The organism is Mesorhizobium sp. M0778 (genome assembly GCF_040320105.1).
In the GTDB taxonomy this organism is placed as follows: Bacteria; Pseudomonadota; Alphaproteobacteria; order Rhizobiales; family Rhizobiaceae; genus Mesorhizobium.
In genome coordinates this window covers 169,933-282,603 of sequence record NZ_JAMYPA010000004.1, presented here as the reverse complement: position 1 = coordinate 282,603, position 112,671 = coordinate 169,933, and the positions used below count along the sequence as shown (strand labels likewise).

107 protein-coding genes and 2 tRNA genes (2 of these 109 cut by a window edge) are annotated in these 112,671 nt (G+C 63.0%); 53 read left to right on the top strand and 56 right to left on the bottom strand.

The window, feature by feature from the left end; all coding sequences use genetic code 11:
- The 6 genes in view from NKI22_RS08740 to NKI22_RS08715 are tightly spaced (at most 53 nt apart) and all read left to right on the top strand, a layout consistent with a single transcriptional unit that may run on beyond the window.
- A protein-coding gene (locus NKI22_RS08740) for a sarcosine oxidase subunit beta (protein ID WP_352494681.1) crosses the window boundary here: on the top strand, positions 1-632 show its 3' portion. Its footprint begins 622 nt before the window's first position; 632 of the gene's 1,254 nt are visible here — the last part of the coding sequence; its start codon lies off the left edge, out of view; the stop codon is at positions 630-632.
- Positions 632-1,054: a hypothetical protein gene (locus tag NKI22_RS08735; protein ID WP_023719024.1), complete on the top strand. Its 423-nt coding sequence runs from the start codon at positions 632-634 to the stop codon at positions 1,052-1,054. The genes NKI22_RS08740 and NKI22_RS08735 overlap by 1 nt, the downstream gene beginning before the upstream one ends.
- Before the next feature lie 8 nt (positions 1,055-1,062).
- Positions 1,063-1,359, top strand: a complete 297-nt coding sequence (locus NKI22_RS08730) for a sarcosine oxidase subunit delta (RefSeq protein ID WP_023719025.1) — start codon at positions 1,063-1,065, stop codon at positions 1,357-1,359.
- A complete protein-coding gene (locus NKI22_RS08725) occupies positions 1,356-4,349 on the top strand; it encodes a sarcosine oxidase subunit alpha (RefSeq protein ID WP_352815547.1) in 2,994 nt (997 codons plus the stop codon). Before NKI22_RS08730 ends, NKI22_RS08725 begins: the two co-directional genes overlap by 4 nt.
- The gene (locus tag NKI22_RS08720) at positions 4,342-4,920 is read left to right on the top strand and encodes a sarcosine oxidase subunit gamma (protein WP_352815548.1); all 579 of its coding nucleotides are present in this window, start codon (positions 4,342-4,344) and stop codon (positions 4,918-4,920) included. The genes NKI22_RS08725 and NKI22_RS08720 overlap by 8 nt, the downstream gene beginning before the upstream one ends.
- Positions 4,921-4,973: 53 nt before the next feature.
- A complete protein-coding gene (locus tag NKI22_RS08715) occupies positions 4,974-5,198 on the top strand; it encodes a hypothetical protein (RefSeq protein WP_023719028.1) in 225 nt (74 codons plus the stop codon).
- 100 nt (positions 5,199-5,298) lie between these two features.
- Here the strand turns inward: NKI22_RS08715 and NKI22_RS08710 are convergent, their stop codons facing one another.
- On the bottom strand, positions 5,299-5,538 hold the full coding sequence (locus NKI22_RS08710) for a DUF680 domain-containing protein (RefSeq protein ID WP_352484636.1): 240 nt from the start codon (positions 5,536-5,538) through the stop codon (positions 5,299-5,301).
- Positions 5,539-5,728: 190 nt separating this feature from the next.
- Entirely contained in the window at positions 5,729-6,370 is a 642-nt protein-coding gene (locus NKI22_RS08705) for a TetR/AcrR family transcriptional regulator (RefSeq protein WP_352815550.1), read from the bottom strand.
- Between the two features lie 193 nt (positions 6,371-6,563).
- Here NKI22_RS08705 and NKI22_RS08700 point away from each other — a divergent pair, with 193 nt between their 5' ends.
- The gene (locus tag NKI22_RS08700; RefSeq protein WP_156948069.1) at positions 6,564-7,265 is read left to right on the top strand and encodes a hypothetical protein; all 702 of its coding nucleotides are present in this window, start codon (positions 6,564-6,566) and stop codon (positions 7,263-7,265) included.
- Between the two features lie 27 nt (positions 7,266-7,292).
- On the opposite strand, the gene NKI22_RS08695 is transcribed toward NKI22_RS08700, so the two are convergent.
- Both NKI22_RS08695 and NKI22_RS08690 read right to left on the bottom strand, forming a co-directional pair.
- Positions 7,293-7,787, bottom strand: a complete 495-nt coding sequence (locus NKI22_RS08695; RefSeq protein ID WP_031194015.1) for a MaoC family dehydratase — start codon at positions 7,785-7,787, stop codon at positions 7,293-7,295.
- A 39-nt stretch (positions 7,788-7,826) separates the two neighbouring features.
- Complete coding sequence (locus NKI22_RS08690) at positions 7,827-8,642, bottom strand: SDR family oxidoreductase (protein ID WP_023719033.1); 816 nt, start codon at positions 8,640-8,642, stop codon at positions 7,827-7,829.
- Positions 8,643-8,980: 338 nt separating this feature from the next.
- On the opposite strand from NKI22_RS08690, the gene NKI22_RS08685 reads away from it, so the two are divergent.
- Positions 8,981-9,124 (top strand): hypothetical protein, encoded by a 144-nt coding sequence (locus NKI22_RS08685; protein ID WP_352484631.1) that lies wholly within the window; start codon positions 8,981-8,983, stop codon positions 9,122-9,124.
- Positions 9,125-9,158: 34 nt separating this feature from the next.
- Here the strand turns inward: NKI22_RS08685 and NKI22_RS08680 are convergent, their stop codons facing one another.
- On the bottom strand, positions 9,159-9,986 hold the full coding sequence (locus NKI22_RS08680; RefSeq protein ID WP_023719035.1) for a MurR/RpiR family transcriptional regulator: 828 nt from the start codon (positions 9,984-9,986) through the stop codon (positions 9,159-9,161).
- 145 nt (positions 9,987-10,131) lie between these two features.
- Between NKI22_RS08680 and NKI22_RS08675 the strand changes: the two genes are divergently transcribed.
- From NKI22_RS08675 to NKI22_RS08595, 17 genes are all read left to right on the top strand, one after another.
- Complete coding sequence (locus NKI22_RS08675) at positions 10,132-10,956, top strand: N-formylglutamate amidohydrolase (protein ID WP_352484629.1); 825 nt, start codon at positions 10,132-10,134, stop codon at positions 10,954-10,956.
- A gap of 22 nt (positions 10,957-10,978) precedes the next feature.
- On the top strand, positions 10,979-12,547 hold the full coding sequence (locus NKI22_RS08670) for an amino acid permease (RefSeq protein ID WP_352484627.1): 1,569 nt from the start codon (positions 10,979-10,981) through the stop codon (positions 12,545-12,547).
- An 84-nt stretch (positions 12,548-12,631) separates the two neighbouring features.
- On the top strand, positions 12,632-14,002 hold the full coding sequence (locus tag NKI22_RS08665; protein ID WP_352815552.1) for a glutamine synthetase family protein: 1,371 nt from the start codon (positions 12,632-12,634) through the stop codon (positions 14,000-14,002).
- A gap of 137 nt (positions 14,003-14,139) precedes the next feature.
- Complete coding sequence (locus tag NKI22_RS08660) at positions 14,140-15,528, top strand: aldehyde dehydrogenase family protein (RefSeq protein ID WP_352642886.1); 1,389 nt, start codon at positions 14,140-14,142, stop codon at positions 15,526-15,528.
- Between the two features lie 42 nt (positions 15,529-15,570).
- Positions 15,571-16,062, top strand: a complete 492-nt coding sequence (locus NKI22_RS08655; protein ID WP_352590545.1) for a DUF2569 domain-containing protein — start codon at positions 15,571-15,573, stop codon at positions 16,060-16,062.
- Between the two features lie 37 nt (positions 16,063-16,099).
- A complete protein-coding gene (locus NKI22_RS08650) occupies positions 16,100-17,272 on the top strand; it encodes an iron-containing alcohol dehydrogenase (RefSeq protein WP_352590548.1) in 1,173 nt (390 codons plus the stop codon).
- Between the two features lie 244 nt (positions 17,273-17,516).
- Entirely contained in the window at positions 17,517-18,623 is a 1,107-nt protein-coding gene (locus NKI22_RS08645; protein WP_023719042.1) for an ABC transporter substrate-binding protein, read from the top strand.
- A 72-nt stretch (positions 18,624-18,695) separates the two neighbouring features.
- Entirely contained in the window at positions 18,696-19,589 is an 894-nt protein-coding gene (locus NKI22_RS08640; RefSeq protein ID WP_031194018.1) for an ABC transporter permease, read from the top strand.
- Positions 19,586-20,380, top strand: coding sequence for an ABC transporter permease (locus NKI22_RS08635; RefSeq protein ID WP_352484656.1), 795 nt, complete (start codon positions 19,586-19,588; stop codon positions 20,378-20,380). The genes NKI22_RS08640 and NKI22_RS08635 overlap by 4 nt, the downstream gene beginning before the upstream one ends.
- A 15-nt stretch (positions 20,381-20,395) precedes the next feature.
- Entirely contained in the window at positions 20,396-21,460 is a 1,065-nt protein-coding gene (locus tag NKI22_RS08630) for an ABC transporter ATP-binding protein (RefSeq protein ID WP_023719045.1), read from the top strand.
- Positions 21,461-21,801: 341 nt separating this feature from the next.
- Positions 21,802-22,188 carry a class I SAM-dependent methyltransferase gene (locus tag NKI22_RS08625; protein WP_023719046.1) on the top strand — a complete coding sequence of 129 codons (387 nt, stop codon included), beginning with the start codon at positions 21,802-21,804 and terminating at the stop codon, positions 22,186-22,188.
- Positions 22,124-22,960, top strand: coding sequence for a class I SAM-dependent methyltransferase (locus NKI22_RS08620; RefSeq protein WP_198030481.1), 837 nt, complete (start codon positions 22,124-22,126; stop codon positions 22,958-22,960). The genes NKI22_RS08625 and NKI22_RS08620 overlap by 65 nt, the downstream gene beginning before the upstream one ends.
- Positions 22,961-22,987: 27 nt before the next feature.
- Positions 22,988-23,938: an NAD-dependent epimerase/dehydratase family protein gene (locus NKI22_RS08615; RefSeq protein ID WP_352815554.1), complete on the top strand. Its 951-nt coding sequence runs from the start codon at positions 22,988-22,990 to the stop codon at positions 23,936-23,938.
- A 17-nt stretch (positions 23,939-23,955) separates the two neighbouring features.
- Positions 23,956-25,128 (top strand): glycosyltransferase family 4 protein, encoded by a 1,173-nt coding sequence (locus tag NKI22_RS08610; protein WP_023719048.1) that lies wholly within the window; start codon positions 23,956-23,958, stop codon positions 25,126-25,128.
- Positions 25,129-25,196: 68 nt separating this feature from the next.
- Positions 25,197-26,747, top strand: a complete 1,551-nt coding sequence (locus tag NKI22_RS08605) for a cation:proton antiporter (protein ID WP_352494694.1) — start codon at positions 25,197-25,199, stop codon at positions 26,745-26,747.
- Positions 26,748-26,940: 193 nt separating this feature from the next.
- Positions 26,941-27,855, top strand: coding sequence for an endonuclease/exonuclease/phosphatase family protein (locus NKI22_RS08600; RefSeq protein ID WP_023719050.1), 915 nt, complete (start codon positions 26,941-26,943; stop codon positions 27,853-27,855).
- A 7-nt stretch (positions 27,856-27,862) separates the two neighbouring features.
- Complete coding sequence (locus NKI22_RS08595; RefSeq protein ID WP_023719051.1) at positions 27,863-28,708, top strand: EamA family transporter; 846 nt, start codon at positions 27,863-27,865, stop codon at positions 28,706-28,708.
- Here NKI22_RS08595 and NKI22_RS08590 read toward each other — a convergent pair whose 3' ends face one another.
- The 13 genes from NKI22_RS08590 to NKI22_RS08530 form a co-directional block, all read right to left on the bottom strand.
- Complete coding sequence (locus NKI22_RS08590) at positions 28,709-29,020, bottom strand: Dabb family protein (protein ID WP_023719052.1); 312 nt, start codon at positions 29,018-29,020, stop codon at positions 28,709-28,711.
- 10 nt (positions 29,021-29,030) lie between these two features.
- Positions 29,031-30,659, bottom strand: coding sequence for a GMC family oxidoreductase (locus NKI22_RS08585; RefSeq protein ID WP_023719053.1), 1,629 nt, complete (start codon positions 30,657-30,659; stop codon positions 29,031-29,033).
- A 29-nt stretch (positions 30,660-30,688) separates the two neighbouring features.
- A complete protein-coding gene (locus tag NKI22_RS08580) occupies positions 30,689-31,450 on the bottom strand; it encodes a 3-ketoacyl-ACP reductase (protein ID WP_023719054.1) in 762 nt (253 codons plus the stop codon).
- Positions 31,447-32,961 (bottom strand): GMC oxidoreductase, encoded by a 1,515-nt coding sequence (locus tag NKI22_RS08575; RefSeq protein ID WP_023719055.1) that lies wholly within the window; start codon positions 32,959-32,961, stop codon positions 31,447-31,449. Before NKI22_RS08575 ends, NKI22_RS08580 begins: the two co-directional genes overlap by 4 nt.
- Positions 32,962-32,966: 5 nt before the next feature.
- A complete protein-coding gene (locus NKI22_RS08570; protein ID WP_023719056.1) occupies positions 32,967-34,082 on the bottom strand; it encodes an ABC transporter ATP-binding protein in 1,116 nt (371 codons plus the stop codon).
- Between the two features lie 4 nt (positions 34,083-34,086).
- A complete protein-coding gene (locus NKI22_RS08565; protein WP_023719057.1) occupies positions 34,087-35,031 on the bottom strand; it encodes a carbohydrate ABC transporter permease in 945 nt (314 codons plus the stop codon).
- Entirely contained in the window at positions 35,028-35,987 is a 960-nt protein-coding gene (locus NKI22_RS08560) for a carbohydrate ABC transporter permease (RefSeq protein ID WP_023719058.1), read from the bottom strand. Before NKI22_RS08560 ends, NKI22_RS08565 begins: the two co-directional genes overlap by 4 nt.
- Positions 35,988-36,131: 144 nt before the next feature.
- Entirely contained in the window at positions 36,132-37,385 is a 1,254-nt protein-coding gene (locus tag NKI22_RS08555; RefSeq protein WP_031194023.1) for an ABC transporter substrate-binding protein, read from the bottom strand.
- A gap of 60 nt (positions 37,386-37,445) precedes the next feature.
- Positions 37,446-38,957 carry an aldehyde dehydrogenase family protein gene (locus tag NKI22_RS08550; protein ID WP_352850964.1) on the bottom strand — a complete coding sequence of 504 codons (1,512 nt, stop codon included), beginning with the start codon at positions 38,955-38,957 and terminating at the stop codon, positions 37,446-37,448.
- A 15-nt stretch (positions 38,958-38,972) separates the two neighbouring features.
- Positions 38,973-39,749, bottom strand: coding sequence for an enoyl-CoA hydratase/isomerase family protein (locus NKI22_RS08545; protein WP_352815558.1), 777 nt, complete (start codon positions 39,747-39,749; stop codon positions 38,973-38,975).
- Complete coding sequence (locus NKI22_RS08540) at positions 39,742-41,343, bottom strand: acyl CoA:acetate/3-ketoacid CoA transferase (RefSeq protein WP_352494699.1); 1,602 nt, start codon at positions 41,341-41,343, stop codon at positions 39,742-39,744. Before NKI22_RS08540 ends, NKI22_RS08545 begins: the two co-directional genes overlap by 8 nt.
- A complete protein-coding gene (locus tag NKI22_RS08535) occupies positions 41,340-42,356 on the bottom strand; it encodes a Gfo/Idh/MocA family protein (RefSeq protein ID WP_352494700.1) in 1,017 nt (338 codons plus the stop codon). The genes NKI22_RS08540 and NKI22_RS08535 overlap by 4 nt, the downstream gene beginning before the upstream one ends.
- On the bottom strand, positions 42,353-43,408 hold the full coding sequence (locus NKI22_RS08530) for a LacI family DNA-binding transcriptional regulator (RefSeq protein WP_352481928.1): 1,056 nt from the start codon (positions 43,406-43,408) through the stop codon (positions 42,353-42,355). Before NKI22_RS08530 ends, NKI22_RS08535 begins: the two co-directional genes overlap by 4 nt.
- A gap of 243 nt (positions 43,409-43,651) precedes the next feature.
- Between NKI22_RS08530 and NKI22_RS08525 the strand changes: the two genes are divergently transcribed.
- Positions 43,652-44,806 carry a dihydrodipicolinate synthase family protein gene (locus NKI22_RS08525; RefSeq protein WP_352815562.1) on the top strand — a complete coding sequence of 385 codons (1,155 nt, stop codon included), beginning with the start codon at positions 43,652-43,654 and terminating at the stop codon, positions 44,804-44,806.
- 163 nt (positions 44,807-44,969) lie between these two features.
- Positions 44,970-45,932 carry a GDP-L-fucose synthase gene (gene fcl, locus NKI22_RS08520; protein ID WP_352481930.1) on the top strand — a complete coding sequence of 321 codons (963 nt, stop codon included), beginning with the start codon at positions 44,970-44,972 and terminating at the stop codon, positions 45,930-45,932.
- Positions 45,933-46,024: 92 nt separating this feature from the next.
- On the opposite strand, the gene NKI22_RS08515 is transcribed toward fcl, so the two are convergent.
- Together NKI22_RS08515 and cpdR are read right to left on the bottom strand one after the other, a co-directional pair.
- Positions 46,025-46,099, bottom strand: a tRNA-Val gene (locus NKI22_RS08515).
- Between the two features lie 103 nt (positions 46,100-46,202).
- Entirely contained in the window at positions 46,203-46,565 is a 363-nt protein-coding gene (gene cpdR, locus NKI22_RS08510) for a cell cycle two-component system response regulator CpdR (protein WP_006199474.1), read from the bottom strand.
- 153 nt (positions 46,566-46,718) lie between these two features.
- On the opposite strand from cpdR, the gene NKI22_RS08505 reads away from it, so the two are divergent.
- Both NKI22_RS08505 and hisN read left to right on the top strand, forming a co-directional pair.
- Positions 46,719-47,660, top strand: coding sequence for an N-formylglutamate amidohydrolase (locus NKI22_RS08505; protein ID WP_023719085.1), 942 nt, complete (start codon positions 46,719-46,721; stop codon positions 47,658-47,660).
- Between the two features lie 328 nt (positions 47,661-47,988).
- Entirely contained in the window at positions 47,989-48,762 is a 774-nt protein-coding gene (hisN, locus tag NKI22_RS08500; RefSeq protein ID WP_352815564.1) for a histidinol-phosphatase, read from the top strand.
- A gap of 151 nt (positions 48,763-48,913) precedes the next feature.
- On the opposite strand, the gene NKI22_RS08495 is transcribed toward hisN, so the two are convergent.
- Together NKI22_RS08495 and NKI22_RS08490 are read right to left on the bottom strand one after the other, a co-directional pair.
- Positions 48,914-49,372, bottom strand: coding sequence for a styrene oxide isomerase (locus tag NKI22_RS08495; protein ID WP_352815566.1), 459 nt, complete (start codon positions 49,370-49,372; stop codon positions 48,914-48,916).
- Positions 49,373-49,516: 144 nt separating this feature from the next.
- A complete protein-coding gene (locus NKI22_RS08490; protein ID WP_352494701.1) occupies positions 49,517-50,491 on the bottom strand; it encodes an alpha/beta fold hydrolase in 975 nt (324 codons plus the stop codon).
- Between the two features lie 476 nt (positions 50,492-50,967).
- Here NKI22_RS08490 and NKI22_RS08485 point away from each other — a divergent pair, with 476 nt between their 5' ends.
- On the top strand, positions 50,968-51,432 hold the full coding sequence (locus tag NKI22_RS08485) for an Hsp20 family protein (protein WP_352815568.1): 465 nt from the start codon (positions 50,968-50,970) through the stop codon (positions 51,430-51,432).
- Between the two features lie 93 nt (positions 51,433-51,525).
- Here NKI22_RS08485 and NKI22_RS08480 read toward each other — a convergent pair whose 3' ends face one another.
- The gene (locus NKI22_RS08480) at positions 51,526-52,578 is read right to left on the bottom strand and encodes a threonine aldolase family protein (protein WP_352790804.1); all 1,053 of its coding nucleotides are present in this window, start codon (positions 52,576-52,578) and stop codon (positions 51,526-51,528) included.
- A 475-nt stretch (positions 52,579-53,053) separates the two neighbouring features.
- Here NKI22_RS08480 and gltB point away from each other — a divergent pair, with 475 nt between their 5' ends.
- Both gltB and NKI22_RS08470 read left to right on the top strand, forming a co-directional pair.
- Entirely contained in the window at positions 53,054-57,784 is a 4,731-nt protein-coding gene (gene gltB, locus NKI22_RS08475) for a glutamate synthase large subunit (RefSeq protein ID WP_352494704.1), read from the top strand.
- Positions 57,785-57,925: 141 nt separating this feature from the next.
- Complete coding sequence (locus tag NKI22_RS08470; protein ID WP_352815570.1) at positions 57,926-59,380, top strand: glutamate synthase subunit beta; 1,455 nt, start codon at positions 57,926-57,928, stop codon at positions 59,378-59,380.
- A gap of 36 nt (positions 59,381-59,416) precedes the next feature.
- On the opposite strand, the gene NKI22_RS08465 is transcribed toward NKI22_RS08470, so the two are convergent.
- Both NKI22_RS08465 and NKI22_RS08460 read right to left on the bottom strand, forming a co-directional pair.
- Positions 59,417-60,667 carry an SGNH/GDSL hydrolase family protein gene (locus tag NKI22_RS08465; RefSeq protein WP_352815572.1) on the bottom strand — a complete coding sequence of 417 codons (1,251 nt, stop codon included), beginning with the start codon at positions 60,665-60,667 and terminating at the stop codon, positions 59,417-59,419.
- 26 nt (positions 60,668-60,693) lie between these two features.
- On the bottom strand, positions 60,694-61,920 hold the full coding sequence (locus NKI22_RS08460; protein ID WP_023719093.1) for a lytic murein transglycosylase: 1,227 nt from the start codon (positions 61,918-61,920) through the stop codon (positions 60,694-60,696).
- Positions 61,921-62,127: 207 nt separating this feature from the next.
- Here NKI22_RS08460 and galU point away from each other — a divergent pair, with 207 nt between their 5' ends.
- A complete protein-coding gene (galU, locus tag NKI22_RS08455) occupies positions 62,128-63,033 on the top strand; it encodes a UTP--glucose-1-phosphate uridylyltransferase GalU (RefSeq protein ID WP_023719094.1) in 906 nt (301 codons plus the stop codon).
- A 129-nt stretch (positions 63,034-63,162) separates the two neighbouring features.
- On the opposite strand, the gene NKI22_RS08450 is transcribed toward galU, so the two are convergent.
- Positions 63,163-64,914 carry an outer membrane beta-barrel protein gene (locus tag NKI22_RS08450; protein ID WP_352815574.1) on the bottom strand — a complete coding sequence of 584 codons (1,752 nt, stop codon included), beginning with the start codon at positions 64,912-64,914 and terminating at the stop codon, positions 63,163-63,165.
- Between the two features lie 150 nt (positions 64,915-65,064).
- Here NKI22_RS08450 and NKI22_RS08445 point away from each other — a divergent pair, with 150 nt between their 5' ends.
- Positions 65,065-66,066: a KpsF/GutQ family sugar-phosphate isomerase gene (locus tag NKI22_RS08445; RefSeq protein ID WP_023719096.1), complete on the top strand. Its 1,002-nt coding sequence runs from the start codon at positions 65,065-65,067 to the stop codon at positions 66,064-66,066.
- A gap of 7 nt (positions 66,067-66,073) precedes the next feature.
- Here NKI22_RS08445 and NKI22_RS08440 read toward each other — a convergent pair whose 3' ends face one another.
- The 8 genes from NKI22_RS08440 to NKI22_RS08405 form a co-directional block, all read right to left on the bottom strand.
- Positions 66,074-66,538, bottom strand: a complete 465-nt coding sequence (locus NKI22_RS08440) for an NfeD family protein (protein ID WP_023719097.1) — start codon at positions 66,536-66,538, stop codon at positions 66,074-66,076.
- Between the two features lie 4 nt (positions 66,539-66,542).
- Positions 66,543-67,490: an SPFH domain-containing protein gene (locus tag NKI22_RS08435; protein ID WP_023719098.1), complete on the bottom strand. Its 948-nt coding sequence runs from the start codon at positions 67,488-67,490 to the stop codon at positions 66,543-66,545.
- Between the two features lie 129 nt (positions 67,491-67,619).
- Positions 67,620-68,684, bottom strand: a complete 1,065-nt coding sequence (hemH, locus tag NKI22_RS08430; RefSeq protein WP_023719099.1) for a ferrochelatase — start codon at positions 68,682-68,684, stop codon at positions 67,620-67,622.
- A 151-nt stretch (positions 68,685-68,835) separates the two neighbouring features.
- A complete protein-coding gene (locus tag NKI22_RS08425; RefSeq protein WP_352958363.1) occupies positions 68,836-71,001 on the bottom strand; it encodes a 5'-nucleotidase C-terminal domain-containing protein in 2,166 nt (721 codons plus the stop codon).
- A gap of 303 nt (positions 71,002-71,304) precedes the next feature.
- Positions 71,305-71,679 (bottom strand): outer membrane lipoprotein Omp10, encoded by a 375-nt coding sequence (gene omp10, locus NKI22_RS08420; RefSeq protein WP_023720183.1) that lies wholly within the window; start codon positions 71,677-71,679, stop codon positions 71,305-71,307.
- A 187-nt stretch (positions 71,680-71,866) separates the two neighbouring features.
- Positions 71,867-73,312, bottom strand: a complete 1,446-nt coding sequence (locus NKI22_RS08415; protein WP_352815577.1) for a homospermidine synthase — start codon at positions 73,310-73,312, stop codon at positions 71,867-71,869.
- 122 nt (positions 73,313-73,434) lie between these two features.
- Entirely contained in the window at positions 73,435-74,640 is a 1,206-nt protein-coding gene (locus NKI22_RS08410; protein WP_352958361.1) for a hypothetical protein, read from the bottom strand.
- Between the two features lie 191 nt (positions 74,641-74,831).
- Positions 74,832-75,881, bottom strand: a complete 1,050-nt coding sequence (locus NKI22_RS08405) for a LacI family DNA-binding transcriptional regulator (RefSeq protein WP_352494711.1) — start codon at positions 75,879-75,881, stop codon at positions 74,832-74,834.
- Between the two features lie 195 nt (positions 75,882-76,076).
- Here NKI22_RS08405 and NKI22_RS08400 point away from each other — a divergent pair, with 195 nt between their 5' ends.
- A complete protein-coding gene (locus NKI22_RS08400; protein WP_156948115.1) occupies positions 76,077-76,403 on the top strand; it encodes a MoaF-related domain-containing protein in 327 nt (108 codons plus the stop codon).
- Positions 76,404-76,418: 15 nt separating this feature from the next.
- Positions 76,419-76,862 carry a DUF6640 family protein gene (locus NKI22_RS08395; protein WP_352481944.1) on the top strand — a complete coding sequence of 148 codons (444 nt, stop codon included), beginning with the start codon at positions 76,419-76,421 and terminating at the stop codon, positions 76,860-76,862.
- Positions 76,863-76,960: 98 nt separating this feature from the next.
- Here the strand turns inward: NKI22_RS08395 and NKI22_RS08390 are convergent, their stop codons facing one another.
- From NKI22_RS08390 to NKI22_RS08365, 6 genes are all read right to left on the bottom strand, one after another.
- Positions 76,961-77,899, bottom strand: coding sequence for a heme-dependent oxidative N-demethylase family protein (locus NKI22_RS08390; RefSeq protein ID WP_352481946.1), 939 nt, complete (start codon positions 77,897-77,899; stop codon positions 76,961-76,963).
- On the bottom strand, positions 77,896-78,183 hold the full coding sequence (locus NKI22_RS08385) for a YciI family protein (protein WP_023720190.1): 288 nt from the start codon (positions 78,181-78,183) through the stop codon (positions 77,896-77,898). Before NKI22_RS08385 ends, NKI22_RS08390 begins: the two co-directional genes overlap by 4 nt.
- A 17-nt stretch (positions 78,184-78,200) precedes the next feature.
- Positions 78,201-78,863 (bottom strand): aminotransferase class IV family protein, encoded by a 663-nt coding sequence (locus NKI22_RS08380; protein WP_352481947.1) that lies wholly within the window; start codon positions 78,861-78,863, stop codon positions 78,201-78,203.
- Positions 78,812-79,963, bottom strand: coding sequence for an aminodeoxychorismate synthase component I (locus NKI22_RS08375; protein ID WP_031194349.1), 1,152 nt, complete (start codon positions 79,961-79,963; stop codon positions 78,812-78,814). Before NKI22_RS08375 ends, NKI22_RS08380 begins: the two co-directional genes overlap by 52 nt.
- Before the next feature lie 158 nt (positions 79,964-80,121).
- Positions 80,122-80,931 carry a helix-hairpin-helix domain-containing protein gene (locus NKI22_RS08370; protein ID WP_352481948.1) on the bottom strand — a complete coding sequence of 270 codons (810 nt, stop codon included), beginning with the start codon at positions 80,929-80,931 and terminating at the stop codon, positions 80,122-80,124.
- A 391-nt stretch (positions 80,932-81,322) separates the two neighbouring features.
- Entirely contained in the window at positions 81,323-83,158 is a 1,836-nt protein-coding gene (locus NKI22_RS08365; RefSeq protein ID WP_352481949.1) for a M3 family oligoendopeptidase, read from the bottom strand.
- A gap of 152 nt (positions 83,159-83,310) precedes the next feature.
- On the opposite strand from NKI22_RS08365, the gene NKI22_RS08360 reads away from it, so the two are divergent.
- From NKI22_RS08360 to NKI22_RS08350, 3 genes are all read left to right on the top strand, one after another.
- Positions 83,311-84,873 (top strand): sigma-54-dependent transcriptional regulator, encoded by a 1,563-nt coding sequence (locus NKI22_RS08360; RefSeq protein ID WP_352481950.1) that lies wholly within the window; start codon positions 83,311-83,313, stop codon positions 84,871-84,873.
- 359 nt (positions 84,874-85,232) lie between these two features.
- Positions 85,233-87,083, top strand: a complete 1,851-nt coding sequence (locus tag NKI22_RS08355) for a peptidoglycan L,D-endopeptidase MepK (protein ID WP_352481951.1) — start codon at positions 85,233-85,235, stop codon at positions 87,081-87,083.
- 104 nt (positions 87,084-87,187) lie between these two features.
- Positions 87,188-87,261: transfer RNA gene (locus NKI22_RS08350), tRNA-Gln, on the top strand.
- A 42-nt stretch (positions 87,262-87,303) separates the two neighbouring features.
- Here NKI22_RS08350 and NKI22_RS08345 read toward each other — a convergent pair.
- Positions 87,304-87,942: a 2-dehydro-3-deoxy-phosphogluconate aldolase gene (locus NKI22_RS08345; protein WP_352481952.1), complete on the bottom strand. Its 639-nt coding sequence runs from the start codon at positions 87,940-87,942 to the stop codon at positions 87,304-87,306.
- A gap of 169 nt (positions 87,943-88,111) precedes the next feature.
- Here NKI22_RS08345 and trhO point away from each other — a divergent pair, with 169 nt between their 5' ends.
- Positions 88,112-89,032 (top strand): oxygen-dependent tRNA uridine(34) hydroxylase TrhO, encoded by a 921-nt coding sequence (gene trhO, locus NKI22_RS08340; protein WP_352481954.1) that lies wholly within the window; start codon positions 88,112-88,114, stop codon positions 89,030-89,032.
- Between the two features lie 22 nt (positions 89,033-89,054).
- Here trhO and NKI22_RS08335 read toward each other — a convergent pair whose 3' ends face one another.
- A complete protein-coding gene (locus tag NKI22_RS08335) occupies positions 89,055-89,447 on the bottom strand; it encodes a YybH family protein (RefSeq protein ID WP_352850970.1) in 393 nt (130 codons plus the stop codon).
- A gap of 154 nt (positions 89,448-89,601) precedes the next feature.
- Here NKI22_RS08335 and NKI22_RS08330 point away from each other — a divergent pair, with 154 nt between their 5' ends.
- On the top strand, positions 89,602-90,348 hold the full coding sequence (locus tag NKI22_RS08330; protein WP_352481956.1) for a tellurite resistance TerB family protein: 747 nt from the start codon (positions 89,602-89,604) through the stop codon (positions 90,346-90,348).
- 222 nt (positions 90,349-90,570) lie between these two features.
- Positions 90,571-91,326 (top strand): SDR family oxidoreductase, encoded by a 756-nt coding sequence (locus NKI22_RS08325; protein WP_352850971.1) that lies wholly within the window; start codon positions 90,571-90,573, stop codon positions 91,324-91,326.
- 124 nt (positions 91,327-91,450) lie between these two features.
- Here NKI22_RS08325 and NKI22_RS08320 read toward each other — a convergent pair whose 3' ends face one another.
- Positions 91,451-91,831, bottom strand: coding sequence for a YciI family protein (locus NKI22_RS08320; RefSeq protein ID WP_352481958.1), 381 nt, complete (start codon positions 91,829-91,831; stop codon positions 91,451-91,453).
- 28 nt (positions 91,832-91,859) lie between these two features.
- On the bottom strand, positions 91,860-93,044 hold the full coding sequence (locus NKI22_RS08315; protein WP_352481960.1) for a pyridoxal phosphate-dependent aminotransferase: 1,185 nt from the start codon (positions 93,042-93,044) through the stop codon (positions 91,860-91,862).
- 82 nt (positions 93,045-93,126) lie between these two features.
- Between NKI22_RS08315 and NKI22_RS08310 the strand changes: the two genes are divergently transcribed.
- The 4 genes from NKI22_RS08310 to denD all read left to right on the top strand — a co-directional run bounded on the left by NKI22_RS08310 (position 93,127) and on the right by denD (position 96,058).
- The gene (locus tag NKI22_RS08310) at positions 93,127-93,813 is read left to right on the top strand and encodes a GNAT family N-acetyltransferase (RefSeq protein WP_023720204.1); all 687 of its coding nucleotides are present in this window, start codon (positions 93,127-93,129) and stop codon (positions 93,811-93,813) included.
- Positions 93,814-93,826: 13 nt separating this feature from the next.
- Positions 93,827-94,810, top strand: a complete 984-nt coding sequence (locus tag NKI22_RS08305; protein WP_023720205.1) for a cation diffusion facilitator family transporter — start codon at positions 93,827-93,829, stop codon at positions 94,808-94,810.
- Between the two features lie 62 nt (positions 94,811-94,872).
- The gene (locus NKI22_RS08300; protein ID WP_031194351.1) at positions 94,873-95,079 is read left to right on the top strand and encodes a hypothetical protein; all 207 of its coding nucleotides are present in this window, start codon (positions 94,873-94,875) and stop codon (positions 95,077-95,079) included.
- A 1-nt stretch (position 95,080) separates the two neighbouring features.
- Positions 95,081-96,058: a D-erythronate dehydrogenase gene (denD, locus tag NKI22_RS08295; protein WP_352850973.1), complete on the top strand. Its 978-nt coding sequence runs from the start codon at positions 95,081-95,083 to the stop codon at positions 96,056-96,058.
- Positions 96,059-96,083: 25 nt separating this feature from the next.
- Here denD and NKI22_RS08290 read toward each other — a convergent pair whose 3' ends face one another.
- The 4 genes from NKI22_RS08290 to NKI22_RS08275 form a co-directional block, all read right to left on the bottom strand.
- Entirely contained in the window at positions 96,084-97,238 is a 1,155-nt protein-coding gene (locus tag NKI22_RS08290) for a nickel/cobalt transporter (protein ID WP_023720208.1), read from the bottom strand.
- Complete coding sequence (locus NKI22_RS08285) at positions 97,235-97,903, bottom strand: DUF1007 family protein (protein WP_023720209.1); 669 nt, start codon at positions 97,901-97,903, stop codon at positions 97,235-97,237. The genes NKI22_RS08290 and NKI22_RS08285 overlap by 4 nt, the downstream gene beginning before the upstream one ends.
- Before the next feature lie 86 nt (positions 97,904-97,989).
- Positions 97,990-98,889 (bottom strand): LysR family transcriptional regulator, encoded by a 900-nt coding sequence (locus NKI22_RS08280; RefSeq protein WP_023720210.1) that lies wholly within the window; start codon positions 98,887-98,889, stop codon positions 97,990-97,992.
- A gap of 1 nt (position 98,890) precedes the next feature.
- On the bottom strand, positions 98,891-100,090 hold the full coding sequence (locus NKI22_RS08275) for an amidase (RefSeq protein WP_023720211.1): 1,200 nt from the start codon (positions 100,088-100,090) through the stop codon (positions 98,891-98,893).
- A 564-nt stretch (positions 100,091-100,654) separates the two neighbouring features.
- Here NKI22_RS08275 and odc2 point away from each other — a divergent pair.
- Both odc2 and NKI22_RS08265 read left to right on the top strand, forming a co-directional pair.
- On the top strand, positions 100,655-101,788 hold the full coding sequence (gene odc2 / locus NKI22_RS08270) for an ornithine/lysine decarboxylase (protein WP_023720212.1): 1,134 nt from the start codon (positions 100,655-100,657) through the stop codon (positions 101,786-101,788).
- 134 nt (positions 101,789-101,922) lie between these two features.
- The gene (locus NKI22_RS08265; RefSeq protein ID WP_352482094.1) at positions 101,923-102,486 is read left to right on the top strand and encodes a GNAT family N-acetyltransferase; all 564 of its coding nucleotides are present in this window, start codon (positions 101,923-101,925) and stop codon (positions 102,484-102,486) included.
- 56 nt (positions 102,487-102,542) lie between these two features.
- On the opposite strand, the gene NKI22_RS08260 is transcribed toward NKI22_RS08265, so the two are convergent.
- A complete protein-coding gene (locus tag NKI22_RS08260; RefSeq protein ID WP_023720213.1) occupies positions 102,543-102,827 on the bottom strand; it encodes an SCP2 sterol-binding domain-containing protein in 285 nt (94 codons plus the stop codon).
- A 260-nt stretch (positions 102,828-103,087) separates the two neighbouring features.
- Here NKI22_RS08260 and NKI22_RS08255 point away from each other — a divergent pair, with 260 nt between their 5' ends.
- Both NKI22_RS08255 and NKI22_RS08250 read left to right on the top strand, forming a co-directional pair.
- Complete coding sequence (locus tag NKI22_RS08255; protein WP_352494726.1) at positions 103,088-104,869, top strand: chloride channel protein; 1,782 nt, start codon at positions 103,088-103,090, stop codon at positions 104,867-104,869.
- A 256-nt stretch (positions 104,870-105,125) separates the two neighbouring features.
- Positions 105,126-106,238 carry a TauD/TfdA family dioxygenase gene (locus NKI22_RS08250; protein WP_352850975.1) on the top strand — a complete coding sequence of 371 codons (1,113 nt, stop codon included), beginning with the start codon at positions 105,126-105,128 and terminating at the stop codon, positions 106,236-106,238.
- Between the two features lie 38 nt (positions 106,239-106,276).
- On the opposite strand, the gene NKI22_RS08245 is transcribed toward NKI22_RS08250, so the two are convergent.
- Positions 106,277-107,287: a nucleoside recognition domain-containing protein gene (locus tag NKI22_RS08245; protein ID WP_352850977.1), complete on the bottom strand. Its 1,011-nt coding sequence runs from the start codon at positions 107,285-107,287 to the stop codon at positions 106,277-106,279.
- 118 nt (positions 107,288-107,405) lie between these two features.
- Between NKI22_RS08245 and NKI22_RS08240 the strand changes: the two genes are divergently transcribed.
- Together NKI22_RS08240 and NKI22_RS08235 are read left to right on the top strand one after the other, a co-directional pair.
- Complete coding sequence (locus tag NKI22_RS08240; RefSeq protein WP_023720217.1) at positions 107,406-107,858, top strand: Lrp/AsnC family transcriptional regulator; 453 nt, start codon at positions 107,406-107,408, stop codon at positions 107,856-107,858.
- A gap of 225 nt (positions 107,859-108,083) precedes the next feature.
- A complete protein-coding gene (locus NKI22_RS08235) occupies positions 108,084-108,482 on the top strand; it encodes a GFA family protein (RefSeq protein ID WP_352815599.1) in 399 nt (132 codons plus the stop codon).
- A 90-nt stretch (positions 108,483-108,572) separates the two neighbouring features.
- Here NKI22_RS08235 and NKI22_RS08230 read toward each other — a convergent pair whose 3' ends face one another.
- Together NKI22_RS08230 and NKI22_RS08225 are read right to left on the bottom strand one after the other, a co-directional pair.
- On the bottom strand, positions 108,573-109,136 hold the full coding sequence (locus NKI22_RS08230; RefSeq protein WP_352815601.1) for a GNAT family N-acetyltransferase: 564 nt from the start codon (positions 109,134-109,136) through the stop codon (positions 108,573-108,575).
- A 201-nt stretch (positions 109,137-109,337) separates the two neighbouring features.
- The gene (locus tag NKI22_RS08225; protein WP_352515705.1) at positions 109,338-109,493 is read right to left on the bottom strand and encodes a GNAT family N-acetyltransferase; all 156 of its coding nucleotides are present in this window, start codon (positions 109,491-109,493) and stop codon (positions 109,338-109,340) included.
- Here NKI22_RS08225 and NKI22_RS08220 point away from each other — a divergent pair.
- Positions 109,437-109,670 (top strand): hypothetical protein, encoded by a 234-nt coding sequence (locus tag NKI22_RS08220; RefSeq protein ID WP_352481969.1) that lies wholly within the window; start codon positions 109,437-109,439, stop codon positions 109,668-109,670. The two genes, NKI22_RS08225 and NKI22_RS08220, sit on opposite strands and share 57 nt — an antisense overlap.
- A gap of 33 nt (positions 109,671-109,703) precedes the next feature.
- On the opposite strand, the gene NKI22_RS08215 is transcribed toward NKI22_RS08220, so the two are convergent.
- The 4 genes in view from NKI22_RS08215 to NKI22_RS08200 are tightly spaced (at most 58 nt apart) and all read right to left on the bottom strand, a layout consistent with a single transcriptional unit that may run on beyond the window.
- Positions 109,704-110,885 carry an arabinose transporter gene (locus NKI22_RS08215; protein ID WP_031194356.1) on the bottom strand — a complete coding sequence of 394 codons (1,182 nt, stop codon included), beginning with the start codon at positions 110,883-110,885 and terminating at the stop codon, positions 109,704-109,706.
- 40 nt (positions 110,886-110,925) lie between these two features.
- On the bottom strand, positions 110,926-111,354 hold the full coding sequence (locus NKI22_RS08210) for a lipocalin-like domain-containing protein (RefSeq protein WP_352481972.1): 429 nt from the start codon (positions 111,352-111,354) through the stop codon (positions 110,926-110,928).
- Positions 111,355-111,412: 58 nt separating this feature from the next.
- On the bottom strand, positions 111,413-112,429 hold the full coding sequence (locus NKI22_RS08205; RefSeq protein WP_352494728.1) for a zinc-dependent alcohol dehydrogenase family protein: 1,017 nt from the start codon (positions 112,427-112,429) through the stop codon (positions 111,413-111,415).
- A gap of 25 nt (positions 112,430-112,454) precedes the next feature.
- Positions 112,455-112,671, bottom strand: partial view of a (R)-mandelonitrile lyase gene (locus NKI22_RS08200; protein ID WP_352481974.1) — the 3' portion only. The gene runs 179 nt beyond the window's last position; 217 of the gene's 396 nt are visible here — the last part of the coding sequence; its start codon lies beyond the right edge, outside the window; its stop codon occupies positions 112,455-112,457.

The following is a 112,671-nucleotide window of genomic DNA, read 5'->3' as shown; positions in this document are numbered from 1 at the left end:
TCACCGGCGTCAAACGGGCGCCGAACGGCGCGGTTACCGGTGTCGAGACGACGCGCGGCTTCATTGGCGCCAGGAAGGTCGGCGTGGTCGCCGCCGGCCACTCCTCGGTGATCATGAACATGGCCGGCGTGCGCATGCCGCTGGAAAGCTATCCGCTGCAGGCGCTGGTGTCGGAGCCGGTCAAGCCGGTGGTGCCTTGCGTGGTGATGTCGAACACGGTGCATGCCTATATCTCGCAATCCGACAAAGGCGAGTTGGTCATCGGCGCCGGCACCGACCAATATGTCTCCTATTCGCAGACCGGCGGGCTGCACATCCTGCAGCACACGCTCGACGCGATCTGCGAGATGTTCCCGATCTTCACCCGCATGAAGATGCTGCGCTCATGGGGCGGCATTGTCGACGTGACGCCGGACCGTTCGCCGATCCTGGCCAAGACGCCGGTGCCCGGCCTCTACGTCAATTGCGGCTGGGGCACGGGCGGCTTCAAGGCGACGCCGGGTTCGGGCCACGTCTTTGCCCATACGATCGCCAGGGACGATCCGCACCCGATCAACGCACCCTTCACCATCGAGCGCTTCCGCACCGGCCGCCTCATCGACGAGGCGGCGGCGGCGGCGGTGGCACACTGATGATGACCGAGATGGCCGTCGCCATGCCGCTGATGCTCGCCGGCGAGCAAGGCCTGTTTCATTTTCCGTCACCGGACGAGGTGCGCACGCAGCCGATCAGTCGCGCCGGGAACGAGGCCGACTGGCCGTTTTCCATCGATGACGGCATGCTGACCTGCGTCTGGAGCGGCGGGCGAAAGATCGTCTTCTTCTTCGAGGCCCGTCCTTCCGATCTGGATCCGGACGAGCCTTTCCAGCCGCGCGGCGTCATCGTCACCACCGATCCAATCCAACTGACCATCGGCAACATGGCCAATCGCGCTCTGTTTCGCCCTGCGGCAAGCATCGAGGAGCGCATCCGGCTCGTCGCGCCTTTCGTCACGATGGGTCAGAGGCTTTGCGACCAACCTGCCGGCGCTCGCGTCGGCCACGGCGAACTGTAGGACCAACCATGCTTCTCATCCGCTGCCCCTATTGCGAGGAAGAGCGTCCCGAGCTCGAATTCCGCAACGCCGGTGAGGCGCATATTGCGCGTTCCCCAAACATCGCCGGCGAGAGCGACGACGACTTCGAAAAGTTCTTCTTCATCCGCTCCAATCCCAAGGGGATCATCTATGAGCGGTGGCGGCACATGCATGGCTGCGCGCGGTTCTTCAACGCCGTGCGCGACACCGTCAGCGACAGGTTCCTGATGACCTACAAGGCCGGCGAGCCAAAGCCGGCGAAGCTGCCGGGAGCCGCCAAATGAGCGCGACGTTCCGCATTGCCGGCGCCGGGCGGCTCAAGCAGGCAGAGATAGCTGGCTTCAGCTTCGACGGCCGCCCCTATACCGGCATCGAGGGCGACACGCTGGCCTCGGCGCTGCTTGCCAATGGCGTCCATCTCGTTGGCCGCTCGTTCAAATACCACCGGCCGCGCGGCTTCCTGTCGGCCGGCGCCGAAGAGCCGAACGCGCTGGTCGAGATCAAGCGCGACGCGGCACGCAAGACGCCGAACGTCCGCGCCACGGTACAGGAACTCTATGACGGGCTGACGGCACAGTCGCAGAACCGCTGGCCGTCGCTCGCCTTCGACATCGGTGCGGTCAGCAGCATCGCCTCGCCGATGCTTTCGGCCGGCTTCTACTACAAGACCTTCATGTGGCCGAAGGCTGCGTGGAAGAACCTCTACGAGCCTAAGATCCGGGCCGCGGCCGGTCTCGGCGTCGCCCCCGACCAGCCGGATCCCGACCATTATTCGGCGCGCTTCGCCCATTGCGAGGTGCTGGTGCTTGGCGGTGGTGCGGCGGGTATTGCCGCGGCATTGGCTGCCGCCGAAACCGGCGTGCGCGTCATCCTTGCCGACGAGCAGGCGGAATTCGGCGGCAGCCTTCGCTTCGAGAGCGGGGCGAAGATCGAAGGCCAGGACGGCTTTTCCTGGGCGCAATCCGCTCTCGCCAAGTTGAGCGCGATGGACAATGTCCGCGTACTGCCGCGCACCACGGCCTTCGGCTATTACGCGCAGAATTTCGTCGGACTGGTTGAGCGCGTCAGCGACCATCTGCAGAGCCCCGGCCGCGACCTGCCGCGCGAGCGGCTGTGGCAGGTTCGCGCCAAACGCGTGGTGTTGGCGACCGGCGCCATCGAGCGCCACATGGTGTTTGCCGACAACGACCGTCCCGGCGTCATGCTGGCGTCGGCGGCGCGCACCTATCTCAACCATTACGGCGTCGCGGTCGGCAGGAATATCGGCGTCTATACGGCGAACGATTCCGCCTATGCGGCGGCGATCGACCTGAAGAAGGCCGGCATCAACGTGGCGGCGATCGTCGATCTGCGCGACAATCCGACCGGGCCGGTGATCGACGAGGCGAGGGCGCTCGGCATCGAGATCAATTTCGGCCGCGCGGTGATCCGCGCCGGCGGCAAATTGCGCGTGTCGTCGATGACCGTGCAACCGAAGAATGGCGGCGGCGAGCGCACCATGCCGGTCGACGCAATCCTGATGTCGGCCGGCTGGACGCCGTCGGTGCATCTGTTCTCGCAATCGCGCGGCAAGGTTGCCTTCAACGACGAGACCAAGCGCTTCGTGCCCGGCATTTATGCACAGGATTGCGTCTCGGTCGGCGCCTGCAACGGCACGGACGGGCTGTCGGCGACCATCGACGAGGCCTATGCAGCGGGCGTCAAGGCGGCCAAGGAAGCCGGCAGCAAGCCAGCCAAGGGCACCAAGCCGAAAGTCGATGTCGGCGAGAGCTGGTCGCGCGGCATGCTGGGTGCGGCGCCCGGCGCCGGGGCAGAAACGACGGTAAAGGCGTTCGTCGACTTCCAGAACGACGTCACCGCCAAGGACATCCGCCAGGCGGTGCATGAGGGCATGCGCTCGATCGAGCACGTCAAGCGCTTCACCACCAACGGCATGGCGACCGACCAGGGCAAGACCTCCAACATGCACGGCCTGGCGATTGCCGCCGAGACGTTGGGCAAGCCGATCCCGCAGGTCGGGCTGACGACGTTCCGTGCGCCCTATACGCCGGTGACGTTCGGCTCGATCGTCGGGCATGCGCGGGGTCCCCTGTTCGACCCGACCCGCAAGACGGCGATCCATCCCTGGGCAGAGCGTCAAGGCGCGATGTTCGAGGATGTCGGCCAGTGGAAGCGCGCCTGGTATTTCCCGAAGCCGGGCGAGGACATACATGCGGCCGTCGACCGCGAATGCGTCACGGTGCGCAAGACGGCCGGCCTGTTCGACGCCTCGACGCTGGGCAAAATCGAGGTGGTCGGGCCGGATGCGGCCAAATTCATGGAACTGCTCTACACCAATCCATGGGAGAAGCTCGAGCCCGGCCGCTGCCGCTACGGCATCATGCTGCGCGAGGACGGTTTCATCTATGACGACGGTGTCGTCGGCAGGCTGGCGCCGGATCGCTTCCATGTGACGACGACGACCGGCGGCGCGCCGCGCGTCATGAACCATATGGAGGACTATCTCCAAACCGAGTTCCCGCATCTCAACGTCTGGCTGACCTCGATCACCGAGCAGTGGGCGGTCATTGCCGTGCAGGGGCCGAAGTCTCGCGACATCATCGCACCGCTGGTCGAGGGCATCGACATGTCGGATGAGGCGCTGCCGCATATGTCGGTGCGCGAAGGCCGGATCTGCGGCGTACCGACCAGGCTGTTTCGCATGTCGTTCAGCGGCGAGCGCGGCTTCGAGGTCAATGTGCCGGCCGATTACGGCGAGGCGGTCTGGGAAGCGCTATGGGCCGAGGGCCAGAAGCATGGCGCCTGTGCCTACGGCACCGAGTCGATGCATGTGCTGCGCGCCGAAAAGGGCTACATCATCGTCGGCCAGGATACCGACGGCACAGTGACGCCGAACGACGCCGGGCTCGACTGGGCGGTCGGCAAGAAGAAGGCCGACTTCGTCGGCATTCGCGGCATGGCGCGGCCGGATCTGGTCGCCAAGGGCCGCAAGCAGCTTGTCGGCCTGAAGACCAGGGATCCCAAGGTGGTGCTGGAGGAGGGAGCGCAGATCGTCGCGGACCCGAAGCAGGCAATCCCGATGAAGATGATCGGCCATGTCACGTCGAGCTATTGGTCGCAAAATTGCGGCCGCTCGATCGCACTGGGGCTGGTCGCCGGCGGCCGCGATCGCATGGACGAGACGCTCTATGTACCGATGCCGAACGGGGTGATTGAGGTGGAGGTCACCGGTATGGTGTTCTTCGACGAGAAGGGGGAGCGCCTCAATGGCTAAGGCCGCTGTGAAAACCGCCGTCGCCGGGCCGTCGGTCGAACGCCGTCCGGCTGTCGCCGGCCAGTCGCTTTCCGCCACCGGCGTCACACTTGTCGTGCTGCCGCCGGCCGAACGCATATCGCTGCGCGCGCCGGACGCCTCGATCGCGGCACTTTCGAAAGCACTTGGCATCGCCCTGCCGCTAAGGCCGAAAACCTCGGCGGCAAAGGCTGGACGGACCGCCTTGTGGCTCGGGCCGGACGAATGGCTGGTCATCGATGAAAGCGGCAAAGATCCACTCGCCGATTGCGCCAAGATTTCCGCGCTGCATTCGGCGGTCGGCATCTCGCACCGCAACGTCGCCGTATCGGTCACCGGACCGGCTGCCGCGACGACGATCAATGCCGGCTGCCCGCAGGATTTGTCGCTCGACGCCTTTCCGATCGGGGCGGCATCGCGCACCATTCTCGGCAAGGTCGAAATCGTGCTGTTGCGCACGGCGGCCCACGCGTTCCGCGTCGAATGCTGGCGTTCCTTCTCCGACTATGTCTTTACTTTTCTGTCGGAGGCAGCGCGCGACGCGGCAGCATAGCAATGTTCGCCGCGCCCAGCAGTTCTGCGACAGCGAGCCGAGGGAGAATGCAAATGCCGTCGAACTCCGCGCCGAAGTTGCCGGCCAAGACGCCGGCCGTGCGCTCTTTCGAACACGAGCAGCGCACTGAGGCGGATGTCGAAGAGGAACTCGAGGAAGGCCTCGAGGATACGTTTCCGGCCAGCGATCCGGTGTCGATCACCGGAACGGCCATTCCCGGCGCGCCGGCAAGACCCGGCAAGGCGAAGAGGGTGGCGGGACAGAAGCGTAAGAAGTGATCTGCACGGCGCGATAAAGCAGGGCTGAGGCCGGCAAGATAGGCGGCCGGAAATTGCTGCCGCCCTTTCGGTTCATCGCCGCATATTATCGCCGGTCGGCTCAGAAGCTGCTGGGCACGATCCACGGGTCGATGCCGATGCCGAGCCTCGGGCCCTTGCTGCCGGCCTTGTGGGTCTCGGTATCGGCATTTTCAAGCGATCCGGTCGGCGCGCAATCGAGCTTCACATCGGTCTTGGTGTCGATGCAGGCCGCTTCTTGCTTGCCTGTCTGATTGCTGCCGGCAATTGCGGCGCCAGAGAGCGCCAGCAGGGCGGCGAGCGTGAGAATTGCCTTCTTCATGATCGGTCTCCGGTTCCAGCTAGTGAATTCGTACATGTACGGTATTGCGTACAGATACGCCCAAGCTGAGGGAGTTCAAGCAAAAATCGTACACGTACGGAGAAATTAGGCGCAGGAATTGCCGGACGCTCGGCACCGGAGCGCGGATCGTTCGGAGAAAGATTTTACAGATCGGGAGGAGCGCCGCTCCTCAGCAGTTGACCGGCGGGCCGAGGGGCGCAATCTCGTGCGCGGCGATGGCTTCGAGCATGATGTCGCCGATCCGTGTGATGAACGTCGTCTGGTCGCCGAACGGGTAGAACGGGAAGGTGATCAGCAGCGAGATGGCGCCGTGGCCGACCGCCCACAGCATGGTGGCGATGGCGCGCGGATCGCCCTTGAGCCTGCCGGCGGCAACGCAGGCCTCGACCCTCTCGATCAGCGCTTTCATCGCCGGGTTGCCGCTCTGCATTTCGGCGAACGTCTTGCCGGCCGGCGGCCTGACTTTTTCGGTCATGAAGACGGTGCGGTATTCGTTGGGATTCTCGAGCCCGAAGGCGGCATATTCGACCAGCACCGCCTTGAGCGCCTCGATCGGGTCGTCGGCCGTATGATTTTCGATGTGCCTGGCCAGGGTCTCGAAGGCGTTTTCGGCCAACGCGAACAGGATGTCCTGCTTGTCGGCGAAATAGGAATAGACCGACATCGGCGCATAGCCGACGCGCTTGGCGAGCTTGCGGATGGTGAGGCCGTCATAGCCTTCTTCCTGGACAAGCTTGTGCGCGGCGTCGACAAGTTCGGAACGCAGTTCGGCCTTTTGTTTTTCGCGGCGCTCCTGGACGCTTAGCTGCAATTGTTCGACTGCCTTTAATAACTGATGGCTGGATGCAGCATATATACGCTGTACGACGTCGGGCAAGGGTGGCACGAAGCAGAAGCTTGACGTCACAAAACGATGTAACCCGGCAATAAAGCCGGCAACATCGGACTGTTACAGACAAACGCTAATTCGCGGCTCTGCAAGAATTGTGATCTGGGAGGCCAACATGGCCCTGACTGAGCTTTCGTCCGGCGTGCCGGACGTGAACCCGCTTTCCCATCGCGCCAGGATGGCGCTCAGGCGCGTCGTCATGGTCGCATGGCTGGCGATCGCGCTCGGCTTCGCCATGGAGGCTCTCATTCTGACCGTCAGATTTGCGGCAGGTTCCTACCCGGCGACGACGCTGATCCTGATCGAACTGGCGCAAGGCGTGACCTGGTCGTTCTTCGTCTGCGCCGGCGTCAGCCTCGGCACGGCGCTCGCCAAAGTGCGAGCCTCGCTCGGCGGCCTGATCGCCGCGATCTCGGCACCGCTGGCCATGGGCATCGCCAAGGGGACGCAAAAGGTCATGGTCAGCGCGCTCGACGCGGCGGCAAAGCCGGCCATCCTGTCGCTCACGACGCTGGGCGTCCTGCGGGCGATCGAATACGGGCTGCTCGGCTGGATACTGGCGTCGCTGGCATCGAAGGAAGAACCCCGACCGCTTCATTTCGCGCTGGCAGGCGCCCTGATAGGCGCGGTATTCGGTGGCGGCATCACGGTGCTGACGATTGAGACGGCCGCGGCGAACGACGCTGCTCTGGCACTGCCACAGGCTATCGCAACCGGCCTCAACGAGATCGTGTTCCCAATCGGTTGCTCATTGGTCGTCTACATTGCGCTGCAGGTGAGCCGCCACATGAAGTACGTCGCGGCCGAAGCCAAATAGATTTAGGTTCCCAGGCCCGGATGCCAGTCAAACCGCTTCCGGCTGGCGTTCGATCAGCGTCAGCGTCAGCCAGCGCGCGGTCAGCGCCGGTTTTTTCGAGCCCTCGATCTCGATCGTCACGTCGTGCGCAGTCTGCACCCAGCCCGACGGCCTGACCTTGACATCGGCCAGCACGAAGCGGGTGCGGATGCGCGAGCCGGTTTTCACCGGCGCCAGGAAGCGCAGCGAATCGAAGCCGTGATTGACGCCCATCTTGCTGTTTTCCAGCGGCGGCATGGTTTCGAAGGTCATTGCCGACAACAGCGAAAGCGACAGGAAGCCGTGCGCGATGGTGCCGCCGAACGGCGTCTCGCGCCTGGCGCGCTCCGGATCGCAATGGATGAACTGATGGTCGTCGGTGGCATCGGCGAACTGGTCGATCATGCGCTGCGTGACCACCCGCCATGGCGACACGCCGACTTCCTTGCCGACGTTGGCCAGAAGCACATCGAGACTGATCGGTTCCACGCTGATGTCCTCCATCTTCACCCCCGGCATTTCACTCGCCGGATGGCGTGCGTCTCATTCCTTGAACAATGTCAGCCCGTGTTGCACCGACTGCCCGCCATCGATCGGCAGGATGGCGCCGGTGACATAGCTGCCGGCACGGCTGCACAAATAGAGCGTTGCGCCGGCAATGTCATCCGGCGCGCCGATGCGGCCGATCGGAACGTGGTTGCCGACATGTCTTGCCTGGTCTTCGGTGCCGGTGGCGAAGGCCGTCATCCGGCTCTGGAAAGGGCCGGGCGCAAAGGCGTTGACGGTGATGCGTCGGGCGGCCAACTCGATCGCCAGGATGCGTGTCAGGTGGTGAACCGCAGCCTTCGAGGCCGAGTAGGAGTAAGCGTCTTCGGCCAAAGGCTGCGTGCCCATCACCGATCCGAGATTGATCACCCGGGCCGGGTCGGCCTCGCTGGCAGCAGCCTCGAGCAGAGGCAGCAATTCGCGCGTCACATAGAAGACCGCAGTGACGTTGACGCCGAACACCTTGGCCCAGGCATGATAGGGAAAGCTTTCCAGCGGCGCGCCCCAGGAGATGCCGGCATTGTTGACCAGGATATGCAGCCGTTCGGTCCGCGCCCTGACCTCGGCGACAAGCGCTGCAATGCCGGCCTCGCTGGAGACGTCGCCGGCGAAACCCTCGGCCCGGCCGGATGCCCCAAGCCCGTTCAGCTCGTCCGCTACCTTGGCGCAATCCTCGCCCTTGCGCGAGGCAATCATCACCGAGGCGCCGGCCCTGACCAGAGCGGTCGCCGCCATGCGGCCGATGCCGGTGGCGGCGCCGGTGACCAGCGCCGTCTTGCCGGCGACTGAGAACAGCTCGTCCAGATAGCTCATCGAATTCCTCCGCGCAGTTCACCGCTGTTTGATGGTGGGTCAATGAGCGGCTTCGCGTCGCCAAGGCTAGCCGAACTTCGATCACCCTTGCCACGGGTAAAGTAGCTGGAGTGGGGCGATGGCACGCCTTGCGGCTGAAATGGTTAAGCCCCAGCAGCAAGGTGGTCATTCGGCCGTGACATGGGTCGGATGAATGATGCAGCCGTCCCCCTAAGCGAGCACCTTGGCCAGCGGTTCATTTCGCGCGTGAAGCAACTCGTCATGACTCCTCCGCCCAAGCCGCAGGCAGATCTTGAGGACTTGGGACGGTAGCCGAGCGATAGGCAGGACTGACGTTCGTGATCGTGGGGGAGCTATGCCTTCCCGAGGGAGCTGTGGGTAAGAAACAACGCATCGTCCTGTTGGCAGCGGTCTTTGCGTCTGTCTTTGGCGTCTTTTTGCTGATCCTGATCCTGCAGATGGTCAGCCTTTTGGTTGACTAGACCCCAACGAAGACCGTTCGCCCGAAGGGCCGCTCTACCGTAGGCTTTCCAACTCGCGGATGCGTTTGGTGCCGTCGGCCTCGAGCTGCCTTGTGACGGCGCCGATCAGCGTTTCGACGACGACGAAAAGTGCGGCGGATGAGTCCCAGGCCGAAGGCACGGCGGTGCGCCCGGCGATGACGTGGCGGGCGAAGCGGGCGATCGGCGACAGCCACTGGTCGGTAAACAGCACGATCTGCACGCCACGCTGGTTGGCCGTCTCGGCGAAGCGGACAAGGCTGTCCTGGTAGCGCCTGATGTCGAAGATCACCAGCACGTCGCGTTTACCCATGTCGATCAGCCGGTCGCGCCAGACGCTTTCCTGCCCGCCGAGGTGAAAAACGTTGGGCTGGATGATGGCGAGGTGGGCGGCCATGTAGCGCGCCAGCGGGTCGGTGAAGCGGCCACCGATCAGGAATGTCTTGCCGCGCCGGTCGGCCAGCTTGGCGACGATGTCGGCAAGCTGCTTATCCGAAAGGTGCCGGAAGGTCTCGCGCATATTGTCGAGCGTCGCTTCCAGCATCGGCGACACGGCGCTGCTGCCCGGCGATGGCGGATTGAGCGTGCGCGAGGCCGGCGACTGCAATTGCGCCGCCAGTTCGTCCTGCAGCGCCGACTGGAATTCCGGATAGTTCTGGAAGCCGAGCCGGGCGACGAAACGCAGGATCGTCGGCGACGATACGCCGGCGGCAGCCGAGAATTCGGCGACCGTCTTCAGCCCGATCAGCGGATAGCTGGCGATCAGCGTTTGCGCTGCGCGCCGCTCGCCGGCCGGCATGGTGCCGATGCGGTCGGAGATCAGTTCGGCAATGCTGGAAACCATGTTTTTCCCCACCCTGGCCGGGCCGTTACCGCATTATCGAAATCGCGTTTGACAAAACCGGCCAAACTGTATGAAATCATCCGTAGGGACGCAATGAGGCAAAATACGTAACATACGGTACAGCGCTCCCCGGGGACGGCAGACAATGGAGACAGCACGGCCCGCCAGCCTTGCATCGCCTGAAACCGTAAGGGTGACGAACCCCGGCGGATTGAGCCCTTTCGTGCTAACCTGCGACCACGCCTCCAATTTCCTGCCGCCGGAATTCGGAACGCTCGGACTTGCCGCCGAGGAGCTTTCCCGCCACATCGCCTGGGATCCCGGCGCCTTGCCGGTGGCGCGCCGCATGGCCGAGGCACTCGATGCGACGCTGGTCGAGACCTGCATTTCGCGGCTCGTCATCGACTGCAACCGCCCGCTCGATGCACCGGACCTGATAGTGACGGTCAGCGCCAGCGAAAAAACCGTGGTCCCGGCCAATCAGGGGCTTTCGGCCGATCAGCGGGAGGCGCGCATCGCGCTCGCTTGGCGGCCGTTCCACGACCGGATCGCGACGATCATCGACGAGCGCCTGGCGGCCGGACGGGAGACGCGGCTGGTCTCGGTCCATTCTTTCACCCCGGTCTACAAGGGCAGCAGCCGGCCCTGGCATATCGGCGTTATCCACGACGAGGACCGCCGGCTGGCGGCGCCGCTGATCGCGGCGCTGCAGCGGGTCGCCGGCGTCACCGTCGGCGTCAACGAACCCTATTCGCCGGCCGACCGCGTCTATTTCACGCTGGAACGCCATGCCCGCTCGCGCGGGCTGCCCTGCGCAATGATCGAAATCCGCAACGACGAGATCTCCGGCGCAGCCGGGCAGCGGAAATGGGCGGATCTGCTCACGGGTATTTTTCTCAATCTGGAGCCCGAAGCGGCCAAGGCCTCCAGACCAAGCGCAGTCGGAAAGTCAGTTCAATCGGCCAGCTAAGAAACCAAAAGGGGACTTCAAAATGGTAGCACCGGGTTACAGCGAAGGTGACAAGAAGGAGGACCTGAAAGTTCTCCACGGAATGGGCTATGCTCAGGAACTGTCGCGAAGCATGAGCCGCTTCTCGAATTTCGCGATCTCGTTCTCGATCATCTGCATCCTCTCAGGCGGCATCAATTCCTTCGCGCAGGCGACATCGTCCATCGGTGGCGCCGGCGCTGGTATCGGCTGGATCGTCGGGTGCATGGTTTCGGGATTTTTCGCGCTCGCCATGGCCCAGATCGCCTCGGCATTTCCGACCGCCGGCGGCCTCTATCACTGGGCATCCATTCTGGGGAACCGTTTCACTGGCTGGCTTACCGCATGGCTCAATTTGCTCGGCCTGATCACCGTGCTCGGCGCGATCAACATCGGAACGTCTTTGTTTTTCTACGGGACCTTCGGCGCAGGGCTTACCACCGACGGTGTTGCGTCTCCGGCTCAAGTCGTTGGTTTTGTTGCAATTATCACGGTCCTTCAGGCGCTGTTCAACCATTTCGGCATCAAGCTGACCGCCATGCTGACGGATGCGTCCGGCTTCCTGATTCTCGGAGCGACGGCGGTGCTGATCGTCGCCTGCCTGGTGTTTGCTCCAGCGATCGACATCACCCGGTTGTGGACGTTCACGAACTATTCGGGCGATGCGGGCGGCGGTGTTTTCCCGCAGTCCGATTCCATGACGTATCTCTTCCTGCTCTGCCTGCTGCTGCCGGTTTACACCATTACTGGCTATGATGCGTCGGCGCATACCTCGGAAGAAACGTTGAGGGCGGCGCACTCGGTTCCGCGGGCAATCGTTTCATCCGTGCTCTGGTCGTCGCTGATCGGCTGGGTGATGCTGTGCGCGATCGTGCTGGCAATTCCGGATATGGCGGCAGGCGCCAAGCAAGGGTGGGCCGTGTTCTTCGAAACCATGAACGCGATCTTGCCAGGATGGTTAAAGACACTGCTCTATCTGGCCATCCTGATCTCGCAGTTCCTCTGCGGCCTCGCTACGGTGACCTCGGCCTCGCGCATGCTGTTTGCCTTCTCTCGCGACGGCGGCATGCCGGTCGGTTCGGCCGGGCTCGCCAAAGTCAGCCCAACCTGGCGCACGCCGGTCAATGCCATCTGGACAGCTGCGATCCTCGAGATCATCTATGTCTTTCTTGCCCAGTTCATTTCGATCGGCGGCACCAACATCTACACCATCGTCGTCAATTCGACGCTGGTGTTCCTGTTCCTGTCCTTCACCATTCCGATCGCGCTCGGCATGATGGCTTTCGGAACGGCGAAATGGCCGAATCCCGGCCCATGGAATCTCGGTGCCGGCCTGTTCAAGCTGTTTTGCATCCTGTCGGTCATCGGCATGGCGATCATCTTCTACATCGCCATCCAGCCGCCGAACGACAAAGTGCTCTATATCACCCTGGGCTTCATTGTACTGACTGCGGTGCTTTGGTTCGGTTTCGAGAACCGCCGCTTCCAGGGTCCGCCCATCGGCGACCAGATCGCGAAGCGCCAGGCGGCGATCAAGGCAGCCGAGATAGCTGTCGGCGAAGCCGGCGCCTGACGCTCTCTCATGACCATGGCCGGCATCGCGCCGGCCATGGTTTCATTCCCTTTTCAAAACGACAAGCGCTGGAGTGCCGTAAGAATGGCCGGAAATTTCTCGTTCGATCAGTTGAAGCAAGCGGTTTCCAGCGGTGAGGTCGACACCGTGCTGGCCTGCATCGTCGACATGCAGGGGCGGCTTGTGGGAAAGCGGTTCCTGGCCCGGTACTTCGTCGATTCCGCGCATGACGAGACGCATGGTTGCAACTACCTGCTGGCCGCCGATATCGATATGGAACCGGTGCCCGGCTACAAGGCGGCGAGCTGGTCGAAGGGTTATGGCGATTTCGTCATGAAGCCGGACCTTGCGACGCTGCGGCGCATTCCGTGGCTGGAGAAGACGGCGCTGGTGATCTGCGACGTGCTCGACCACCACACCCATGACGACCTGGCGCATTCGCCGCGCGCCATGCTGAAGAAGCAGGTCAAGCGGCTGCAGGAGCGCGGCTATATCGGCTATTTCGCGTCCGAGCTCGAATTCTACCTGTTCAGCGAGACCTACGATTCCGCCCGCAGGAAGCACTGGCAGGGCCTCGAGACGGCATCGCCCTATATCGGCGACTACCAGATCGGCATCACCACCAAGGAAGAAGGCGTCATGCGCCGGCTGCGCAACGAAATGGAGGCGGCCGGCATTCCGATCGAGAATTCCAAGGGCGAGTGGGGTCCCGGCCAGGAAGAGATCAATGTTCGCTATGCTGAAGCGCTCGACATGGCCGACCGCCACGTCATCCTGAAGAACGGCGCCAAGGAAATCGCCGAGTCCGAAGGCAAGGCGATCTCGTTCATGGCCAAGTACAATTACGGGCTCGCCGGCAATTCCAGCCACATCCACAATTCGCTGTGGAGCGCCGACGGCAAGACGCCGTTGTTCTACGACAAAAATGCCGAGTGGACGCTGTCGACGCTCGGCCAGCAATGGGCAGCCGGCCAGCTCAAATATGCCAAGGAATTCACCTGGTTCCTGGCGCCCTACATCAACTCCTACAAGCGCTTCCAGGCCGGCACCTTTGCGCCGACCAAGATCATGTGGAGCGAGGACAACCGCACCGCCGGTTTCCGTCTTTGCGGCGAGGGCACCAAGGGCATCCGCATGGAATGCCGCATCGGCGGTGCCGATTTGAACCCCTATCTGGCTTTCGCCGCGCTGATCGCGGCCGGGCTTGCCGGCATCGATGAAAAGCTTGAACTGCAGAAGCCCTTCGTCGGCGACGCCTACCAGGCCTCGCAGTTGCCTGAAATTCCAAAGACATTGCGCGACGCTACCGCGACGCTGGTGGAATCGAAGATGCTGAGGCAGGCACTCGGCGACGATGTGCTGGAACACTACGTCCACACGGCACACTGGGAACAGTTCGAATACGACCGCCGGATTACGGACTGGGAACTGCACAGGGGGTTCGAGCGGTATTAAATGACCTGGCAATGTCGGCGCCGCCCGTCCCTCACCTTTACCCGCTCGCTGTGAAGAACGGGGCCAACGCCGGTGTTTCGTCCCTTCCAGAGCGGCGTGACCAACGAGAATTATTGTAGAATGCGAGGACCCAAGGCATGACCGAAACGGTCAAGATAAAATCCCCCATCGACGGTTCGATCTATGCCGAACGGCCTCTGGCCACGGACCAGGCGATCGGTGCCGCGGTCGAGCGCGCCAAGGCGGCGCAGGAGAAGTGGGCGCAGACGCCGGTCGTCGAGCGCGGCAAGTACATGCTTGCCATGCTGGAAGCGCTGGTCGCCATGAGCGACGAGATCGTGCCGGAGATCGCCTGGCAGATGGGCCGGCCGGTGCGCTATGGCGGTGAGTTCGGCGGCGTCAGGGAACGCGTCAGCTACATGGTCGAGATCGCCGAGGCGGCACTGAAGCCGGTCATGGCCTCCAACCCGAAGGACGGCTTTCGCCGCTATGTGAAGAAGGTGCCGCTCGGCGTGGTCATGGTGATCGCGCCGTGGAACTATCCCTATCTCACTGCCGTCAACACGATCGTGCCGGCGCTGATGGCGGGCAGCGCCGTCATCCTCAAGCACGCGGCACAGACATTGTTGGTCGGCGAACGGTTTCAGCAGGCGTTCGACAGAGCCGGCCTGCCCAAGGGCCTGTTCCAGAACCTCGTTCTGAACCATGCGCAGACCGAAAGGCTGCTCGGCTCCGGCAAGATCGACCATGTCAACTTTACCGGCTCGGTCGCCGGCGGCCGCGCCATCGAAAAGGCGGCGGCGGGCACCTTCATGACGCTCGGCCTCGAGCTTGGCGGCAAGGATCCGGCCTATGTGCTGCCGGACGCCAAGATGGACCATGCCGTTGCCAATCTGGTCGACGGCGCCTTCTTCAATTCCGGCCAGTGCTGCTGCGGCATCGAGCGCGTCTATGTCCACGAGAAGGTCTACGACGAATTCGTCGAAGGCTTCATCGCCGAGACCAGGAACTACGTCGTCGGCAATCCACTCGACCAGGCGACCACCATGGGGCCGATGGCGCAGGCGCGCTTCGCCGACCTGATCCGCGAGCAAAAGGCGGAGGCGCTACGCAAGGGCGCCAAGGCGCACATCGACATGAAGGTGGCTAACGACAGGCAAGGCTCGCCCTATCTGGCGCCGGAAGTGCTTACCCAGGTCGACCACCAGATGAGCGTGATGCGCGAGGAAAGCTTTGGCCCGATCGTCGGTATCATGAAGGTGCGCAACGATGAGGAGGCGATCGCGCTGATGAACGACAGCCCCTATGGGCTGACGGCCTCGATCTGGACGCGCGACACGGACCATGCGGCGGCGATCGGCGACCGCGTCGAGACCGGCACCGTGTTCATGAACCGCTGCGACTATCTCGATCCGGCGCTGGTCTGGACCGGCGTCAAGGACACCGGCAAGGGTGCGGCACTGTCGGCCATCGGCTACGACAATCTGACCAGGCCGAAATCATACCATCTGCGCGAGGTGATCTAAGGTGGCGATCGGCAAGCCAACGATCGCTGTTGAGAGGGAGTAATGGCGGATACGCAACAATCGGCGCTGCCGGATCGTGAAGGTCCCGAGGGTATCGGCGGCTGGCTTGTCCTGCCGATGCTCGGGTTGATGCTCACCCCGATACTAGGGTTGGTACAATTGCACAATACCGACTATCTCGGCATGTTACAGAACTGGCAGGCCTTCAGTTTGTCCCAAGGTGTGCTGATTGTTGCCGAATTGGTGATATCCGGCATACTAAACCTTACAGCCCCGGCCCTATTATTGTTCTTCATGTTCAAGCGCTGGCAGATATTCCCCGGCTGGTACATGATTTGGGCATTCGCGATGCCGATATATTCCGTTGTCGATTCATGGGCCGGGTATCTGGCTTTTCCCGACAGCTTTCCAACGCTGGATGATGCGTTCGATAAAGAAACGATGCGCGACATTTACCGTTCGGTCTGGGCCGCAGCCATCTGGATTCCGTACATGATGCGGTCAGACCGTGTGGCCAATACCTTTGTGAATTAACGACATCCGAGAGCATGAAAGCAGTCAGAAGGTCGAAATGACAAAACTCGTTTCTAAATGGAATTACCCTACGACCGTCCGCTTCGGCGCCGGACGCATCAAGGAACTGCCGGAGGTGCTGGCGGCGACCGGCATCAAGCGGCCGCTGTTCGTCACCGACCCGGGACTGGCCAAGCTGCCGGTGGTGGCCTCGACGCTGAAGATCCTCGACGACGCCAAGGTGCCGTATGGCGTGTTTTCCGAGGTCAAGCCGAACCCGGTCGATTCCAACCTGACCGCCGGCATCGCCGTGTTCAAGAAGGGCAAGCATGACGGCGTCATCGCCTTTGGCGGCGGCTCGGCGCTCGACCTCGGCAAGCTGATCGCCTTCCAGGCAGGGCAGACGCGACCGGTCTGGGATTTCGAGGATGTCGGCGACTGGTGGACGCGCGCCGATGCCGATGCGATCGCGCCGATCATCGCCGTGCCGACCACGGCCGGCACCGGTTCGGAGGTCGGCCGCGCCGGCGTCATCACCAATGAAGCGACCCACACCAAGAAGGTCATCTTCCATCCGAAGCTTTTGCCGGCGATCGTCATCGCCGATCCGGAGCTGTCGGTCGGCATGCCGGGCTTCATCACCGCCGGCACCGGCATGGATGCGCTCGCCCACTGCCTCGAAGCCTATTGCGCGCCGGGCTATCACCCGATGGCCGACGGCATCGCCGTGGAAGGCATCAGGCTGGTCTTCGAAAACCTGCCGAAAGCCTATGCCAATGGTAAGGATCTGGTTGCCCGCGCCAATATGATGAGTGCCGCCGCCATGGGGGCCGCCGCCTTCCAGAAAGGGCTTGGCGCCATTCATTCGCTGTCGCATCCGATCGGCGCGCTTTACGACACCCACCACGGCATGACCAACGCCGTGTTCATGCCCTATGTGCTGGCCTTCAACCGCGAGGCGATCGAGCCGCGCATCGCCCGGCTCGCCGCCTATTGCGGCATCAAGGGCGGCTTCAACGGCTTTGCCAAGGCGATCGTCAAGCTGCGCAAGGAGCTCAAGGTGCCGCACGCGCTGCCCGGCCTGATCAAGGGGCTCGACATGGACAAGAAGCGCAAGGGCCTGATCGCCGACATGGCGGTGGTCGATCCGACCGCCGGCGGCAACCCGGTCAAGCTGACCAAGAAGGCGGCGCTGACGCTGCTGGAAAACGCCATCGCCGGCGCCGTCTGAGGCAACTTCAGCATTGCAAATCCATTTGGGAAAAACGAGGCGAAGAAAGGGGGAAAGGATGAAAGGCAAGGCCGAAACTAGTTAGCCGGAAAAATAACGGCGTAGCGATTGCTACAGCCGGTTAAAAAGAGTTTACTTTTTCGTACTGCAGGGCATCGCTTTCACAAAGCTTTCATCTGGCTGTCACACGAAAACGATACCGCATCGCAGGCGTCCAACGGCGTCAGTTCAACGGAGAGAACACATGTTCAAATTCACGGGAAAACTGCTTTCCCTTTCGGCCGTCGCCCTGATGGCGACCTCTGCCATCTCGTCGGCCCAGTCCATGGATGAACTGGTCGCCGCAGCCAAGGCGGAAGGCCAGCTCACCACGATCGCGCTGCCGCACAGCTGGTGCGGCTATGGCGACGTCATCGCCGGCTTCAAGGCAAAATATCCGGGGATCACCGTCAACGAACTCAATCCCGATGCCGGCTCCGGCGACGAGATCGAGGCGATCAAGGCCAACAAGGACAATAAAGGCCCGCAGGCGCCTGATGTCATCGACGTCGGCCTGTCTTTCGGCCCGTCCGCCAAGGCAGATAACCTGATCCAACCCTACAAGGTGTCGACCTGGGATACGATCCCTGACAGCGCCAAGGATGCCGATGGCTTCTGGACCGGCGACTACTACGGCGTGCTCGCCTTCGGCGTGAACAAAGCCGTCGTGCAGAACGCGCCACAGGACTGGGCTGACCTGCAGAAGCCGGAATATGCCAACTCGGTGGCGCTCGCCGGTGACCCGCGCACGTCGAACAACGCCGTCATGTCGGTCTACGCTTCGGGCCTCGCGGCTGGCGGTACCGGCGGCCAGGACGCCGCCGCCAAGGGTCTGCAATTCTTCAAGCAGCTCAACGATGCCGGCAACTTCGTGCCGGTCGACGCTGAAGCGGCAGCTGTCGCCCAGGGCACGACGCCGATCGTGATGAACTGGGACTACAACCTGCTTGCCATGCGCGACAAGATGGCCGGCAATCCGGAAATCGAAATCGTCGTGCCAAAGGGAGCGGTGGTCGCAGGCGTCTACGTTCAGGCGATCAGTGCCTATGCGCCGCACCCGAATGCCGCCAAGTTGTGGATGGAGTATCTCTATTCGGACGAAGGCCAGCTCGGTTGGCTGAAGGGCTACTGCCACCCGATCCGCTTCAACGATCTCGCCAAGAAGGGCGTGATCCCGAAGGAGATGCTGGACAAGCTGCCGGCCGCCGAGAACTATGAAAAAGCGGTCTTCCCTACTTTGGAGGAACAGAACGCTGCCAAGAAGGAAATCAGCACGAACTGGGATGCCATCGTTGGCGCCGTCGTGAAGTAATTCATAGGGCGCTGGGCGGTTCGCCGCCCGGCGCCCTATGCCAACTTCGGGAACTCCATGGCAGATTCCACAATGTCCCAGACAGCCAGCGTCAGTCCTGGCGCGCCGGAGATCAGCCGCCTTCGGCTGCCACTGCATTGGTTAGGCGTAACTCCGTTCTTCATTTTCGCGCTGCTCTTTCTGATCTTGCCCACGGTAGGGCTGATCGCGGGCGCGTTCAAAAATGCAGCTGGCGACTATACGCTCGATAACATCATAGCGTTGTCGCAACCCAAGCTCGCGGCGGCCTATTGGGTATCCATTCAGATCAGCTTTGTTTCTGCGATCCTTGGCGCCTTGATCGGCCTGGCAATGGCCGTGGCAGTCGTTCGCGGAGGTTTGCCGTCGTGGTTACGCTCGGCGACCTTGACCTTCTCGGGCGTCGCCTCGAATTTCGCCGGCGTGCCGCTGGCATTCTCGTTCATCGCGACGCTAGGTCGGCTCGGAGTGGCGACAATCCTGTTGCGAGACATTTTCGGCATCAACATCTATTCGCTCGGCTTCAGTATCTTTTCGTTTTGGGGCCTAATCCTCACCTACCTTTATTTCCAGATTCCATTGATGATTGTCATCATCACGCCGGCGGTCGATGGGCTGAAGAAGGAATGGGGTGAAGCTGCCGCCACGCTCGGCGCAAGCAATTGGCAATATTGGCGCATGGTGGTCATCCCGGTCTTATGGCCGAGTTTTCTCGGTACGACGGTCCTCCTCTTTGCCAACGCGTTCGGGGCGGTCGCAACAGCCTATGCACTGACGGGGCCGTCACTCAACATCGTGCCCATCCAGCTGTTCGCGCAGATTCGCGGCGACGTGCTTTACAATCCGAATCTAGGCTACGCGCTTGCATTCGGCATGATAGTCATCACCGGCTTGGCCAACCTCTTCTATATCTTGTTCCAACGGCGAGCCGAGCGGTGGCTGAAATGAAGCAAGGCAGCCGCTTTTGGGCTTGGCTCGTTTTTGGCGTGGGAACCGCCTATTTTGTCCTGCCGCTTTTGGCGACCTTTGAATTCTCCTTGCGTAAGCGGCGCGGGGAATACTCCTTTGACGCCTACCGCTCAGTCTTCGAAGATCCGAATTTCCAGACGACATTTACCTACTCCGTCGTTGTGGCGGTTTTCACCATTCTTTTAGGCGTGCTCCTCGTTGTCCCGACGGCCTACTGGATTCGGCTGCGGCTACCGAATCTGCGGCCGCTCGTAGAGTTCATCACTCTGCTGCCGCTGGTTATTCCCGCTATCGTCATCGTCTTCGGCTACATCAGAATGTTCGGTTCGAATTCAACGCTGCCTTTCCTGGCGACAGCGCGCGGCACCGATGTTCTGCTGGTCATCGGCTATGCAGTGCTGGCGCTGCCTTATATGTACCGGGCGGTCGATACCGGTCTCAGGACCATCGACGTCAGAACGCTCACCGAAGCCGCACAAATCCTCGGCGCCGGCTGGACCACCATCATCGCCCGCATCATCCTGCCGAACGTACTGATCGCCGTCTTATCCGGCGCGTTCCTGAGTTTTGCCATCGTCATCGGCGAGTTCACCATGGCCTCGCTGTTGAATCGCCCAGCCTTCGGCCCCTATTTGCAGAACATCGGCGCCAACAGTGCCTATGAGCCGTCGGCACTGGCGATCATTTCGTTCGCCATCACCTGGGGCTGCATGTCGCTGATCCAGATCCTGTCGCGCTTCGCGCCGAAATCGGCAAACCGCCCGAACTGATCGAAAGAAAAAGTCATGGCCGAGCCATTCCTCTCAATACAGCAGGTGCAAAAATCCTTCGGCGCCACCACCGTGGTGCAGGATTTCAACCTCGACGTCGAGCCGGGCGAATTCGTCTCCTTCCTCGGGCCATCGGGCTGCGGCAAGACGACGGTGCTGCGCATGGTCGCCGGCTTCGAGGAGCCGAGCGCCGGCAAGATCGTGGTGGCCGGCAAGGACATCACAAGGCTCAAGCCCAACCAGCGCAATGTCGGCATGGTGTTCCAGGCTTACGCGCTGTTTCCGAATCTGACCGTGGCGCAGAACATCGGCTTCGGGCTGAAGGTCGCGGGCATGCCCAAGCCCGATGCCGACAGGCGCGTTGCCGAGATGCTCGACCTCATCAAGCTGCCGCAGATGGGCGATCGCTATCCCTATCAGCTCTCCGGTGGCCAGCAGCAGCGTATCGCGCTGGCGCGGGCCATCGCGCCGAAGCCGAAGCTCCTGCTGCTCGACGAGCCGTTGTCGGCGCTCGATGCCAAGGTGCGCGTATCGCTGCGCGAGGAAATCCGCTCGATCCAGAAGAAGCTCGGCATCACCACCATCTTCGTCACCCACGATCAGGAAGAGGCGCTGTCGATTTCCGACCGCATCGCTGTGATGTATGGCGGCAAGGCCGAGCAAGTCGGCACGCCGTTCGAGATCTACAACCGGCCGGCAACCAAATTCGTCGCCAATTTCGTCGGCACGCTGAACGTGCTGGAAGGCACGGTCACCGACGCGGCTTCGGGCAAGGTGCGCGTCAACTCGCAAGAGGTCTCGCTCAAGGGCAAGCTCAACGGCTCGAAGTCCGGGGACACGCTGTCGCTGGCGTTGCGGCCCGAGGCGATCTCGCTCGGCCGCCACCCCGGCCGCGACTCCAGCCTTTCGGGCGAAATCGCCGAGGTGCATTTCCTCGGTTCGGTGATCCGGGTGCGCGTCGGCATCGGCGGCAGCACGGTCTCGCTAGACACATTCAACAGCCCGGCAACGCCGCCGCCTGCCGTCGGCGAAAAGGCCGAGATTTCGTTCTCGTCCGGCGACATGCTTGTGCTGCATTGAGGCAGTTCTGGAAAACTGTTCCACATTTTCCTGGGATCGCCTTCAGGCGATCCGCCAATAGACAGGCGGATTTGCCTCGGCGCGAGCAAAAGAACCGGATCTGCTCAGACCCAAGCTTGGTAGCGTGACAATTGTCGATCGGACGAATATACGGAGGTCGCGACGGTGTGATTTCCTGTGCTCCACATTTAGTCAGGGAATGTTGCAATCGCGGTCAATCTCATGCGTCAAAAGAGACAAGCAGACCGCCAAGGGAAACCCGCTGGGGAGTGAAGATTGATCCTTGAATTGGAATTGTCTGCAGCCGGTTTTGTGACCTGCAGTTTGGGACATTTTGGCTGATGGGCTCCAGCAATTTCCTGGACTCTGAAGACGCTGTGCGCAGGTTGCCTGGTCATCCGGAACAGGCCGACTTGGCGCGCGCAGCGTATTTCCATCAACTGAAATCGATGCCGGCGCGCCGCTATCATGGAAGTGCCGAGTTGCGCCGCAATTTGCCGAAGCAGCTTGGGCGAGCCTTTGATCTCGGGGTGGGCAATGGAACCCTGTCTCTTGCGTCGGCGGCCGATGGATGGCAGGTCACGGCGGTTGAGCCGGACCCTAGCGCGTTGACCGGAACTGATGCGATTCGGGCGCCCGCCAGAAACACCGGTACGCGCATTGATGTCGTCGAAGCCGGTCACCTGGTATCGTTCATTTGTGAAAAGGAAGATCGTGATGTCGGCTAAAGGGGTCGAAGAAGCGCGGCCGATAACAGTCACTGATACCGCGGCTGACATCTACTCGGACAGTCAGTACCTTGCCAACAATCCTGACTGGCATCTGGCCGATACAGCCTGGAAGGCGCGCGAGATCGCAAACATCCTGGAGCGCAACAATGTTGTCTGGCGCGACGCCGTCGAGGTCGGCTGCGGCAGCGGCGGCATCGTCGGCAAATTGGCCGCGCAATATCCGGGCAGACCTATTCATGGATACGATATTTCCGAAGACGCAGCAAAACTCTGGCCGCTGCAAAAGGCGTCTGGCGCGATCTTCCACCACGAGGATTTTCTGGCGACCAAGTCAGTGCATGACCTTGTCATGCTGATCGACGTCTTCGAACATGTCGAAGACTATATGGGCTTTTTGCGGGCACTGCGCCCGCACGGCCGCTATCACGTTTTTCATATTCCTTTGGACCTTCACGTCCAGGGACTGGTTCGGCGAGCTTACATGCACGCACGTCAGAAGGTGGGGCATCTCCATTATTTCACGCGCGAGACCGCGCTTGCGACGCTTGAGGACACGGGTTACACGGTGGTCGATTGGCACTTTACCGACGTGGCGGGCGAAGCCAACGTTTCCACGAGGCCTCTGCGCACCAAATTGCTCAATCCAGTGCGCAAACTGATAGGCAGCGTTGCCCCCGCTACCAGCGCGCTGCTGCTGGGCGGCTTTTCCCTCATGGTGCTCTGCCGGCCGCGCGATGATCCGTCCGCCCCGGCTGCCATGCCCTTGTGAACTTCAGATAGCCGGAGAGAAATCCTGATGACGAATCCCCAACGCGTCCTCGTTACGGGCGGAGCTGGTTTCATAGGCTGGCGGTGCGCGCGAAATCTCGCCAAGGACGGCGCTCGGGTGTTGATCGCCGATAATCTTTCGGTCGGCATGCCGATGCCTGACATGGACGGATGCGAGACGCGGGAGATCGACATCCGCGACAAGAGTGGGATGGTAGAGTTGACTGAGGGTTTCAAGCCCGACACCATTATCCACCTGGCGGCTATTCACCACATTCCGACATGCGAGCGACAGCGCGCCTATGCGTTGGACGTGAACGTGGTCGGCACCGAAATCGTCCTCGATGCTGCTGAAAAGGCTGGTGTCGGAACGGTCGTGCTGGCGTCCAGCGGCGCGGTGTACGACTGGGTCGATGCCCCGCTCGACGAGGATGCGACCAGGACCTGGCCTTGCGACAACTATGCTCTGTCCAAGCTGACCAATGAAAGCCAGCTTCGTTTCTGGGCCGACAGGACCGGCGGGAGGGGGCGTGTGGCGCGCATCTTCAACACTATCGGCCATGACGACCCCAATGCGCATCTCATTCCCGATATTCTCAACCAGCTCTACAATGCCAAGGGCCAGGCCAGGATCGCATTGGGCAATCTGAAACCGCGGCGCGACTACATCCATGCGGAGGATACCGCTGCCGGGGTGGCGGCTTTGGCCGGCGACACTGGTGAGGCGAGTTTCGATGTCATGAATATCGGTTCCGGCAGGGACGCATCGGTGGAGGAGCTTGTTCGCCTGATCGGAGCGGCGATGAAGGTCGATATCGAGATCGTCGAGGACAAGGCGCGCTTACGCAGGGTCGACCGCGCAACGCAACTGGCCAAGGTGGACAAGATCGGAAATCGAGTTGGCTGGTCCGCCAAGATCGAACTTCCAGCCGCCGTGGCCGATATCGTGCGCGGGTTTCCTTTCAAAAAGGCAGGCTGAGGCATCGAGGGGCGAAGATGATTACCGCGGGCTTCACGCTCATCGGCCGAGGCAACTGGTCAGGTGGGGAGACCTACCTGCGCAACATGCTCGGCGTTATTTCCAGCGAATTGGCCGGGAAGTTGCAGGCCAAGCTGTTCTTAACTCCGGCGCAGGCAGAAAAGATCGGCACATCGATGGATGCTTTCCTGGCCGCGCCGCCGATCGTCGATGCGAAGGTTGCTGATTTTGGCCGCGGTCGCAACGCCATCCGGGCGCTGGCCAGCGGCAGCGACGCCGATGCGGCACGGATACTAAGCCACGAAGGCGTCGACGTGGTGTTCGAGCCGGCGCAGTTCTACGGCAACCGTTTTCCGATTTCTGTCGTATCGTGGATTCCTGACTTCCAGCACCGACACTTGCCACACCTGTTCTCGCGCTCCATGTGGTGGCGTCGCGATTTGGGATACCGTCTGCAGACGTCCGGCAAACGCATCATCCTGTTGTCGAGCGATGACGCCAGGCGGGACTGCGAGACGTATTATCCCGCAGCACGCGGCAAGACGGCGGTCGTTCGGTTTGCAATCGATCTTGATCCGGCCCCGCATATAGCAAGGCAGGCGGAGGTGATCGCACGGTATGAACTGCCGCAGCGTTATTTCTACCTACCGAACCAGTTCTGGTCGCACAAGAACCATGGGCTTGTGATCAAAGCATTGGCGCACATATCGGCAAATGGCGGGCTTGATAAGGTTGCCCCCGTGATCTTGACCGGGCGAACCGAAGACCCGCGCAATCCCCGACATTTCGACCAGTTGCTGGCTAGCGCCAGGGAGGCCGGCGTGTCGGGTCATTTCCGTCATCTGGGCCTTGTGCCTTACGAGGATGTGTTCGGCCTCAACGCTGCTTCCGATGCTCTCATCAATCCTTCGCTGTTCGAGGGCTGGTCAACCACGGTCGAGGAAGCCAAGGCGCTCGGCACACGGATGCTCCTCTCGGATATCAGCCTTCATCGGGAGCAGGCGCCAAACGCGACGTTCTTTCCGGTCGACGATGCCGTGGCGTTAGCGTCCGCCATGGTCACCATGTCTCAGGGACCGGCGCGAACGCATGAAAAGGCCGAAAAGCTGCGTGCCGATCATGCGGCGCGTCGCCAGATGTATGCGGACGCGCTTCTTGGAGCATTCCAGCGCGCCGCCGCAGTTCGCTGACCGCCCTCAGTCATGATCGAACCGTCCAGGCCCCTGCCGTCGGTCGCTTTTCACGGTTATAACTGGGCATGGCGCTTTTTGAACTGACCCTTGTTCTTCTCCTGGCCGCGGTCGCCCTGACGGCGTTGTCACGGCGTCTGCAGATTCCCTATCCTTCGTTGCTGGCGCTGGCCGGCGCCGGCATAGCCTTCCTGCCGTTTGCACCGACCATCGAGATCGACCCGGAGCTGGCGCTCGCTCTGTTCATCGCGCCGGTGCTGCTCGACGCGGCCTATGACACGTCGCTGCGCGATCTCAACCGCTACAAGGTTTCGCTCATCCTGCTGGCGCTCGGCGCCGTCATCTTTACCACCGTGACCGTGGCATTTGTCGGTTGGACGATGGCAGGCCTGCCCATTGCCGCGGCCATAGCACTTGGGGCGATCGTGGCGCCGCCCGATGCCGTCGCAGCCGCGGCCGTGCTCGGACAGTTCAAGGTGCCGCACCGCATCACCGCCATCCTGGAAGGCGAGAGCCTGCTCAACGACGCCACGGCGCTGTTGATCTACAGGATGTCGGTTTCCGCAGCCGCCGGCTCCATCCTGTTCAGCAGTGCCGTACCAATGATCCTGCTGTCGACGGTTGGCAGCCTTGCCGCAGGCTATGTGCTCGGCCGGTTGTCTCTCGCGATACTCGGCCGCATCGACGACCCGGCGAGCGGCACCGTGGTGCAATTCGCCTCAACGTTCGGCGTCTGGATCCTGGCCGACAGGATAGGGCTTTCCGCCATCATCACGATCGTCGTCTATGCCATGACGATCGCACGTACGTCGCCGCGCCGCATGCCGGCAAGGAATCGTGTCAGTTCCTACTCGGTCTGGGAGACGGCGGTGTTCGTGCTCAATGTCTTGGCCTTCGTTCTGATGGGACTTCAGGCACGGTTGATCGTCGGCCGCCTTGCTGAGCAGGGGCAGGTCGAAGCATTCATCTTCGCCGCAGCCGTGCTGGCTGTCGTCATCGTCTCGCGGCTGGTCTGGGTGCTGGGCTGTGGCGCGATTCTCAGAAGGCTGGCACGTCTGGGCGATGAGGACAGGCGGAGAGACGCTCCGACATTTCGCGGCGGCGTGCTCATCGGCTGGTGCGGCATGCGCGGCCTGGTGACGCTTGCGGCAGCCTTCGCCTTGCCGGCCGATTTTCCCGGCCGCGACCCGATCGTGCTCGCCGCTTTCACTGTCGTGCTCGGCACGCTGGTGCTGCAAGGCGTCAGCCTGAAGCCGTTGCTGCTTCTGCTCAATTTCGACCCCGACCAGACCGTCGACCGGGAGGTCGCGCAGGCGCGCGTCGCCATCATGCAGGCGGCGCTGGACGTGCTGAGCGGCAAGACATCGAGTGCGGCAGGGGCGGTGCGAGAGCAATATGCGGCGCAGCGCGCCATCGCCGAAAACCCGGAGGATGCCCAGGCCGCGACCGAGTATGACAGATTGCGTCTTTATGCCATCAAGAGCCAGCGCGATGCGCTGGAGCGTTTGCGCATCGACGGAACGATCGGCGACGAAGCCTACCACCGCCTTGAGGAAGAAATCGACTGGTCGGAACTGGCAGCATCCCCGCCCGGTCGGTTCCAGCCGCTGACCACTTAAAGCGCGTCGCGTTTGGACAGCCTCTTGCGACGCGCTTTAAGTTTTTGTCTCTATGCATGTCGTTATCCCAAAACCGCTGCGCACTTTTGGGCGACAAGCATTAGCATCTGGCCCAAGCTCCCTCCGCCCGGCTGCACATTGCAAGGCTGTCAGCGAACGGCTACTGCCAGCAGGAAACTGAGCCGGATAAGCAATGAAGCTGGTCAGCTACAACATCCAGTACGGCTTCGGCAGCGATGGCCGCTACGATCTGGCGCGCTGCGCCAAGGTCGTTGCCGGCGCCGACATCATCGCCTTACAGGAAGTGGAGCGGCACTGGTTGCGCAGCAACGAGGACGACCAGCCGGAACTTCTTTCGCAATTGCTGCCCGACTACCATTGGGTCTATGGCCCGGCCTTCGACATGGATGCCAGCCGACGGCGTGAAGGCCGCATCGTCAACCGGCGGCGGCAATTCGGCACCATGCTTCTGTCGAAGCTGCCGATCGCCTGGTCGCGGCTGCACACGCTGCCGCTCAGGCGCACGCTGCGGCCGCTCAACACCCGCAATGCCGCACTCGAGTGCATGATCCGCACCCCTGCCGGCCCGGTGCGGGTGCTGTCGCTGCATCTGGCACATATTGCCGCCGAGGAGCGGCTGGAGCAGATCGAATACCTGCTCGCCGAGCATCACCGGGCGCCGTCCGAGGGCGGGCCATGGAGCGGTGCCGACGATGAGCCGGCGCGCAACTGGAGCAATGGCGAACAGGAGCCGGAAAGCCCGCTGGCGGCGATCTGGATGGGCGACTTCAACATGGAGCCGGGCAGCGCCGAGTACCGCCGCATCGCCGGCAGCGCGCCCTATCATCGCGGTGCCGCCTATCTCAACGGTTTTGTCGATGCCGCCGCCGTCGCCATGGAACCGACAACGGATTTCCATACCCATGTGAAGACCATCGACGGCAGAGTAGCAAAGCGCCGGCTCGACCATTGCTTCGTCGGCGGCATGTTTGCCGGGCGCGTGCGTTCGGTCAGTGCCGATGTCGGCCAAATCGCCTCCGATCATTTTCCGCTCTGGGTCGATATCGACATGGAAGCGCCGGTAGCCACCGGGATCGGCGGCGGATGAGCCGCCGATGAGCCTGTTTGTCTTTTTCGCGGTGCTTGCCGCTGCGGCCATGCATGCGATCTGGAACGCGCTGGTCAAGGTCCATCTCGACCGTTTCCTGTCGATTACGCTGATGACGGCCGGCATGGGTGCCGCCGCGCTGGTGACGTTGCCTTTCGTCGAGGTGCCGAAGCCGGAAGTGTGGCCATACATCCTCGCCTCGGTTGTCTTCCACATGGGCTACAGGACGTTCCTGATCGGTGCCTACAAGGCCGGCGATTTCGCCCAGACCTATCCGCTGGCGCGCGGCACCGCGCCGCTATTGGCTGCTTTGGGGGGCATTGTGGTTGTGGCCGAGATGCCGGCGCCGCTCGCTATCGTCGGCATCGTCTTGTTGTCGGCGGGCACGCTGGTGCTGTCGTTTCGCGGCGGCGCGCATCTGGAGAAGTTGAACCTGCGCGCCGTCGGCTTCGCGCTGGGCACATCGATCTTCATCGCCAGCTATACGCTGTCGGACGGCAGCGGCGCGCGGCTCGCCGCCACCGCGTCGAGTTATGCGGCCTGGCTGTTCGTCTGCGACGCGCTGTGGGCGCTGGTGCTGTGCGTCGTCTTTCGCGGCCCACGGGCGCTGCCGGTGCTGGCGCGCGACTGGAAGGCGGGAATCTATACCGGCGTGCTCAGCGGCGGCGCCTACTGGATCGTGATGTGGGCGATGACCAAGGCGCCGATCGCCTCGGTGGCGTCGCTGCGCGAAACATCGATCCTGTTCGCCATGATGATCTCGGTGTTCGCGCTCGGCGAGAAGATGACGGCATGGCGAGGTGCTGCGGTGCTTAGCATCGTCGCCGGCGTCGTTGCGCTGAGACTGGGATAGTCACGCGATCTCCAGGTCGCACACTATCAGCCCGTCCGTGCCACCTTCGAGCGCCGCGACCAGTCTCGCGCCGGCTCGCTGGTGCGCTTCATGCTCCAGATAGGCATCGCGTGCCGCCGCATCGCGAAAGTCGATGGTGAAGCCGTGCGTGAAGCCGCGGGCGAAGGGTTCTGGGCTGGTGTTGGCGCTGAACTCGACCTTGCCCATGCCGTCGATCACCGGCCGCAACGCTTCGAGATCGCCATGGATTGCCGCGCGCTCGGCGATGGCGACATCGTTGCGGAATCTGACGAAAACACAGTGCCTGATCATTCTTTGTCCCTCATGCCGCTCGGTTGGTGGAAAACACCGCCGGCGGCAGCGGCTCCCGGCCAAGGATCAGATCGGCGCCCTTTTCGCCTACCATGATCGTCGGCGCGTTGGTGTTGGAGGAGGGGATGCGCGGCATCACCGAGGCGTCGCAGACGCGCAGGCCCTCGATGCCGCGCAGCTTGAGATCGGGCGTTACCACGCTCATCGCATCGTGGCCCATGCGGCAGGTGCCGACCGGGTGGTGGTCGGTCTTGGAACTGCGGCAGGCGTAGTCGAACAGTTCGTCGCCGGTCTGCAGGTCGGGTCCCGGTAGTACCTCGCGCAGCACGTAGGGCTGCAGCGCCTTCTGCCGCATGATCTCGCGCGCCAGCCTCAGCCCCTTGATCGACATGTCGCGGTCATAGGGATCGGACCAATAGTTCGGATCGATCAGCGGGCGGTCGGCCGGGTCGGCACTGTTCAGCCGCACCGTGCCGCGCGAGCGCGGTGGCAGGAAGGCCGAGTTCAGTGTCACGCCCGGATTGTTCAGCTTCTCGACGCCGGCCTCGATGCCGGAGCCGAGGCCGAGATGCAGCTGGATATCGGGAGAGGCGGCGGTCGGATCGGCGTACCAGAAGCCGCCGGTTTCGAACAGGCTGGAGGCCACGGGGCCCTTCTTCAGGAGAAGATACTGCAGGCCGGCCCACGCCGTCCAGTGCAGCTTGGCGTAGTTGTCATAGGTGTGGTTGCCGGTGCATTCGGCGATGACGAACAGGTCGAGGTGATCCTGCAGATTGGAGCCGACGCCGGGCAAATCGTGCACCGGCGTCACGCCGACCGCCTTCAGATGGTCGGCCGGGCCGATGCCCGACTGCATCAGAAGCTTCGGCGAGCCGATGGCGCCGGACGAGACGATCACCTCGCGTTCGGCGTGCAGGATCGTTGGCTGGCCGCCCGGCTTGTCGACGATCTCGACGCCGACAGCGCGGCCTTTGTCGACGACGATGCGTGTCACCAGAACGCCGGTCCTGATGGTGAGATTCTTGCGCTCGCGGATCGGCCTGAGATAGGCGACCGAGGCGGAGGAGCGTTTTGCGTCCTTCTGCGTCAATTGGTAGTAGCCGACGCCCTCCTGGCTGGCGCCGTTGAAGTCGGGATTAAAGGGAATGCCCATCTCTTGTCCGGCACGGAAATAGGCCTCGCAGATCGGCAGCGGCGCGATCGGGTTCGATACGCCGAGCGGGCCCTGGTCGCCGTGAAAATCGTTGGCATAGCGCTGGTTGTTCTCGGCGCGCTTGAAATAGGGCAGCACGTCGCGATAGCCCCAACCGGCAAGGCCTTCTTCCTTCTCCCAGGCATCGTAGTCGCGTGCGTTGCCGCGCGTGTAGATCTGGGCGTTGATCGAAGAGCCGCCGCCGATCACCTTGGCCTGCGTGTACCGGAAGACGCGATCGTTCATGTACTTTTGCGGCACCGTCGACCAGCCCCAGGCGGCGATGCCCTTGGTCATCTTGGCAAAACCGGCCGGCATGTGGATCAAGGGATGCCAGTCCTTGCCGCCGGCTTCGAGCAGCAGCACCTGATGCGACGGATCTTCGCTCAGCCGATTGGCGAGTACGCAGCCGGCCGGGCCGGCGCCGACAATTATGTAGTCAGTCATGGGATGTAGTCGATCATGGCGTCACCTGTTCATAGCCTCGGCACGGACAGCGCGCCGTCGACATTGATGACCGAGCCGGTCGAAAAGCCGAGCTTGCCCCCGGCGAGCGCCGCCACGGCGGCACCGATATCCTTGCTCTCGCCCCAGCGCATTGCCGGCACCAGGCCGCCGTCGATCAATCCGTCATATTTGGCGGTGACACCCGCGGTCATGTCGGTGCGGATGATGCCCGGCCGCACTTCGAACACGGCGATGTTTTCGGCGGCAAGCCGCAGCGCCAGGTTCTTCACCCACATCGAAAGCCCGGCCTTGGAAATGCAGTAATCGGAGCGTTCCGGCGAGGCCATGGCGGCACTGACCGAAGTGATGGTGATGATCGACCTCGCACCATCGCTCGGCAGGTCGAGCATCGCTTTGGCAACGGCCTGGCTGAGGAATACGGTGCCGCGCAGATTGATGCTGAGCACCCGGTCGAAATTTTCCGGCTTGAGTTCAAGCAGGTCGCCGCGCAGGACGGTTCCGATGCCAGCATTGTTGACCAGGCAGTCGATGCGGCCGAAGGCGCTTGTCGCGGCATCGATCAGCGCTGCATGGTCGTCGAGGTCGGCGATGTCGCCGCTGACATAGGCGAACTTCGCGCCGCGCCCGGTGATGTCGGCGGCGAGCCCGTCGGCGGCTTCGTTGGCAAGGTCGGCGACGAGGATGTCGAAGCCGGCGCTGGCCAGCGCCTCGGCGCAGGCAAGGCCGATGCCGCGCGCGCCGCCGGTGACGATCGCTGCCGGGCGGCTCATGTTGCGAGCTCCGTCTTGCGGATGTGGTCGGCGACGCGCAGCGCCTGTGCGGCGATCGACAGCGCCGGATTGACGGCGGCCGAATTCGGCAGGAAGCCGGCATCGACGACGAACAAATTGCTGTGGTCGAAGGAGCGGCAGAATGGGTCGAGCGGCGAGGTCGCCGGGTCATTGCCCATCTTCACCGTGCCGCACTGGTGCGAGGGCGTGCGCTTGTCGAACGGCCGCGACAGGACGATCGGATAGCCGCAGGCGCGGAAATTCTCGCGCATCACCTTGGTCAGCCCGTCGAGCGACTCCATGTTGGAGCGCCGCCACTGCATGACGATGTCCTTGCCGTCGACCATGATGCGGCTCTCGGGATCGGGCAGGTCCTCGCACATCAGATACCAGTCGACGGCGCGGCCGGCCATGAAATCGAGCGCGAATTTGGGCGCGCGCCTGACATTGGCCTTGAGGATGTTGCCGTCGATCTTGCCGAGGAGTTGGACATTGCCGAGCGGCTTGCCGCCCTTGCCGTCGGACAGATAATAGTCGTTCAGCATCAGCGTCTTCTGGTAGACGGATTTGTTCCGGCGGCGCGGATCGATCGCCAGCATGGCGCTCGAATTGTGGTTCATGAAGTTGCGGCCGACCTGGTCGGAGCGGTTGGCCAGGCCTTTGCCGCCGCCTTTGCCGTTGGGGGAAGGCGAACGCAGCAGGATGGCGGCGGAATTGACCGCGCCGGCCGACAGGATGACCAGCTTCGGCGCGACGCTCTTCAGCGTACCGTTCTGTCGATAATGGACGGCGGCGATCGTCCTGGCGTCCGGCGATGCTTCGAGATGTTCGACATGCGCGCCGGTCTCGAGCTTGATGTTCTGGTCGGCAAGGGCCGACGCCAGCGGCCCCGTTTGCGCGTCGACCTTGCCGGCGCCGGTGTTGGGAAACGCATCCCACGGCGTGCTGCCGTCTTTCAGCCAGGCTTCGATGTCGACGCCGAGCGGCAGCGATGCCGGATGCAGGCCCAGGCTCTTCAACTCGGCGCGCGCACGCGCGATAGGCGGCTCGTCGGGTACCGGGCCGAAAGGGTAGGGCGTCGAGTGGAACGGCTCGGTCGGGTCTTCGCCGAGCGCACCACGCACGCGAAAAAGCTGCTCGGCCCTGGAATACCAGGGTTCGAATTCCTCATAGGAAAACGGCCAGGCCGGCGAGATGCCGCCATAGTGCTCCATCTCCGAAAAGTCTTGCCTGCGGTAGCGGATCAGCACCGCGCCGTAGAATTTCGAATTGCCGCCGACATAGTAGTAATTGCCAGGGTTGAACGCGGCACCCCCGGCCTCGAGCCACATCTCCTTCGGCCGGTAGTGGCCATCGACGAAGATGGCGCGGGTGTCGCGTGTATGCGGCGTCGCCGGCAGCGGTTCGCCGCGCTCCAGCATCAGGATCGAGGCGCCACCGCCGGCAAGGCCGGAAGCGATCGTGGCGCCGCCTATGCCGGAGCCGATGATGACGATATCTGGATTTGTCATGGCCGTCAGACGATGCGTCTCTCGGTCGCCGGATCGAAGAACACCGCCTTGGTCAGGTTGAAGGCGAGCGGCGTGACCGTGCCGGGCTGGATGTTGGCGTCGGCGCGCAGCCGCGCCACCACCGCCTTGCCGCCGAGATTGGTGACCGCGAACGTATCCGAGCCGGCCGGCTCGATGACCTCGATGTGACAGTCGGCGCGGGCGATGTTCGAGGCGTTGCGTTCGGCCCCTTCGGGATCGGTCAGTGCTTCCGGGCGGACGCCGAAGATGATCGGTTTTCCCTGGAACGCCGACAGGCCGGCCGGCGCATTGGCCAGCGGCAGCGAGATCGGCTGGCGCGCCTCGCGCTCCATGACGACGGAGAAGCCGCTGCCGTTGCTGCCGATCGTCGCCGGGATCAGGTTCATCGCCGGCGAGCCCATGAAGTCAGCAACAAACAGGTTGACCGGATTGTTATAGATTTCGGCCGGCGTACCGAACTGCTGCACCTCGCCGTCGCGCATCACCGCGATCTTGGTGGCCAGCGTCATCGCCTCGATCTGGTCGTGCGTGACGTAGACGATGGTGGTGCCGGTGGTGGCGTGCAGGCGCTTGATCTCGATGCGCATGTCGACGCGCAGCTTGGCGTCGAGGTTGGACAAAGGCTCGTCGAACAGGAACAGCTTTGGATCGCGCACCAGTGCCCGGCCCATGGCGACGCGCTGGCGCTGGCCGCCGGAAAGCTGGCTTGGCTTGCGCTTCAGCAAATGGCCGATCTGCAGGACCTTCGCCACCTTGTCGATGGCCTTCTGGCGCTCGTCGGCCGGCACGCCGCGCATCTCCATGCCGAAGGCGATATTGCCGGCGACCGTCATGTTCGGATAGAGCGCGTAGCTCTGGAAGACCATCGCGATGTCGCGCTTGGAGGGGTGGAGATCGTTGATCGTGCGTCCGTCGACGCGGATTTCGCCTTCGGTGATGGTCTCCAGGCCGGCAATGGTGTTGAGCAGCGTGGACTTGCCGCAACCGGAGGGCCCGACCAGCACGAGAAAGCCGCCCTTTTCGAGGTCGAGATCGATGCCTTTCAGGATCTCGACCGCTCCGAAACGCTTCTTCAACCCGTCAATTTCCAGAAAAGCCATGCGATTATCCTTTGACGGCGCCGGCCATCAGGCCGCGCACGAAATAGCGGCCGGCGAGCACATAGACGAGGAGCGTCGGCAGCGCGGCGATCATCGCCGCCGCCATGTTGACGTTGTATTCGACGACGCCGGTCGAGGTGTTGACGACGTTGTTCAGCGCCACGGTCATCGGCATCACGTCGCCGGAGCCGGCATAGGCGGAGGCAAAGAGGAAGTCGTTCCAGATATTGGTGAACTGGTAGATCACCGTCACCACGATGATCGGCAGCGAGTTGGGCAGCATGATGCGCCGGAAGATCTGGAAGAAGCTGGCGCCGTCGATCTGCGCCGCCTTCACCAATTCATTCGGAAACGCTTCGTAGTAATTGCGGAAGAACAGGGTGGTGAAGCCGATGCCGTAGACGACGTGGACGAACACCAGGTTCACCGTCGGATTGCCGAAGCCGAAGGTGAGGCCGGTCGCGTTCTGCAGCTTGACGCCGAACCGGCCGAAGCTGCCGAGGATCGTTGCCATCGGCAAGAGAACCGATTGGAACGGGATGAAGCAGGCAAACAGCATCAGCCCGAACACCAGCGTCGCCCCGCGAAAGCGCCACTTCGTCAGCACATAGCCGTTGAGCGCGCCGAGCAGGGTCGAGATGACGACCGCTGGAACCACCATCTTGATCGAGTTCCAGAAATAACCCTTCATGCCGACGCAGGTGAGACCCGAGCAGACCTCGCTCCACGCCCTTATCCAGGGTGCGAAAGTCGGCGCTTGCGGCAGCGCCAGCATGTTGCCGTTCTGGATTTCGTCCATGGTCTTGAACGAGGTCACCAGCATGACGAATAGCGGCATCAGGTAGAACAGCGCGAACAGCGCCAGCAGCCCGTAGATGACGATGCGGTTGACCGTCCTGGCGCGGATACCGCCAGTGTTCTGGCGAGCAGGAGTGGCCACGGCGCTCATCGCGGCTTCTCCCGGAGCTCGGAATAGAGATAGGGAACGATGATCGCGGTGATGGTCATCAGCATGATCACGGCGCTGGCCGAGCCGACGGCCATTTCGTTGCGCTTGAAGGTGTACTCATACATGAAGTTCGACGGCAGCCAAGCCGAGCCGCCCGGCCCGCCGCTGGTCAGCGCGACGACCAGATCGTAGGACTTGATGGCGAGATGCGCGAGCACGATCAACGCCGAAAGGAAGATCGGCCGCAGCAGCGGAATGACGATGCGGCGGTAGAGCTGGAAGGTGGTGGCGCCGTCGATCTGCGCCGCCTTCATGATCTCGCCGTCGATCCCGCGCAGGCCGGCCAGGAACATCGCCATGATAAAGCCCGAAGCCTGCCAGACGCCGGCGATGACCACCGTGTAGATGACGAAATCCTTGTTCTTGATCCAGTCGAAATGGAAGCTCGTCCAGCCCCACTGGTGCAACGTCTGCTCGAGGCCGAGGCCGGGGTCGAGAAACCATTTCCAGGCAACGCCGGTGACGATGAAGGACAGTGCCATGGGGTAGAGATAGATCGGCCGCAACATGCCTTCGCCGCGGATCTTCTGATCAAGCAGGATCGCCAGGAACAGGCCGAGTGCCAAGCAGATGGAAATATAGAGGAAGCCGAAAATCCCCATATTGGTGATCGACGTGTACCAGCTGGACGGCGGATCGCTTTCGAAGGTCCAGCGCCATAGCCGCTGATAGGCGCGTGGCCCGGTGATGGCGTAGGAGGGAAAGGTCTTGGAGTTGGTGAAGGACAGATAGATCGTCCACAGGATGAAGCCGTAGACGAAGACGACGGAGGCGGCAAAGCTTGGCGCTAGCACGAGCTTCGGCAGCGCGTCCTGAAGGCGCGAGCGCACAGAGGCGCCCGGACGGGCATCGTGCTCCGGCGTCAGCGTGATACTGGTTTCAGCAACTGTACTCATCTGTCCATTCCGTATGGCGGGTCCGGAATTCGGCTGTCGCGGGCTCTGCGGCACGAAAGCGTGCCGGTCGGCGCAACCGCAAAACCTCGCCGCAGGGAAATCTCCCCGGCTTGCGCCGGGGAGATCATTCACATCGGCGGTGCCTTACTTGGCGTCTTCGATCGCGCTGACCAGTTGGGTCACGGCCTCGTCCGAGGTCTTGATCTGGCCGTGCACGAACTTCGAGACGACATCCTTGTAGGCGTTGGCAACCGCCGGAGGCGCGCCATAGCCTTGCGCCAGCGAACCGAACAGCGTGCCGCCTTCATTGGCGGCCTTCAAATCGGCCATGCCCTTCTTGCCGCAAGCGTCGAAATCGGTGTCCGGCACGTCGGTGCGGGCCGGAACAGAGCCCTTGACGACGTTGAAGGCCGACTGGAAGCTCTTCGACAGAGTGGCGGTGGCCAAGGCGATCTGGGCGGCCTTGCGGTCCTCCGGAACGTTGAACATGCCGAACATGTCGGAGTTGTAGACGACGCTGCCATCGGTGCCGGGGAAGCGGTAGCACAGGAAGTCGGTGCCGGGGACCTTCTTGGCGGCGTTGAATTCGCCCTTGGCCCAGTCACCCATCACCTGCACCAACGCATCGCCCTTGATGACCATGGCGGTGGCGAGGTTCCAGTCCCGGCCCGAGAAGTTCGGGTCGACATAGGTGACGAGCTTGGCGAGATTGTCGAACGACTTCTTCATCGTGTCGGACTTCAGCGACTCCTCGTCGAGGTCGTTGAAGGCCTTCTTGTAGAACTCGGGCCCGCCGGTCGACAGCACGACCGAGTCGAACATGGTGGCTTCCTGCCAATTCTGGCCGCCCAGCGCGAGCGGGATGACGCCCGCCGCCTTGGCTTTGTCGAGCAGCGCGATGAAGTCGTCGAAGGTCTTGGGCTCGGTGCCGCCGATCTTGTCCATCACCGCCTTGTTGATCCACAGCCAGTTGACCGAGTGGACGTTGACCGGGGCCGCGACCCACTTGCCGTCATAGACCGAGAATTTCTGCAGGGCCGCGGGAACGGACTTGTCCCAGCCTTCCTTTATCGCCGTCTCGGTCAGGTCGCCCATGACGCCGGCTGCGGCGTAGTCGAGCACGGTATAGCCAAGCATCTGCGAGGCGGTCGGGTAGTTGCCGGCCGCCACCATCGCCTTCAGCGCGGTCATGGCGGCGTCGCCGCCGCCGCCGGCCACCGGCACGTCCTTCCAGGCAAAGCCTTCCTTGGCCAGATCCTGCTTGAGCACGTTCAGAGCGGCAGCTTCGCCGCCCGACGTCCACCAATGCAGCATCTGGACTTCCTTGACGTCCTCGGCATGGGCCGCGAACGCAACGCCCGACGCGAGTGCCGTCCCGATAAGCAGTTTGCGCAACATGTACTTCCTCCCTTGTTGAACTTACAACGACCGGCGGATGGCCACCGGGTTCTTCCCAACTCAGCCGACCCACCATCCGGTGCGCTGGCCGCGATGAAACTGGATTGTCTTTTCCTCGGTATAATCCTCGACGGCGCGCTTGCCGAGTTCGCGTCCCAAACCGGACTGCTTGTAGCCGCCGAAAGGCAGTTCGGGGTAACCCTCCATGAACGTGTTCATCCAAACGGTTCCCGAACGCACATTCCGCGCCACCGACATGCACGTATCGATGCTGGCGCTCCACACGCCCGCCGACAGACCATAGGGCGTGTTGTTGGCGATGTGCAACGCCCTTTCAATCGATTCAAAAGTCAGCACCGAGAGCACCGGACCGAACACTTCCTCGCGCGCAATGGCCATGTCTTCGGTGACGTCGCGAATGATGGTCGGGTCGAGATACTGGCCGGCGCTGGAAGCAAGTTGCTTGCCGCCAGTATAAATCCGGCTGCCGTCGTTTTCCGCTGCCGTCACGTAGCCGGTGACCTTGGCCACATGGTCGGCGGAGATCATCGCGCCAACCTTGGTGCGGTCGTCGAGCGGGTCGCCGACAACCACCTTGGCGGTGAGGGCTTTGACGGCGCCGAGGAACTCGTCGGCGATCGCCTCATGGACGATCAGCCGGCTGCCGGCATTGCAACATTCGCCGGCATTGAAGAAGCCGCCGAATACCGCCGCGTCGGCGGCGGCCTCGAGGTCGGCGTCGGGAAAGACGATCTGGCCGTTCTTGCCGCCGAGCTCCATCGAGACTTTCTTCAGCGAGTTGGCGGCAGACGCCATGGTCATCTTGCCGACGCGGGTGGAGCCGGTGAACGACACCATTTCGACCAGCGGATGGCTGACCATCGGTGCGCCGACATCGGCGCCCAGCCCGGCAAGGATGTTGACGACGCCATCGGGCAAGCCGGCCTGCATCAGGATCTCGCCGAGCACGAAGGTCGAGGCCGAGGTCATCTCGCTCGGCTTGACCACCGCCGTGCAGCCGGCGGCGAGCGCGAAGGGCAGTTTCTGGCTGACGATAAGGAACGGGAAATTCCACGGCGTGATGATCGAGACGACGCCGATCGGTTCGCGCAGCACGACACCGAGCATGGCATCGCCGAGATTGGCGTAGCTTTCGCCGTGAAGCGTGCGGGCGAGTGCCGCAGCATAGCGCCAGATGTCGATGGCGCCGCCGATCTCGCCGCGCGCCTGGGCAATCGGCTTGCCGGATTCCAGCGCGTCGAGCCGGGCAATCTCGTCCAGTCGCGCCTCGATCGGGCCAGCCGTCTTGAGCAGGATCGCGGCGCGCTCGGCGGCTTTCATGCGCGGCCACGGGCCGGTCTCGAAGGCCTTGTGCGCGGCCTGTACCGCCGCCTCGACGTCCGCCGCGCCGGCTTGCGCATAGCGCGAAACGGTGAAGCCGTGGCCGGGGCTGCTGCGCTCCAGCGTGCGGCCGTCCTGGGCATCGACGAACTTGCCGTCGATCAGCAGCCGGTAGCTTTTCGGCGCTGCGGCTGCCTCGGCGGGCATAGTGATGTTAAGAGGCGCGTTCATGTGAGTTTCAGGTTCCTAAGATCTTGAGAACGCCGGCTTCTGCTTGGCTTTGAAAGCCTCGACGCCAGCCCTGAGATCGCTTGTCAGCGCAATGAAGCCGCTGGCGAGCGCTTCGGTCGCGGCGGCACTCTCCTCGCCTTCGGCAATGGCAATCATCAGCTTGGCAGCCTCGGCCGCCAGCGGCCCGCGCTCGGCGATCTTGCCGGCCCAGGCCTTGGCTTCGGCGAACGCCTTACCGGTCTCGACCACCCGGTCGACAATCCCCAGAACAAGAGCCTCGGTAGCCAGAAACACTTCGCCGCCGAGCGCCATCCGCCGCACTGCCTGCGCACCGAAGCGGCGCACGGCGCGCTGGGTGCCGGACCAGCCGGGAACGACGCCGATCGAGGTTTCGGGGAACCCCAGCTTCACCTGTGTTTCCGCCACGCGGAAGTCTGCAGCCGCCGCCAGTTCCAGCCCGCCGCCCAGCGCATGGCCGGCAAGCACGGCGATCGTCGGCTGCCGCAGCCGCGCCAGCCGATCAAAGACGCGGTGGCCGTAGCGCACCCATTGCACCTGGAAGTCGACAGCGCTCATTTCTGCCCATGCTTCGACATCGCCGCCGGCGCAAAAGCCCTTGCCTTCGCCGCAGACCAGCACGACGCGGACGCCATCCGCCGCCTCGGCCTCGTCGAGTGCTGCTTCCAGCGCCCGCAGCATCGGAATGTCGAGCGCGTTGAATTTCTCCGGCCGGCGCAGCGTGACAATGCCGATGGCGCCGTCAGTTTCAAAGGTTACTAGACGCTCAGCCATGTGCGCCCCCAAGCGAGGCGCCGCTATTAAGCAACAGGCCGATCGGTCGGTCGTGGTAGAGCGCGTCCGGCGTCACTTTGAGGTCGTTGGCGACAGCAAGCGGGATCTCGGCCTGCGCCAGCACATCGCGTTCAAGGTCGATGCCCGGCGCCAGCTCGGTGACCATCAGCCCTGCCGGCGTCAGCTTCATCACGCAGCGCTCGGTGATGTAGGTGATGTCCTGCCCTTGGGCGACGGCACGCTTGCCCGAGAAGGAGATGTGCTCGACCTCGCCGACGACTTTCTTGACCTTGCCCTCCTGGTCGATGCGGATGCCGCCATCGGCCAATGAGAGTTTGGCACCGGCATTGAAGAAACCGGAAAAGACGATCTTCTTCGCCCGCGCGGTGATGTCGACGAAGCCGCCGGCGCCGGCGGTGACATGCGGCCGCGCCGAAAGCTTCGAGACATTGACAGAGCCGTGGCGGTCGATCTGCAGGAAGGACAGCAGCGAGGCGTCGAAGCCGCCAGCCTGAAAATAGATGAACTGGTGCGGCGAGGGCATGAAAGCGTCGGCGTTCGACGAGCAGCCGAACTTGAAGTCGAGCAGCGGCACGCCGCCAACCGCGCCCTGTTCGATGACCCAGGTGACCTTGCCGTGCTGGCCTTCCTCGAGCAGGATGCGCGGCACATTGGCCGAGATGCCGAAGCCGATATTGACGACCATGCCGTCGGCAAGCTCCATGGCGACGCGGCGGGCAATGACCTTCTGGACGTTCATTTCAGCGTTGCGAAAGCTCGACAGTGGCCGGAAGATCTCGCCGGAGATGGCCGGATCGTAGGGCGTCAGCGTCGTCTGCAACTGGTCGGGCGCCACCACGATATGATCGACCAGCACGCCGGGCACACGCACATCGTGCGGCTTCAGCGTGCCGTTCTCGACGACGCGCTTGACCTGCGCGATGACGATGCCGCCATTGTTGCGAGCGGCCAGCGCCTGTTCGAGGCCGCCGAGATAGGCGCCTTCATGCTCATAGGTGAGGTTGCCGCGCTCGTCGGCGGTGGTGGCGCGGATGATCGCGACCTGCGGCACGATCGAGCGGAAATAGAGCCACTCCTCGCCATCGAACTGCTGCACGGAAACGATCGGCTCGCTGGCGGCGGCATTCATGGCGCAGCCTTGGTGGCGCGGGTCGGCGAAGGTGTCGAGCCCGACCTTGGTCAGCACCCCGGGGCGCTTGGCGGCGGCCTCGCGATGCATGTCGAACAGGATGCCGGACGGCACGTTATAGGCGGCGACCGAATTGTCGCCGATCATCTTCCAGATCTGCGGCGGTTCGGACGAGGACGGCCCGGATGGATAGGAGCCGCACAAAGTGCGCTTCAACAAGCCGGGCTTGGCGAGATGATCAATGCCCTTGATGCCGTACATGTCGCCGGCGGCGATCGGGTGCAGCGTCGTGATATCCTTGGGATGCCCATCCGCGTCGAAGCGCTCGCCGATGGCGGCCAGCACCGCGTCCGGACAGCCGAGGCCGCTCGACGATGACACGGAAACGACCATACCATCCTTGATCAGGCCGGCAGCCTCAGTCGCGGAGACGAGCTTGCTCACCCAGCACTCCCGAGCTTCGGGTCGATGGCAACGGCCTTGCCGGACCTGGCCGACTGCAATGCCGCTTCGGCCGCGGTCAGCGACCAGACGCCGTCCTCGCCGGTGGCGGAAGGCTGGCCCTCGCCGCGGATCGCCGCGTGGAATTGGCGCAGCGAACGGGCATAGAGGTCTTCGCGATCGAAGCTCAATTCCTCCTCGCCCTGTGCCGTTCGCAGCAACACAGAGCCGACTGGCTTCTGCGTCATCACGTCCCTGCCGATCAGCGAGCCTTCGGTGCCATGCACCTCGAAGCCGGTCCCGGCGAACTTGGTGGTGAAGCCCTCATGCGACTGGGCGATGACGCCCGATGCGAAGCGCCAGAGGCACATGGCGCCGTCTTCCAGCCCGCCGGCGGCCATGCCGGCCGATTGTGTGAAGGCCGAGATCCCGACTGGATCGTCGCCGAGCACGAAGCGCAGCGTGTCGGCATCATGGACGGTGATGTCGAGCACCACGCCGCCGCCGGCGTCCGGCCTGGTGATGCGCCAGCCCTGCAGGTTTTCCGGCAGATAGACAGAGTGGAAGACGCGCGCGGCGATCGGCCTGCCGATGCGGCCGGCAGCGATCGCTGCGCGCATCGCCCGATGCGAGCCGGCATTGCGCAAATGGTGATTGGTGCCGAGCACGACGCCGGCAGCCCTGGCGGCGGCGACCATCTTGCGGGCGTCGGCGCTGGTCAGCGCCAGTGGTTTTTCGCAAAGCACATGCTTTCCCGCCTCGATAGCGGCGAGTGCCTGTTCGAGATGCAATTCGTTGGTGGTCGAGATGTAAACGGCGTCGATGTCGGAGCTGAGCAATTCATCAAGCGCCGAGACCGCCGCCGGAATGCGGTTTTCGCTGGCATAGGTGGCGGCGCGCCCCGGGCTGGAGCTCATCACTGCGGCGATCTCGCCGTCCGGCTGCGCGCGGATGGCGCCGATCATGAACTGTCTTGCGATCGTGCTGGCGCCGATCAGCCCCCAACTGACGGTCATGCCGCGTCTCCCATTCCTGCGCAGCTATGTCCCTTGCGATCGGGGCCGCAGCTTTCCCTGACCACGAGGTTGACGGCGCCGATATGATCCTCGGCGCGCGTGGTGCGCGATTGGATCATCTTCAGCACGACATGGGCGGCGCGCTCGCCGAGACCGGCGGTGTTCACCGCGACGCTGGTCAGCGCCGGCATGTAGTGTTCGGCCTCGGCCACGTCGTCGAAACCGACGACGGCAAAATCCGCGCCGGGTTCCAGGCCGCGCTTGCGCAGGGCCAGCAAGACGCCGAAGGCGACCGCATCGTTGAAGCAAAGCGCCGCGGTCGGCGGCGCGGCCATGGCGAGCGCGGTTTCCAGGCAGGCAATGCCGCCCTTGCGGCTGGTTTCGCCCTCGAAGACCAGCCTGTCGGCCGGTGCGATGCCGAGCGCTTCACAGGCCTCGCGAAAGCCGCCCAGCCGCTCGTGATAGACGACAAGATCGGGCGAGCCGCCGAAGAAGGCCAGCCGGCGATGCCCCTTGCCGATCAGATGGGCGGTGGCAAGATAGGCGCCGCGATGGTTGTCGGGCGCGATCACCGGAATGCGGCTTTCAGGAAGCCGGCGCATGACGAAGACGACCGGAACGCCCGCGGTCTCAAGCCGGCGGAAGGCGCCAGGCGCGGTGCCGCGCGCCGGCGACACGACGAGCCCGGCGACCCCTTGCTCCATCAGCGATTTCAGCACCTCTTCCTGGCGCACCGGGCTCTCCGCCGTGTTGGCGATGAAAGGCACGATGCCGGCCGACTGGAAGACGCGCTCCATGCCGACCGCCATCTCGGCGAAAAACGGATTGGTAAGATCGTTGATGACCATGCCGATGACGTTGGAATGGGCCTTGCGCAGATTGGCGGCGCCGCGGTTGTAGACATAGCCGACATCCTCGATCGCCTTGCGCACCTTGAGCGCGGTCTCAGGCCGGATCAGCCCGCTGCCTTGCAGCACGAGCGATACCGTCGATTTGGACACGCCCGCCTCACGGGCTATGTCGAGTATCGTTGCCTTGGCCCGGCTGGCCATCCAGATCTATCCTCCCGATGGTTTCTTATGCGATTTATTGGAACGATCTAATCCCTCCTATGGATTTGAGTCAATCGCGTTTTTGCGAATCCGTGAAAATGCGGCTCATGGCGCCCAATTGCGAAGGAGTGTATGGCTTTCTGCTGTTGCGCTGCCGCAATTCGACCGGCGCACGGCGGAGCGGCAAAGCATCTTGATTTATTGGAACGTTCCATTTAATAGGCGCTGGGAAGGGAGAGAGCCATGGACATCACCTTGCCAGGGGAAGGCGGCGGCCGCATCCGCTACCGGCTTGTCGGCCAGCCGGTGCAGCCTGCGGCCGGCGCGCGGTTCTCGCGCATCGCCTACGCTGCCGCCCATGTTGTCGCCGATCCGCTCGCCATGACCGATCCGTGGTCCAGGCCCGCGGTCGACTGGGACAAGACGATGGCGTTTCGCCATCATCTGTGGCGGCTCGGCTTCCGCGTCGCCGAAGCGATGGACACCTCACAGCGCGGCATGGGTTTCGACTGGGCAAACGCTAGGGAACTGATCCGCCGCTCGATTATCGAGGCGCGAAGCGTCGATGGCGCCGATCTCGCGTCGGGCGCCGGCACCGACCATCTGGCGCCGGGCGCCGCGAGCACGCTCGACGATGTCGTCGCGGCCTATGAAGAGCAGTTCGGCTTCATCGAAGGCCTTGGCGGCAAGGCGATCATGATGGCCAGCCGGGCGCTGGCGGCGGTCGCCAAAGGGCCCGACGATTATGTCAGCGTCTACGACCGCATCCTGTCCCAGTCCTCCGGCAAGGTCATCCTGCACTGGCTGGGCGACATCTTCGACCCGGCGCTGAAAGGCTACTGGGGCAGCAGCGATTTCGAAACCGCCCTCGAGACGGTGGTCGCGATCATCGAGCGCCATGCCCGCAAGGTCGAGGGCATAAAGATATCGCTGCTCGATGCCGGCAAGGAAATCGCGCTCCGGAACCGGCTGCCCGAGGGCGTGGTCATGTTCACCGGCGACGACTTCAATTATCCCGAGCTTATCGCCGGCGACGGCGACCGACATTCGCACGCGCTGCTCGGCATTTTCGATGCGATCGCGCCGGTCGCCAATGCGGCGCTGGCAAAGCTGGCCGACGGCGACCGCGCCGGCTATGACGCGCTGATGGTCCCGACAGTGTCGCTATCGCGCAAGATCTTCGAGACGCCGACCGAATATTACAAGGCCGGCATCGTCTTCATGGCGTGGCTGAACGGTCATCAGGAGCATTTTTCGATGATCGGCGGCATGCAATCGGCGCGCGGCATCCGTCACTATGCCGATGTCTTTCGCCTTGCCGATCAGGCGGGGTTGCTGGCCGAGCCGGAACTCGCCATCGCCAGAATGACAAGCCTCTGCGCGGTAGCGGGTGTCTGATCGCTAGACGTTACAGCGTCTGATCCAAACGCCTGGTTTGGGTGGTTTTGCGATTTGGCTTGTCTGGATAAATCTGTATGCGGTATGCGTCCGGCAACAGAGAAGCCGATCCGGCGCTCCGCCGGCCACTGGCAAAGCTGCCGTTCTGCATTGGGGTGAGCTGATGACCTTCGACCTTCAGGGCAAGCGCGTTTTTGTCGCCGGGCATCGCGGCATGGTCGGCTCGGCCATCCTGCGCAGATTGGCCGACGAAGATTGCGAGGTCCTGACCGCCTCGCGCGCCGAGCTCGATCTTCTCGATCAGGCCGGGGTGCGGCGCTGGATGGCCGACCGCAAGCCGGATGCAGTGGTGATGGCAGCGGCCAAGGTCGGCGGTATCCTGGCCAACGACAGGCTTCCGGTCGATTTTCTGCAGGACAACCTCGTCATGCAGAACAATGTCATCGACAGCGCCTTCCGTAACGAGGTGCAGAAGCTGCTGTTTCTCGGTTCATCCTGCATCTATCCCAAATTCGCGGCGCAGCCGATCTCCGAGGACGCCTTGCTGAGCGGCCCGCTCGAACCCACCAACGAATGGTATGCGATCGCCAAGATCGCCGGACTGAAACTGTGCCAGGCCTACCGGCGCCAATACGGTGTCGACTACATCTCGGCGATGCCGACCAATCTCTACGGCCCGGGCGACAATTTCGACCTCAATTCCAGCCATGTCGTGCCCGCTCTGATGCGCAAGGCGCACGAGGCCAGGCGCGCCGGCCGCAAGAGCCTGGAGGTGTGGGGATCGGGCACGCCGATGCGCGAATTCCTGCATGTCGACGACGCCGCCGACGCCCTGGTCTGGCTGTTGAAGAATTATGCCGGCGACAGCCACATCAATGTCGGCTCTGGGGAAGACATCACCATTGCCGACCTTGCCCGCACCATCGTGTCGGTCGCCGGCGCCGATGCCACGATCACATTCGATCCGACAAAGCCGGACGGCACGCCGCGCAAGCTGATGGACGTGTCGCGCCTGTTCGCCACCGGCTGGCGTCCGCGCTACTCGTTGCGCAGCGGATTGGAACAGACCTATGCCTGGTTTCTGGAGCACGTCGAGACTGGCGATCTTCGCCTCGGCGCGGCCTGACGTCGGTATTGGCGAGCTCGGCGTCAGGATCGGATCAGGCCGAGAACGTCAGCCGATGAAAACACCGACGGCCGATTGAGGGATTGTCTGGATGGTGGGCGTGACAGGGATTGAACCTGTGACCCCTGCAATGTCAATGCAGTGCTCTCCCGCTGAGCTACACGCCCATCCGAAGCCGCGCATACACCATTTTTGGTTCAGCGCGTCAATAGCGGGAAAGGGAAAGAATGGCTGGCTTGCCGCGTCGGTCAAGACGCGACAAAAAGCGCGTCAGGCGGCCTGCAACATCTTTTCGACTTCGTTGACGAGGTCGCGCAGGTGGAACGGCTTCGACAGCACCTTGGCGTCTTTCGGCGCTTTCGAATCGGGGTTCAGCGCGACGGCGGCGAAGCCGGTGATGAACATCACCTTGAGATCGGGGTCGATCTCGGTGGCGCGGCGGGCGAGCTCGATGCCATCCATCTCGGGCATGACGATGTCGGTCAAAAGCAGCGAAAAAGGTTCCTCGCGCAGCCGCTCATAGGCGCTGGCGCCATTGTCGAAATCGCTGACCTGATAGCCGGCGCGCTCCAGCGCCTTGACGAGGAACCGGCGCATGTCGTCGTCGTCTTCCGCCAGCAGAATGCGTGCCATCTTGTCCCGTCCGAATCACCCAACCGACAATGCCGTGCGGCAAGCCCGTTAACCATGCTGTATATGAGGAGGTGACGGTAAACATCAAGTGAACGTTGGGCGCACAATCCTGATTTGGCTAGCGCTTCGGCGGCTGGACATGCGGGCGGCGAGGTGGCACTTTCCTGTCATGATGCATTGGTATTTCCGGGTTCGTTCAAATTGAAAACGGCAGCCGAGGATTTTTCGGTCGTTCCACCCTTCGAAATCCGATCGGGCGCCGAACAGCGCGTTCCCTTCCTCTTCAACTCGCCGCATAGCGGCCGCTACTATCCGGACCGGTTCATGGCGATGGCCAAGCTGGACCGCAACGCCATCCGCCGCTCCGAGGACTGCTATGTCGAGGAATTGTTCGGCGGTGCCGTCGCGCTCGGGGCGCCGATGCTGGCGGCAAACTTCCCGCGCGCCTATCTCGACGTCAACCGGGAGCCGTGGGAACTCGACCCTCGCATGTTCGCCGAACCGGTGCCGTCCTTCTGCAACATCCGCTCGGCGCGGGTGGCCGGCGGGCTCGGTACCGTGCCCAAGCTGGTGGGAGAGGGGCTCGACATCTATTCCGGCCGCTTGCCGCTGGCCGAAGCCGTGGCGCGCATCGAAGCGGTCTACAAACCCTATCACGAGACGCTGAAACGGCTTTTGACCAGAACCCATGCGCGCTTCGGTTATGCCGTACTAATAGACTGCCACTCGATGCCGGCAAGCATAAGAGTTGGCGACAGCGGATTGCGGCCGGATTTCATCGTCGGCGACCGGTTCGGCATCTCCGCCGCGGCGGCGTTGACCGAGACGGCGATCGGCCTGCTCACCGGCATGGGCTACAGCGTCGCCCACAACAAGCCCTATGCCGGAGGCTTCATCACGGAGCACTATGGCCGCCCGGTGCGCCATCTGCATGCGCTGCAGATCGAGGTCAATCGCGGGCTCTACATGAATGAGCGGACGTTCCAGAGATCAGCTGGTTTCGACGCCCTGGCCGACGACCTGGCGCGGTTTTCAGCCGAACTGATGGCAATGCCGGATCATCATTTCGTCGATCTGCCGCTGGCCGCCGAATAGCGGCCGGAATCGCGGCACTCGCCGCTCATGCGGCAGCGTAAAAAAAGACCGCATCGTTTGCACGACACGGTCGAAGTCTAGGGAGGAAACGCCCAAGGAGGGCATGGACAGGAACCCCTGTCCGAGAACAAACGTATTGTGCGCTGCACAAATGTCAAGGCACGTTCCGGCTTTTTTAATTCACTGTGAAGTGGAAATTGCATTTCCATGACGGCGGCGTTGCATTCGAGCAACAGTTGGCGTCGTGCGAAAGGCTCCGAATGCCCTTGTTTCGGCACAAATCCGTAGGCAAACCGGCATCTCAAACATGCTGGAGCGGGAGAATCAGTTGGACATCAGCATCGATTTCATGCGGCGCATTGCGCGTGCCGCCGCAGCCGAGACCTTGCCGCGCTTCCGCAATCAGGGCGCGGTCACCAACAAGGAGCGCGGCAGCTTCGACCCGGTCACCGAGGCCGACCGCGAGGCCGAGCGCGCCATCCGGGTGCTGATCAGCGAGCAGTACCCCGATCACGGAATTCTCGGCGAGGAACATGGCAGCGAAAACATCTCCAGCCGGCATGTCTGGGTGATCGATCCGATCGATGGCACACGCGCCTTTATTTCCGGCCTGCCGGTATGGGGCACGCTGGTCGGGCTGACGGTCGACGGCGATGCCGTCGCCGGCATGATGTCGCAGCCCTTCACCGGCGAGCTGTTCTACGCCAATGCCTCCGGCTCGCATTATGAGGGCCCGGGCGGCCCGCGAAAACTCACGACGCGCAAGACGACAAATCTCGCCGAGGCGACGCTGTTCACCACCACGCCGGCGCTGTTCAAGGGAGACGCGCGCTTGCGCTACGACTTGTTCGAGCAACAGGTCCAGCTCGCCCGCTACGGCACCGACTGCTATGCCTTCGCCATGGTGGCGGCAGGCAGCGTCGATATCGTCGCCGATCCGGGATTGAAGCCCTACGACATCGTTGCGCTTATCCCGATCATCGAGAAGGCAGGCGGCGTCGTCACCACTTTCGAGGGCGGACCGGCGGAAAAGGGCGGCGACATCCTGGCGGCGGCGACGCCGGAGCTGCACGCAGCAGCAATGGCGGCGCTGCGCGGCTGAGGATCCGTATACCCAAGCGTTTGTTTTGCGCAAATCCGACGGAAACCGTGGTACGGTTCTAAAGCGCGTCGGGTTTGAATCGACTCATGGGAGACGCGCTCGTTTGGATGTCGTTATCGCAAAACCGCTGCGCACTTTTGCGGGACATGCATTAGCTATCGGCAGGCCAAGCGTCCGAGAGACGCAGGCCCCACAAAATGAGCACGAAAGAGATGAGGCCGGTCGGCGCAGACGAATACGCCACGCCTTTGATGACTGTTTCCTGAAAGGCACTTCCGTGGAAGGCTCCGGCCGCCAACGGCATTGTCTCGTTGCCGGCCCCCCAGGCGCTGGCGATCACGTAGGCGGCCAGGATCGCCAAAGCCGAATAGATCAGCAGCCAGAACGCAATCCGCGACATCGCCGCGCCGAGATTGAGCCTAGACCATGCGAGGCCTAGCGCCAGCAACAGAACGCCCTCCAGGGCGCTGAGCGTGTGCGCGGACAGTCCGAGCCGCGGTGCGGCGAGGTACGGTATTGCAAACCCTTCGAATGACGAAAACAGCAGCAGCGCGACGCCAATCTGCAGTAGCCGATGCCCCTGACGTGACAGCGTGTTCGATGCGTTCATGGTCGTTTTTCTCCCGGTCTCTGCCGAATTGCCTCCAATCTCTTTGGCCGCTACCTAGCGCTCGATGCCTGAACGGGAATAAGGGGCAAGCTGCGCCGGGCAAGCAACCCGCGCAGGCTTTGTTGCCGGGCGCTGGCGAAGCGGTTAAACAGCGTCGCCGGTTCCTGGGATGAAAGCATCGAATGCCGCAAGCAGTTGCTCGCGATAGAGGTCGGCCTCCTGCAGGATCTCGTGGCGAGCGCCGTCGATCATCACTAGCGAGCCGACGCGCAGACGTCTTGCATAGGCTTCGACTGCCCTGGTCGAGACGACCTGGTCGGCGCCGGCGGCGATCATCAGCAAGGGCACCTGGATCTTGGCCATGAAATCCGGGTCGCTGACGATCAAGGACGCCTCCGTGGCCGCCTTCAGCCAGCAGATCGTCGGTCCGCCGAGCGCCAGCTGCGGATAGGTTTCGTAGATCAGCGTGTTGCGCCGATAGCGTTCCGGGTCGCTGGTCAGCTTGTTTATGGCGAAGGGCACCGATTCCTTCGGCCGCGGCCCCCATGCGGCATAGAGCCGGCCAAGGCCGAGAAGGCAGAACAGCGAACAGATGCCGCGAACGGTTTTTACCGAAACCGGGAGGTCAGGCACGGTGAAGAATGGTGCGATCAGCACCATGCGACGTACGCGGTTCGCCATTGAGGGTGCGGCGAGCAGCGCAATCACCGCCCCGGCCGAATGGGCCAGTATGTAGTAGGGTCCCCGGCAATCGGGCAGCACGATCTCTTCGAAGAACTGCTCGAGATCGCCGGTATAGTCGAAAAAGCTTCGGACGTAGCCGCGCTGGCGATCGCCGATCATCCGGTCGGAAGCGCCTTGGCCGCGCCAGTCGAGGGTCGCCACGCCAAAACCCCGGTCGGCAAGGTTGCGAATGGTCTCGAAATACTTCTCGATGCACTCGTTGCGGCCGGTCAGGACGACGACGGTGCCCTTCATCGGGCGGGCAACCGCGGCAAACAGCCCATAGCGGATCTTCTTGCCGTCGCGCGTGGTGAAGAAGCCGCCGGCCGCGTTTTCCGGCAGCGGATTGCCTGGAGTTTCGTAGAACAGGGAGGGCTGGGGGAACAGATCGGTCATACGGTGTTTGCTTGGCGTCGGTGACGGCGTGGGCGCAAGTCAGGCATAAACGCCCATGCGCCAAAAGCAAAGGAATTCGGGACGCCGGGGACGTTGACCCAGGCAGCGAACAAGTAAGGCCGGAAGCAACCTAGGGCGTGCTTCCGGCCTCTGTCGACCCGGGAGGAAGGGACGTTACACCCGGTTCGGCCTCGTCGTGTCGCCTTCTCAGGCGACCTGTTTCTGATCTCGAGAACAGTTTTAATGCCGTCTGGCTGAACGCTCGCCGAAGCCACGGTTCATCTGCCGTTCATCGGCATCGGGACGTGATCAGGGGCCGATGCGGTTCGGACGCGGGCAAATCTTGAAATGCCGTCGCCCGCTTCCCAAATTTGTTATGCGGCCGCCAATGTCGGGGCCGCTGGCCCATCCGGAACGCCGTCACGGGTTTCGCACCGGCCATACGCAAACCTTGTTGCTCAACAGGAGAACACACCATGCGTCACGTTGATTTTTCCCCGCTCTACCGTTCGACCGTCGGTTTTGACCGGCTGTTCACCATGCTCGATTCGCTTGCGCAGCCGGAAGGCCAGACCTATCCGCCTTACAACATCGAGCGCACCGGCGAGGACGCCTATCGCATCTCGATGGCTGTGGCCGGCTTCTCGGAAGATGAGATTTCGATCGAAGCTCACCGCAATGTGCTGACCGTCAAGGGTGAGCGCAAGGAGGAAGGCAATGGCGAAGGCTCCGAACTGCTCTATCGCGGTATCGCCAGCCGAGCCTTCGAGCGCCGCTTCCAGCTTGCCGATCACGTCGAGGTTGTCGGCGCCGCGCTGAAGAACGGCCTGCTTTTTGTCGACCTCAAGCGCAACATCCCCGAAGAGCTGAAGCCGCGCAAGATCGCGATCAGCTCGGCTCCGGCCAAGGCCAAGCAGATCGAGGCCAAGACCGCCGGCTAAATCGGGCAGCTAAACTTCCCGGGACGCCAACTCCCCGGGAAAAAGGGGCGGTGCAGCAAATGCGCCGCCCCTTTTTGCTGGTGGTAAGACTTGCTATCCGGCGAGCAGGTAGCCGAAACGGTCGACCTCGTCGGCCGTGGTCGCGAAGCTGGTGACGAAGCGATAGAGAGCTTCGTCCTCGCCGACATGGTTGTCGTAGCCGAGCGGCCTATGCCAGTCGTGGAACACGGCGCCTGCTGCTTGCACTCTTTCGGCCTCGGCCTTTTTCATGACCGCGAAGACCTCGTTCGCCTGCGGTAGCCAGGCCAGCCGGGCTGAAGGGGAATCTTCGATCGCCGCGGCTAGGCGTGCCGCCATCGCATTGGCGTGCCGTGCCGTGTCGAGCCATAGCCCACCCCTGAAATAAGCATCGAATTGCGCGGCGATGAAGCGCGATTTCGAGAACAGTTGGGCGGCGCGCTTGCGCAAAAACGCCAATTCCTTGGCTCGCTCGAGGTCGAACAGCACGATCGCCTCGGCGCACCAGCAGCCATTCTTGGTGCCGCCGAAGGAAAGGATGTCGACGCCGTGCTTCCAGGTCATTTCCGCCGGCGTCGTTCCCAGCGCGACGAGCGCATTGGCAAAGCGGGCCCCGTCCATGTGCAGCGGCAATCCGTGCTGCTTTGCAATCGCCGAAATCCTGGCGATTTCGTTCAGCGTGTACACGGTGCCGACCTCGGTCGATTGGGTGATCGAAACCGCCATCGGCCGCCCGGAATGGACGTTTTCGGGTGCGAAACGGTCCACTGCCCGTTCCAGATCGCCGGCATCGATCTTGCCGAGTGCGCCGTCGATTGTATAAAGCCGCGAACCGCCGGTGAAATATTCCGGTGCACCGCATTCGTCCTCGATGACATGCGATTCGCGATGGCAGAAGGAAATGCCGCCTGGCTTGTTATAGGTAGTCAGCGACAGCGAATTGGCAGCGGTGCCGGTGGCCACGAAAAACACCGCGACCTCGCATTCAAAGATTTCACTGAAGCGCTGGTAAACGGCCTTGTCGAGGACACCGTCGCCATAGGCGGTGGAGAAGCCGTCGGTATGGGCCGACAGGCCGGCAGCGATACGGGGATGGGCGCCTGCCCAATTGTCGGAAGCGAAAATCATGCGTCTGCCTATGCTGGGAAAATTGGTGCGAGCTTGGCCGCTTTCGCATGCCGGCCGCAAGTGGCAGATGCCGAAAATCCGCTAAAGCCAGCGAAAGCCAGACCGTAGATGCAGCGACTGAAGGTTACGCTGTCGCCGCGTTCCGCGCAATTTTCTGTCGCCAACGCTCCAATAATTTTGTGAATCGGTCTTGTATGCGCTTAAGATTTCTGTCATAAAAATTTAGGACAGTAGTGCTGTCTTATTTTGTCGCACAAAACTGGCCGCATTGGCATATGATTGCGCCTCTACGGCCATTGCCGCGAGCGACAGCTAGACAGCCTGGCTCTGGCCTGTACGAATACCATATGCGAACCATGCGGAAAGCCGCACGGTCGGCAAGAATTTCGCCAGACGTGCCGCAAGATTGAAAGGGGAGCCACGCGCTTCCCGACGGAAACCAGCGCCCGAAAGGGACGGAACGGAGGACACGACGATGACGGACATGACGCCATCTGCGACGAAGGCCGCGCAGACGAAAGCGGCAGTCGTCAAAAATCCGTCCCTGACCAATATTGGGCGAACCAGCACCGGCTACGCCGCGCACGGCCTCTACGATCCGCGCAACGAGCATGATGCCTGCGGCGTCGGCTTCATCGTCAACATGAAGGGCGTGAAGTCGCATCAGATCGTCGAGGACGGCCTTGCCGTGCTCGAAAACCTGACGCATCGCGGGGCCGTCGGCGCCGATCCGCTGGCCGGCGATGGCGCCGGCGTGCTGGTGCAGCTTCCAGACCGTTTCTTCCGCGAAGAGATGGCAGCCCAGGGCATCGAACTGCCGCCGGCCGGTCAGTACGGTGTCGGACACTGGTTCATGCCGCAGGATGCAGCACTTCGTGCTCACATCGAGGACATCATTGCCGAATCGGCGCAGTCCGAGGGGCTTCCGCTCATCGGTTTCCGTGATGTGCCCGTCGACAATTCGTCCTTGTCGACGGCGCCTGATATCGTGGCGTCCGAGCCGTTCCATCGTCAGATATTCATCGGCCGTACAGCCGACATTCTTGACGACGAGGAGTACGAGGCCAGGCTCTATCTGTTGCGCAAGGTGATATCGGGCCGCATCTACGCCGAGAACGACAACAAGGACATCGGTTCCTACTGCGTGTCGCTGTCGGCGCGCACCATCGTCTACAAGGGCATGTTCCTGGCCTACCAGGTCGGCGCCTATTACAAGGACCTCACCGATCCGCGCTTCGAAACCGCGCTGATCCTGGTCCACCAGCGCTTCTCGACCAACACGTTCCCGTCGTGGAAGCTGGCGCATCCCTACCGCATGGTCGCGCACAATGGCGAGATCAACACCGTGCGCGGCAACAACAACTGGATGGCGGCGCGACAGGCGTCCGTCGATTCCGAACTGTTCGGCAACAACATCTCGAAGCTTTGGCCAATCTCCTACGACGGCCAGTCAGACACCGCCTGCTTCGACAATGCGCTCGAGTTCCTGTTCCAGGGCGGGTACAGCCTCAGCCACGCCATGATGATGCTGATCCCGGAAGCCTGGGCCGGCAACAAGCTCATGGATGCCGACCGCAAGGCTTTCTATGAATACCATGCCGCGCTGATGGAGCCGTGGGACGGACCGGCGGCGGTGGTCTTTACCGATGGCCGCCAGATCGGCGCCACGCTCGACCGCAACGGTCTGCGCCCGGCACGCTACATCGTCACCGACGATGACCGCGTCATCATGGCCTCGGAAGCCGGCGTGCTGCCGGTGCCGGAGGAGAGGATTGTCAAGAAGTGGCGGCTGCAGCCCGGCCGTATGCTTCTGATCGACCTCGAGAAGGGCCGCATCGTCTCTGACGAGGAGCTCAAGTCGGAGATTGCGACCAGGCATCCGTACAAGAGCTGGCTCGCCAACACGCAGCTCATCCTCGAAGACCTGAAGCCGGTCGAGCCGCGCGAATTGCGCAGGGATGTCAGCCTGCTCGATCGCCAGCAGGCGTTCGGCTACAGCCAGGAAGACACCAAGCTGTTGATGTCGCCGATGGCGACCACCGGCCAGGAAGCCGTGGGATCGATGGGCACCGACACGCCGATCTCGGCGATGTCGGACAAGTCGAAGCTGCTCTACACCTATTTCAAGCAGAACTTTGCTCAGGTCACTAACCCGCCGATCGACCCAATCCGCGAGGAGTTGGTGATGAGCCTGGTGTCCTTCATCGGGCCGCGGCCCAACATCTTCGACCTGGTTGGCAATTCGCGCCGCAAGCGGCTCGAGGTGCGCCAGCCGATCCTGACCAATGGCGATCTCGAAAAGATCCGCTCCATCGGCCACACCGAGGACCGGTTCGACACCAAGACGATCGACATTACCTATGGCTCGAACGAGGGCGCAGCGGGCATGCAGGGTGCCATCGACCGCTTGTGTGAGCGGGCGGAGGCGGCGGTCGCCGGCGGCTACAACATCATCATCCTGTCCGACCGCCAGGTCGGGCCGGACCGGATCGCCATCCCGGCGCTTCTGGCGACAGCCGCGGTGCACCACCACCTGATCCGCAAGGGATTGCGCACTTCGGTCGGGCTGGTCGTGGAATCCGGCGAGCCGCGCGAAGTGCATCATTTCTGCTGCCTTGCCGGCTATGGCGCCGAGGCGATCAACCCTTATCTTGCCTTCGACACGCTGCTCGATATGCACAAGCGTGGCGAACTGCCGAAAGAGGTGGACGCCTACGAAGTGGTCTCCCGCTACATCAAGTCGATCGGCAAGGGCATCCTCAAGGTGATGTCCAAGATGGGCATCTCGACCTACCAGTCCTATTGCGGCGCGCAGATCTTCGACGCCATCGGGCTGAAGACCGATTTCGTGCAGCAATACTTCACCGGCACCGCGACACTGATCGAGGGCGTCGGACTGGACGAGATCGCGGCCGAGACGCTCAGCCGCCATACCGATGGTTTCGGCAACGACCCGGTGCTGCGCAACAGCCTCGAGGTGGGCGGCGAATACGTGTTCCGCATGCGCGGTGAAGCACACATCTGGTCGCCGGATGCGGTGGCCACCTTGCAGCACGCCGTGCGCCAGGGCTCGTGGGAAACGTTCAAGGACTATTCCGCCCAGATCGACAGCGAGACGGCCCGTGCCCAGACCATTCGCGGCCTGTTCAAGATCAGGCTCGCGGAAGAAACTGGGCGCAAGAAGGTTTCGCTCGACGAGGTCATGCCGGCGGCCGACATCGTCAAGCGGTTCTCGACCGGGGCGATGTCCTTCGGCTCGATCTCCAGGGAAGCGCACACGACGCTGGCGCGCGCCATGAACGCCATCGGCGGCAAGTCGAACACCGGCGAGGGCGGCGAAGAGGCCGACCGCTATCTGCCACTGCCGGGCGGCGGCAAGAACCCCGAACGCTCGGCGATCAAGCAGGTCGCCTCGGGACGCTTTGGCGTCACGGCGGAGTATCTTGTCAATTCCGACATGATGCAGATCAAGGTCGCGCAAGGGGCAAAGCCCGGCGAGGGCGGCCAGTTGCCGGGCCACAAGGTCGACGCGACCATCGCCAAAGTCAGGCATTCGACGCCGGGCGTCGGCCTGATCTCGCCGCCGCCGCATCACGATATCTATTCGATCGAGGATCTGGCGCAGCTCATCTACGACCTAAAGAACGTCAATCCGGCGGCGGACGTATCGGTCAAGCTGGTCTCGGAAGTCGGTGTCGGCACGGTTGCGGCCGGCGTCGCCAAGGCGCGTGCCGATCACATCACCATATCAGGCTATGACGGCGGCACTGGCGCTTCACCGCTGACCTCGCTCAAGCATGCCGGCAGTCCGTGGGAAATGGGCCTTGCCGAGACGCACCAGACGCTGGTGCTCAACGGCCTCAGGTCGCGCGTCGCGCTGCAGGTCGATGGCGGCCTGCGCACCGGGCGGGACGTTGTCATCGGCGCGCTGCTCGGCGCCGACGAGTTCGGTTTCTCGACCGCGCCGTTGATCGCGGCCGGCTGCATCATGATGCGCAAGTGCCATCTCAACACCTGCCCGGTCGGCGTCGCGACGCAGGACCCGGTACTGCGCAAGCGCTTCAAGGGCACGCCCGAGCACGTCATCAACTTCTTCTTCTATGTGGCGGAAGAGGTGCGGGCGCTGCTCGCCGAGATGGGCTACACCCATCTCGACCAGATCATCGGCGACACCGACCTTCTGGAAAAGCGCGAGCTGATCCAGCACTGGAAGGCGCGCGGGCTCGACTTCAGCAAGATGTTCTACAAGCCGGATGCGCCGCACGAGGCGGTGCACTGGACCGAGCGGCAGAAGCATCCGATCGACGACGTGCTCGACCGCAAGCTGATCGAACTGGCAAAGCCGGCGCTCGAAGCCAGGCAGCCAGTCAGCATCGAACTGCCGATCCGCAACGTCGACCGTTCGACCGGCGCCATGCTGTCGGGTGAAGTGGCAAAGCGCTTCAAGCACAAGGGCCTGCGCGAGGACACGATCTCGGTCAAGCTCACCGGCACGGCCGGCCAGTCCTTCGCCGCCTTCCTGGCGCGCGGCGTCTCGTTCGAACTGGTAGGCGCGGCCAACGACTATGTCGGCAAGGGCCTGTCGGGCGGCCGCATCGTCATCCGTCCGCCGGAGAACACGAAAATCGTTGCTGCCGAGTCCATTATTGTCGGCAATACCGTGCTCTACGGCGCGACCGAGGGCGAGGCCTATTTCTGCGGCGTCGCCGGCGAGCGTTTTGCCGTGCGCAATTCGGGCGTCGCCGCCGTCGTCGAAGGCGTCGGCGACCATGGTTGCGAATACATGACCGGCGGTATCGTCGTCGTCATCGGCCAGACCGGTCGCAACTTCGCCGCCGGCATGTCGGGCGGCGTCGCCTATGTGCTCGACGAGGCGGGCGATTTCGCCGAACGCTGCAACATGGCGATGGTCGAGCTGGAGCCGGTTCCGGAAGAGGACGACCTGATGGAAAAGCTGCTCCACCATGGCGGCGATCTCGACCACAAGGGCCGTGTCGACGTATCCGGCGATATGACCAGCCATGACGAGGAGCGGCTCTACCAGCTGATCTCCAACCACGTCCACTACACGGGCTCGGTACGAGGTCGCGAGATCCTCGACGATTGGGCGATTTTCCGGCCGAAATTCCGGAAGATCATGCCGGTCGAATACCGCCGCGCGCTGATCGAGATGGAACGTATGCGCATGAACGTGGCGGCGGAATAGATTTGGAAAGCCGGGAAGCCATGCGTCCCGGCAACCATCTTCATCAACAATCCTGACCTCGGACTGAAGGTTGCCACGGCTGCCTTATGAGGTTAACGGGTGCGTCGCCAGGCGTGCCTTCCGGACAGCAGGGACTGGACTATGGGCAAGGTAACAGGGTTTCTCGAGATCGATCGGCAGGTGCACAAGTACCAGCCGGCTTCCGACCGCATCCGACATTTCCGCGAGTTCACGCTGCCGATGTCGGATAAGGAGGTCGAGAAACAGGCGGCGCGCTGCATGGATTGCGGCATTCCGTATTGCCATGGACCGACCGGCTGCCCGATCCACAACCAGATCCCGGACTGGAACGACCTCGTCTACAATGGCGACTGGGACAACGCGATCCGCAACCTGCATTTGACCAACAATTTTCCGGAATTCACCGGCCGCATCTGTCCGGCACCTTGCGAGGAAGCCTGCACGCTGAACCTCGAGGACATTCCGGTCGCCATCAAGACGATCGAGCAGGCGATTGCCGACAAGGCCTATGAAACCGGCCATATCCGGCCCTATCCGCCGGAACGGAAGACCGGCAAGCGCGTCGCGATCATCGGCTCGGGGCCGGCCGGCATGGCGGCCGCCCAGCAACTCGGCCGCGCCGGCCATGACGTTCACGTCTATGAGCGCGAGAGCCGGCCGGGCGGGCTGATGCGCTACGGCATCCCCGACTTCAAGATCGAGAAGCATTATATCGACCGGCGCATCGAGCAGATGCAGGGCGAGGGTGTCAGCTTCCATTGCGGCGTCAATGTCGGCGTCGACAAGCCGGTCGCCGAACTGCTCGCCGAATACGACGCGGTGCTCTATTGCGGCGGTTCCGAAACGCCGCGCCCGGCCAACATCCCGGGCGACGATCTCGACGGCGTGCACGACGCGATGCCCTATCTGGTGCAGCAGAACAAGCGTATCGGCGGCGAGCCGATCCAGTCGGTGGCATGGCCGTCGCGCCCGATCGTCGCCGGCGGCCAGCATGTCGTCGTCGTCGGCGGCGGCGACACTGCCTCCGACTGCGTCGGTACCGCCTTCCGCCAGGGCGCGGTGCGCGTCACCCAGCTCGACATCCGGCCGCAGCCGCCGGAAAAGGAAGACAAGCTATCGGTCTGGCCCTACTGGGCGACCAAGATGCGCACCTCGTCCTCGCAGGCCGAAGGCGCCGAGCGCGAATTCCAGGTGGCGACGCTTGAATTCATCGGCGAAGACGGCCAGCTGACCGGGGTCAAATGCTGCGAGGTCGACGAAAAGCGCAAGCCGATCGCCGGCACCGAATTCGTCATCCGCGCCGATCTCGCGTTCATCGCCATCGGCTTTGCCGGGCCAGCCGCTCGAGGGCCGGTGTCGGAACTCGACGGGCAGATGACGATCGTCACCGACAGCCGCCGTTCGAAGAACGTCGAGGCCAATGACCGCGATTACAGAACCAGCGTCGAAAGGCTCTATGCGGCTGGCGACGTGCGGCGCGGCCAGTCGCTGGTCGTCTGGGCAATCCGCGAGGGCCGCCAGGCGGCGCGCGCCATCGATGAGTCTCTGATGGGATCGAGCGTGCTGCCGCGCTGAGTCCGTTCCGAAACTCTACAGAAAGAGTCGCCAGTTTTACTGCCGGATCGCCGTCGTCGTGTCGGATGCAGCAGCCGCAGTCGCAGGTTGTATCTTGGGCGGCCACGAGAAATCGTCGGCGCGGCCGGGCGAGGCGTCGGTCGCCTTGCCCTCGACGATCAGCTTTTCGCCGGGCAAATTCTTGTCCGCCTTTGCCGGCGGGGCGGCGCCGAGTAGTTCCGAGCCGCCGTCCAGCGCCGGATCGCTGAGCAGCATCGGCACAGTGCGATCGGCGGCTATCGGTGCGGCAGCAGGTGCCGGCGCCTCGACGGGAGCGCCGGCCGGGGCAGAAGCTGTGACCACACTTCCCGGAGCGGCCAGCCCAAGGATCTTCATCAGCGGCTTTTCGGTGTAGAAGGCGAGCTTGCGCTTGCCGGCCTTCGACATGTTGATGCCGTCGTCGGAGCGCAGGCGCACCGATTGGCCGTTGATGTCCGGTCCGCTGGTGATAAAGGCGCCGTTCTCGTCGACGAACCCGTCCCAGACATCGACGAATTCGCCGCCGTGGCTTTCGGCGGACGAGCGGTAGATGTCGTTGAAGGCCAGCATGTCGGAGGTCATTTTCGAGACCCGGAAGGCCGGCATGCCAACCCACAGATACGGCACCTTGGCTGAAGCGATGGCTTTGCCGAGCGCTTCGGTCCGGCGCTCGTACTCCTTGGTCCAGTTTTCGGATCGCGGCTGCTCACGCACATCGCCGACGCGCATCTGCTGCCGGTCGTTGGATCCGAGCATGACGACGACGGCTGCCGGTTTTTCGGCAGCGATCAGCGACTTGACCTGTTCGGGCCAGTTGTAGACATCGTCGCGCACGAAGCCGGACGAGCCGTTGGCGCGGACGACAATCCTGACGCCGGTGTTTTCGGCAAAGGCGGCGTCGAGCCCCTCAGCCAGTCCAGACGCCATGAAATCGCCGACCACCAGAACGACGCGCGCATCGGGCGCCTTCTCGGCCACCGGGATTGTCGGCTCGGCCGGCGCCGGCCGGCGAACGGACCGGGGCTTCCTCAGCTTGGGTCTGGGCTTTGTTCTCTGGAATTCTCTCGGGAATTCGGGCGGCGGCTGCTCAAACCGCTCGCTTCTGCGCGGAAACAACAGGTCGCGCAGCGACCAGCCACGACTTTCCGGCTCCTGCGCCATGGCCGAGGTATGAAAGGCGCTGGCCGCGCCGACTGCCAGAACGACGATCGCCAGAACGAGGATCGGCACGCGACGAACGATCAACCGGATGCGCGCAGCCGAAACCAATCACCCTCTCCATCCCGTAACCGGCTCTAGTTTTGCCTGAGCCATTTGAGCACTTCCTTGCTCGGATACCCGTCCTGGGTCAAGCCGGCCTTTGCCTGGAAGGCCATGATGGCGGTTTTCGATCCGTCACCGATCTTGCCATCGAACTTGCCGTCGTAATAGCCGTGCTCGGAAAGTCGCTTCTGAAGCTCCTGCCTTTCCTCGAAGGAGAGCTTGGTAAACGGTCGCTTCCAGTCCTGCACAAGCCCGCCATAGCCGGCGATTTCGTCGGCAAGAAGGCCCACGGCGAGCGCATATTTGTCGGCATTGTTGTAGCGCTTGATGACCGAGAAATTCTTGATCATCAGGAAAGCCGGCCCGCCCCGGCCACCGGGCAGCTTCAACGTCGCCTTGTCCCCACCGTTCTTGAATGGCTTGCCGTTGGCACGGGTGACGCCAAGCGCCTGCCATTGCGACAGCGACTTCGAGCCCCCGGGCAGCTTCTTGCCGTCCGGAAGGCTGACCTCATAACCCCAGGTCTTGCCTGCCTGCCAGCCGTTCTTCCTCAGCAAATTGGCGGCTGTCGCCAGTGCGTCGGGAATCGAATTCCAGATGTCGCGCTTGCCGTTGCCGTCCATATCGACCGCATAGGACAGGTAGCTGGTGGGGATGAACTGGGTATGACCCATCGCGCCGGCCCAAGAGCCGCTGAGATGGCTTTCGTCGATGTCGCCGGTCTGCAGGATCTTCAGCGCCGCGATCAGCTGGGTGCGGGCAAATTTCGCGCGCTTCGGGTCGGCATAACCAAGCGTCGCCAGCGAGCGCACGACATTGCGCATGATGTCATCGCGCTTGAGGGTTTCGCCGTAGTTCGACTCCATCGACCAGATGGCCAGCAGGATGTAGCGGTCGACGCCGTATCTTGCCTCGATCCTGTCCAGCCACGGCTTCCATTTCCTTGCCATCTGCTGGCCGACGGCGACCGACTGGTCATGGACGCGGTTGTCGAAATAATCCCAGGCGGGTGCGGTGAATTCGGGTTGAGTACGGGCCTTTTCCAGCACCATCGGATCAGCATCGCTGATGCCCTTGAATGCCTGGTCGTAGACGGAGCCGGAAACGCCGCTCGCCACGGCGGTAGCACGGAAGCTGGCGACCCATTGGCGGAAGCCGGCATCGGCAAAAGCCGGCCCGCTGGGCATGAGCAAGGCAAGCGAGAGGCTGGCGGCCGTCAGGACGCTGGTGAAGCGCCTTGCGACGTTGCGAACGGACATCTTTTCCTCCTTCTTTATCTCAGGAAGACTATTCATCGCCGAACCCGGTTAGCATTTGGTTTACCATAGGTGCCGTCCGGGATGAAAAGATGCGTCGACGCTTTACCAGCTGAGATTTCTGTCCCGTCGTTCAGTAATGCTCGATTTCGGCATGAAAATGTCTCGAATCGGGATTGCCGAACCGGCATGCAAATGGATAATTGGCACATGAAGAGAGTTCGCAAGGCAGTATTCCCGGTTGCCGGTCTCGGCACGCGCTTTCTCCCCGCCACCAAGGCCATTCCCAAGGAAATGCTGACGGTCGTCGACAGGCCGGTCATCCAGTATGTGGTCGATGAGGCGCGCGAAGCCGGGATCGAGCATTTCATCTTCGTGACCGGCCGCAACAAGGCGGTCATCGAGGATCACTTCGATGTCCAGTTCGAGCTCTACGACACGCTTGCGCAGCGTGGCAAGGATGATCAGCTCGCCCGCCTGCAGCGGCTGCAGCCGGCGCCGGGGCAGACCAGCTTCACCCGCCAGCAGGTGCCGCTCGGCCTTGGCCACGCCGTCTGGTGCGCGCGCGAGCTTGTCGGCGACGAGCCCTTTGCGCTGCTGTTGCCCGACATGATCATGCAGTCGGAAAAAAGCTGCATGAAGGACATGGTCGAGCTTTACGCCGAGACCGGCAACAACATCGTCGCCGTGCAGGAATGCGATCCCGCCGAGGCGCACAAATACGGCATTGTCGGCCGCGGCGAGGACGCCCATCACGGTTTCAGCATCACCGGCATGGTGGAAAAGCCGAAGACCGGCACCGCGCCGTCGAACCTCTTCATCAACGGGCGCTATATCCTGCAGCCGGAGATATTCAAGATACTCGAAGGCCAGGAAAAAGGCGCCGGCAACGAGATCCAGCTCACCGATGCAATGCTGAAGCTGCAGAAGCAACAGCCCTTCTACGGCTACCACTACCGCGGGCGGACGTTCGACTGCGGCTCGCCCGAAGGCTTCGTCGAGGCCAACGTTGCCTTCGCACTGTGGCGCAGCGACATGAATGCAAGCATGGCCGGTGTCATTCGCACGCTTCTCGACGAACTCGCGCCGTCAGAACGCCGCGGCGTAGCCTTCTAGCTTCAACACCGGTTCGCGCTGACTGGCTAAAGTGCGCCGCATTCGACCAGCCTTATGCGATGCGCTTTAGGTTCTTGTTTTATGCATGTCGTTATCGCAAAACCGCTGCACACTTTTGCGCGACATGCATTAGCGCTGCAACTTCAAGCCGACGAAGATACTGTTGGCCGTGTAGTCGCGTCCAACCAGGTTGCTGGTCAGTTTTTCAGTCCTGACGCGGGTGGTGAGCCCGGCATAGCGGTTCAGCCACCATGTCAGCCCAGCCTCGGCGCTCAGCGTCAAATCATGATCGTCGGAGCCGGTATAGTCGCGCCATTCAACGCCGAGAGCGGCATTTCCGGTCAGGTTGGCGCGGATTTGCCGCTCGCCGGTGAGGCTGCTGGAATAGAGCATGTCGCCGCTTTCGCCCGCGTTCGTCGTGTTCTCGGCGGTCGTCTGTGCGGTGAGGCCGATCGTGGTGCCGCGTTCCGGCGACCATTTGAGATCGGCATTAACCGTCGCGCCCGAAATCGCCGGCAGGGCGTCGTCGTCGATAGCTTCGCGCAGCCAGCCGACCGAGAACTCGCCGGTAAGCTTCTCGCGGAGATCGAGCTCGACGCCGGCCCGTGCGCCAAGCCGCGTCGAGGAGCGCTGGAAGCCGTTTGGATCGACGCGCAAATCATAAGCGCGCCGGCCGACCTCGATTTCGGTGAACGGAGTGATGGCAGGCGAGATCTCGTAGCCGGTGCGCAAAATGGCCGTATAGAGCGTCGAGTCGCGGCCCTTCTGCGACAGCGATCCCCCCGACGAAAGCTTGGCGTCACCAAAGATGTCGTGCTCGACCGCGCCGGTCAGCGCGAAGCGCATCTTTCCCGCATCCTTCTCGACGGCGAGGCTGCCGCTCACGGTCTGGCGCACCGGCTGCCCAACGGCGCCGACGATGGCGTCCGGCGCCGAGGCCGATTCGGGCACGGCCTCGTAGCCAAGTTTGGCGATGGCGCGCAGATCATTGTCGAGATCGATGTTGAGCGTGCCGTCGACGCGGCCTTGCGCCTCGTGAACGTCATAGCCGGACAACGTCTCGCGGAAGATGCCATAGCCCTCAATCGTCGCCGAATTCTCCCGCCAGTCGGAGACGGCGTTGAAGCGCAGCGTCGTTTCCGACAGCAATGCCGGCTTGCCGAGGCTGCTCGAATCGGCGTTTGTTGAATACGTCAGGCCTTGCTCGAGCGTCGGCCGGATCACGAAGGAGCCGAGCTGGATGCCGGTGGCGGCGAACGGGTCGTCCTCGTTCTTCTTGTCCTGGCCTTCGATGGCTTCGGTGCGCTCGGCGCCGGGGTCGAGCTTGAGCCTTTCGGCGGAATCGATGGTCACCGCACGGCGGTTGGCCGTATCCTGCTCGTCTATGGCGGCGGTGTCGGTGTCGTCGGTCGTCGGCGTCGCTGCAGTCGCAGTGGCGCCTCTCTTGCTCTTCTTGTTGTCCACGGCCTCATCTTTGGCCTTGCCTTCTTCGACGGCGCGTTGCGTTGCGCTCGGCCGCCGTCGTGGCGGCGGAGCAGGGTCGGCAAACGGGTCGTCGCTGGCCGCTGGTGGATCGAAAGTGCCGCCGGTTGTGGCCGCCGCCTCGCCCGTGCCGTCGTCAGGCAAGGCCCCCGGGCTGGCCGGACGATAGGTAGGCAGCGGCGTATCGTCGTTGGCGGTTGCAGCAGCCATGCCCAACTGCCTGATCCTGTACGGCTGGTCGTCCAGGATTGTCGATTCCGAAACCTCACCGCGCGGCTCGATTTCCTGGGCGCAAAGCAGTGCCGGACGCGACAACGCAAGGACACTGGTTGCCAGCAGCAAAGCGCAAACCGCGTTGCCCTTTCGTCCTATTTTGTTTTGAGGCTGAAACCCGGACATCGGCACCACTGCTTGCGCGGCGCACGCGCGCCATACTTACGAAACCGTAAATGGGGATGGTTAACGGAGCGTTGAGGGATCGCCCGCCAAGGTGTTCTGGGCGGCAATTCCGTTGGACAGGCGCGCGCCGAAGCGCTAATCGCATCGTCCATGGACGTGAAATCCCCAGACAGGAAGCCGCTCGACGAGCAGGCCGCGATTGCCTCGGCGCTGAGAACGGTGGCGACAGAGCAGGCCGGCGTCGCGGCACTGGCAGACGCGCTCGAAAACGGGCTGGCCGAGCCGTTCGCACGGGCGGTCGACATGGTGTCGCAGATCGATGGCCGCGTCATCGTCACCGGGGTCGGCAAAAGCGGCCATATCGGCTCGAAGATCGCCGCAACGCTCGCTTCGACCGGCACGCCGGCCTTCTTCGTCCACCCTGCCGAAGCCAATCACGGCGACCTCGGCATGATCGCTCGGAACGACGCCATCATCGCCCTGTCGTGGTCGGGGGAAAGCCTCGAGCTCAAGGGCATCATCGCCTATTCCAGGCGCTTCTCGATCCCGCTGGTCGCGGTCACCGCCGGCGAAAAATCGGCTCTGGCGCGTGCAGCGGACGTGGTGCTTCTGCTGCCGCGAGCCCCGGAAGCCTGTCCGCACGGCCTTGCGCCGACGACCTCGACGCTGCTGCAAATGGTGATGGGCGATGCGCTGGCCATCGCGTTGCTCGAGGCGCGCGGCTTCACCCCGGACCATTTCCGAACGTTCCATCCCGGCGGCCAGCTCGGAGCCAACCTGACGCAGATCCGCGAGATCATGCATGTCGGCGACAGGCTGCCTCTGGTGTCGTCCGGCACCGGCATGCGCGAGGCGATCCTCGAATTGTCGCGCAAGGGGTTTGGCTGCGTGGCGGTCACTTCGGCGGACGGCAAGCTGATCGGCATCATCACCGATGGCGACATCAGGCGCCATATCGGCAGCGATCTTCTGGCCATGAGCGTCGATCAGGTGATGACCAGAGAGCCAAAAATGGCGGCGCCCGACACACTGGTTGCGACGGCGCTGCAGACGATCAACGATTCTGCCATTACCAGCCTGATGGTGGTCGAAGGCAGACGGCCGATCGGGCTCGTCCATCTGCACGACCTGCTGCGCATCGGTGCTGCCTAGCGGGCTTCTAGACTGCCTCGACCGTCAGTTCCAGGTCGGTGTCGGCGGCACCGGTCACGCGCACCTGCGTGCCGGCCGGCAGGTCAGGGCCGGAGACGCGCCACAACGTGTCGCCGAGCTTGATGCGGCCGCGCCCATCCTTGATCGGCTCGGCAAGGGTCGCCGTCCGGCCGACCATCTGCGCGCCGCGCCGGTTGAGCAGCGGCTGGTCGGTTTCCTCATGCCGCCCGCCCACCAGCCGCTTGCCGACATAGGCCGAGACCAGCGACAGCGCGAGGAAGGCGAGGACCTGGACCTGCCAGCTCCAGAAACCGGCGTCCCAGATGAGCAGCGAGACGACGCCGATCAACAGCGCGGCAATGCCGATCCACAGCATGAAAATGCCCGGCGCGACGACCTCCATCACCAGCAGGACGAAGCCGAGGACCATCCAGCTCCACGGACCGAGTTCGGAAATGATGCGATCGAACATGGCCTCAGGTCTCGCTGGGACGAACCACGGGCGGGCGGGCCTGTCGTGCTGGACTGGCGGTGCCTTCGCCCTTGAAAACTTCCCTGGCGATTTCACCAATGCCGCCGAGCGTGCCGATCAGTGAGGAAGCCTCTATCGGCATCAGCACGAGTTTGCTGTTTGTCGCTGCACCGATCCTGGTCAGCGCTTCGGTGTATTTCAGCGCGACAAAGTAGTTGAGCGCCTGCACGTCACCCTTGGAAATCGCCTCCGATACCACCTGCGTGGCGCGTGCTTCAGCCTCGGCCGAGCGCTCGCGCGCCTCGGCATCGCGGAAGGCGGCTTCCTTGCGGCCCTCGGCCTCCAGGATCTGCGATTGCTTGAGGCCTTCGGCGGCGAGGATCTGGGCGCGCTTGTTGCGCTCGGCCATCATCTGGCGGCCCATCGATTCGACGAGATTGGCCGGTGGATTGATGTCCTTGATCTCGACACGGGTGATCTTGATACCCCAGGGGTGCGCGGCCTCATCAACGACGCGCAGCAGGCGCTCGTTGATGGCATCACGGTTTGACAACAGCTCGTCGAGGTCCATCGAGCCCATCACGGTGCGGATGTTGGTCATCGTCAAATTGAGGATAGCGTTCTGCAGGCCGGCGACCTGGTAGGCGGCCTGCGCCGCGTTGAGCACCTGATAGAAGGCAACGCCGTCGACGGCCACGGTGGCGTTGTCGCGGGTGATGATCTCCTGGGTCGGAACGTCGAGCACCTGCTCCATCATGTTCATCTTGGCGCCGATACGGTCGACGAAGGGCACGATGAGGTTGAGGCCCGGGCTCAATGTCTTGGTGTAACGGCCAAAGCGTTCGACGGTATAATTGTAGCCTTGCGGAATTGTCCGGATGCCCTTGAAAAGCACCAGCACGACAAGGGCGACAAGAACAAGAAGCGCAATATCGAAACCACTGAAACCCATTTTGGCTCTCCCCTCAAAGGCCATGTTGGACATTGCCACGCGGCCGATTCCACCAAACACTTAAGTGTGTTTCAGCAATGTTACAATCAGGTGATCACGGATTGCGGGTGCATGGACGGCGGGATCCATTCAAGCCCAGCCGGACAGCTCGCGCCGCACCATTGCCTCGATCACCGCCATGCCCTCTGCACTGTCGTTGAGGCAAGGGATGTGCGCGAACTTTTCGCCGCCGGCATGGTGGAAGGTCTCGGCCGCTTCCCTGCCGATCTCGTCCAGCGTCTCGATGCAATCGACGGAAAAGCCCGGATTGACGATGGCGACCGATTTCACGCCTTCGCGCCCCAGTCTTTCGACTGTCTTGTCGGTGTAGGGTTGCAGCCATTCCTGCGCGCCGAAGCGCGACTGGAAGGTGGTGATCAGCTTGTTCTCATCCCAGCCGAGCTTTTCGCGCAGCAGCCGCGTCGTCTCCAGGCAATGCGCCTGGTAGGGATCGCCCTTGTCGGAGTAGGATTTCGGAATACCGTGATAGGAGGCGATGACGATTTCCGGATCGAAGTCGAGGCTCGCCAGATGCCCTTCGATCGAACGGGCGAGCCCCTCGATATAGGCCGGCTCGTTGTAATAGGGGGGCACGCTGCGAATGGCCGGGGCGCGGCGCATCTTCATCAGCGCGCGAAACAACTGGTCGTTGGCGGTCGCAGTCGTCGTCGCCGAATATTGCGGATAGAGCGGGAAAGACAGGATGCGGTCGCAGCCTTGCTCGACCAGTCTGTTGGCCACGCTCTCGGTCGAAGGGTTGCCGTAGCGCATCGCCCAATCGACGATCACATGGGATAAATCGCCAAGCGCAAGCCCGAGTTTCTCGGACTGGGCACGGGTATAGGTGCGCAGCGGCGACTCGTTGCGCTCCCGGTTCCATATCCTGGCATAGTTGGCGCCCGACTTCTTCGGCCGGGTGGTGAGGACCAGGCCGTAGAGGATCGGATACCAGACCGCCTTGTTGAGTTCGATGACGCGCGGATCGGACAGGAATTCCCTGAGATAGCGCCACATCGGCTTGAAGTCGGTGCCGTCCGGGGTGCCGAGATTGATCAGCATGACACCGACCTTGCCTGTCCCGACCGGAGGGTGTCCTGCCGGGAGCGCGCCGGCGGTCGTTTCGGCTTTGCTTTCAGCAGGGTTGGCAAGCGTCATGGGGTTCTCCAACACCGCGAAACCAGCGGTGCCGCGGCGAAGGTAGCGATGCCGCGCCGGTTTTCAAATGCAGCGTCTGGCCGCACCTTATCCCAGAAATGCAGCACCCGCCCGGTTTGCCGGGCGGGTGCATTGCGTTCCTGCGGCCGGATTACTTCGAGGCCGCCGGGATAGTCAAGGTTGCGCCGACCGGCAGCCGGCGTGGCTCGTAGGCTTTGTTGGCATCGAAGATCATTTTCCATTTGGTGCCGTCGCCATAGGCCTTCACCGCGAGATCCCAATAGGTATCGCCGGCGACGATTACATGGCTGCTTTCGGCCGGTGCCGGCTCAGCCGGCTTGGAGGGCTCGGCAGGTTTTGCCGGCTCACTTGGGGCCGGTTCACTCGGGGCCGGCTGACTCCGGGCCGGCTGACTCGGGGCCGGCTGACTCGGGGCAGGCGCCGTCTCGGCCGGTTTGGCCGGTACAGCCGGAGCAGGGGTGGCCGGAGCCGGTGTGGCCGGAGCCGCAGGTGCCGCCGGCTGGGCCGGCTCGGCGGGTGCGGGGGCCGCCGGCGCGGTTTCAGCCGGGACGGCCGGTGGTGTTTTGGAAATGTCGCCGGAGCCGGCCGGCATTTCGGGCATTGCCGGCTCAGCAGGCTTTATCGGCGCTGCCTCAGCAGGTTTTGGCGGTTCGGCCGGGTTGGCTGGTTCCGCGGCCGGGGCTCCGGTCGCGGCGATCTCGGTGATGCGGCCGTCGAGCTTCGGCGTATAGGGCCGGTGCGCGCCGAGGTAATCGGCGACGACCTGTTCCAGCCCCGGGCCGTAATCATAGGCGTTCTTGGCCTTCTCGGCGAATACCTTGTAGCCGTCACCGCCCTGGCGGACATAGTTGTTGGTGGCGACCAGATAGTCCTTGTCCGGTTTGATCGGCGTCCAGGCGCCGCCTTCCATGACCTCGACCGATTTGACGCGTCCATTAGGCGGCGCCGATTTGTCGAACGCATATTTCAGGCCGGCAACCTGCGGGAAGCGCCCGGCGCCGTCCTCGACCTGACTGAGGCCGCTTTCCAGGCCGGCAACCAGATCCTTGCCGGTGATCTGGAAGGTCGCCAGCGTGTTCTGAAACGGCAGCACAGTGAGAACCTCGCCCATGGTGACGGTGCCTTGGTCGATCGAGGCGCGCAAGCCGCCGCCATTCGAGATGACGATCTCGACACCTTGGCCCTTGACCCGGTCGAGGACGGCGTCGGAGACCAGATTGCCCATCTCGCATTCGCGGGCGCGGCAGTTTTCGCGGCTGCCGTCGATCGCCTTGGTGGTCTCGGCGACTTCCTTGTTCTTCAAAGCCTCGATCGGGGCGCCGAGTTCCTTGATGCGGGCAAGCACGGCGGGGTCGGGCGTGATCGATTTGTCGAGATGAATGGGATCGCCGCTTGCCTCTTTGACGACGCCATTGTCGTCGAAGACGACCTTGAACTCGCCGAGATATTTCGAATAGGACGCCGCCTGCACGACCGGCACTTTGTAGCCGTCCGGATTGTCGACCATCGTCGGATAAGGGCCTTCCGCCTTGGGGTCGGTGTTGGACAGCAGCGAGTGGCTGTGGCCGCCGACCACCACGTCGACGCCCGGGATCTTGGCGATCACGTCGCGTTCTCGCTTGTAGCCGATATGGGTGACCGCGATGATCTTGTTGACGCCCTCTCGCTTCAGTTTCTCGACCTCGGCGGTGATCGACTTGACGTCGTCCTCGATGGCGATGTTCGGGCCAGGCGTGGCAAGCTCCGGCGTGTCGTTGGTGACCGCGCCGACGATGCCGATCTTCTGGCCGCCGACCTCGACCACGATCGACGGCTTGACGCGGTCGCCGAGCTTGGATTGCGCATTGGCCTTCACATTGGCGCCGAGCACCGGAAACTGGATCATGTCGAGGAACGGCGCCAGCGCCGACTCGCCATCGTCGAACTCATGGTTGCCGACCACCTCGGCATCGAATTTCATCTGGTTGAGGAATTCGCCTTCGGTCTTGCCCTTGTAGGTCGTGTAGAAGAGCGAGCCCTGGAAATTGTCGCCGGCGCTGAGCAGCAGCACGTTCTGGCCTTGCAGCTTCTTGCGCTCCTGCGCGATCGCGGTGACCAGGCGGCCGGCGCCGCCGACGCATTCGCCCTTGGTCTCCTCCTCGGCCGAGCAGGTCGATTCATACTTGTTGTTGCTCTCGATGCGGCTGTGCCAGTCGTTGATGTGCAGGATGTTCAGCGTGTAGTCGGCAAAGGATACGCCTGCCGACAGGCCAAGCGCCGATGCCGACAGCGCGGCGATGGCAGCGATCTTCTTCATTCTCGTCTCCCGGATAACTTGAGTACAGCGCCGCGCGTCATTTGGGACGCGCAAAGTACCAATTTTATTTTGCGCATGATCCTTTCCGAAAATCGACTCCGATTTTCGGGGTCATGCGCAGACGCGTTTAAAGCTCTTGTTTGACTGGGATGTAACAGCCCTCTCGGGCCATGTTCACATCGCGTTTCAGTCGATGCAAGCGGAAATCGGCATCAGCTTTGCCGGCGTAAAAAGGCTTTGCCGGCGTAAAAAGCGGCGGCTTGAAGCCGCCGCCCTTTTGCAAAGTCAATTCGGAATCGGATTTCAGGTGCGCCTGGTCAGCACAAAATTCTGCCCGCTCGCGCTGGTGCAATTGAGCTGGCTTGTGGAGACCATCAGGCAGTTGAAGCTGATCGGCGTCTGCCGGATCAGCGAAGTGCCATGGATCTCGACCGAGGTGCCGCCGGTCATGGTGTAGCTGCCATCGGCAAGCTTCTGGCCGGTGTCGGTTGCGACGGTCGCGAAGCTGCCGCCCTTGAAGGTGGACAAGCCCGTGCCCTGCGCGTCGATCCAGGAGCCTTCAACCCCTTTGGCCGTGATCACCGGCGGCTCGCCTGGGCCGGTTGTGGTGCAGGCCGCCAACGCGACCGTAGCGGCCGCGGCAATGCCAGCCGAAAGCAGTCTTTGCGCGATCGTCATCTTCAAAATCCTCTCCTCTCGCATCGGCCCGAAAATCGATCCGATTTTCGGAAAGCACGATGCTCACATTCAAAGTGCTAGAGCGTACTTTGTGCGTCCAAATGGACGCACGTCGCTCTAGGCCGCTCCTCTTCAATCGCCCGATTTCCGGGCGATTGCAAGCTGGCGGAGTGTCGACGCAATGCTGCTATCGAACGAGGATGTTGCGGAATTGCCACGGGTCTTTGGTGTCGAGGTCCTCGGAAAACAGACCAGGTCGATTGTCGAGCGGTGTCCAGTCGGTATAATAGCTCCTGACCGGCCCGAGATATGGGTTCTGCACGTCGAGGCAGCGCTTGTAATCCATCTCGTCGGCTTCGACGATGCCGGCCTCGGGATTTTCCAGCGCCCAAACCATGCCGGCCAGCACCGCCGACGTGACCTGCATGCCGGTGGCGTTCTGGTAGGGCGCCAGCTTGCGCGCCTCGGCCAGCGACAACTGCGAGCCGTACCAGTAGGCGTTCTTGGCGTGACCGTAGAGCAGCACGCCGAGTTCGTCGATGCCATCGACCAGTTCGTTTTCGTCGAGCACGTGATGCACGGGCTGAGCCTCGCCGGCGGCACCGAACATCTCGTGCAGTGACAGCACGGCGTCGTTGCAGGGATGATAGGCGTAATGGCAGGTCGGCCGGTACTGCACCTTGCCCTTCTTGCCGCGCAAGGTGAAGAAATCGGCAATTGAAATCGCCTCATTATGCGTCACCAGGAAGCCGTATTGCTGACCGGGCGTCGGGCACCATGTGCGCACGCGCGTGTTGGCGCCGGGCTGCTCCAGAAAGATCGCGGCCTTCGAGCCGTTCTTGTGTTTTTTGGCGTTCTTCGGCATCCACGTCTCATGCGTGCCCCAACCGAGCTCGGCCGGCTGCAGGCCTTCCGAAATGAAGCCTTCGACCGACCAGGTGTTCCAGAACACGTTCATCGGCTTGGGTTTCTTGGTGCGCTGGGTGTCGCGCTCGGCGATATGGATGCCCTTGACGCCGGCTTTCTTCATCAGCCTGGCCCAGCCTTCGCGATCGTGCTGCGCGGGCTCCGAGAAATCGAGGCCAAGATCTGTGGCGAGGTTGACCAGCGCCTGCTTGACGAACCACGAGACCATGCCCGGATTGGCGCCGCAGCACGAGATCGCCGTGGTGCCGCCTGGGTTCTTCGCGATTTCAGTACGCACCGTCTCGCGCAGCGCATAGTTGGTGCGTGAGGCATTGTCGGCCTTTTCGTCGAAATAAAAGCCGAGCCAGGGCTCGACCACCGTGTCGATATAGAGGACGCCAAGCTTGCGGCAGAGCTTCATGAGTTCGAGCGAGGAAGTGTCGACCGACAGGTTGACGCAAAAGCCCTGGCCGCCGCCATTGGTCAAAAGCGGTGTCAGCAGCTTCTTGTAGTTCTTCTTGGTCACCGCGTCCTGCATGAAGGTGATGCCGCGCTCGTCGAGCAATTTGCGGTCGGTGTCGCGCGGGTCGATGACCGTCATGCGCGACTTGTCGAATTTGAAATGGCGCTCGATCAGCGGCAGCGTTCCCCGTCCGATCGAGCCGAAGCCGATCATCACCACAGGGCCGGTGATCTCACCGTAAACGGGCCAGTTTTCATTCGCCATTTATCGATTACTCCCTCAAAAAACGCTTCGGAACAGCGGCTTGGCCGCGGCGCGACAAACCATAGATCATTGTCACAATAAAGCGAAAATCGGACGGCCGGCGTTACGCCGCGCCATCCCGGCTACGGCTCGACCAGACTTGCAAACTCCGGCTTAAAGAGGGCACGTGCCTCGGAGACCGGCAGTTCCAGCAGATCGTCGGCGCAGGCCTGGATGGCATGCGGCAGGGTCTGGAGCCCGAACACCAGAACCTGCTTGTCGCCCTCGCGCCAGAGGCTGGCAGCCAAATTTTCGTCGATCAGATCGTCGATGCCGCATTCGGCTTCGTGATCAATATCGGTCTGATCGCTCGGTTTCTTGCGCCGCTGCTTGACGAAGGAGGCGAGGGAAGGACCGGGCTTGCCATCTATCGTATCCAAGAAAATGTCCTGAAGGCCGAGCAGGACGCCGCGCCGCACATCCATGATGTAGGCGTCCGAATAGTTGGTCGGATGCGCTCCGCCGCAGAAGATGCTGCCGGACTCCCGCCAGCTCATCAGCCGCGGAGTCAGCGAGGTCACTTCGAATGTGCTGTCCTCATAGCCGCCGAGTGTGCCGCCGTTCACACCGTCAATCGGCCCGCCTTCGTTGAAACCGGCATATTGCGCCGCCACGCAGCCCAGTGCGCCGATGTTGGCGCGCCAGTGCCTGTCTTGCAGCAGAGCGTTCGCGGCCTCGATTGGAACGTCGCCGGACAGTTCGACAATGCGCGGCGTGGCAAATTTGGTGCGGGGGTCGACGACATAGCGGTAGGTTGCGTCCGGCCAACCAGTCGTCTTGCCGTTATCGAGCTGAGTGTCCACCCGCAGATAGTCATAAGGGGACGTTTCCATGGTGAGCGGCGTGTCATTGCCGAAGAACTTCATGAAGCTGAAATCGTAGAGATCGAGCGGGCTGCTGGGCTCGTTCTCGGTCACCTGCCGACTTGCGACCCGTTCCAATCTGAGCGGCAGCGCGCTCTTTCCGTTCCAGCTGCCTTCAAGGGTTTTGCCGTTACTGGATGAGGCCAGGCGCCAGACGGCGGCAATCGGCGCAGCCTTTCCGTCATCGCAATTGTCGGCGCCGCATGCCTCCTCCTCGGCCAGTTCGAACTTGCTGCCCTTTTGAGACCGGGCCTGCAGCGGGATGTCGACGCCCTTCGAGCGGTAGAAATAGCGGCCGGCCAGCGGGCCGCCGGGCGCGGCGGGGTCGCCGGTGAATTCGACGACGATATCGCTCTTTCCAAGCTTGCCGGCATAAGTCACCGGCTCCGCCTCGGCTGCTGTCGACAGTACCAGGATCGCGGCCATTAACGTGACCGGCCTGCTAAGATGCTGGATCATTTTTCCCCCAAGCCGCAAGTTACAGCTGTCTTGCGCCAGCAGTCACGGTCGGCTGTCAGGTCCTTATAGTCAAGTTGTGCCTCGTCCCGCACCTGAGGCTGCTCAGCGAAAAGACGCGGCGAGCGCCGCCCCTGGTGCGGATGGCGCATCCGCCCGTTTCAGCGGGTTTTTGTCCTCGGCGCGGCTGTGGAGGCTCGAACCACCAGTTCTACCGGCAGAACGACTTGGCGGGGGGCTTCATTGTCAAGGACCATTCGGGCGGCAAGCCGGCCTTTTCCGATCACGTCTTGTGCGACAGTGGTCATCGGAGGCGTGGTGCGTGCGGATTCAGCGGTGCCATCGAAGCCGACGACCGACACGTGGCCCGGCACGTCTATGCCGCGGCGAACCGCCTCGTCCAGGATCGTGATCGCCTGCCAGTCCGACATGGTCAGGATCGCGGTTGCTTCAGGCGCCCTGTCGAACACCACTGCTCCGGCAGATGGCTCGCCCGGGATCGTCTCGATGATCGGGACATCGTCGATCGACAAATTCGCCTCCGCCAAACCCTGTTTGAAACCGTCGAGCCTTTCATCGTCGAGCGGGAAGCCGGCCAGAAGCGGGCGCGTTGCCTTTCCGGGCATGTGGACAATCGGCGGGCCGGGAGACCGGCGCACCGAAAGGATGGCAAAATGCCGGTGCCCCAGCCCGGTCAAGTGCCGGACGGCAGCAACCGCGCCACTCCTGCCGTCGATCTTTATCGAATTGATGTCGGGACCTGCGTCGCTTTCGAGAATGACGAAGGGCAGACGGCGTCTCTGGACCGAAATTATGAGACCAATGTCGGCGCTGTGACCAAGGATAAAGCCGTCAACCAGGGCATCGCGGATGCTGGCGAAGCGCGTGTTGTCGGTGCCGTTTACAAGGCTGAGCGTCGTTCCAGCCTCGTCGCAGGCGAGCGAAACGCCGAGCACCAGCTCGCGGCCGTATGGGCTTCTCATCACTTCGGAGATGGCGTAGGCGCCAGGCGGCATGAACCCGATCGCATTGAACTTGCCGTCCCGCAGCAATCGTCCTTTCGGATCGGGGCCGCCAAACCCGAGCGCTCGCGCGGCCGCTTCGACGCGCTCGCGCAATTCGGGCCTGACCAGCTCCGGCCGGTTGAAGACGTTGGAGACAGTCCCCCGGGAAACTCCGGCAGCCTTGCCGACATCGGCTAGGGTGGGCATTGGCGATTCACTCGTTTTCCCTGAGGTAGACCATTTTTTGGAGCGCTCCAAGAATTTTATTGACTCAAAACCAAAATAGGGGGATCGTGCTCCTTGGAGCGCTCCAAGAGCATATACTGAGGGTGTTTCTGCGACTGAGACACCGAGAATCGTCACATGGCATGGTCGCAGCGGCCAATGCCCAAGGAGAGGATGATGGCAGAAACCGATGCTTTTCCAGCCTCGCTCGTAGGCAAGACTTTCGACTGCGTTTTCGGCCCCTTCGTACCGCGGCTGACGTTTCTTTCGCCGCAGGAATTGCATATCCAGGCGTCGATCGGGACCACTGAAATCGACGAGGTGGTCAAGGTCGGCCTGACCAGCGTGCGTCCGAATCTCGTGCTCGCGAGTTGGACGGAGCAGAGCGGCAACTTCATTGTGCAGTTGCAGGATCACGAGAACCGGATCGTCCATAATTATGCGCGGCTGGCCGATGGGCAGCTCTTCTGTGCTCAGGGCGCCATTCAAGCCGTTCCGGCGTGAGGGGAGGAAAATGCGATGGAACTCGCTTATGACAGTCATCTGCTTGCTCGAATTCTGCTGAGCGTCGCGACCGTGGGTTACGGTGTAGCCACGATCAAAGCCGACTTGAACGCCACCCACGCCACCAATCCACTGTGGACTCCCCATGCCCGGTTTCACGTCGTCTGGCAGGTGCTGAGCTATACCGGGGTGGCGCTGATTGCCCTCGGACTCATCTGGATCAAGGGGCAACTCGAAGCCGAGCGGCTCTATCTCGCCGGCGGATTGGCCGCGGCCATGTATGGGGCATTCTTCGCGGCCATGCTCTCGCGGTCGATCTATGGTGGCGTGCTGTATGACGAGAACGGCTACCCGCCGTTCCGGCCGCCGTTTGGACCGGCGGGCTGGCGGTGGGATGTCAACGTCACCGTCTTTACCGCGATGTCGGCGATCCTGCTGCTGGGCCTGGCTGCGATTTAGGGCAATTCCGGGAAAAGTGTGAGACGGTTTTCCGTCCGGAATTGCGCAAGAACAAAGAGGTGGAGCGGTTCGGCGTTTCCGTGAAACGATGAACTGCTCTAGGACAGCGCCAGCGCCCTAAGCCACGCGACCAGCCGGTCACGATCGGCGGTCATCCCCTTGTAGTCGAGCTGGGCCTCGTCCAGCGCCAGAAGTTGTTCGGCCAAGGACGCTGCGAGCGCCGCACGGTCGCGGTGGCGCTCCAGCACGGCGAGCGGGTCGAGATGGATGCGGATGGTGAAGAGTACGTCGCCCGAAACGGGGAGCTTTCTCAGCGTCTGCCGCTCGACGCGGATAAAGGCATGGGCGTCGATGTCACCGTCCGGGAATCTCGACGGGCGACTGCTGGCGCGGTCGATGCGTTCGACATTGGAGAGCGGATGGTAGAGCGCGTCGCCCGCCTGGATCGACCAGTTGTAGCGCTCGACGGCTTGGCCCTGGAGGCCGTCGAACATGCGGTTGATGAGATCGGCCGGGCGTGTGCCTGGACCGAAACCCGGTACCGGCGCGTGGATCTGCTGCAGCGGCTTGCCGAATTTTTCGGTCAGCGACCATGACGAGGGGAAGCAGAGCGAGCCGGCCGCCAGACGCCAGCCGCTCTCGTCGCGGCGCATCAGGATCAAATCCTCCTGGACGAGCAACGAGGCCGCGACAAGCGGCGCATCGCTGAAAGAAGCTGCGGTGCCTGAGCCTACAAGACTGTCGGTGCCGCCGATCACCACGATCCCGTTGTCGGTACGCCTGTGGGTCCCAGGAAAGTTCGCCGCCAGATGCGCACCGAGCAGATCGAGCACTTCGCGTTGGGCATCGCGTGTGGCTTGCTCCTCGACAAAAACCTTGTCTGGAATTTCGGCATAAAGCCGGCGTTTCTCGGCAAGATAGGGCAGCAGATATTCGTCGATCTCGATCCATCTATCTAGATTGAGCGGCTTCAGCCCGATGGTGAACAGTTTCGACGAGCCGTCATAGGGTGTGTGGGTCGGTGGGCGGAAACTCATGCTTCTTTGTAGGCTTCCAGTGCGGCAGCGGCCATTCTCGCCGTGAATTCGGTGATTTCGTAATCGGCGGCGCCTGCCTTGGCGAAGGGATCGTCCGCCAGTCTGGCATCGAGCACGTCGCGTGGACCGCGCGCGATGATGATGCCGCCGGTCCTCGGCCGCTTCGGCCCGGAGGCGACAAAAATGCCTTCCGCATAACAGGCCTTCAGCCACTCGACATGCGCTTGCTGCAGGCTGTCGATCTCGGTCAGCGGCACCGTATACTTCAGCGAAACCACGAACATTGTTGTCTCCCGATGCTTCAGCCCAGCCGCGCCGGGATCAATCCGCGCAGCGAGTTGCCGACGAACAGCGCCTTGGCCGATTTCAGTTCGCTCCATGTGTAGATTGCTTCGCGGGCGCGGCCTTGATCCAGCAGTTCGCCGCGCAGGACGCCAGGCAGCAGGCCGCAATCGAGCCGCGGCGTGGCCAGCACGCCGTCGCCGAATTCGGCAAAGACATTGGTGATCGTGCCCTCGCAGATTTCGCCGCGCTCATTGGCGAGCAGCACCTCGTCGGCCCGGCCGGCGAGATATTCGGCGCGGGCGCGCGTATAGATTTGTCGGCGGCTGGTCTTGTGGCGCAGCAGCATATCGCTCGAATCAAGCCGCACGCGCGCCAGCTGCACGGTCCAGACCTTGTCTGCGGCGAGCGGCGCGTAGGGCTGCACCGAAACCGCTACATCGCCCTTGCGCGACAGGACGAGGCGAGTGCGCAACGCAATGTGCTGGCGGCCGACCGCATTCATCAGCGCTTCACCGACCCGTTGCGGGTCGCAGCCGAAGCGGAGTTCGTCTGCCGAGCCGTAAAGCCGCGCGAGATGGCGGTCGAAACGGAGGAAACCCGAGCCGGGTTCCCAGCGCATTGTTTCGATCAGTTCGAGATCGGCAGTGTTCCCGTCGCGAAACGGGCTTTCAGCAGACACTCCTGGTACTCCTCTTCGGCTGTCGAATCGAAGACGACGCCACCGCCGACATTGTAGACTGCCTCGCCATTGGCAAAGAGCGAGATGGTGCGGATCGCCACCGAAAAGCGCATCCGGCCGCCGGGGGCGATCCAGCCTATGGCGCCGCAATAGACATCGCGCGGGCCACCTTCCAGCTCGCGCAGGATCTCCATGGCACGGATCTTCGGCGCGCCGGTGATCGAACCGCAGGGGAACAGCGCGGCGAAAATCTGGCGGATGGCGAGGCCGGGCAAAAGTTTCGCCCGCACGCGGCTCACCATCTGGTGGACCGTCGGGTAGCTCTCGATGCGGAAAAGCTCCGGCACATCGAGCGTGCCAACCTCGCTGATCAGTGAGATGTCGTTGCGCAGGAGATCGACGATCATCCGGTTCTCGGCCTGGTTCTTCTCGTCGTTGCGCAAGAACGCTTTCAGGCGATCGTCCTCCGCCTTGGTGGCGCCGCGCGGCGCAGTGCCTTTCATCGGATGCGTCTCGATCATGCCTTCCGCGTCGACCTCGAAGAACAGTTCCGGCGAACGCGACAAGACGATCGGATCGCCAAGCGCGACCAGCGCCCCATACTTCACCGGCTGGCGTTCGGTCAGCGCGTTGAAGGCGTCCAGCGGATCGCCCGACCATTGCGCGTGGACCGGAAAGGTCAGATTGCCCTGGTAGCAGTCGCCCTTGCGGATGTGGTCATGCAGCCTGGCAAAGCGTTTGGCGTAGTCGTCCGAGGACCAGGCTGCCTTGGGGTCGAAGATTGGGCCGTTGCTAGCCGGCAGATCGCCTGGCGCGACCGTCTCTTCGACCGGCGGGTCGAACACGCCGAGGCAGAAAAGCGGGGCGCGGCGGCCGGCTGGCAGCAGCGGAACGAGCTTGGGCTCGAGCAGGTAGCCGGCCTCGTAGGAGAAATAGCCGGCCAGCCATTTGCCCCCATCATGTGCAGCCTGCGCGGCTTCAAGCGCCGGCAGGAAGTCCGCCTCGCCATGCGCCGAGATGATCTCGGCCGGCCGGTCGAAAACGAGCTGACGCGCGGTCTCGTCGTTCCGGAAAATTGCAAAGGGCAGGGGCAGGGACATAAGGCTCGGATGCTGCGGTCACCAGCGATCGATCTATATGGGGGCTCGACCGTGCGCAATCGAGGGAACGGCGTCTCAAGACGCAAAGGCGCGGCGGGGCAAAAACAAAAGCGGCGCCCGAGAGCGCCGCCTTGTTCCAAATGCCGCCTTGCGATGGATCAGGTGTTGCTGGCTTCCCCCGCGGTCGGGAAGCGGCGCGCAAATTCCTTTTCGTCGCCGGCGGCAAGCAGTTTCGCCTGCTCGATCCAGCGTTCACGTTCGATGCGGCCGTCGAAATTCAACGTCGCCTCGATCCGCCTGACATCGTCGGGCGTCCAGGCGGCGATCTGGGCATAGGTCGTGACCCCAAGCCCTTTGAGCAGCCGCTCGTTGGTCGGGCCGATGCCGATCAGGCGACGCAGATCGTTGGCTTTGCCCGCCGCTGCGGTCGTTGCGTTGCCGGTCGCGGCTTTCTTTGCCGCCGGCGCAGCCTTGCTTGCCGCTGGCGCAGGCTTTTTTGCCGCTGGCGCAGTCTTGGGTGCGGCGCTCGCTTTCGATGCAGCCGGCTTCGGCGTTGCCGTTTTCGCCGCACTTGTGCGTGGCGCGGTCGCAGCCTTGGCCGTTGCAGATTTCTTCGGCGCCGGTTTGGCCGGCGCGGATGTCGACATCAGGGTTGACGGTGCCTGCATCGCCGCCTTGGTCGCGCCGGCCTTGGCGGCTGGCGCCTTGGCTGTTGCCGCCTTCGCGGTTGGCGCCTTGGCGGCCGGCGCCTCGCCCAGCCGCCGCTCGAGGTCGGCGCGGGCGCGGCCGCATGCATCCAACTCACCGGTCAGACGGTCGCTATCGGCCCGCAATCTGTCGCGTTCGCTGCGCGTGCGGTCGAGATCGCCGCGCAAACTGTCGAGTTCGCCACGCAGGCGTCCCCAAATGAACCAGCCAACCAACACACCTACCAGGAACGCCAGGAGCATGTAGAAAAAAGTGCCCATTGTCTTTCTCTCTCCAGTCCGATCCGTCCGCCCTGGCCTGTGGAGGCATGACCTCGGCGAAGGACCATTCGATGGTGGTTCCGCAATTTGCAGAACAGCCGGCTTCGATCGAGCTGTCGGCGACCGGTTTGCCCCTGGCCAACAACCGTTGTCGCATCCGCCGACGCGCCATGACCGGTCGGGACTTTCCGACCGGATCCATTCGTGCCCGGCTGAGCTTGAGGGCGGACGCTATCATACAGCTTACGGGAATCTAACGGAAAACTTCCATGGAAAGTTATTTAAGAACAAATATCCAAGACAAGAATAGAACCATCGTCAATATGCATTGCAGCTAAACTGTTCTGGAAAACCCGGTCACCCGGTGTTGCGCATCACCCAGTGTTGCGCATCACTTGTCCAGTGCTTCCAACTCGTCGATCAGTCCGCTGATCACACCAAGCCCGATCTGCCAGAAGGCAGGGTCCGCCGCGTCAAGGCCGAACGGCGCCAGAAGCTCGGAATGATGCTTGGTGCCGCCGGCGCGCAGCATGGCAAAATATTTCTCCTGAAAGCCGCGCTCGGCGTTCTGGTAGACCGCGTAGAGCGAGTTCACCAGGCAATCGCCGAATGCATAGGCATAGACGTAGAAAGGCGAGTGGATGAAGTGCGGGATATAGGTCCAGAAAACCTCGTACCCCTCGCGTAGCTTGATCGCCGGCCCGAGGCTTTCCGCCTGCACTTCCAGCCAGAATTGGCCGAGCTTGTCGGAGGTCAATTCGCCGCTCTTGCGCTCGGCATGCACCTTGCGCTCGAACTCGTAGAAGGCGACCTGGCGCACGACCGTGTTGATCATGTCCTCGACCTTCTGGGCGAGCATGGCCTTGCGTTCGCGCTTGTCGGTGGTCTGCTCGAGCAACGAGCGAAAGGTCAGCATTTCGCCGAACACCGATGCGGTTTCGGCCAGCGTCAGCGGCGTCGACGCCATCAGGGCGCCCTGGCCGCCGGCCAGCACCTGGTGCACGCCGTGGCCGAGCTCGTGCGCCAGCGTCATCACGTCGCGCGGCTTGCCCATGTAGTTGAGCAACACATAAGGATGCGCCGAAGGCACGGTCGGATGGGCGAAGGCACCAGGCGACTTGCCGGGTCTCACCGGTGCATCGATCCAGTTGCGGTCGAAGAAAGTTCTGGCGATCTCCGCCATGTCGGGTGAAAAGCGCTGATAGGCGGAAAGCACGGTGTTCTTGGCCTCGTCCCAGCCGATGACCGCCTGCGGGGTCTCCGGCAGGGGCGCGTTTCGGTCCCAATGGTTCATCACGTCCATGCCGAGCCAGCGCGCCTTCATCGCATAATAGCGATGCGACAGGCGCGGATAGGCGTCGCGAACCGCCGCGGCGAGTGCGTCCACCACGCTGCGTTCGACGCGGTTGGCGAGATGGCGGGAATCGGCAATGTCCTCGAAGCCCCGCCAGCGGTCGGAGATCTCCTTGTCCTTGGCCAGCGTGTTGGTAATCAGCGTGAAGACGCGCAAATTCTTGCGGAAAGTTGCGGCCAGCGCTTCGGACGCCCGGCGGCGCACCTCGCCGTCGGCGTCCTGCAGGCGATTGAGCGCCGGCTCAAGCGTCAACTCCTCGCCGTCGAGGCCGAAGCGCAAATCGGTCATCGTCTCGTCGAACAGGCGGTTCCAGGCCCCGCGCCCGGTGATCGACTTTTCGTGGAAGAGTTGCTCGATGCGGTCTTCGAGCTGATATGGCTTGTCCTTGCGCAGATCGAGCACCCAGGGCCGGTAGTGGGCGAAGGCCGGATCGGCGGCGAGTGCGTTTTCGATCGCGCCATCGTCGATGAGGTTCAGCTCGAGCGCGAAAAACAGCAGGTGCGCGCTGGCATCGGTCATCTTTTCCTGGATGTCGCCATAGAGCTTGGCGCGCTGCGGATCCGACGTGTTGCCGGCATAGACAAGCCCGGCATAGGAGACGATCCGGCCGATCAGCTCCTCCAGCGCTTCATAGGCCTGGAGCGCCTCGCCCAGCCTGCCGGCGCTGCCACGCCCGGCCTCGGCGGCGAGCGTGCCTTTCCAACGGCTCTCGAAGGCGATGGCATCGGCGGCGGCCTTGGCGATGTCGCGCTTCAACTCGGGCGCTTCCATGCCCGAATAGAGATCGGCCAGATTCCATTCCGGCAGGTCGCCAAGCTCCGCCACGCCCTGACTGGACGCCGCCGCCAGCTTTCGAGCAAAAACCATGCGCATTGCCGATCCTTCCAAACACGAAAATTCGAGGAAACGAGAAGCCGGTCAAATCCTAAGGAATTCATTCACCGGGTTTTTTGAAAGCTTATTTAGAACCCTGTGCCAAGATGATCCATAGGGCGCATTCTCGGGCGGGCACGGTCGGATCAGTCATGGCAGCTTCCATACTCATAGTCGATGACGATCCGGTGCAGCGCAGGCTGCTCGAGGCAGCGGTGACGAAATTCGGCCACACCGCGATCGTCGCCGATGGCGGCGAGGCCGGTCTCGATGTTGTCGACGGGCCCAATGCGCGCGACGTCTCGGTGGTCATCCTCGACCTGATGATGCCGGGCCTCGATGGCATCGGCGTGCTGAAGGCAATGCGCGAGCGCGGCATCCACATCCCCGTCATCGTGCAGACCGCCCAGGGCGGCATCGAAACCGTCGTTTCGGCAATGCGTCACGGCGCCTTCGACTTCGTCGTCAAGCCGGCCTCTCCCGACAGGCTGCAGGCGTCGATCGGCAATGCCCTCAAGGTCGAAGCGCTCGAAGGCGAAGTGAAGCGCTCGTCACGGCAGCGCGGCGGCCATCTGACGTTCAAGGACATGATCACTCACAGTCCGGCGATGGATCGGGTGATCCGGCTCGGCCGCAAGGCGGCGGCGTCCAACATTCCGATCCTGATCGAGGGTGAATCCGGCGTCGGCAAGGAACTGGTGGCGCGCGCCATCCAGGGCAGCGGCGACCGCCGCTCGAAACCCTTCGTCACCGTCAATTGCGGCGCCATCCCCGACAATCTGGTCGAATCGATCCTGTTCGGTCACGAAAAGGGCTCGTTCACCGGCGCCACCGAAAAACACACCGGCAAGTTCGTCGAAGCGCATTCGGGCACGCTGTTCCTCGACGAAATCGGCGACCTGCCGCTCGACGTGCAGGTCAAGCTGTTGCGCGCCGTACAGGACGGCGAAGTCGATCCGGTTGGCGGGCGCTCGACCGTCAGGGTCGACATCAGGCTGATCTCGGCAACCCATCGCAACCTGCTGCAGCAGGTCAAGGACGGCAAGTTCCGCGAGGATCTGTTTTATCGTCTGAACGTCTATCCGATCTTCGTGCCGCCATTGCGCGACCGTCGCGACGACATTCCCCATCTGGTCGAGCACTTCATGGAGAAGGTGGCGCCCGCCGATCCGCGCCACCGTCTGCGAGGCATCTCGGCTGCGGCGCTCGCCATGCTGCAGGCCTATGACTGGCCGGGCAATATAAGGCAGCTCGAAAATGCCGTCTTCCGGGCTTCGGTGCTCGCCGAGGGCGACATGCTGACCGAAGAAGAGTTCCCGCAGATCCGGGCGCAGGTCGAGGGCACGGTCAATCTCGATGCGGATATCGCCTCGCCAGCTTCAGGAGGGCCAGCTTCAGGGTGGCCAGCTTCCGGATTGGCTTCGGGCAGCCTGCCGCGTGATAACGTCCCGGCCGCCGTCGGCGCCGCCGCAGCCGAGCCCGACGCGCCGGCCAGACCCCGCTTCGGCACACTGCGGGCGCTCGACGACCGCGGCAATGTGCGTGCGCTGGCCGATGTCGAGCTCGAAATGATCAAGCTCGCCATCGACCACTACAACGGCCAGATGAGCGAGGTCGCCCGCCGCCTCGGCATCGGCCGGTCGACGCTCTACCGCAAGCTCAAGGAATACGGCATCGACCCGGAGACCGGCCGTTTCGAGAGGCTCGCTTCCTGAGTCACAGGGCCAAGCCGGTTCTCATCCGGACATCATTCCAGGCAACTGAGTCTCGTAATGACGTGTTCGCCGCAATGTTCACGTATTAAGGCGGACGGTAACAGATCGTGTTTCGAGCTGGCGCCAAAACATGATCTAAACCAGCGGTTTACCAAGATATCCTGCGCAATATTTTTGGCGGGATATCGCCACGGTGTTACCGCATTTCGGCTTCAATAAGCGATGATTAACCATTAGGATCGATATTCGGATGCACATCTAACGCATCCGTTTGGTCAAATCCGGGGACAAAACGGCAGCCTGCAAGGCCTTTTGATTTGAACAGAATCGAACGACACAAAAACGGGCGGCATTATCACATGAGCGTCTGGCCGAGATGGCTGGCAGCGGTGATTGTTGCCGTCGGGTTCCTTGCAGCGGCGGCAACCGGCGCCGGCGCCGAGACACGTTCGCTGAAGCTCTATCATCTCCACACGCATGAAAAGGCGGAGATCGTCTACAAGCGCAACGGCCGCTACGATCAAGCGGGCTTGCGAAAGATCAACATCATCCTGCGCGACTGGCGTCGCAACGAGCCGACCAAGATGGATCCGCGCCTGCTGGACCTGGTCTGGGAAGCCTATCGGGAGAGCGGCGCCACCGACTATATCCAGGTCGTCTGCGGTTATCGTTCGCCGTCGACGAATTCGATGCTGCGCAGCCGCAGTAGGGGCGTCGCCGAGAAGAGCCAGCACATGCTCGGCAGGGCGATGGATTTCTACATTCCCGGTGTGCCGCTGAAGAAGCTGCGCGACATCGGCCTCAGGATGCAGGGCGGCGGCGTCGGCTATTATCCCAGCTCCGGCTCGCCCTTCGTGCATATGGATGTCGGCAATGTGCGCCACTGGCCCGGCATCAGCCGCCAGGAACTGGCGCGCGTGTTCCCCAACGGCAAGACGCTGCATGTGCCGAGCGACGGCAAGCCGCTGCCCGGTTATCAACAGGCGCTCGCCTCCTACAAGGCCCGTAAGGGCGCCGGCGCGCCGGCCATCGAACTGGCCAGCGCAAGCGGCGGTGGAAAAAAATCCCGCGGCTTCCTGGCAGCCTTCTTCGGCGGCGGCGACGACGAGGCGGACGACAGCGCCGATGTGGCGATGGCCGAGCCAGCGCCAAAGCCCCGTAACGTGAAGCCAGCGCCGTCGGCCAAGAGCAGCAATCTGCCTGGCATCGCCATCGTGGCGCCTCGGGATGCCAAGCGTGCCGAGATTCCGGAAGTCGCCGATGCTCCGGCGCCTGCGCCTGAACCGGAGAACGACACGCCGGAGACGATCATCGCGGCATTGCCGGCGCGCAGCATTCCGCTGCCGGATTTTGCTCCGCGCCCGAAGGCCGACATCGGTGCCCAGCCGCCTGAAAACGTTCCGTTCGGCGTGGCGGATGCGACTGCATCCACCGAACAGGCGGTGGCAACCGCGCAAGCGCCGGCAAGTGTGGCGTCGGCAAGTGTTCCGTTCGGCATGGCAGACGCGTCGGCTACGGCCGGCCCGGTGCAGGTCGCGACAAACAACATTCCCGTGCCGAGTTGGCGGCCCGATCATTCGCTGCCGGCCGATCTTTCGTCGGCTGGTCTTGCGCCGCAGGACAAGCAAGTATTGCTGGCGCTCGCGAGTGCGGCCGAGCGGAGCAACACCGCCACCGATGCATTCTCGGTATTGCCGTCGGCGCGGCCCGACAGTTCGCAGCCCGACGAGGTCAAGGCCGTTCTGGAACGGGTCAGCGCGACCGACGAATACAAAGTCGCTTCGCTTTCCGAGCAAGCATCGGTGTTCGAGGAACCGGCGAGTGACGACGCATCGAGCGACGGGGCGTCGCCGCGCAAGGCCATCGTTGCCCGCCCGGCCGGCTCCGACCCGACGGCCGTCATCGGCGCGGGCGTGAAGACCACACGCAAGGAACCCAGGGCCACCGCCCGCGACCTGAAACCAGGCCCCAAGCCGGTGGTGGTCGCTGCCGCGCCGCAGGCTGCCCGTTGGGCGCTGCACAGCGGCGAGTATGTCGCGACCGTTTCAGACGCGACAACGGCGCCGCGCTATGCTTACGACTTCGTCCGTACGGCACCGAGCGAGGTCTATACCGTCGGCTTCCAGCCGGGCAACGAGATGGCCGACGCCAACCGGTTCACCGGCAAGGCCGTCAAGTTCATGTCGGTGGCCCGCTTCCAGACCGAATAACAGCTGGGCAAATATCGTAGAGGCCGCGCTGGCAACCGGCGCGGCTGCCGCCACCGCCGGCACTGGCTTCCTTCGTGCCGGGATGCTAACCAAGGTCAGCATTCTCCCGCTTCGTCTAATGGTAGGACAGCGCCCTTTGAAGGCGTGAATCGTGGTTCGAGCCCATGAGCGGGAACCAGCCGGCGAACCAGATCGGCAGCAGGCCAGATCGGCGGCGATGCTAGCGCCCGAGCTTGCTCGCGGCGCGCGCCAAGGCTTCGATCTCGTCCCATTTGCCGGCCTTGACCAGATCGTCCGGCGCCACCCAGGAACCGCCGACGCAGATGACGTTGGGCAGGCTGAGATAGTCGGCGGCATTCTGGCCGGTGATACCGCCGGTCGGGCAGAATTTCACGTCGGCGAGCGGCGAGGCGAAGGCCTTGAGCGAGGCGATGCCGCCCGACTGTTCGGCCGGGAAGAATTTCAGAAAGCGCAGGCCGGCTTCGCGCGCGGCCATGACCTCTCCCGGCGTGATGGCACCGGGCAGCAACGGCACTTCGCTGTCCTTGGCTGCCGCGAGAAGCTCGCGGGTGATGCCGGGGCTGACGATGAACTTCGAACCGGCGGCCGCCGCCTCGCCGAACTGGCGGGCGTCCAGGATGGTGCCGGCGCCGACGACGGCGTCTTCGACCTCGCCCGCCACCCGGCGGATCGCCTCCAGCGCGTCGGCGGTGCGCAGCGTAATCTCGATCGCCGGCAGGCCGCCGCGGGCCAACGCCCGGGCCAGCGGCACCGCGTCGGCGGGATTGGCGATCTTCAGCACCGGTATGACCGGCTGGCCGTTGAGGAGCGACAGGAGCTTTTCGGTCGTGCTGGGCATTCGTCGTCTCTCCTCTGTTGATCAAGTCGACCGGTTAGCAGAAGGCGGTTTTTCTGTCCACGAAACGCGGCGTGTCGCGATGTCACGCGTGGTGTTCGAAACCCGTCGCGGGCAGACCGCTCCCGGCTCTGCCTTGATCCGGCTGTCGTGAGCGTTTAGTGGCTTGGAGATGACACTGTCCGGCCAAGCCTTCCGTGTTGCCGCGCTTTACCGCTTCGCCCGGCTCGACACCTTCGAGGCGCTGCGCGCGCCGCTCGCCGCCTTCTGCTGCGCACGCGGCATCAAAGGCACGCTGCTTTTGGCGCGTGAGGGCATCAACGGCACGGTCGCCGGCAGTGAAGCGGCAATCGCGGCGCTCATCGGTCATCTCGAATCCATCGAAGGTCTCGCCGGCCTCGAGATCAAATACAGCAGCGCCGCAGCGATGCCATTCCACCGCATGAAGGTGCGGTTGAAGCGCGAGATCGTCACCATGGGCGTGGACAATATCGACCCGGCGGCAGGTGCAGGCACCTATGTCGCGCCGGCCGACTGGAACGCATTGATCTCGGATGCAGGCACCATCGTCATCGATACGCGCAACGCCTACGAGGTATCGCTCGGCACCTTCAAGGGCGCTGTCGATCCCGCCACTGCCAGCTTTCGCGAATTCCCGGCCTGGGTCGAGCAGCATCGGCATGAGCTCGAGGGGCGCAAGGTCGCCATGTTCTGCACCGGCGGCATACGCTGCGAGAAGGCGACGGCCTATGTGAAGTCGCTTGGCTTCGAGGATGTTTTCCACCTCAAGGGCGGCATTCTGAAGTATCTCGAAGACGTGCCCGCCGAACAGAGCCTCTGGCAAGGCGAATGCTTCGTGTTCGACGAGCGCGTTTCGGTATCGCACGGGTTGGTCGAAGGCGAGGCCGAACTCTGCCGCGCCTGCCGGCATCCGCTAGCCGCAGAAGACCGGCTGTCGCTGGAATATGCAACCGGCGTTTCATGCCCGCATTGCTTCGATGCCCGCTCGGAGGAGGATCGCGCCCGCTATGCCGAGCGCCAGCGCCAGGTCGAGCTGGCGCAAGCGCGCGGCGATCGTCACATCGGAAGTTAGCTTCACGTCAAGCAACTTCACGTTAAGCAACAGAGAAGCGATCGATGACCCACAGCCATGTCCCGTCGTTCTGCCGGCGTGCGACCTCGGTGGTGATCGTGCCGTCGGGAAGCCGGGTCGAGGTGAGCGCGAGGTCGCCATTGATGACAGCCGGACGCTGATCTCCGGACTGAAATTTTCGGCCGGTTGCGGTGACCTCCGCGAACATCGTTCGGATGGCTTCGCGGCCGAACGTCAGTTGTCCGCCACCGCTGTCGATGACTGCATGCGGCTCAAAAAGCGCGGCCATGCCGTCAATGTCTCCGACCCATTGCCGTGAAATCAGCAGGCGCTCCAGCTCCTGGGGATCGCGTGCCGGCTGGCGGTCTGTCTCATCGGTCATGCCAGGCTCCTCCCAAGCGACATGCAGCGACATTACTCGAAGTCGGGGCTGGTTTCGACACGTAGGTCATGTACGGAAGCGGGGCAAAGGATGCGCCGCGTCATTGTAATGTCAAACTGCGGGACCTAGGTCTTCGACGTGCAAACCTGCCCGCGCACCTTCGGCCGGGCCAATTCTGGAGGCATAGATGTTCGATCCCAAGAAGCTCCTCGACGATCTGCTCGGCTCGCAAGTTCCCGGTACCGGATCGACCGTCCGCGACAAGGCGGGGCAGGCGGTGCAGATGGCCAAGGACAATCCGCTTGCCGCCGGTGCGCTGGCCGCGGTGCTGCTCGGAACCGGCCCAGGCCGTCAGGTCACCGGTGCGGCGGTGAAGCTCGGCGGCCTGGCCGCGATCGGCGGCCTCGCCTACAAGGCCTACCAGAACTACAAGAACGGCAACGCGCCGGCCGAAACGCAAGCCGCCGGCGAACCGGAATTGCTGCCGCCGCCGGCCGATACCGCCTTCCATCCGTCGCAAGCGCCGCAGGGCGAAGACGAATTCACGCTGACGCTGGTCAGGGCGATGATCTCGGCGGCGAAGGCCGACGGTCATGTCGATGACGAAGAGCGGCAGAAGATCGCCGGCAAGCTCAGCCTCGCCGGCGTCGGCGCCGAAGCGGAGAAATTCCTGATGTCGGAACTGGACGCGCCGCTCGATCTGGATGTGCTGATCGCCGGCGCCAAGACCGATGCGCAAAAGCTGGAACTCTACACCGCCTCGCGTCTTGCCATCGATCCGGACACGCGGGCCGAACGCGGCTATCTCGACCTGCTTGCTGGCCGCCTCGGCCTGCCGGACGCGCTGGTCGACCATGTCGAGGCGACGGTGACGGCGGCGAAGGTGCCGGCAGCGGGCAGCACGGCCAAGCCGGTGACCGGTTCGCGCTGGTAGCTTGAAGGGGAGAGCCTCGGAGCGCTCGGCGGCATTGGCGTTAGCTCTCGTTAATCCGGTGAGCGCATGATTCAGGCAGTCGGATCGGCTTTCCTCCTCCCAAGCCCGGTTCGGATCAGGGGCGGTCGCCAATGGCCGCCCTTTTTGCGAGCACAGGCCTTGGGCCGGCTTGCCATGGTTCCCGTCATTTGCGATGGCTCATCCCTTTCAGGGAGTACAGCCATGAGCGACTATAAAACCGCCATCGTCACCGGCGCCGGCACGGGCATCGGCAAAAGCGTCGCCACAGTGCTGCTCAAGGCCGGCTGGAATACGGTCTTCTGCGGTCGCCGCAAGCCGGTGCTGGAGGATGCGATCGCCGCGGCCGGGCCGACGCAGGCCAAGGCATTGGCCTTCGCCTGCGACATCAGCAAGGCCGATCAGGTCGACGATCTGTTCGAGACGGTGGCAGCGGCCTTCGGGCGCGTCGACCTGCTCTTCAACAATGCCGGCACGAGCTACAAATCGACATTGATCGACGATATCCCGGTCGAGGTGTGGAACGACATCGTCGGGGTCAATCTCACCGGCTCGTTCCTGTGTGCTCGCGGCGCGTTCGGCGCCATGCGCAGGCAGCAGCCGATGGGCGGCCGCATCATCAACAACGGCTCGGTATCGGCCTATGCGCCACGGCCGGGCTCGGTGCCCTATACGGCGACCAAGCACGCCATCACCGGGCTGACCAAGACGCTGGCGCTGGACGGCAGGCCCTTCGACATTGCTTGCGGTCAAATCGACATCGGCAACGCGCTGACCGACATGGCGCAAGCGATGACGGTCGGCGTGCCGCAAGCCAACGGCACCATTGCCGCCGAAGCGGTGATGGATGTCGAGCGCGTCGCCGATGCCGTCCTCCATATGGCCAGCCTGCCGCTCGACGCCAACGTCCTGTTCATGACCGTGATGGCGACCAAGATGCCGTTTGTCGGGCGAGGCTAAATTAGTCTCAACTCGGTCCTAAAAGCGCGTTGCGTTCGACCGGCCTCATGCGACGCGCTTTTAGATTCTTGTTTTTATGCATGTCGTTATCGCAAAACCGCTGCACACTTTTGCGCGACATGCATTAGGGCCGCGTGACCCGAAGCGGCACGCCGGGAAGATACAGCGAAATCGGGCGGATTTCGTAGACGGCGGTCGGATTGACGCGGCGAAGGTCGCGCGCAATGTCGACAGCGGCGTCACGGTTGGCGCAGTCGACAACATAAAGTCCCAGCAATTGTTCTTTGGTCTCGGCGAAGGGGCCGTCAACAACCATTCCGGTGCCTGGCCCGCGCAAGGTGCAGGCGTCTTGTGTCGCGCCGAGCCGCGCCGCCGGTCCGAGGGTGCCTTGCCGGTAAAGCCGATCGTTGATCTGGAGAAGATCGGTCATCAGCGCCGAATCCTGCTCCGGCGTCAGCGCCGTAATCGCTTCTTCCTCGTGATAGGCTAGAATGGCATAGAACATCTGGCGTCTCCTTTCGTCGATCGTGGCCTCACTTCGTCAGAAACGTCTCGATCCGCTCCAGCGCGCGCAGGATGTTCTCTTCGGAATTGGCGTAGGATAGCCTGACATAGCCTTCGCCGAGAATGCCGAAATCGGGGCCGCCGATCAGCGCCACGCCGGCATCCTCGAGCAGCGCCGAGGCGAGCTTCTTGGCCTTCCAGCCGGTCTTGGAAACATTGGGGAAGGCATAGAAGGCGCCTTTCGGCGTAATGCAGGAAACACCGGGCAAGGCATTCAACCCCTCGACCACGACCTTTCTGCGGCGGTCGAAGGCGCGCATCATCGTGTCGACATCGTCCTGCGGGCCGTCGATGGCGGCTATGCCGGCATACTGGCTCGGCGCGTTGACGCAGGACCAGCAATTGACCGCCAGCTTGCGCACCTTATCGTAGAGATGCGCGCCCTTGTCGCCGTTCGGCCAGATCGACCAGCCCATGCGCCAGCCGGTCATTGCCCAGGTCTTCGACCAGCCGTTGAGCACGATCAGCCGGTCGCGGGTTTCGGGGAAAGCGAGCAGCGAACAATGCGTCTCGCCGTCATAGGTCATCACGTCGTAGATCTCGTCGGAAAGGATGGCGACGTCCGGGTGCGCTTCCAGGCCCTTGACCAGCTTCTCGATCTCGGCGCGCGGTGTGACGCCGCCGGTCGGATTGGCCGGCGAGTTGAGGATCAGCAGCCTGGTCTTCGGCGTGATCAGCGCCAAGGTCTCCGCGGCCGAAAAGGCAAAGCCGTTCTCCTCGCGCATCGGCACCGGGATGGGGGCGGCACCGGTGAACTCGATCATCGAGCGGTAGATCGGAAAGCCGGGATCGGGATAGAGAATTTCGGCACCCGGCTCGCCAAACATCAGGATCGCCGCGAACATGGTCGGCTTGCCGCCGGGCAGGATCATCACCGCTTCCGGCGAGACTTCGACGCCAGTGGTGGCCAGCGTGCGGCGTACCACCGCTTCGCGCGTCGCCAGCAGGCCGTTGGCCGGCGTATAGCCGTGATGGCCATCGCGTAGCGCCTTGATCGCGGCCTCGACGATATGCTGCGGCGTCTTGAAGTCGGGCTGGCCGATGCCGAGATTGACAATGTCGCGGCCCTGGTGGGCAAGTGCAGTGGCACGCGCCAGCACTGCGAACGCATTTTCCTCGCCGAGGCGGTCGAAGGCCGAAATCGTGTGGAGCATTTTTCCCGTCCGTGTGGTTCTTTCAGAGAGCGTGCGTTTTTGTGAGCGTCCGCCCGCAAAAGTCAAACGGATTGGAGTTTCGGTGTCGGAAAATCTCAAGAATTGGCAACCGCGCCCGCGGCCCGAACGCAAGTTGCTGGAGGGGCGCACTGTCAGGCTGGAGCCGCTCAACGCCGAAAAGCACGGCGACGGCCTGTTCGAGGCCTCGTCAGTGGTCGATGCCGGCGGCCGCTTCGCCTGGCTGTTCGACGACCCGCCGCAGACCCGCGCCGCCTTCCAGCCATGGCTGGACAAGGCCGAAGCCAGCGATGACCCGCTGTTCTTCACGGTCATCGACAAGGCCAGCGGCAAGGTCGCCGGGCGCCAGACGCTGATGCGCATCGATCCGGCCTATGGCGTGATCGAGATCGGCAACATCTATTGGGGACCGCTGATCTCGCGCAAGCCGGCGGCGACGGAAGCGCAGTTCCTGTTCATGAAGTACGTCTTCGACGAGCTTGGCTACCGCCGCTACGAATGGAAATGCAACAATCGCAACGAGCCGTCGAAGCGCGCGGCGGAACGTTTCGGCTTCAAGTTCGAGGGCGTTTTCCGTCAGCATCTTGTGGTCAAGGGCGAAAACCGCGATACCGCGTGGTATTCGATCATCGATAAGGAATGGCCTGATCTGCGCAGAGCCTATGAGGCGTGGCTCGATCCGGCCAATTTCGACAGCGATGGCCAGCAGAAGCGGCGGCTCGAGGATTTCCGCGCCGAGTTTGGCGCGTAGCAGGAGCTCATAGATGGCGCATACCCACGACCATGCCGCGCAGGGCCACGACCACAGTCACGGTGCCGGGCATGTGCATGGCTCGACCGACAAGAAGCGCGTGCTGATCGCGGCTTGCCTGACCGCCGGCTTCATGGTCGTCGAAGCGCTTGGCGGTCTCCTGACGGGATCGCTGGCGCTGCTGGCGGATGCCGGCCACATGCTTGCCGACTGCATTGCGCTCGGCCTTGCCTGGTATGCCTTTCATCTTGCGAGCCGGCCGGGGACCGTGCGCCTCACCTACGGCTTCGGCCGGGTCAAGACACTGGTCGCCTACACCAACGGCATCGCCATCTTCGCCATTGCGCTGTGGATCGTCTATGAGGCCTGGGGGCGTTTGCTGACGCCTGAGCCCGTGCTCGGTGGGCCGATGCTGGTCGTTGCGATCGCCGGCCTTGCGGTCAATATCGGCTCTTTCTTCGTGCTGCATGGCGGCGACCGTGACAGCTTGAACATGCGCGGCGCCATCCTGCACGTGCTCGGCGACCTGCTTGGCTCGGCCGCGGCGATCATCGCGGCGCTGATAATCCTGGCGACGGGCTGGACGCCTATTGATCCGATCCTATCGGTCCTTGTCGCGCTGCTGATCCTGTCCACGGCATGGTCGCTGATGCGCGAGGCTGCCCACGTCCTGCTCGAAGGCGTGCCGGCAAGCCTCGACCGCGACCTGATCGCGAGGGACATCGAAGGCTCGATCAAGGGCGTGCGCGAGGTGCATCACATGCATGTCTGGTCGATCGACGGTTCCAGCAACATGGCGACGTTGCATGCCTGCCTCAATGACGGCGTCGACGCGCATATGGCGGTCAGCGCGATCAAGAAACGGCTTGCGCAGGAGCATGGCATAGCCCATGCCACCGTCGAACCGGAATTCGGCCAATGTGCCGACAGCCATGAGCATGATGGCGAGCACGATCACGCGCATGATGCGGCACCGCACCGTGGCCACTATCACTGATTTCGGGAGTTCCTGGTATTGGCAACGATCGACATGAACGCCCGCTACCCTGGGGCCGCGTGATGGACCGCGACACCCGCAATGCGGCAATCGGCGCCGCCTGGATTTTGCTGCTGTTCGGCATCGCAGCCTATTATCTTCCAACCGTGATGCTGGCGGTCGGCAACGTCTCGACGGTTCTTGCCGGCGTCGTCGCCGCGATCTTCATGGTGGCAATCTTCGTCGTGTTCTGGCTGCGTAGCCGCAGCCAGCGCAAAAAGGGAAAGTGACATGCGCATTCTGATTACCGGCGCGGCAGGCATGGTCGGCCGCAAGCTCATTGCCCGGCTGGCCAAGGACGGGACACTCGGCGGCCGCAAGATCGCCGCGCTCGACCTTCACGACATCGTGCCACCGCAGGCGCCCGCCCTCGAAGGCGTCAGCATCAGCGTCCACACCGGCGACCTTGCCGCGCCGGGCGCGACGACAAATCTGGTCGCGCCGCGGCCCGACGTGATCTTCCATCTCGCCGGCGTGGTGTCGGGTGAAGCGGAGGCCAATTTCGATCTCGGCTACCGCGTCAATCTCGATGGCACAAGGGCGCTATTCGATGCCGTCCGGCTGGCGGCATTTGCGCCGCGCCTCGTCTTCACCTCATCGATCGCCGTGTTCGGCGCGCCGTTTCCCGAAATCATTCCGGACGAGTTCCACCCGACGCCGCTGACCTCTTACGGCACGCAGAAGCTGATGGGCGAGGCGCTGCTTGCCGACTATACCAGGCGTGGCTTCTTCGACGGCATCGGCATCAGGCTGCCGACCATCTGCGTCAGGCCGGGAAAGCCGAACAAGGCGGCCTCGGGTTTCTTCTCCCGCATCATCCGCGAGCCGCTGAGCGGCCATGAAGCCATCCTGCCGGTGCCGCGCTCGGTCGTCCACACACACGCCAGCCCGCGTTCGGCGGTGAATTTTTTGATCCATGCGGCTGGAATTGACGGCGCTGCAGTCGGGCCGCGCCGCAACCTGACGATGCCGGGCGTCGCCGTCAGTGTCGGCGAACAGATCGAAGCGCTGGAACGTGTTGCCGGCGCCAAGGCGGTCAAACTGATCCGCGAGGAGCCCGACGAGACGATCTGGGCGATCGTGAAGGGTTGGCCGACACGCTTCGAGGCGCGGCGCTCGAGGGAGCTTGGCTTCGCTGCCGAAACGAGCTTCGACGAGATCATACGCGTCCATATCGAGGACGAGTTGGGCGGCAGGATCCCTAGTTAAAGCACCCCGATCGGGCGCAACGAGGTCAGGCGCCAGTCAGGCTGGCCGATAGCAGCAGCAGACCGAACAGGAAGACGAAGGCGGCACCGCCGATTTCGACGAAGGAATGGATGCGGTTGCCCATGCGGCCGTCGCCGGCGAAATACACCGCCCAGTTCTTCGCGGTGACCGCAAGCGTCGCCAGAGCCGAGACGGTGATTGCGGTGCCTAACGCCATGGCCAGCACCGACAGGATACCGCCGAACCACAGCCCATTTAGCAAGGCGAAGCTCAGCACGATCAGCGCGCCGGAACAGGGGCGGATACCGACGGCAGCCACCGCCGACCAAGCCGTGCGCCAGTCGAAGCGATCGCCGGAAAGCAGCGCCGGGTCGGGCGCATGCGAGTGCCCGCAGGTCTCGCAGACCTCCCCCGCCGCATGGCTGTGGTGATCGTGCGCAGCATGGGCGTGGTCGTGTGCGCCGTGGTCATGATGGTCATGCGCATGGTCGTGATCGTCATGCGCATGAAGCGCGTGGGAATGTGCCGCATGGGCATGCGCGGAATGTGAATGGCCGGCATGTGAATGGCCGGCATGGGCAGCCGAGAGGCTGTAGCCGGGATTTGCGCCGAACAGGCGCAGGATGGCCGGGCCAGCCTTGCGCCACAGCAGCCAGGCGCCGAACAGGGTGACGAAGACATAGCTCATGATTTCGAGGAACCATGCGGCGTCGGTCATCGATATCGCGGTGCCGCGCAGCACGAAATAGGCGAGCAGCATCACCACGATCGCGGTCAGCGCCTGCAGCAGGGCCGAGACGAAGGACAGCATGATGCCGCGCCGGAGCGCCACTTCATTGGCCACCATGTAGGATGAGATCACCGCCTTGCCGTGACCGGGGCCGGCAGCGTGGAAAATGCCATAGGCAAAGGACAGGCCGATGAGCAGCCACATCTTGCTGCCGTCCTGGCGCATCGCCTTCATCGCGCCGGCAAGCGCATGATAGAATTCCTGCTGGCGCAGATTGATCCACATCAGGATGTGGGCGAACGGGCCGGTGGCGGTTGGAGCCATGCCGTCATTGGTGCCGATGCCGAGCGAGCTCTGGGCGTGGGCGGAGCCGAGAAAGTGCGTCATCACAAAGGCGGCGGCCAGAAGACCGAGTGCCAAACGCAGGGACGGTTTCGTCACTGGATCTATCCTTCCGGCTGACAGGTCAGTTCAAGCTTGGTGGCAAAGATCTTGCTCATGTCGGTGCCCGTCGGATCGTTGAAGAACGCGTCGGTCAGGGTCTTCTGGTTCTGGGCGATCGCCTCATCCGGATTCGGGCGGACAACCTTGCTGGTGCAGGTCGGCGGCAGGCCATCGACCTGCAGATGGGCATCCTCGGTGAAATCGATCGCGGTGTAGAAGGTCGGGTCGTACACCCCGATGTCGATCTTGCCGCTGAGCTTGATCGGCGCCTTCGGTTCAGATTCGAACAGGATGATCAACTGGTCGTTGTCGAAATTGGCCATCAGCTGCGGCGGCGGGGTCATTGCCACGTCCTTGCCGTCGACGGTGACGAGCTGGAAGTAGTTGAATTCGGCAAGCGAGGCATGGACGGTGTCGGCAACATCCTTCAGCTCCTTGTCGTCGAGCTTCAGGTCGGAATTCTTGTCGAACTCCATCATCACCGTGCTCGAAAACAAGTCGTCGAAGCGCCAGACATGGCGCAATGCCTTCACAGTTTGGTGATCCGGCCCGAGGACCACTTCGAGCCGGGCCTCGGCGAAGACGTGGGGATGCACCTCAGCCGGTCCGACGGCGGCAAGCGTCGCGCTCAAGGCCGAAGCCAGCATGATTGCTTGCTGTTTCAGGTGCATTCTCGGTCGCAATTCAATTGGCTTCGGTGAATTGCCGACAGTTACCAGAAAGGGGGCGAAAATGGGACCGCAGGGCGGCTGAAAGCTCATGCGGTGTCCAGCGCCTTGAACCACTGCACCAGGAAGTCGACGAATACGCGAACTTTTGCAGGCAGATAGCGCCGGTGCGGGTAGACGGCGAAGATGCCGCCGCCGGGCAGGATGCGGTCATCCAGCGCAGTCACCAGCTTGCCGCTTTCGATGTCGGGCGCGGCGATGAAATCCGGCAGGATGGAAAATCCCAACCCAGCCACGGCAGCGGCCCTTGCCGCCATCGGGCTGTTGACCTCGATCGGGCCGGAAACCGAAACGCTCACGGTATCGCCGCTGTCGCCCTTGAACGGCCAGTTGGTGAGCCAGCGGCCATTGGTGTCGATGATGCAAGGCACGCGGGCAAGGTCTTGCGCCCTGACCGGCATGCCGTGCTTGGCGATCAGTTCGGGAGACGCGCAAAGCCGTACCGAAAATGGCGCCAGGCGCCTGGCGATCAGCGAGGAATTCTCCAGCCGCGAAATGCGCACCGCCAGATCGAAACCCTCTTCGACCAGATCGACGAAGCGATCGTCGAGATGAATGTCGAGGACGATGTCGGGATGCTGCTTGGCGAAGTCGATCAGCGATTGGCCGATCGGCGCGTCGGCGAAAGTACGCGGCGCCGACAGCTTGATCCTGCCGCGCACGTCGCCGGAGGATTCGCGCACCGCATCGGCAAGGCTGTCGACCTCGCGCACGATCTCCGAGGCGCGCCGGTAATAGGTGTGGCCGGCCTCGGTCAGGGAGAACTGCCTGGTGGTCCGGTTGAGCAGCAGCGCGCCGAGTTCGTCCTCGAGCTCGCGCACATATTTCGACAATAACGCCTTCGAGCGACCGATCTTGCGCGCCGCCGCCGAAAAGCCTTCGGCCTCGACCACGTCGATGAAGGCACGCATGCGGGTCAGCGTATCCATGTCATGCGCCTCCTTGGCGGGCTGAAAGGATGCGGGCGGCCAGCGCAATCAGCTGCCGGTCGCTGTTCTTCGGGCCGAGCAGCGAAAGGCCGAACGGCGCCCCGCCGGTCTTGCCGAGCGGCAGCGTGATTTGCGGAAAACCGGACAGGCCGGAAAGGCATAGCAGTCTCAGCGCGCGCTCGCGATAGGTTTGCAAATCGTCGAATGTCGCGGCCTTGAGCGGCGCGGCACCCGGAGCGGTGGGAAGCACAAGAACGGCGTCGTCGCCAAGCAGGCCGGCAAGTTCGAGGCGAAACGAAACGCGACGTTCCGTTTCGTGCTGCGCGGTTGTCGCGCTGATGGTCGCGCCATGCTCGAAGCGCTCCTTGACGCCGGGGCCGAGCATGCGGTCGCCGCCGGCGATCCAGGCGCCGTGGCTTTGCCAGGCTTCATAGCCCTGCAGCTTACGGAAGCACCAATAAAGATCGTCGATTGAATGCGACAGCGGGCCAACGCTGCGCGGCGCGCCCAGCACCGACGCGACACTGCGGACCATGGCGCGATATTCATCCGCCTCCAGCGGGCCGAGCACGAGGCTGTCCAGCGCGTCGAGGGCAAAAGGGCGTACCAGTTCGTGGCGATGCGGATCGTCGCCGAGCAGCACCGTGCCGACCTTTTCGTAAGTGACGATATCCCTGGCGAACCAGCCGAACGTGTCCAGCGAAGGCGCCAGCGGCATGGTGCCGTCGAGCGGGATGCGGCCATGCGTCGTCCTGAGGCCGATCAGGCCGCAGAAGCTTGCCGGCGCACGGATCGAGCCGCCGGTGTCGGACCCGGTGGCGATGTCGGCGAGCCCGCCGGCTACCGCCGCGGCAGAACCGGAGGATGAGCCGCCGGTGACGCGGTCGGGTGCCGCCGGATTGATCGGCGACGGGAAATGCGCGTTCAGCCCCAGCAGGGAAAAGGCGAGTTCGTCGGTCTGCGTCTTGCCGACGAAGCGTGCGCCCGAATCAAGCAGCGCCTGGACGGCCGGCGCGGTCGCCGTGGCCGGTGAAGCTTCCCGGTATTTCTGCGGATTGCCGCAGCCGGTGCGGTAGCCGGCGACGTCGAAGATATCCTTGACGGCCAGCCGCAAGCCGACAAGCGGGCCGGATTGCGCATTGGTAACAGGGGCTTGATCAAGGTCGAGAAAAGCGTTCAGCGGGCCGCGAGTGCCTGTCATGCGTTCGATATCCGGATGTGCTTGCCGCAGCATTGTTCTTCTGGTTGCCGCAGCATTGTTCGATGCCACAAATTTTACAACCTGCCATACGATTTTTATTGATTGTGAAATCTTTCGCTCTTATATCGCGCTTGCCCAAAGTCGCACGTGCCTGTGGGTGTCCGCCGATCCTCGAATGGTGAGGGCAATCGGTAAGGTAACTGGAGCCAACCCCTCCAGTCGGTTTAGCGGCCAACCGCCAACCGAGGACACCTTGAAGCAACGACGGTGCGGGCCTTTCTGGTGTTCTGCCGGTCGTCCAAAGACCGGGGTTACTGAAGAGGCACACCTTCATTGCCGGCAGTGCGGACGGGGTCTCCCATCCAAGCCAAGGCAGACAAAGCGAACCGAGGCCGGGCAAGGCCAAGGTTCACCGCCGCGAGACGGCGCTTCATGGTTCCGGGGTCTCCACCGGCTGGTTCCATGGATTTCCGTCCCGCCTTTGTCCACCGCGTGTTCGCGAGGCCGAGAGCCCGCGTCCGCAAGCCTTTGTGCGCGCCGAAAGGCGCTGATGGAGAGACCCCGATGGCTACCCAGCGCATCCTTGATTTCCTCGCTACCCGACGTCCGAACGGCCCGTGCCTCGTCGTCGACCTCGATGTCGTGCGCGACAATTTCCGCGCCTTCGAGAAGGCGCTTCCCGATTCCAAGATCTACTATGCGGTGAAAGCAAACCCGGCGCCGGAAATCCTGCGCCTGCTTGCTGCGATGGGCTCGTCCTTCGACACCGCTTCCGTTGCCGAAGTCGAGATGGCGATGGACGCCGGTGCGCCGGCGGACCGCATCTCCTTCGGCAACACCATCAAGAAGGAGCGCGACATCCAGCGCGCCTACCAGCTCGGCATTAAGCTGTTTGCGGTGGACTGCGTCGAGGAGGTCGAGAAGATCGCCCGTGTCGCTCCCGGCGCTCGCGTGTTCTGCCGCGTCCTGACCGACGGCGAGGGCGCCGAATGGCCGCTGTCGCGCAAGTTCGGCTGTGTGCCGGCGATGGCGGTCGACGTGCTGCGCCATGCCAGGGCGCTCGGCCTCGATGCTTATGGTGTGTCGTTCCATGTCGGCTCGCAGCAGACCGACCTGACCGCCTGGGACCGCGCGCTGGGCGACGCCAAGAAGGTGTTCGCGACGCTCGCCGACGAAGGCATCGTGCTGAAGATGGTCAATATGGGCGGCGGCTTCCCGACCCGCTATCTCAGGGATGTGCCGGTGGCGCAGGCCTATGGCCAGGCGATCTTCTCGGCGCTCAGGAAGCACTTCGGCAACGCGATCCCCGAGACGATCATCGAGCCGGGCCGCGGCATGGTCGGCAATGCCGGCGTCATCAAGTCGGAGGTCGTGCTGATCTCGAAGAAGGCCGACAACGACAATGTGCGCTGGGTGTTCCTCGACATCGGCAAGTTCGGCGGTCTCGCCGAGACGATGGACGAGGCGATCCGCTACCCGATCGTCACCGCGCATGACGGCAGCGAGACCGCGCCTTGCGTGCTCGCCGGCCCGACCTGCGATTCGGCCGACGTGATGTACGAAAAGACGCCGTATCCGCTGCCCTTGTCGCTGACCATTGGCGACGAGGTGCTGATCGAGGGCACCGGCGCCTACACGACGACCTACGCGTCGGTTGCCTTCAACGGCTTCGAGCCTCTCCGATCCTACGTGATCTGACGGTTCGAAAGAACCGATCAGATCATCCCGAGGTGGGCGCCTGTCGCCCGCCCGGGCTCGCCTGTGGAACAATCCGCTCGTGAAGGATCGCGGAAATGGACGTTTTGGATTTCATTGTTGAAGGCGCCGCGGGGATGTCCCCCTCGAGGGGGGAGAATGCCGGCGCTTTTGTCATCACTGCCGAAACCGCTGCCGATATCGGTGCGCGCGAGGCTTTGCTCGATCGCGCCATGGGGCCGAAGCGCCGGACGAAGTCGTCGGAAAAGCTGCGGCGCGGCCGCCGGCCTTCGGAGGGCCTTGCCTTTGTCGCGCGCGATGCGTCGGGCGCTGTTGCCGGCACCGTGCGGCTGTGGGACGTGGTGCTGGGCGAGGGCGGCAAGGCAGCGCTGCTGCTCGGCCCGCTTGCGGTCGACCCGGCGCTGAAAAATGCCGGCATCGGCTCGGCGCTGATGCGCCATGCAGTGACTGAGGCCGAGCGGCTTGGCCATGCGGCGATCCTGCTGGTCGGCGACGCGCCCTATTACGAGCGCTTCGGGTTTTCGGCCGCAAAGACCGGCTCGCTGGCCATGCCGGGGCCTTACGAGCGGCACCGCCTGCTGGCGCGGGAACTGGTGGTCGGCGCGCTCGACGGCGCGCAGGGCACGTTGAAGGCGGCCGGGCGCAAGCTGAAGGCGCAGAGGCTGTCGCTCGCTGCCTGATGGTTCGAAGCAAGCCGCCCGCCCATCGTGCGGCGGCTTGTTTCGCCTTAAGTGGATCAGCCGATCAGCTGGCTGAGCGCCATGGCGACGCTCATGTCGCCTTCGACCTTTATCTTGCCTGACATGAAAGCCATGGTCGGGTTGAGATCGCCTGATATCAGCGAGTCCAAATCGTCGAGCGACAGCTGTATGGTGCAATCTGCCGGTGCATCGGTGGTCGAGACATCGGCGCCGTCGATGACGATGACGCCGTCGCTGCCGGTGTCGAATTTCACGGAGCGATCGAACCCGGCGCTCGCCACGCGCGACCTGATCTTGTCGGCAATCTCCTGAACGCTCATGGCGGTTCTCCTCGTCTGGTTGCGTTTGTCGCGCCTTGGCGCTTCGACCCGGCCGAAGCCGCTTGCCTGGTTTTACAGCCACGGTCGGCGCATATAGCTTCGGGTTGACGTTTACGTCAACGCGGTTCCCCGAGCTGAAGATGGGCTTTATCGCCGCAGCATCACGCGGGCATGACACCTTGGCGGCCGGCATTGTTGCCATGCAAAGCCGCCGGGCGTATCAGGCACCACTCCCCTTTTGATATCGGCGAGCCGCCCCGGTGCTTTCCAGAAACGAACCGCAAGTCTATGCCCGCCGACTGCGCGCGGTGCTGATCCGATCGATCCCGCTGCTCGAGGCGCGCGGCATCGCCGTCGTCATTCTGGCGGCTTTGGTCGGGGTGATAGCGGGTGCGCTGGTCACCGGCATGAGCGAACTGGTGCAGGTCCTGCATGGGCTTATGTTCGGCGTTCAGCCCGGTGGTCGGCTTTCGGCGATGTTTTCGCTGCAAAGGCCGGAGCAAGCGCTGATACCGGCGATCGGCGGCATCCTGCTCGGGCTGACGGTGATCTGGCTGAGAAAGCGGAAGTTCCGCACGCCGGTCGATCCGATCGAAGCCAACGCCCTTTACGGCGGCCGCATGTCGCTGACCGACACTTTCATCATCGCCGGGCAGACGATGATCTCGAGCGGCTTCGGCGCTTCGGTCGGGCTCGAGGCCGGCTACACGCAGGTGGGTTCCGGCCTGGCGTCGCGGCTGGCGCGCTTGTTCAGGCTGCGCCGCAACGATGTCCGCATCCTCGTCGGCTGCGGTGCGGCCGGCGCGATCGCCGCCGCCTTCGATGCGCCGCTGACCGGCGCCTTCTACGGTTTCGAGCTGGTCATCGGCATCTATTCGGTCGCCAATGTCGCGCCGGTGATGGCCGCCGCGATCTCGGCCTCGCTGACCGCCGAAATGTTCGGCGGCGTGCCGTTTCCGCTGGAGCTCGCGGGTCTGCCGGCACTCACCGTCAGCCAGTATTTGCCGTTCATGCTGCTCGGGCTTTTGGGTGGCGGTGCTTCGATCGCCATCATGCATCTGGTGAGCCTGATCGAGCGCATCTTTGCGCGGCTGTCGATCGACGCCTCGTTGCGCCCAGCCATCGGCGGCGTGATGGTCGGGCTGCTGGGGCTGATCACGCCGCAGGTCCTGTCCAGCGGCCATGGCGCGCTGCACCGCGAATTCGCGATGAATTACGGGCTGGCCGTGGTGGCCAGCGTCTTCGTGCTGAAGCTGTCGGCGTCGGCGATCTCGCTCGGCTCCGGCTTCCGCGGCGGGCTGTTCTTTGCCTCTTTGTTCCTCGGTGCCCTGCTCGGCAAGATGTTCGCCGGCGCGATGGCGTTCGTCTCGCCGGCGACCGGCATCGACCCCGCCGTCGCCGCCGTCGTCGGCATGACCTCGCTCGCCGTCGGCGTCGTCGGTGGCCCGTTGACGATGACCTTCCTGGCGCTGGAATCGACCCGCGACCTGACGCTGACCGGCGTGGTGCTGGCCGCCTCGCTCATGGCGGCGATCCTGGTGCGAGAAACGTTTGGCTATTCCTTCTCGACATGGCGCTTTCACCTGCGCGGCGAAACCATCCGCAGCGCCCATGATGTAGGCTGGATGCGCAGCCTGACGGTCGGCTCGATGATGCGCAAGGATGTCCGCACCATCGACGCCTCAACGACGCTTGCAACATTCCGCAAGCAGGTGCCGCTCGGTGCCTCGCAGCGCGTCATCGCGGTGGATGCCGAACTGCACTATGTCGGCGTGCTGATCGTCGCCGAATTGCACAGCCATTTGTCGGATGACGAGATGCCGGTGCTGTCCTTCGCCAAATTTAGGGATGCGGTGCTGGTGCCGAGCATGAACGTGCAGTCGGCGGCCGAGACCTTCCAGCGCGCCGGCGCCGAGGAATTGGCAGTGGTCGAGGATTTCACCGACCGCAAGGTGGTCGGTTTGCTGACCGAAGGCCACCTGATGCGCCGCTATGCCGAGGAACTCGACAAGGCGCGGCGCGATCTGTCGGGCGAGGGGTAGCCGAGAGGGGATGGCGATCCCGCTGCATTTAGCTGGACACCGCCGGCGAATGACCGCTACCATCGCGGTGGCTTTGAACCAGATTTCATCTGGAGCCAGATTCCGCCTGGAGATGGCGTGCTCGAAGAACCGAACAGAAATCCCGGATCCCATCGCTATGGGAAGCCGAGCTTGTGGTGGCCACCACCGTTGGGTTGACGGCCTGCGGGCCTGATCCAAGCTGAAAATCAAATTCTGTGTTCAGAGAGACATCATCATGAATACCCTGCTTTCCGTGGAAGCCCGGGAGACCGCGCTTGCCGTGACTTTCGTGTCGGGCGAAACAGTCTGCTACCCCTGGCTTTGGCTAAAGGACAATGCACCATCGGCGTTTCACCCGCAGACCGAAGAACGAACTTTCGACCTGACCAGCGTAGACCCCTCGCTCAGACCCATCAGCGTGCGGGACAGGGGCAGCGCTGTGGGCATTGTCTGGCAGAACGACCAGGCTGAGGAGGAATTCCCGAGCCAGTTCTTTGAGTCCTACCGTCCCGGCAGAAAGCGGGACGATCCGGCCGACATCGCTCCGAAACTCTGGGACGCCTCAATCAATCTTGAAACCATGCCGCGTCACGCCGCCGGGGACATCTTGCAAAGCGATGCCGATCTGCTCGCCTGGCTGAAGGCAACGGCTGCATACGGGCTCTCCATCGTCGATGGGCTTGACGATGATCCCGATGCGGGGCGGCGTGCGGCCGAGCGGATTGGTTTCCTGCGCCAGACAAATTTCGGCACGATGTTCGAAGTCGTGTCGATGCCGAACCCGAACAATCTGGCCTATACGCCGGTCGCCTTGCCGCTACACACCGATCTCGCGAACCAGGAGGTGCCGCCCGGCTACCAGTTCCTGCATTGTATCGCCAATGACGCTGAGGGCGGTGGATCGATCTTTGCCGACGGGTTTGCGGTCGTCGCCGCGCTACAGGCGGAAGATCCGGAAGCCTACCGCCTATTGTGCGAGATCGAGATCCCCTATCGTTTTCACGATGAAAACTACGATCTGCGCGGTCGGTTTCCTGTGATTGTAACGCAACGCGACGGGGAAGTGACGGAGTTGCGGTTCAACGCCCATCTTGTCGATGTCATCGACCTTCCCTCCGACCTATGCGCGCCCTTTTATGCGGCTTATCGCAAGCTGATGATGATGATCCGCGGGCCGCGTTTCCAAATAGCCTACCGCCTGAAGGCCGGCGAAATGGCGGTCTTCGACAATCGCCGGGTGTTGCATGGCCGCCAATCGTTCAACCCGAACACGGGGCGGCGACATCTGCGCGGATGCTATGTCGATCGTGGTGAGTTCCAGAGCCGGATTCGCGTCCTCTCGCGATAGTGATGCGACACACATGTCGGCTGCTGCGTAAGGACGGCTCACGTCAACGGTCCGCTAATCGCCGGCTCAGAAATCCGATTGCGCGAACTGCCTTCTTCCTTGTGGAAGAGTGTCTTGAAGAAAAGAGCGTCGGGAACCGCCTTGATTATTTTTGCGATCACGGCGGTCGCGAGCACGGCAAACGCCAGGCGACCGAGAAGCACGCTCGTGACATCGGTGCCAAGAGCGACGACGACCAACGTGTCCTCAATGAGGCTATGGGCAAAACCCATGAACACGCAGGCGAGGAATATCTGACGCGGCTCCGCGCTAGGCGTGCGCGCCTCGCGGATCAGCAGTCCTGCGCCATAGGAAATCCCGAGAAACAGGCCGACAGCGGCGAAAGGTACCGTCTGCTTTTCGATGCCGGCGAGCCGAAAGAGCGGTGCAAGTCCTCTGTTCATCCACTCCAAAATGCCCGCCATCTTGAGAAGCTCGATAACCCAGCTTAGCGCAAGCAAAACGATGAGCATGATGCCCAGGGTTTTGACTGTGCCCAGGAGAAAGCCGCCCCAGTCGGTGCTTTCATTCGTCGGCATCCACGCCGGCGCCACCGGTCCTGACAGCCATCCGGTCATGGCGAATATCTGATGCAGAAGGATAGCAAAGACCAAACCCCCGCCAATACGAAGCGCCGCGGTGACCAGGAAGCTCGGCCCGGCCCTCTGAATGATGCGTTGCTCGATCGGAATGGCATGTGCAAACAGCAAGAGAGCCGAAAGAACCGTCATCTCGGCAGTGCTGAGCGCCGAAACCGGGACCAAGGTGAATACGATCACAAGCGCGCCCCAGATCCCGACCAGCAATCCCGTCAGCCAGGCAAAGGCGAGTTCATGTGGCAACCCCACCTGCAACATGAGCGGGGAGAAGAACGGAGAAATCGCCTGGATGACGCCAAGGTCCTGCAGGAGCCGCGTGGCTATCGCAACCGGAACGATCACGCGAACCAGTTCCCAATAGATTTCAAGCGTTTCCAATGTCTTGCGATTGAAGGCGGCGCAAATTGCCATCATGCTGCTCCATCATCCCTGGAGCCATCTGCGTAACCTGAGACGCTTCGCATTTGTGGTCAAAGTTTGCGATTTCGTGCAATAAAATTGCAATACACCGACGATGAGCGCGACCGAGATGGACAAGATCGACAGAAGGCTTCTCAACCTGCTCCAGGATGATGCCTCACGAACGAACGCCAAACTGGCGGGGTTAGTCGGGCTTTCCCCTTCGAGCTGCCTGCGCCGCATACGACGACTGAAGAAAAGCGGCGTCATCAGCCGCGTTGTCGCGCTTCTCGCACCTGCAAAGGCTGGCCGGGGCTTGAAAGCGATCGTCACCGTCGAACTGGAGCGTCATGGCGAGCAGTATATGCGGGACTTTCTCGAGTTGGCCGCTCAGGAACCGGCCGTCACTCAGGCCTACAGCGTAAGCGGCGAAACCGACGCCGTCCTTATGCTCCGCCTGACGGATATGGAAGAGTTCGATGCGCTATGCGAGCGACTGTTCCGAGACCGAAGCAACGTCGCGCGATACCAAACGATGTTCGTGATCCGAACGGCCAAAGAAGTGACCGCAATTCCACTGTAGTGTTCGGGTTGCGATAGACCTGCTAGGCCGTGAATTCAGCGGCCCGGCGAAGAAACTTTACGAACTTTCAATATGCCGCAAAGGCGGTAGTGAAGGAACGCCTAGCGCACGCTAGGACAATCGCTGGCGCCGAATGTCGGAATTGGGCGCCAGCTCGACGCATTTCATGGCGCCTCCCTCACGCCCAGGCATGAAGCTGTCCTTGTTGACTCAAGGAGAATTTGCATGCGTGGTCATTGCTTATGTGGCGCTATTGCTTTTGAAGTCGATGGCCCGGCACGGGCCTGCGTGGTCTGTCATTGTGAAAGTTGTCGGCGGCAATGTTCTGCGCCGATGACCTCCTATATTGGCGTCTTGAACGGCCAATGGCGATGGCTGAGCAAGCTACCGAAGGTATTCAACTCTTCTCCCGGTGTGGAAAGAACATTTTGCGATCACTGTGGCACGCCGCTGTCCTTCCGCTCAAAGAACATGTCTGATGTCATGCATTTTTGTGCGGCAGCGATGGAGGAGCCAGAAAAATTTGCACCTACGCTGCATGTCGCCTTTGAGGAGAAGCTCCCTTGGTTGAAACTCGCCGACAACCTGCCGACCCGTTTTGGGCCTGACTATACGAAAGACTAGGATCTGCTCGCATCGAGACAAACGGCGGAAGCTGAGGACAGCGTCCGGAAGCGAGATGATACCCCCGTCCGTTCAAACGGCGGTCAAACATTATCGATCGTGGCTGCTCTCGACCTGCTTGAGCGGCAGCAGGTAGGCGATGATCTGCTGATCGCCGAGAGCTGGATCAAAGCCAATAATGTCGGATGCGAAAAGGTCGTGAGCAGGGCGTCTCTCGAAGCCAAGGCTCTCGTACAGCTTGCATGCAGACGGCATGAACGAGGCAGTGTGAAGCGCAAGGCCGCCTGAGCCTTGCCGACGCGCTTGCATGACGCACCATTCGCAAAGCGCGCGGCCGTATCCGCGGCCCTGTGCCGAGGGAGCGACCGCGAGGGTCCTGAGGCCTGCCAGCCCGGGCGGCCAGCCCATGCGGTCAAAGGCGGCATCGGCGTAGTAGGTGACCGTCCCGACGAGCCGTCCCTCGGCTTCGAGCACCGCGACGCTAGCCTTCGCCCATCGCCCCGCGACATCCCGCGCATCGTCCACGTAGGGCTCGAAGATGTGTGGCGCCAGAACGGGCCGTAACGATGCGAAGGCGTCGGAGATGAGCAACCCGATTCCATCCAGTTCCTGACGGCTTGCCAGGCGGACGCGTGGCTTGGATGCGATCTGCATGCATGTTCTCACTGCACCAGTAATTGGACCATATGTAGGGCGTTGTGTGCCCCTCCGGCTGGCTGGACTTCGCCCGGCTTCGGCCGTGTCCCGCAGCGCGATTCACCCGGAGAGATTCGCCTGCCACAATAATCACCGGCAGCAAGATTCCAATGGACCTGAGCCGTCGAGCCGCGACGAGGAGTTAATCGGCGGAGTACCTCAAGCTTTCGGTAACAGTTTGCTCATGCTTATGCGCTCCTCGACCTCGTATCCGCACTTTCGGTAGAACCCAAGAACCGTCGAATTGGAAGCGACAATTTGGAGGTTGATCTTTATGCAACCAAGGCCGGCGAGCCGCCTTTCGGCCTCATGGATGAGGGCCTCGCCGATCCCTTTTTGGCGATGGGACTGCAGGGTAGCGATGCGCGATATCTACCCTCGATGGCCGTCATACCCGGCCATGATCGATCCGACGACCTGATCGGCCTCTATCGCCACCAAAAGCAGGTTCGGCTGATGCCTCAGCTTCCCGCGAAGCGGGAGCGATCGTAGTTGCGCGACATCTCGAGCCCAGACTATCCGGCTCTATAGTGGAGCGTTACGGCGACCCAGCAGCAGAGCGATGCCCAACGCCGGAAGCGTCGCCATCGCGACGGCGAAGAAGACGAATTGCAGCCCGGCCGATGCGGCGACCAAGCCGAGCGCCGGACTGCCGAAGCCGAGCGCCACGTCGAGGAAGACGGTGTAGAGTCCCATGGCCAGGCCGCGGCTGCGTGGCGGAAGACGGCTCACGGCCTCGGCACCGAGGCCGGGATAGACCAGCGAGTAGCCAAGGCCAGTCAGGCCCGCTCCGATGGCGGCTAGAACGGGCCCGGGCGCAAGCCAGATCAGCATCAGCCCTGCAGCCTCGACAGCCACGAAGATCATGGCGACCCGTGCGCCCCCTAACCTGTCAGGCAGGTGGCCGAAGCATAGCCTTGCCACGATCAGCGACGCGGCATAGGCCGTGAAGGGAAGCCAGACCGGCTGCCAGCCCCGCTCGGCAAAGAGCAGCGCGCCGAAGGCCAGAATCGCACCATAGCCGAGACTGCTGAAAGCTGCTCCCACTCCGGGAAGCCAGACCGCTTGCGCCACGCTCCTCCATGACTGCGGCACGCTGCTCGCGGCGGCGCTGGCGCCGCGCATCGGCAGGATGGCAAGCAGCGTTGCAAGTGGCAGGACGATCGTCGCCAGTGCGATCGCGGTGAAGCCGCTCGCCGCATAAAGCGCAGATCCGATCGGCGCGCCTAGCGCGAGTGCTGCGAACATCGCCGTGCCCACCCAGGCTATGACCTTTCCGGAGTTCTGTCCGCCCGCAAGGGAGAGGCCCCAGGCGACGCCACCGGTGATGATGAAGCTCTCAGACGCGCCCAGTACCGCCCGGCCGGCGAACAGCGCCGATGCGGACGCCACCGGCCGGTCGAGCAATGTCAGTGAGCCGAGGTAAAATAGCCCCGCCACGGCAGCGGCAATGAGGCCGACGACGACGGCCCTCTTGCCGCCGCGCCCATCGGCATAGTTTCCAGCCCCAATGCGCGACAGCATCGAGGCGACGAACTGGCTGCCAGTGACCAGCCCGACCGCGAAGGGGCCGAAGCCGAGCTGCTGGTGAAGATGCAGCGGCAGGACGGGTAGCGCCAAGCCGATCAGGAGGAAGCCGGCGAAGACAGCCGCCATGATTGGCACCAGTTCCGCTATCGCGCCATTTCGGTCTGAAGTCCGCGCCATTGTGGCCACCGATAAAACTTTGACAGTCGGGCTGTTCCGATCAGTAACGTTCGTAGGTCACGCGCCAGCCTTCGGCCGGATTGTCCGGCGTCAGGACCAGTTTGTTGTCCGAGACTTCGAATTTGCGTTTCATGCTCTTCCCGACAAGGTTGCGGACCAGGGAGGACTCGATCGTGATGACGAAGGTCTTGTCCTGGTCGTCGATAGCGACCGGCCCGTAATAGGCTTCGTAGCCATTCTCTGTGTAAGGCGTGTCCGGTGCCTTGGCGTCGGGGTTCTGCGCCTGCACCGACAGGGTGCCGGCCTCGGTGAAGATGACCTGGCCGGAATATGGCACGGGCTTGAGGCTTCCCTCGGCACCGGCCTCGAGCGACCTCATGCGCCATGCGCCGATGATCGGCGACTCTTGCGAGAAAGCCGGCGTGGCGACCGAAAGCGCAAGGGCGGCAATCTTCAATCTCATCGTCATATGTCGTTGTTCCTTTTCTGATTTGTGGGTGCGGACAGGCCGTCCGCCCAATCTTCGCTCACACCGAAAGCATGACCTTGATGGCGCGCCGCTCGTCCATGGCGCGGTAGCCTTCAGCGACCTCGGCCAACGGCAGCTTGAGGTCGAAGACCTTGCCGGGCTTGATCCGACCTTGCAGCACACGGCCCATAAGGTCGGGCAGGAAGCGGCGCACCGGCGCCGGGCCGCCCAGCATGCGCTTCTGGCCGAAGAACAGTTTTTGGCCGTCGAAGTTCACGCCGTGCGGCACGCCGACATAGCCGATGGTGCCGCCGGGGCGAGAGCAGGCCAGCGCCTGGTCGAAGGATTCCGCCGTGCCGACGCATTCCAGCACCGAGTCCGCGCCGACGTCCTTGGTGAGCTCTTTGATCCGGGCCACACCTTCCTCGCCGCGCTCGGCGACGATGTCGGTCGCGCCGAACTCGCGGGCGAGTTTTTGGCGGCTGGCGTGCCGGCTCATGGCGATGATGCGCTCGGCGCCCATCTCCTTGGCCGCAAGCACGCCCATCAGGCCGACCGCACCGTCGCCGACCACCACCACCGTCGATCCTTCTCGGACCTCGGCTGCGTCGGCCGCATACCAGCCGGTGCCGAGCACATCGGACACAGCCAGCAGGTCAGGGATGAGTTCGGCCGGCGGCACCTCGGCGGTGGCGACCAGTGTGCCATCCGCCAACGGCACGCGGGCGTAAGGCGCCTGCGCGCCCGACATGAACTCGCGCTGCACACAGGACGACTGGAAGCCGAAGCGGCAATGCGGGCAGGTATTGTCGGAGAGGCAGAACGAGCCGACGACGAACTGGCCGGGGCGCACCGTGCGCACCTCTGCGCCGACCTCGACGACGATGCCACAATATTCGTGGCCCATATGCATCGGGCCGTCGACCCGCTGCAGCCCGCGATAGGGCCACAGATCCGAGCCGCAGATGCAGCTTGCCGAGAGCTTGATGATGGCGTCCGTCGGCCGCATGATTTTCGGATCAGCGATCTCCTCGCAGCGGATGTCGCCCGGTTTGTGAAGAACGGTTGCGAGCATTTTGGTTCCTTTCGAGTGGAGAAGATCAAGCGCGGTAGTCGGCGTCGCTGACATGTTCCAGCCAGTCCACGACCTTGCCGTCCTTGACCTCCTGGAGAGCAATGTGGGTCATGGCAATCTGAGCCGACGCGCCGTGCCAGTGCTTTTCGCCGGGCGCGAACCAGACGACGTCGCCGGCACGGATTTCCTCGACCGGGCCAGCCTCGCGCTGCACGCGGCCCAGGCCCGAGACGACGATCAGC

What these genes read in the sequence shown, in the direction of transcription:
- NKI22_RS08360 (WP_352481950.1), top strand. Translation starts at nt 83,311, where the DNA reads ATGGCAGCTTCCATACTCATAGTCGATGACGATCCGGTGCAGCGCAGG.
- NKI22_RS08535 (WP_352494700.1), bottom strand. Translation starts at nt 42,356, where the DNA reads ATGACCGTCAGTTGGGGGCTGATCGGCGCCAGCACGATCGCAAGACAG.
- NKI22_RS08670 (WP_352484627.1), top strand. Translation starts at nt 10,979, where the DNA reads ATGGTAGCACCGGGTTACAGCGAAGGTGACAAGAAGGAGGACCTGAAA.
- NKI22_RS08565 (WP_023719057.1), bottom strand. Translation starts at nt 35,031, where the DNA reads ATGAGCGCCGTGGCCACTCCTGCTCGCCAGAACACTGGCGGTATCCGC.
- NKI22_RS08650 (WP_352590548.1), top strand. Translation starts at nt 16,100, where the DNA reads ATGACAAAACTCGTTTCTAAATGGAATTACCCTACGACCGTCCGCTTC.
- NKI22_RS08640 (WP_031194018.1), top strand. Translation starts at nt 18,696, where the DNA reads ATGTCCCAGACAGCCAGCGTCAGTCCTGGCGCGCCGGAGATCAGCCGC.
- NKI22_RS08675 (WP_352484629.1), top strand. Translation starts at nt 10,132, where the DNA reads ATGGAGACAGCACGGCCCGCCAGCCTTGCATCGCCTGAAACCGTAAGG.
- NKI22_RS08495 (WP_352815566.1), bottom strand. Translation starts at nt 49,372, where the DNA reads ATGAACGCATCGAACACGCTGTCACGTCAGGGGCATCGGCTACTGCAG.
- NKI22_RS08485 (WP_352815568.1), top strand. Translation starts at nt 50,968, where the DNA reads ATGCGTCACGTTGATTTTTCCCCGCTCTACCGTTCGACCGTCGGTTTT.
- NKI22_RS08490 (WP_352494701.1), bottom strand. Translation starts at nt 50,491, where the DNA reads ATGACCGATCTGTTCCCCCAGCCCTCCCTGTTCTACGAAACTCCAGGC.
- NKI22_RS08210 (WP_352481972.1), bottom strand. Translation starts at nt 111,354, where the DNA reads ATGACGATGAGATTGAAGATTGCCGCCCTTGCGCTTTCGGTCGCCACG.
- NKI22_RS08240 (WP_023720217.1), top strand. Translation starts at nt 107,406, where the DNA reads ATGGACAAGATCGACAGAAGGCTTCTCAACCTGCTCCAGGATGATGCC.
- NKI22_RS08260 (WP_023720213.1), bottom strand. Translation starts at nt 102,827, where the DNA reads ATGAGCGTTCAGGAGATTGCCGACAAGATCAGGTCGCGCGTGGCGAGC.
- NKI22_RS08580 (WP_023719054.1), bottom strand. Translation starts at nt 31,450, where the DNA reads ATGAGCCGCCCGGCAGCGATCGTCACCGGCGGCGCGCGCGGCATCGGC.
- denD (WP_352850973.1), top strand. Translation starts at nt 95,081, where the DNA reads ATGCGCATTCTGATTACCGGCGCGGCAGGCATGGTCGGCCGCAAGCTC.
- NKI22_RS08545 (WP_352815558.1), bottom strand. Translation starts at nt 39,749, where the DNA reads ATGGCTGAGCGTCTAGTAACCTTTGAAACTGACGGCGCCATCGGCATT.
- NKI22_RS08585 (WP_023719053.1), bottom strand. Translation starts at nt 30,659, where the DNA reads ATGACTGACTACATAATTGTCGGCGCCGGCCCGGCCGGCTGCGTACTC.
- NKI22_RS08730 (WP_023719025.1), top strand. Translation starts at nt 1,063, where the DNA reads ATGCTTCTCATCCGCTGCCCCTATTGCGAGGAAGAGCGTCCCGAGCTC.
- NKI22_RS08425 (WP_352958363.1), bottom strand. Translation starts at nt 71,001, where the DNA reads ATGAAGAAGATCGCTGCCATCGCCGCGCTGTCGGCATCGGCGCTTGGC.
- NKI22_RS08595 (WP_023719051.1), top strand. Translation starts at nt 27,863, where the DNA reads ATGAGCCTGTTTGTCTTTTTCGCGGTGCTTGCCGCTGCGGCCATGCAT.
- NKI22_RS08325 (WP_352850971.1), top strand. Translation starts at nt 90,571, where the DNA reads ATGAGCGACTATAAAACCGCCATCGTCACCGGCGCCGGCACGGGCATC.
- NKI22_RS08715 (WP_023719028.1), top strand. Translation starts at nt 4,974, where the DNA reads ATGCCGTCGAACTCCGCGCCGAAGTTGCCGGCCAAGACGCCGGCCGTG.
- NKI22_RS08630 (WP_023719045.1), top strand. Translation starts at nt 20,396, where the DNA reads ATGGCCGAGCCATTCCTCTCAATACAGCAGGTGCAAAAATCCTTCGGC.
- NKI22_RS08655 (WP_352590545.1), top strand. Translation starts at nt 15,571, where the DNA reads ATGGCGGATACGCAACAATCGGCGCTGCCGGATCGTGAAGGTCCCGAG.
- NKI22_RS08480 (WP_352790804.1), bottom strand. Translation starts at nt 52,578, where the DNA reads ATGATTTTCGCTTCCGACAATTGGGCAGGCGCCCATCCCCGTATCGCT.
- NKI22_RS08315 (WP_352481960.1), bottom strand. Translation starts at nt 93,044, where the DNA reads ATGCTCCACACGATTTCGGCCTTCGACCGCCTCGGCGAGGAAAATGCG.
- NKI22_RS08385 (WP_023720190.1), bottom strand. Translation starts at nt 78,183, where the DNA reads ATGTTCGTGGTTTCGCTGAAGTATACGGTGCCGCTGACCGAGATCGAC.
- NKI22_RS08395 (WP_352481944.1), top strand. Translation starts at nt 76,419, where the DNA reads ATGGAACTCGCTTATGACAGTCATCTGCTTGCTCGAATTCTGCTGAGC.
- NKI22_RS08615 (WP_352815554.1), top strand. Translation starts at nt 22,988, where the DNA reads ATGACGAATCCCCAACGCGTCCTCGTTACGGGCGGAGCTGGTTTCATA.
- gltB (WP_352494704.1), top strand. Translation starts at nt 53,054, where the DNA reads ATGACGGACATGACGCCATCTGCGACGAAGGCCGCGCAGACGAAAGCG.
- NKI22_RS08720 (WP_352815548.1), top strand. Translation starts at nt 4,342, where the DNA reads ATGGCTAAGGCCGCTGTGAAAACCGCCGTCGCCGGGCCGTCGGTCGAA.
- NKI22_RS08375 (WP_031194349.1), bottom strand. Translation starts at nt 79,963, where the DNA reads ATGTCCCTGCCCCTGCCCTTTGCAATTTTCCGGAACGACGAGACCGCG.
- NKI22_RS08355 (WP_352481951.1), top strand. Translation starts at nt 85,233, where the DNA reads ATGAGCGTCTGGCCGAGATGGCTGGCAGCGGTGATTGTTGCCGTCGGG.
- NKI22_RS08405 (WP_352494711.1), bottom strand. Translation starts at nt 75,881, where the DNA reads ATGCCCACCCTAGCCGATGTCGGCAAGGCTGCCGGAGTTTCCCGGGGG.
- NKI22_RS08230 (WP_352815601.1), bottom strand. Translation starts at nt 109,136, where the DNA reads ATGCAGATCGCATCCAAGCCACGCGTCCGCCTGGCAAGCCGTCAGGAA.
- NKI22_RS08635 (WP_352484656.1), top strand. Translation starts at nt 19,586, where the DNA reads ATGAAGCAAGGCAGCCGCTTTTGGGCTTGGCTCGTTTTTGGCGTGGGA.
- fcl (WP_352481930.1), top strand. Translation starts at nt 44,970, where the DNA reads ATGACCTTCGACCTTCAGGGCAAGCGCGTTTTTGTCGCCGGGCATCGC.
- NKI22_RS08275 (WP_023720211.1), bottom strand. Translation starts at nt 100,090, where the DNA reads ATGACAGGCACTCGCGGCCCGCTGAACGCTTTTCTCGACCTTGATCAA.
- NKI22_RS08235 (WP_352815599.1), top strand. Translation starts at nt 108,084, where the DNA reads ATGCGTGGTCATTGCTTATGTGGCGCTATTGCTTTTGAAGTCGATGGC.
- NKI22_RS08620 (WP_198030481.1), top strand. Translation starts at nt 22,124, where the DNA reads ATGTCGTCGAAGCCGGTCACCTGGTATCGTTCATTTGTGAAAAGGAAG.
- NKI22_RS08440 (WP_023719097.1), bottom strand. Translation starts at nt 66,538, where the DNA reads ATGTTCGATCGCATCATTTCCGAACTCGGTCCGTGGAGCTGGATGGTC.
- NKI22_RS08590 (WP_023719052.1), bottom strand. Translation starts at nt 29,020, where the DNA reads ATGATCAGGCACTGTGTTTTCGTCAGATTCCGCAACGATGTCGCCATC.
- NKI22_RS08550 (WP_352850964.1), bottom strand. Translation starts at nt 38,957, where the DNA reads ATGAACGCGCCTCTTAACATCACTATGCCCGCCGAGGCAGCCGCAGCG.
- NKI22_RS08460 (WP_023719093.1), bottom strand. Translation starts at nt 61,920, where the DNA reads ATGTCCGTTCGCAACGTCGCAAGGCGCTTCACCAGCGTCCTGACGGCC.
- NKI22_RS08320 (WP_352481958.1), bottom strand. Translation starts at nt 91,831, where the DNA reads ATGTTCTATGCCATTCTAGCCTATCACGAGGAAGAAGCGATTACGGCG.
- NKI22_RS08690 (WP_023719033.1), bottom strand. Translation starts at nt 8,642, where the DNA reads ATGAGCTATCTGGACGAGCTGTTCTCAGTCGCCGGCAAGACGGCGCTG.
- NKI22_RS08525 (WP_352815562.1), top strand. Translation starts at nt 43,652, where the DNA reads ATGGACATCACCTTGCCAGGGGAAGGCGGCGGCCGCATCCGCTACCGG.
- odc2 (WP_023720212.1), top strand. Translation starts at nt 100,655, where the DNA reads ATGGCTACCCAGCGCATCCTTGATTTCCTCGCTACCCGACGTCCGAAC.
- NKI22_RS08415 (WP_352815577.1), bottom strand. Translation starts at nt 73,312, where the DNA reads ATGGCGAATGAAAACTGGCCCGTTTACGGTGAGATCACCGGCCCTGTG.
- NKI22_RS08365 (WP_352481949.1), bottom strand. Translation starts at nt 83,158, where the DNA reads ATGCGCATGGTTTTTGCTCGAAAGCTGGCGGCGGCGTCCAGTCAGGGC.
- NKI22_RS08335 (WP_352850970.1), bottom strand. Translation starts at nt 89,447, where the DNA reads ATGTCGCTGCATGTCGCTTGGGAGGAGCCTGGCATGACCGATGAGACA.
- galU (WP_023719094.1), top strand. Translation starts at nt 62,128, where the DNA reads ATGAAGAGAGTTCGCAAGGCAGTATTCCCGGTTGCCGGTCTCGGCACG.
- NKI22_RS08605 (WP_352494694.1), top strand. Translation starts at nt 25,197, where the DNA reads ATGGCGCTTTTTGAACTGACCCTTGTTCTTCTCCTGGCCGCGGTCGCC.
- hemH (WP_023719099.1), bottom strand. Translation starts at nt 68,684, where the DNA reads ATGACGCTTGCCAACCCTGCTGAAAGCAAAGCCGAAACGACCGCCGGC.
- NKI22_RS08560 (WP_023719058.1), bottom strand. Translation starts at nt 35,987, where the DNA reads ATGAGTACAGTTGCTGAAACCAGTATCACGCTGACGCCGGAGCACGAT.
- NKI22_RS08250 (WP_352850975.1), top strand. Translation starts at nt 105,126, where the DNA reads ATGAATACCCTGCTTTCCGTGGAAGCCCGGGAGACCGCGCTTGCCGTG.
- NKI22_RS08700 (WP_156948069.1), top strand. Translation starts at nt 6,564, where the DNA reads ATGGCCCTGACTGAGCTTTCGTCCGGCGTGCCGGACGTGAACCCGCTT.
- NKI22_RS08445 (WP_023719096.1), top strand. Translation starts at nt 65,065, where the DNA reads ATGGACGTGAAATCCCCAGACAGGAAGCCGCTCGACGAGCAGGCCGCG.
- NKI22_RS08450 (WP_352815574.1), bottom strand. Translation starts at nt 64,914, where the DNA reads ATGTCCGGGTTTCAGCCTCAAAACAAAATAGGACGAAAGGGCAACGCG.
- NKI22_RS08665 (WP_352815552.1), top strand. Translation starts at nt 12,632, where the DNA reads ATGGCCGGAAATTTCTCGTTCGATCAGTTGAAGCAAGCGGTTTCCAGC.
- NKI22_RS08400 (WP_156948115.1), top strand. Translation starts at nt 76,077, where the DNA reads ATGGCAGAAACCGATGCTTTTCCAGCCTCGCTCGTAGGCAAGACTTTC.
- NKI22_RS08710 (WP_352484636.1), bottom strand. Translation starts at nt 5,538, where the DNA reads ATGAAGAAGGCAATTCTCACGCTCGCCGCCCTGCTGGCGCTCTCTGGC.
- NKI22_RS08735 (WP_023719024.1), top strand. Translation starts at nt 632, where the DNA reads ATGATGACCGAGATGGCCGTCGCCATGCCGCTGATGCTCGCCGGCGAG.
- NKI22_RS08725 (WP_352815547.1), top strand. Translation starts at nt 1,356, where the DNA reads ATGAGCGCGACGTTCCGCATTGCCGGCGCCGGGCGGCTCAAGCAGGCA.
- NKI22_RS08410 (WP_352958361.1), bottom strand. Translation starts at nt 74,640, where the DNA reads ATGGCCGCGATCCTGGTACTGTCGACAGCAGCCGAGGCGGAGCCGGTG.
- NKI22_RS08575 (WP_023719055.1), bottom strand. Translation starts at nt 32,961, where the DNA reads ATGACAAATCCAGATATCGTCATCATCGGCTCCGGCATAGGCGGCGCC.
- NKI22_RS08330 (WP_352481956.1), top strand. Translation starts at nt 89,602, where the DNA reads ATGTTCGATCCCAAGAAGCTCCTCGACGATCTGCTCGGCTCGCAAGTT.
- NKI22_RS08695 (WP_031194015.1), bottom strand. Translation starts at nt 7,787, where the DNA reads ATGGAGGACATCAGCGTGGAACCGATCAGTCTCGATGTGCTTCTGGCC.
- NKI22_RS08390 (WP_352481946.1), bottom strand. Translation starts at nt 77,899, where the DNA reads ATGAGTTTCCGCCCACCGACCCACACACCCTATGACGGCTCGTCGAAA.
- NKI22_RS08530 (WP_352481928.1), bottom strand. Translation starts at nt 43,408, where the DNA reads ATGGCCAGCCGGGCCAAGGCAACGATACTCGACATAGCCCGTGAGGCG.
- NKI22_RS08285 (WP_023720209.1), bottom strand. Translation starts at nt 97,903, where the DNA reads ATGCACCTGAAACAGCAAGCAATCATGCTGGCTTCGGCCTTGAGCGCG.
- NKI22_RS08205 (WP_352494728.1), bottom strand. Translation starts at nt 112,429, where the DNA reads ATGCTCGCAACCGTTCTTCACAAACCGGGCGACATCCGCTGCGAGGAG.
- NKI22_RS08680 (WP_023719035.1), bottom strand. Translation starts at nt 9,986, where the DNA reads ATGGTTTCCAGCATTGCCGAACTGATCTCCGACCGCATCGGCACCATG.
- NKI22_RS08345 (WP_352481952.1), bottom strand. Translation starts at nt 87,942, where the DNA reads ATGCCCAGCACGACCGAAAAGCTCCTGTCGCTCCTCAACGGCCAGCCG.
- NKI22_RS08370 (WP_352481948.1), bottom strand. Translation starts at nt 80,931, where the DNA reads ATGGGCACTTTTTTCTACATGCTCCTGGCGTTCCTGGTAGGTGTGTTG.
- trhO (WP_352481954.1), top strand. Translation starts at nt 88,112, where the DNA reads ATGACACTGTCCGGCCAAGCCTTCCGTGTTGCCGCGCTTTACCGCTTC.
- NKI22_RS08305 (WP_023720205.1), top strand. Translation starts at nt 93,827, where the DNA reads ATGGCGCATACCCACGACCATGCCGCGCAGGGCCACGACCACAGTCAC.
- NKI22_RS08600 (WP_023719050.1), top strand. Translation starts at nt 26,941, where the DNA reads ATGAAGCTGGTCAGCTACAACATCCAGTACGGCTTCGGCAGCGATGGC.
- cpdR (WP_006199474.1), bottom strand. Translation starts at nt 46,565, where the DNA reads ATGGCACGCATTCTGCTGGCGGAAGACGACGACGACATGCGCCGGTTC.
- NKI22_RS08265 (WP_352482094.1), top strand. Translation starts at nt 101,923, where the DNA reads ATGTCCCCCTCGAGGGGGGAGAATGCCGGCGCTTTTGTCATCACTGCC.
- NKI22_RS08245 (WP_352850977.1), bottom strand. Translation starts at nt 107,287, where the DNA reads ATGGCAATTTGCGCCGCCTTCAATCGCAAGACATTGGAAACGCTTGAA.
- NKI22_RS08470 (WP_352815570.1), top strand. Translation starts at nt 57,926, where the DNA reads ATGGGCAAGGTAACAGGGTTTCTCGAGATCGATCGGCAGGTGCACAAG.
- NKI22_RS08280 (WP_023720210.1), bottom strand. Translation starts at nt 98,889, where the DNA reads ATGGATACGCTGACCCGCATGCGTGCCTTCATCGACGTGGTCGAGGCC.
- NKI22_RS08660 (WP_352642886.1), top strand. Translation starts at nt 14,140, where the DNA reads ATGACCGAAACGGTCAAGATAAAATCCCCCATCGACGGTTCGATCTAT.
- NKI22_RS08645 (WP_023719042.1), top strand. Translation starts at nt 17,517, where the DNA reads ATGTTCAAATTCACGGGAAAACTGCTTTCCCTTTCGGCCGTCGCCCTG.
- NKI22_RS08625 (WP_023719046.1), top strand. Translation starts at nt 21,802, where the DNA reads ATGGGCTCCAGCAATTTCCTGGACTCTGAAGACGCTGTGCGCAGGTTG.
- NKI22_RS08555 (WP_031194023.1), bottom strand. Translation starts at nt 37,385, where the DNA reads ATGTTGCGCAAACTGCTTATCGGGACGGCACTCGCGTCGGGCGTTGCG.
- NKI22_RS08300 (WP_031194351.1), top strand. Translation starts at nt 94,873, where the DNA reads ATGGACCGCGACACCCGCAATGCGGCAATCGGCGCCGCCTGGATTTTG.
- NKI22_RS08215 (WP_031194356.1), bottom strand. Translation starts at nt 110,885, where the DNA reads ATGGCGCGGACTTCAGACCGAAATGGCGCGATAGCGGAACTGGTGCCA.
- NKI22_RS08610 (WP_023719048.1), top strand. Translation starts at nt 23,956, where the DNA reads ATGATTACCGCGGGCTTCACGCTCATCGGCCGAGGCAACTGGTCAGGT.
- omp10 (WP_023720183.1), bottom strand. Translation starts at nt 71,679, where the DNA reads ATGACGATCGCGCAAAGACTGCTTTCGGCTGGCATTGCCGCGGCCGCT.
- NKI22_RS08435 (WP_023719098.1), bottom strand. Translation starts at nt 67,490, where the DNA reads ATGGGTTTCAGTGGTTTCGATATTGCGCTTCTTGTTCTTGTCGCCCTT.
- NKI22_RS08570 (WP_023719056.1), bottom strand. Translation starts at nt 34,082, where the DNA reads ATGGCTTTTCTGGAAATTGACGGGTTGAAGAAGCGTTTCGGAGCGGTC.